The sequence below is a fragment of the Pseudomonas carassii genome (assembly GCF_036324045.1).
In the GTDB taxonomy this organism is placed as follows: Bacteria; Pseudomonadota; Gammaproteobacteria; order Pseudomonadales; family Pseudomonadaceae; genus Aquipseudomonas; species Aquipseudomonas peradeniyensis.
Genome location: NZ_JAZDCT010000001.1, coordinates 171152 through 285427 on the forward strand (window position 1 = coordinate 171152; position 114276 = coordinate 285427).

Sequence of the window (114276 nt, forward strand, 5' to 3'; positions counted from 1 at the left end):
AGTGTGGCTGATGGAGCGGTCGAGCTCGAAGTTCTTGGTGCTCTGCTGACGCTTGTCGCTCGGGTACGGCGCGAGCATCGGCTGGCCGGTGGCCGGGTCCATGATCTGCTGGCCGTTGGCGTCCACCAGCGGCTGGCCGGGCTGGATGGCTCCGGCTGGCGTGGCGGCGGCCTTGGCATTCTCGGGCGCGGAGGCGCCGGCCGGCGGCTGGTTGCTCAGGGCGCCCGGCACACCTTGCGGACCCTGGCTGCTGGCACGCTGTTCGTTGACCGACTGCTCGCTGCGCAGCGCCGGTTGGTCAGGGTTGAACTGCTCGGAGGTGGACTCGACGGCGCTGAAGTCGACGTCGGTGGACACTTCGGCCTTGTAGCGGTCGTTGCCCAGCACCGGCTGCAGGATATTGTGCACGCGCTGGGTGAGCATGCCCTCCATGCGGCGGCTGTAGTCGAACTGTTTGCCCGCCATGGTCAGGGCGGTGTCCTGCAACTGATCGGAAAGCAGGTTGCCCTTCTGGTCGACCACGGTCACCTGGGACTTGTCCAGCTCCGGAACGCTGGTCGCCACAAGGTTGACGATGGCCATGACCTGGCCGGCTTCCAGGCTGCGGCCCGGGTACAGCTCGACCAGCACCGAGGCGCTGGGCTTGCGCTCGTCACGCACGAACACCGAACTCTTCGGGATTGCCAGGTGCACACGGGCGGCCTTGACGTTGTTCAGGCTCGATACGGTGCGCGCCAGCTCGCCTTCCAGGCCGCGGCGGTAGCGGGTGGCTTCCATGAACTGGCTGGTGCCCAGACCCTGCTCCTTGTCGAGCAGCTCGAAACCGACATTACCGTCGCTTGGCGCCACACCGGCGGCGGCCAGTTTCAGGCGCGCACGGGAGAGGTCGTCGGCCTTGACCAGCAGGGCGCCGGAGTTCGGCTCAACCTTATAGGGAATATCGGCTGTGGCCAGCGCGTCCACCACCTGTTTGGTGTCCATGCCCGCCAGGCTGCCATACAGGGGCCGATAGTCCGGCTGCTGCGACCAGAGCACCACGGCAAAACCGATGGCCACGCTGGCGGCCAGGCCGACCAGAAGACCGACCTGACGCAGCATGGGCATCTGCGAGATGTTTTCCAGGAACGCCATGCCGAACAGCGGCGGCTTGGCGACTGGCGGGCCACTTTTGGCGGGGGCGTTATCGACGACTGCTTCGGCCATGACTCACTCTCGCCCTTATACCGGCATCTGCATGATGTCCTGGTACGCCTGTACCAGCTTGTTGCGCACCTGGGTCAGGGCCTGGAACGACACCGAGGCCTTCTGCGAGGCAATCATCACGTCGGTCAGGTCGACACCGCTCTTGCCGATCTCGAAGGCGTTGGCCAGCTGGGAGGAAGCCTGCTGCGTTTCATGCACCTTGCCAATGGCCTGGCCGAGCATGTCGGCGAAGCTGCTCTGGCCGGGTGCCAGCTCAGGCGCGGCGGCAACCTTGGGCTGGGACATGGCTTCGGCCTGCATGGCGCGCATGTCCAACATCAGACGATTGAATTCAACACCTTGGGTCATGGACTTCTCTCTCCGGCTGCCGCACTTTTTTTGACACTCGTGCAGCGAATGGGTTGGAACTAGCAAGAGGAGTGCCAGCCAACCCGAAAATCATTCAAAACGACGTATCAACCGAACAGGCTGGCCTCGACATCCAGGCCCGCGTCACGCATCTGTGCCAGTTTGTAACGCAAGGTGCGCGGACTGATACCCAGGCGCTCGGCAGCCTCCTTGCGACGCCCGCGCTCGGCACGCAGGGTGTCGATGATCATCTGGAACTCGTGACGACGCATGTCGTCGCCCAGCCCTCCAGCCTCGGCAGCCGGCTCAACCGATAATGGCTCAATAGTGGCCACTTTCGGCACCGACAATGGAATGGCGCCAGCCAGACAGAAATCCGCCGCCTCGATGACGCCCCCCTGATGCAGAATCAGCGCGCGCTGTATCGCGTTGTCCAGCTCGCGCACATTACCCGGCCAGGCGTAAGCCTGCAGGCACGCCCGCGCCTCGGCGGACAAGCGCACCTGGGCATGGCGCATCTTTTGCGCATGCCGTGCCAGCAGACGCTCGGCCAGCGGCACGATGTCGGCGGGACGCTCGCGCAGCGCCCGCCAGGCCATGGGGAATACCGAAAGGCGGTAGTACAGGTCCTCACGGAAACGCCCGGCCGCCACCTCCCCCGACAAGTCGCGGTTGGTCGTGGCGAGAATGCGGATATCCAGGGCGATGGGCTTGCGCCCGCCGACGCGCTCGACCTCGCGCTCCTGCAGCACGCGCAGCAGCTTGGCCTGCAAGCCCAGCGGCATCTCGGAAATCTCGTCGAGCAGCAGGGTGCCGCCATCGGCCTGTTCGAACTTGCCGGCCTGGGCGGCGATCGCGCCCGTGAAAGCCCCTTTCTCGTGACCGAACAGGGTCGCCTCGAGCATGTTGTCCGGGATCGCCGCGCAGTTGATCGCCACGAACGGCTGGTCCACGCGTCGCGATTGCTGGTGGATATAGCGTGCCAGCACCTCTTTGCCGGTCCCCGATTCGCCGGAGATCAACACCGTGGAATCGCTTTGCGCGACCCGGGCCGCCAGCTCCAGCAACTGCCGACTGGCTGGCTCGCAGGCTACCGGCCCCTCCTCACCCGCTGAGACGCTGGTACCGACGGCATGCCGCGTGACCAGGCTGAGCAGCGCCTTGGGCTCGAAGGGCTTGACCAGATAGTCGACAGCCCCTTGACGCATGGCCTCAACGGCCCGTTCAACCGCCGCATGGGCGGTCATCAACAACACCGGGAGCTGCGGGTGGTTGCGGCGCAGCTGCGCCAACAGCTGGTGCCCATCCATGCCCGGCATGTTCACGTCGCTGACCACCAGGCTGAACGACTCCTCGGCCACCGCCAGCAAAGCGTCCTCGGCACTGCCGACGGCACGGTGGCAGAACCCGCCGATTTCCAGGGTATCGACCAGCGCCTGGCGCAGGACCCGATCATCCTCCACCAGCAGCACCTTGACACTCATTGACCTGCCTCCAGCCGGCTGTCGATCAGCGGCAACACCACGGTGACACAGGTGCCACGCCCAGGCTTCGAGCGCAGCCCCAGCGTGCCGCGATGCGCCCGCACCACGGCCTGAACCACGGCAAGCCCCAGGCCGGTGCCGGTGGCCTTGGTGGTCAGGAACGGCTCGCCGAGACGCGCAAGCAGTTGCGCATCGATGCCGCTGCCGGCATCGCTCACGCAGATGCGCAGGCTGTCGTCACGACGGGACAGGTGGACCTTGATCCGTGCCGGCTCATGACTGGCCTGCAGGGCATTCTCGATCAGATTGAGCAGCGCGCCGACCAGGGTGTCGCGATTGCACAGCAACTCCCCCAGATGGCTGTCGCACTGCCAGCGAACCGCATGCCCCTGGACATGGGCATGGGCCGCCTGCTGCAATGCCTGGAACAGCGCTTTCGGGCTGACGCGGTCGTTCAGCGGCAGCTCGCCCCGGGCAAACACCAGCATGTCACGCACCTGATGCTCCAGTTCGTGCAGGCGCTCCTTTAGGTTGCCGGCGAAACGCTGACGGGTCTCGTCCGCCAGCGCCTGCTGCGGGTCGGCCAGGTGACTGGCATACAGCATCGCCGCCGAGAGCGGCGTACGGATCTGGTGGGCCAGGGACGCGACCATGCGCCCCAGGGACGACAGGCGCTCGTGGCGCGCCAGCTGATCCTGCAGGCGTCGGGTTTCGGTCAAGTCATTGAGCAGCACCAGCTGGCCGGGCTCGGCATCGAGGGAACGCGTGGCGATGGACAGGCGACGCCCGTCACGCAGCGAGACCTCATGACCGTCATCCTCACGTGGCGCAAAACTGCGGGCGATCACATGGCGCCAGAGCACACCGACCAGTGGCTCGCCGAGCAACTCGCAGGCCGCCGGGTTGGCTTCGCGCACGTAGCCCTCGCCATCGATCACGATCACCCCGCCCGGCAGCAGGTCCAGCAGGTTCTGCAGGCGGTTGGCCAGGCGCTCCTTTTCGTCCAGCTCGGCCATGCGCTGGGCGCTGACCACCGCCAGCTCGCCCTTGAGCTCGCTGACCCGCGCCTCGAGCATGTTGTAGGACTGGCTGAGCTGGCTGGAAACCTGATCGAACAGGGCGAACGCCTGCTCGAGACCCTGCCGGCTTTCCTGCTCGAGCGGGGTGTGTCCTCGCGGATCGGAGGAATGGGAACGGTGGGCGGCCTGGGGCATCGTGCTCTCTCGCATGGCTGACCGTCATAAAAACGGTATGTTGCCTGCGGTGTAGCAATAGCCGTGCCGGAGATGGGGACAATGGGTTACGGGCTTGTTGATCGAGGGCAATGGCCGGGACTGTCGAACGCCCCGGCCATTGCACCACGCCCCGGCAGGATCAGTCGTCCGCCTGCTCCTCGCCACCCTGGCGGCTCATGCCGTACTTGCGCATCTTTTCCACCAGCGTGGTGCGACGGATGCGCAGGCGCTCGGCGGCCCGTGCGACGATGCCATTGGCATCGTCCAGCGCCTGCTGGATCAGCCCCTGCTCCAGGCTGCCGAGGTAGTCCTTCAGGTCCAGCCCTTCGGGCGGCAGCATGGCGTGGCTGGCGAAGTTCGGCGCATGCCCGTTGATCGCCACGCGCTCCTCGAGATCGGAACGCAGGCTGTCGACCAGTTGCTCGTCTTCGTCATCCACATAGCGGAACTTCTTCGGCAGCTCCGCCACGCCGATCACCCCGTACGGATGCATGATCGCCATGCGCTCCACCAGGTTGGCCAGTTCACGGACGTTACCCGGCCAGCCATGACGGCACAGCGACATGATCGACGCCGAGTTGAAGCGGATCGAGCCGCGCTTCTCGTGCTCCATGCGCGAGATCAGCTCGTTCATCAGCAGCGGGATGTCTTCGACCCGCTCACGCAATGGCGCCATCTCGATGGGGAATACGTTCAGCCGGTAATACAAATCTTCGCGGAAGGTCCCATCCTCGATCATGGTCTCGAGGTTCTTGTGCGTCGCGGCAATGATGCGCACGTCGATGCTCTGGGTCTTGTTGCTGCCGACCCGCTCGAAAGTACGCTCCTGCAGCACGCGCAGCAGCTTGACCTGCATCGGCAGCGGCATGTCGCCGATCTCGTCGAGGAACAGCGTGCCGCCATTGGCCAGCTCGAAACGCCCGGCACGGCTGGTGATCGCCCCGGTGAAGGCGCCCTTCTCGTGGCCGAACAGTTCGCTCTCGAGCAGTTCCGCCGGGATCGCCCCGCAGTTGACCGGCACGAACGGTGCCTCGCGCCGCTTGGAGTGGTAGTGCAGGTTGCGCGCCACCACTTCCTTGCCGGTGCCGGACTCGCCGAGGATCAGCACGCTGGCATCGGTGTCGGCGACCTGCTGCATCATCTGCCGCACATGCTGGATGGCACGACTGGTGCCCACCAGGCTGCGGAACAGGTTGGGCTCGCGCTGACGACCTCGCTCACGGGCCTGGTCATACATCTCGCGGTAGACCTGGGCACGGTGCAGGGAGTCGAGCAACTGACTGTAGCTCGGCGGCATCTCGAGATTCGAGAGCACGCGACGACGCAGGTCCTCGGGGAACTCCGCGGAAGAAATTTCACCCAAAAGCAGAACCGGAAGGAACTCATCCCACCCGACCACTGTCTTAAGGAGCCCCAGCACGCTGGCCGGAGCATTTACGGTCCCGATCAGGACGCACAGCACTTCGCGACTGGAAGACAAACCCTCGACCACCTGCTGCCAGTCGCCGCTGGAACAGGAGAGGTTATCTTCGCCGAGAAAATTCAGGACCACCGCCAGATCGCGGCGGCGTTCGCTGTCGTCATCGATCAGGAGAATCTTGGTTTCACGCCACATGCAATAGCAACTTCCCTAGTCATATCGGCGCCCAGAGGGCGTGCACGACATCATTCCGACTGAATGGTCAGTGTTCGGACGTCTGAATTTCGAAAACAGCCACTAGTAAAGTCAAAAAGGCCTACACAGTCAAATTTATGGCGCCTTTTGCTCAGTTCGGTGCATCTTAACTGAACAAATGGTAAACCTTCGACGCATTCTTTGCTTGATTGATCTGGGTCATTTCATCGGCGATGGCCTGGCGCTCACCGATGGTCGCGTCGAGCAGCTCGCGGTAGACCTGCAGCAACCCTTCCAGGCGCTCCTTGACCAGGTCTTCATCCAGCGACGGCGCGCCGAGCATGTCGTCGATGCAAGTGCGGCAACTCTCGTCGAGCCTGCCGATGGCATCCCAGTCCTTGGCACTCAGGGCGCTCAGCAGAGCGTCGCGGGTCTCGTCGAATCGTTGCAGTTCGCTGCTCACCTTGCTCTCCCTGCGCGGCTCAGCCGGCTTGTTGCGCTTCGGCGATCGCGTCCCAGCCGCTCTTGACGGTGATCAGCAATTGCGCGACCTCGTCGATGATTGCCGGATCGTTGTCGATATTGGCCTGCATCAGGCGATTGGTCATGTAGGCGTAGAGGCTCGACAGCTGCTCGATATAGGCAGGGTCCGCGCTCTTCTGCGCATCCAGGCCGTCGTTCAGGCCGATGATGATGTCGATGGCCTTGCCCAGCATCAGGCCTTTTTCGGCGATGTCGCCGCGGGCCAGCGCACCTTTGGCCTGGGCCATGCGATCGAGCCCACCCTCCATCAGCATCTGCACCAGGCGATGGGGCGTTGCTTCGGAAATCTGGGCATGGGAATTGACCTTCTGGTACTGCCGAAGGGCTCTCATGGGATTCATCTTGCGACCTCGTAGCGGGCAAAAACGACTGGTTTCATAGTCCCTGTATCGGGCCGGCGGCAGAAAACTTTACCTGCCGCCGAGGTGAAGCCGGACATCATGCCCGGACTTCACGGGACGATCACGGATTATTTGTCGCTCTTGGCGTTGTTCAGCGCGTTGAGCGTGCCCAGCACGTTGTTCTGCTGCTGGCGCAACTGAGAGACCAGGGTATCCATGCTGTTGTACTTGTCCTGCAAGCTGACGCGCAGGGCTTCCATACGCGTATCCAGGGTGTCCTGCTCGGTCTTGAGCTTGGTCAGGCTCTCGCTCAGCGCCTTGGAGCGCTCGGCCAGGGTGCCGGTGGATGCCTTGGCATACGGTTCGGTCGCGGTCTGCAGGCGTGCCAGCAGGCCATTCTTGCCATTGAAGATGCTGGTCAGGTCGGCGGCGTTGGTGGCCGCGGCCTTGTCCCACTTCTTTTCGTCCAGGCTGAGCGTGCCGCCATCCTGGGACGTGGTGACGCCAAAGGCGGCGAGCGACTTCATCGTGCCGTTGCCGGAAAGCGCGTTCATTTCTTCGCGGATCGATGACATCAGCGCGCGCATGGACGCGTCGCCGGTGAGCGCTGCGGGCGTCACAGTGCCGTCAGCGTTCTTTGTCACCCTGGTCTCGGCGTTTACCGCCTTGAGCAGCGCATTGTAGGTGTCGATGAAGCCTTTGAGGCCCGACTTCAACGCGGTGGAGCTGGTGGTCAGCGAAAGCGTGGTCTTGACGAGCTCTTCGCTATCCTTTTCCTTGGCGGAAACCCCCACCAACTTGATATTCAGCCCGCTCACCGCATCGCTGATATCGTTGGTCTTGGACTCCATGGGGATGCCATCGAGTTTGTACTTGGCATTCTCGGGCTTATCCACAACGGTATACCCGGTATCGATGCCCGAGCTCCCCGACAGGGTGATATCGGAACCCACCCCCATCTTGTTGGACGTGATCACCAGACGCGAACCCGAGGCATCGGTCAGCACGTTGGCACTCAGGCCGGCCGTGCCGAACTGACTGTTGATCGCCTCGCGCACCTGCTGCAGCGTGGCGCCCGGCGGGATACTGACGTCGTGATCCTTGCCATTCTGGGTAATGGTCAGCTTGGTGCTGGTAGTACCGGGATTGACCACGCTATTCGCACCGCCGGCATATACCTTGGTGGACACTTTGGACGCAGACGCCAACCGCTCTACCTGCAGGTTGAACGAGCCAGTGGCCGCACCAGCACCAGCGGTGATGGTCGCCACCTTTTCATCCGAGGACTTCAACGCCAGACCACCGAAGCTGTTGTCGTTGGTCATGCTGGTCAGCGCACCACGGAAGGCATCCAGGGCCGCCTGGATCTTGCCGATCGAGGACAATGTGGTGGTTGCCTTCAGTGTCTGGGTATTGATCTGTGCCTGCTTCGGCGCCTTCTGCGCGTCCACCAGGGACTTCACAATCGCCTGGGTATCGATGCCCGATCCGATACCGCTGATTGTTGAACCTGCCATCATTGCTCTCCTTGTTCGGTAGCTGCCGGGTCCTTGACGACTACACGCCGCAAATGACCGACAGCAACAAAAATCATGCCAGCTTACGCCTTGCCGTCAAACAGCAGGCTGCCGGCTTCGCTGAGGCTTTGTGCCAGCTTCAGCGCCGTTTCCGACGGGAGCTGGCGGATCACATCACCAGATTCGGTGGCGATCACCTTGACCACGACCCGGCCGGTGGAATCATCGATTGAAAAATCCAGCTTGCGCTGGCTCGATTGGACGAAATCACGGATATCGCCAACCGCCTTCTCCAGGTCCTCGCGGGTGTGCGGCTTGTCATCGACGGCCGCGGCTTCCGGCACCTTGACAGGCACCAGTGGGTCCTTGGCAGTCGCCACTGCCTGAGGCAGCACCGGAGGATACACCTGGTTCAGCTTGACACTCATGTCCATGCTTCGAACTCCTCATGTCAAAAAAGCGAAAGGGCACGTAAACGCGCCCTTCCACCTCTTACTCAGGCGCCTGAATTACTGGAGCAGTTTCAGGACCGAGGATGGCAGCTGGTTAGCCTGCGACAGGATCGCGGTGGAAGCCTGCTGCAGGGTCTGCTGCTTGGTCAGCTCTGCAGTTTCCGAAGCGAAGTCCACGTCCTGCACGGTCGAACGGGCAGCGGTGGAGTTCTTCTGGATGTTCTGCAGGTTGTCAACGGTGGTGGTCAGACGGTTCTGGGTAGCACCCAGGCCCGAACGGACGCTGTCGATCGAACCGATGGCCTTGTCGATAACGGCCAGGGCGTTCTGAGCCTTGGTGGCGTCGGTGACGTCGGTTTGCGAGATGGCGGTCTTGGCGGAGGTAACGGTCGCAGCACCGAACAGATCAGTAGCGCCGCCCAGCGAGAAGCCCTTGGCCGAGTCCAGGGAGATCTGGCCGGTAACCACCATGGCAGCACCACCCAGAGCAGCACCAGCAGCGAAGTTGCCGGAGCCGTCTTTGGCGGCGATCGAGATGTTCGCCTGGGCGTTGGCGTCAGCAGCCGAGAAGTTGATGTTCTCGCCGGTGTCCGACTTGATGCTCAGGGTGCCTTTGGCTTCGTCGTAGTTGACGCTGATGCCCAGTTTGGCGGCGTTGGATTTCAGCTGGTCAGCCAGGCCTTTCTGGTCGGTCACGCCAACGAAGTCAACAGTGCCGCTGGAACCGACAGACAGCTTGAAGTTGGATGGAGTGTTAGCGGTAACGTCCAGCTTGACTTCAGTGCTGGCGGCTGCAGTCAGACCACCGATCGAACCGTTCAGGTTGCTGGCGATTTGCTTGGCGGAAGCGCCAGCAGCGTAGGCGACAGTGGCGGTCTGGCCGTTACCGGTAACGGACAGGCTGCCAGCGGCAACGCCGGTTGCGCTTGGCGGGATCGCGGTGCTCTTGACCTGCTGGGAACCGATGTTGCTGGCAGCAACGTTTTCCAGAGTCAGGTTGATGGTTTCGTTGGCGTTGGCGCCGACCTGGATGGCCTTGGTGCCGTAGGAGCCGTCCAGCAGCTTCTGGCCACCGAAGGTGGTGGTTTCCGAGATACGGTTCAGCTCGGCGGTCAGAGCCTGGTATTCGTCGTTGTTCGACTTACGGTCGTCTGGGCTCAGGGAGCCAGTGGCCGAGGACAGTGCCAGGGTACGCATTTTCTGCAGGATGTCGGTCGAAGCCTGCATTGCGCCTTCGGCGGTCTGGGCGATCGAGATACCGTCGTTGGCGTTCTTAACTGCCTGGCCCAGGCCGTTGATCTGGCTGGTCAGACGGTTGGCGATCTGCAGGCCGGCAGCGTCGTCTTTGGCGCTGTTGATGCGCAGGCCGGAAGACAGGCGCTGCATCGAAGTGGTCTGGGCGCTGCTGGCCTTGTTCAGGTTAACCTGAGTAGTAACCGAAGCAATGTTGGTGTTTACAGTTAAAGCCATGACGAAATCCTCGTTGGATGGGTACTGCGGCTTCCGGCCCTGGCATCCGCCGGGTATGGCCTAGAGAACCTTCGTAATGGTTATCGTCGTCTGCGTGGGTTGCTTGAGGGCATTTTCGAAAAAAAAATGCCATCACCCCGCCACCCCCATGAAATCAGGGGGTTATTGATTTGGCGGTCGCCGATCAGGGGCAGCTTTGCAGCCCATCACGGGGCAGGCACACCCCTGCCGGCCCCCTGTGGAACCCTTTTCCCAGGCATAAAAAAACGCCTGGCGGGACACGCCAGGCGTTTTAGTCTGAGGGCGTCGAGACTCAGGCGCGATAGAGAATCGCCGAACCCCACGACAGGCCCACACCGAAACCGCTGATGGCCACGCGCTTCCAGCTGCTGTCGAACATGTGCTTCTGCAGCAGCAGCGGCACGCTGGAGGATACGGTGTTGCCGGTCTCGAGCATATCCTTGACGAACTTCTCCGGGTGCTGCTCTTCGAAACGTCGCGCTACGGCATCAACGATCGCCGCGCTGCCCTGGTGAATGCAGAACGCATCGATATCCGAGGACTGCAGGCCGCTGGCCGCCAGCAGCTCATGCAGGTGCGCCGGCACCTTGACCAGGGCGAAGTTGAACACCTGGCGACCGTTCATGAAGAAGGTGCCATCGCTGACCTTGAGGTGCTCGGCACCCGAGCCATCGGTGCCGAAACGCGCCTCGCCCAGATGCCAGACAGCGTTCTCGCCCATCCAGGTGGCCGTGGCGGCGTCACCGAACAGCATGGTGGTGTTGCGGTCTTCCGGATCGACGATCTTCGAATACGGGTCGGCGGTGATCAGCAGGCCGTTTTTCAACCCCGCCGCCTGCATGAAGCCCTTGATGGCGTACAGACCGTACACATAGCCGGAGCAGCCCAGCGACACGTCGAAGGCCGCCACGCGAGTCGACAGGCCCAGTTTGTTCTGGACGATCGCCGCCGTGTGCGGCAGGCCCTCTTCGTCACCGTTCTGGGTGACCACGATCAGCACATCGATCGACTGCGGATCGAGCTCGGGGTTGTTGGCGAACAGCGCCCGGGCAGCCTCCACGCACAGGTCGGACGTCTCCTGCTCCTCGGCCTTGCGCGGCAGGAAAGAGGCGCCGATCTTGCCGAACATGAACTCTTCATCCTTGCCGAACTTCGCACCCTGGACGTAGTTGTCCAGGCCAGCGGTGGGCACGTAACTCGCGATGCTTTTGATGCCAATCATTCTGGCTTCCCAATGAAAACAGCCAAAGACCACCACTCGATGAATTGAGGGCGCCAACTACCGGGTCGAGAGCAATACGCCCCGAGCAGGCCGACACCAGGCTTGCCCTTTGCGCACCGGTAACAAAATGCTGCAGCAACTGCCGCATAGAATACAGGGAAGATGCACGATTTGACTCATTAGTCACAGTCAATTATCGCCAAACCCCTGCCACCACCGCGCGCCAGACACGAAAAAGCCCCGGCAGCATGACGCTGACCGGGGCTTTTCTGACGCGGATCGCGATCAGAGCTTGTTGAACAGGCTCAGTTGCGAAATACGCGAGAAGGCCAGTTGCGAAGCTTCGAGCATGGCCTGCTGCAGCGTCAGCATGATCGAGGCATCGGCCATGTCGGTATTGCCGATGGCATCCTGGGTGACCTTGTTGGCCGTGGTCAGGCTGGTGTTTTCCTGGCGCTGGATATCAAGCGAGTTGCCACGGGCACCGATCGAACCACGCGTGATATCGACCTGCTCACGGGCACTGGCCAGGTTGGCCACCGCCGAGGCGACGGCGTTCTTGATGGCGGTATTGTTGCCCGCGCCGCCTGGCGGCGCATCCAGCGCCGCGCGAAGCTGGCTGATGGTTTCCAGCACGCTCTGGTTCTGGTGATTGTTGGCATTGACCGCGAACTGGTCACCCGCCTGAGGCGCACCGGATACCTGGTAGGTGACGCCGGCCACCGTCAGCGACGGCGCGGTGAAGGTACCACTGGCAACGGGCTTGCTGTCCGCAGTCAAAGGCTGGGCATAGAACTCGTAGGTGTTGGCACCGGTGAACTTGATCACCGCCCCATCACTCGGGAAGGTGCTGCTGTAGGCGGCCGGGTCGGTCACGGCGCCGCTGGTGACCTGCGCACTGGACGGGTTGCCAGCACCACGCACGGTCGTCAGCGAATCGGGGCGGGCCTGCACGCTGAACTCACGGCCGGCGAAGACGGCATTGGCATCATCGCCTTCTTTCAGCGAGGCGGTGACCTCGAACTCGACGCCGCGCAGCGCGATGCGATTGCCACCCTCGGCCTTGCTGTCGAAGGTGCCGTTGGTGGGCGTCTCGGCGGTGACGTCATTGCCCAGGGCATCGGTCACCTTGTACTGGGTGGCGCTGGTGAAGGTGATCTTGTACGGCTGGCCAGCGGTGAAGCTGCTGTTGTAGGTGTTGTTCGAGGTCAGCAGGCCAGGCGAGAGCGCGACCTTGCCGTCATCGACCGGCGGCGTCACCAGGGTGGACTGGGTACGGCTCTTGTTCTTGGCCGAATCAAAGATGCTGAAGCCGGTGTCATTGGTCGCCAGGCTCAGGGTGTCGGACACCTGCAGGCTCAGCTGAGTCTGGTCGCCCTGGTAGCTGTAGGTGCCGTCGGCATTGCGCACATAGGGCGGCGACGAAGTCTTGGTGCCACCGAACATGTAGTCGCCGTTGGCATCGCGCGAATTGAGCAGGCCGAAGATGTTGGCTTCGATCTCCTTGAGCTCGCTGCTGATGGAGACGCGATCGGCATCGGTCACGCCAGCGCCACCGGCACGCAGGGCCAGCTCACTGGCGCGCTGCATGGCATCGTTGATGGTGGTCAGCACGCTCTCTTCCTGCAGCAGCGAGTTGTTCACCGTGGTCATGTTGCCGTCGTATTGCTTGAGCAGCGCTTGCTGCTGCTGCAGCAGGAGCAGGCGCGCGGCGCCGACCGGATCGTCGGCGGCGGTCTGGATACGCACGCCGCTGTCGATCTGCGTCTTGCTCTTCATCAGGTCGGCGAAGTTCTTGGTGTAGCTACTGGCGCTCGACTCATAGAACTGAGCGGTGGAAATACGCACGATGGCTACTCCTTACAATGCGTTGATCAGGATGCTGAAGGTTTCCTGCGCCGCCTTGATGATCTGCGACGACGCGGTGTAGTAGTGCTGGAACTTGATCAGGTTGGCCGCCTCATCGTCCAGGTTGACACCGGAAACCCCGTTGCGGCTTTCCTTGGCCGCATCGAGCACGGCCTTGGTCGCAACGGTATCGATTTTGGCCTGGTTGGCCTTGGCCCCGACCCGCTCGACCAGCGAGGCATAGGCCGAGGTGAAGCTGGAGCCGCCGCCGGAGTTCACGCCGACGGTGGATTTGGTCTGCAGCCCCAGCAGCGCCTGGGCGTTGCGGTTGTCGGACTTGCCGTCAGCATTGAAACGGAACTCGAAGCGATCACCCGCCGCCGGGCTGCCGCCGACCGTGGTCTCCATGCTGAACGTGCGCGGATTGCCACTGCCATCGACAATTGCGTTACCCGCAGCGTCACGCATGGGTACGTTGATCGTCAGCTTGTTCTCCTGCCCCGGGACAATGGTTCCGCTACCAATGAGCCCGCCCTTGGCATCGAACAATTTGTAGCCCTGAGTGCCACCGCTGGCCGCCCCGAACTCGACCCGCACCGGCATCGAATTCTTGATCGAGCTCTGAATCAGCGCGGTATCGGCCCCACCATAAATGTCCAGCTTGCCCAGGGTTGGCTGGGTAATGGTGCCGCTACCGGTGTTGTCGCCGACCACAATGCCATTGATCGGCCCGGCGAAGGCGAGCTTGTTGGCATCGGTAAGAACGGTATTGATGGACCCTGCCGCCGAACGGGTGGGGCTCACCTTGAAGCTGTCCCCGGCAGCCAGGCCACCACCGTTCAGTTTCAGGGTGAAGCCGTCGATCACCGGCGGCGGCGTGGTGGTCAGGTCGAAGTTGCCCATGTCGGTGCCGTCGGAACGGCGCACGCTGTACTGGTTAGGGCCGGTGAACTTGACTTCGTAGTCGTAGGTGGTGAGCGCACCGCTGTTGGCGATGGTCACATCCAGGTTGCCGGAGCCTGCGCTGTTGTTCGCGGAGGCCTGGCTGCGCTGACTGATTGCCAGGGCGCTGTTGATACTGGAGAACAGCGCGCTGCCGAACTGCGCGTTGGCGTCCAGGCCCTGCCCCAGCTGGCTGTTGATGCTGTCAGCGACCACCAGGGCGACACGCCCCAGCTCGTTCATCGACGGGGTGAGCACGTCGTTGCGGTAGCGCAGCAAGCCACCGATCTGCCCGCCGGTGACCACCGAGGTGACATCCGAGGAGAAGGTCGGGTAGTTGATCTGCAGATTGTACTGGCTCTGGTCCGTGGCACTAGGCACGGCGCTCAGGGTATTGGCGCGGTTGCCGGTGACCAGCGACTGGCCATTGCCCAGGTACACGTCGTAGTTGCCGTCACGCTCCTGCACGGTGACGCCGACCAGCTCGTTGAGCTGGCGTACCGCTTCGCTGCGAGCGTCGAGCAGGTTGTTCGGCGAGGCGCCGGAGGCCGACAGCTGGGTGATCTGCTTGTTGAGATCGGCGATGCTCGAGGTCAGCTTGTTGACTTGGCCCGACAGGGTGTCCAGCTGGCTGTTGATGCTGTCGTTCTGCTTGCTCATCTGGCTGGAGATGGCATTGAAGCGGTTGCTCAGGGTCTGCGCCTGGGTCAGCAGCAGCTGGCGCGAAGCAACATCGCTGGGCTTGGCCGAGGCGGTCTGCAGGGCCGAGAAGAAAGCAGTCAGCACCGAGCTGATACCGGTGTCGCTTTCGGCCAGCAGCTTGTCGATGCCGGTAATCTGATCCTGGAACGCCGCCGCATCGGTATTCAACGAGGTGGAGGTCTGCAGCTGGTTGTCCAGATAGGCGTTGTAGATGCGACGCACATCCGACAACGTGGTACCGGTACCGACGAAGCCGGCGCCAATATTGTGCGAAGCACCCGTGGTCTGGATGGTCTGCTGGCGCGAGTAACCCGAGACCGCCGCGTTGGCGATGTTGTTACCGGTGATGGACAGCGCGGTCTGGCTGGCATTCAGGCCGGAAAGCCCGATCGAGATCAGAGACATGCTTCAATCCTTATAGATTCGTGTTAGTGCCGGCCATGGCGTATTCCTGGGTTGGCCGCAGCTGCCGGGCAATGCTGATGATCTTGCGGGCGTAGTCCGGATCGGTAGCGTAGCCAGCCTTCTGCAGCTCTCTTGCAAACTGTTCCGGGTTATCGGCGGCGCCGACGGCATCTTTATAGCGGTTGTTGTTCTGCAACAGGCTGACCAGGTCGTGGAAGCTGTCCTGGTAGGAGTCGTAGGAACGGAACGCCGCCGTCTCCTTGACGAACTGGCCGCCACGGAACTCGCTGGTGATCGCCCGCGCCTCGCCCCCCTGCCAGTTGCCGGTGGCCTTGATGCCGAACAGGTTATGGCTGCTGCTGCCGTCGGGATTGCGCATGACCGACTTGCCCCAACCGGTTTCCAGCGCGGCCTGGGCCACCAGGTAGCGCGGGTCGATACCGATGCGCTTGGCCGCCTGTTCGGCCATCGGCAGCATGGTGGCGACGAAGCCATCGCTGTCACTGAACGCCTTGCTCGGTGCCAGCGGCGGCTGGGCCACGGCCCGACCGAGAATGCGCATGCCCTCGCGCGGCGCGGCGAAGGTCTGCGCCGGCTGCCAGTCGCCCCGGGCGACACCGGCGAGCGAGGGACCACTGCGACTGGGCAACGCCGTGTCGTTGCCCGTAGCGCCGACACCGGCAGCGGACGGCACGATACCGGCCAGCAAACGATCGGTCAGCTTGCCCGGCAAGGCCAGGCGCCGCGAATTGAGGGCCGCGACGTCATTGCGCCCCGCGGCGGGCTGCTCGCCGTGCACGGGCGCGGCCACGCGACTGCCCCAGAGCACCGGCGCGGCGCCATCGGTGCGCGGGAACGGACTGCTGTTCACGCTGTGCTTCTGTTTGCTCAGCTGACGCACCAGCACATCCTGCAGACCGATACCACCACCCTGGCGGGACATGCTCACCGCCAGTTGCTGGTCGTACATGTCACGGTACTGCTTGACCGTGTCGCTGTTCATCGGGCTGTCTTCGTCGGCCATCACATCGGTGGCCTTGCGCGACGCCTTGAGCATCTCGCTGACGAACAGCGACTCGAACTCCTGGGCCACCTTGCGGATGTTGCCCTCGCTGTCGCGATCGCCAGCTTTGAGCGAACTCAATCGATTGAGGTCGGTGAAGGCGCCGCTGTCGGAAGCGCCGGAGATCAGGCTTTTCGAATTCATCCCTGGCGTCCTCAGATCACGATCAGGTCGGCTTGCAACGCGCCGGCCTGCTTCAGGGCTTCGAGGATCGCCATCAGGTCGCTCGGCGCCGCGCCGACCTGGTTCACCGCGCGGACGATCTCATCCAGCGTGGTGCCCGGGCCGAACTTGAACATCGGCTTGGCTTCCTGCTCGGCATTGACCCGCGAGCGCGGCACCACGGCGGTCTGACCGTTGGAGAACGGCCCCGGCTGGCTGACGATCGGGTCTTCGGTGATGGTCACGGTCAGGCTGCCGTGGGTTACCGCCGCCGGCGAGACCTTGACGTTCTGGCCGATGACGATGGTACCGGTGCGCGAGTTGATGATGACCTTGGCCACCGCCTGACCCGGATCGATCTCCAGGTTCTCGAGGATGGACAGGTAGTCCACGCGCTGGCTCGGGTCCATCGGCGCGGTGACCCGCACTGAGCCGCCATCGACGGCCTGGGCTACACCCGGGCCGAGCAGTTCGTTGACCTTGTCGACGATGCGCTTGGCGGTGGTGAAGTCCGGGCGGTTGAGGTTCAGGGTCAGGCTGTTGCCCTGATTGAAGCCACTCGGCACCGCGCGCTCGACCGACGCGCCGCCGGGAATGCGACCGGCCGACGGGACGTTGACGGTGATCTTCGAGCCGTCGCGACCTTCGGCGTCAAAACCACCGACCACCAGGTTGCCCTGGGCGATGGCGTAGACGTTGCCGTCGATACCCTTGAGCGGCGTCATCAGCAGGCTGCCGCCGCGCAGGCTCTTGGAGTTACCAATCGACGACACGGTGATATCGACCACCTGACCCGGCTTGGCAAAGGCCGGCAGGTCGGCATGCACCGACACTGCGGCGACGTTCTTCAACTGCACGTTGCCCGACCCTGGCGGCACCTTGATACCGAACTGCGACAGCATGTTGTTGAAGGTCTGCAGGGTGAACGGGGTCTGGGTGGTCTGGTCACCGGTACCGTTCAGGCCCACCACCAGGCCGTAGCCGATCAGCTGGTTGGCACGCACGCCGGAAATGCTGGCGATATCCTTCAGCCGCTCGGCGTGGGCGCCGAAGGCACAGGACAGAAGTAGTGTCGCGGCAATCAACCGCCTAGCGTTGAACATGGTCATCCGTACTCAGAAAGGCCAGAGCGGGCTGATGAAGAAGCGGTCCAGCCAACCGGGCTGGCTGGCATCGGCGAATGAGCCGGTGCCCGAATAGGTGATGCGCGCATCGGCCACGCGGGTGGACGGCACGGTGTTGTCGGTGGCGATGTCATCGGCGCGCACCAGGCCGGCAATGCGCACCAGCTCTTCGCCGGTATTCAGGGTCATCCACTTCTCGCCACGCACGGCGATGATGCCGTTGGGCAGCACCTCAGCCACGGTGACGGTGATCGAGCCGGTCAGGGTGTTACCCTGGGTGGCCTTGCTGTCACCTTTGGTGGAGCGGTCACCGCTGTAGCCGGCCTCGAGGGTGAGGTCGCCACTGCCCAGCGGGTTGTTGGTGTTGGGCACGGTACCGAACAGCGAAGTCAGGCCGATGTCGGCCTTGCTGTTCTTCTGGATCTGGGAACCTGCGTTCTTGCTCGCCGAGGTGCGCTCGTTGAGGGTGATGGTGATGATGTCACCAACCCGGAACGCCTTGCGATCGGTATACAGGCCCTGCTCGAAGCCGGCCTGATAGATCGAGCCGTTGTTGGCCGCTGCCGGCAACGGGGTGCGCGGCAGGACCGGCGCGTAGTACGGATCGTTGGGCTTGGGCGTCGGCGCGACGCAACCGGCCAACGACACCGCCCCCCCCAGGGCGAAAACGGACAACAGACGTTTCATGACTCTTACCTCTAGGCGAAACAGGCGCCGCAACAGCGAGCGGATGGTCAGCGGCCCGCACTCGGCGGGCCGCCAGGGCTTACAGTTGCTGGGTGACGAACGACAGCATCTTGTCGGCGGCGGAGATGACCTTGGAGTTCATCTCGTAGGCGCGCTGGGTGGTGATCATGTTCACCAGCTCTTCGACGGTGCTGACGTTGGACGCCTCCAGCATCTGCTGCTCGGTGGTGCCAAAGCCGTTCAGGCCCGGCGTGCCGACCTGCGGCGCGCCGCTGGCGGCGGTCTCGAAGAACAGGTTGCCGCCGATGGCCTGCAGACCGGCCGGGTTGATGAAATCGGCGGTCTGGATGTTGCCGATAACCTGCGAGGCCGGGTTGCCCGCAGTGGTGATCGACACGGTGCCGTCCTTGCCGACGGTGAAGGTCTGCGCGTCCGGCGGCACGACGATGGCCGGTTCCAGGGCGAAGCCGTTGGCGGTGACGATCTGGCCGTCGGAGTTCAGGTGGAAGGTACCGTCACGGGTGTACGACACGGTGCCGTCGGGCTGCAGGATCTGGAAGAAACCGCGACCGTTGACCGCCATGTCCAGCGGGTTTTCGGTGGTCTGCAGGCTGCCGGCGGTGAAGCTCTTCTGGGTGCCGACGATGCGCACACCGGTACCGACCTGCAGGCCCGAAGGCAGCTCGCTGTCCTGGGTGGATTGCGCACCAGGCTGACGCTTGATCTGGTAGAGCAGATCCTGGAACTCGGCGCGATCACGCTTGAAGCCGGTGGTCGAGACGTTGGCCAGGTTGTTGGAGATGACCGCGAGGTTGGTGTCCTGGGCGGACAGGCCGGTTTTAGCGACCCAAAGAGCCGGAAGCATTTAGTGTTCTCCTCGTGCGCCTGTTTTACGGCACCCGTTCAAATGTAATTAGCCGATTTGCAAAACCCGAGCCATGGCTTCATCGCCTTCCTTGGCCGCGTTCATCATCTTGACGTGCAGTTCGAACTGGCGGGACAGCGCCAGCACCGAGGTCATTTCCTCGACGGCGTTGACGTTGCTCGACTCCAGGAAACCGGACACCACCCGCACGTTGACATCGGCGTCGGCTGGCTGGCCGCTGGTAGTGCGGATCATGCCGTCCAGACCCTTGGTGAGCCCCTTGATGTCCGGATTGACCAGCTTGATCCGGTCGACCTCGGCCATCACCCGCGGATCCTCGCCCATGGCGCGAATGCTGATGGTGCCGTCGTCACCGACCTCGACCTTCTGCTCCGGCGGAATGGCGATGGGGCCGCCATTGCCGATCACCGGCATGCCGTTGCCGGCGCGCAGCACGCCCAGGGCGTCGATGTTCAGGCTGCCGGTACGCACGTAGGCTTCGCTGCCGTCCGGCGCCTGCACGGCGATGAAACCCTTGCCGGCAACCGCCACATCCAGTTCGCGACCGGTCTCGACCAGGGCCCCTTCGCTGAAGTCGGTGGCCGGGCGCTCGGTCATGGCGAAGGCGCGCGCCGGAAAGCTGTCGCCAAACACCGGCATCGAACGCGCCTGCTCCAGGTCACGCTGGAAGCCGTTGGTGGAAACGTTCGCCAGGTTGTTGGCATGGGCCTTCTGCGCCAGCGCGTTCTGGCTGGCGCCGGTCATGGCCACATAAAGCATCTTGTCCACAGCATCTCCTCTACGCGAACCTTGCCGCGCTATCGTTGGCAAGGGTAAAGCAAATATCGAACCAAGCTGACGCAACCCTTTTAATACGGGGCATCCAGAGCCACGCAAAGGTCACAAGCGTCAGTTTGTCGGCGAATGTTTGCCGCAGGCGGCAACACCCCGTCAGTTGTTCCGGCACGCGCCATTGTTATAGGGCCCGGAATGGCGCTTCCAGCCCTCGCCCGGATCGGTGGCCGAGCACATGTAACGCCCGGTCGCCAGGCTTTGCCATTGATACCAGGGCGCCGGCGCGGCACGCAGCGAGAGCGCGGCCAACAGTGCGCTCGTCACCACCACAAGTAGCGACAGTCTCTTCATGGCATCACCCTCCGTTATGTGCCAGACGTGAAAAAGCCCCCGCAAGCAGGGGCTTTTTCACGCCACGATCATCAGGTCATCTGGATGATGGTCTGCATGATGGTGCTTTCGGTGGAAATGGTCTTGGCGTTGGCCTGGTAGTTGCTCTGCGCCTTGATCAGGTTGACCAGCTCACCGGTCAGGTCGACGTTGGAGTCTTCCAGGGAGCTGCCGGCGATGCGCCCCAGGGTACCGGTGTCCGGCTCGCCGATGATCGGCACGCCCGAAGCGTAGGACTCTTTCCAGGCGGTGCCACCGACCGGTGTCAGCCCCTGCAGGTTGGCGAAGTTGGCGATCACCACCTGACCGATGACCTTGTTCTGGCCGTTGGTGAAGTTGGCGAACATGTTGCCGCTCTGGTCCACGGTCAGGCCGGCAAGCTCACCGGTGGCGTAGCCGTCCTGGTCCTTGGCGGTGGTGGCCGAGGCCGCGTTGTACTGAGTGGTGGCCAGCATGTCCAGGGTGACGCCGCCAGTGCGCGCGGTGGCGCCGTTGCCTACCCAGGCACCTGCGGCATTCTTCTCGGCCGGCACCCAGTTGGTCAGCTGGAAGGTCTTGTCGGCAGCGATGGTCAAGCCACCCGTAACCGTGCCGGCCGTCATGGCGGCGGTATCCAGCTTGCCCCCGGAGGTGAACGGCAGCTTGTTGGCCAGCGGTGTGGTCAGAGCCGGGTTGGCCGGATTGCGGCCATCGATGGTGGTGTACATGGTCCAGGAGTTGGTACCGGCATCCTTGACGAAGTACTGGTTCATCTGGTGCTCGTTACCCTGGCTGTCGTAGACCGGGGTATTGAAGGTGTAGTTGTAGCTCTTGACGTTGGTCGGGTCGAACGGAGAAACCGTCGGCGCGGCATCGCTGGAGTTCAGGTTGACGGTTTCGGAAATGCGACCGGTCGGTTTCGGCGACAGGTTGGAAGTATCGATCTTCAGGTTGGTCAGCGAGCCCTGGATGACCTTGCCGTTCTCATCCACCGGATAACCCTGCAGGTTGGCACCGCCGGCATTGACCACATAGCCTTCCTTGTCGCTGTAGAAGGCGCCAGCACGGGTGTAGATACGCGAGCCGTTGTCGTTCAGGGCAAAGAAGCCGTTGCCGTCGATGGCCATGTCCAGCGCCTGGCCGGTGCCATTGATGTTGCCCGGATTGAACATCTGCGAGACCGCCATGGTCTTCACACCGCTGCCCACCTGGGTCTTGCCGCCGGCGGTGCCGCGGATGGACTGCGAATACTGGTCGCCGAACTCGGCGCGCGACGATTTGAAGCCAGAAGTGGCGACGTTGGCAATGTTGTTGCCGGTAACGTTCAGAGCCTTGTTCGCCGCGTAGAGACCGCTAAGGCCGATATTGAAAGACATTTACTCGCTCCTTGTGCCGATGCTGCGGCGTTAGATTCCGATGGTGGTTACTTTGGAGATGCCGACTTTGCCGATACCGGCCAGGTCGAGCATCATCTCGCTGCCGTTCTGGAAGCTGACACTGTTGACCTTGGCGGGCAGCAGCGTGGCCAGCGTCTTGGCCTTGCCGTCGACCTTGGTCTCGGCGCTGAAGGTGTAAGTGCCCGGCTCGACCACCTCGCCCTTTTCGTTCTTGCCGTCCCAGATGAAGTCGGCGGTACCAGCCTTGCGCGCACCCAGGTCGATGGTCTTGACCACGTTGCCATCCTTGTCCTTGATGCTGACCTTGCCTTCGGTGATGTTCGACGGCACCACGACCTGGCCATTGAAGCTCTTGGTGGTGTCGACCACCGCCTTGTCGCTCGACACGATCACCGAGCGACCGACCAGCGAGGTGGCCTGCAGTGCCTGGGACGAACCGATGCCGGTGAGGATGCCGTCGACCGACTCCTTCAGCGACTGGATGCCTTCGAGACTGCTGAACTGGGCCAACTGCGCGACGAACTCGCCGTTGTCCTGGGGATCCAGCGGGTTCTGGTTCTTCATCTGCGTCACCAGCAACTGCAGGAACGCATCCTTGCCCAGCGCGCTGCCGGCCTGGCCGGTGCTGGCGTTGTTCTTGTTGGCAGGCTTCTGCAGCGAATCCAGATAGCCACTGCCGACCTTGGTATCGGTATTGGTGGTAGTCATTACGGCTCCCTGCTTACTGACCCAGGGTCAGCACTTTCTGCATCATGTTCTTGGCGGTGTTCATCAGCTCGGCGTTGGTCTGGAACGCGCGGCTGGCAGAGATCATGTCAGCCATCTCCTCGACCACGTTGACGTTCGGGTAGTAGACGTAGCCGTCCTTGTTCGCCGCCGGGTGATTCGGCTCGTAGCGGGCCTCGAGATTGCTCTGATCCTCGATGATGCCCTTGACCTGGACGCCCTGCCCCGCCTCGCCCTGATCCTCGAACAGCAACTGGCCCGCGCCGCCCTGGGCCTGCTGGAAAGTGGTGGCGAACACCGGGTGGCGGGCGCGGTAGGTCTGGTCGATGCTCGAGGACACCGTCTCGGCGTTGGCGATGTTCGAAGCGACGGTGTTCAGGCGCGTGTTCTGCGCGCTCATGCCGCTACCGGCGATGTTGAAGACACTGGCAAGGGACATGGTCACTCTCCACGCAGGGCCGATACCAGCCCTTTGAATTTACTGTTGAGCAGGGTGAAGCTGGCCTGGAAGCCAACGGCGTTTTCGGTGTAGTTCGATTGCTCGATCTGCGCGTCCACGGTGTTCTGGTCGATCGACGGTTGCATCGGGGTGCGGTACTGCAGCGTGTCGTCCATCATCGCCAGACCTTCGGCCTCGATGTGGCGATTGTTGGTACGGTCCAGGGCGATGCGCCCGTTCTGCTGCTTGTCGGCCTCGGCGGCGAGCACCGACGAGAAATCCATGTCGCGCGCCTTGTAGTTCGGCGTATCGGCGTTGGCGATGTTGTTGGCCAGCACCTCGGCACGCTGGGCGCGGAAGCCCAATGCCTTTTCGTGGATGCCGAGCGCCTTGTCGAAGCTGATGCTCATATCGGGGAAACCTTCAGAGGTTGACCAGAGTTTCGTTGGCTTAGGCTTTAGCAAGGGCTGTGCCAACCACCACAACCCCGATAAACAGGGGCCCAACGGGCTCAGCACAGGATGGGCATGCCAGAAAAGCGGCAAAGTGCTTCCGCTTCGCACGCAACAAGCGGCAATTGCCAGGCGGCAAAAGCGGCAAAACAAAAAATTGACGTCAAACAATCATGTCCATTAGCCATCATTCGCGGTAGGATTCGCGCCCCGCGCAGCGCTGTGGCACGAAGCCACCCTTCTCGAAAGCCAATGGTTTCTACCCACGCATGGATGCGCGACGACTTTTTACTGTTTTCCAAGGATAGAAGCCGTGGCTTTGCCAACCTTCCGCAAGACCCTCCTCACCCTGGCCATCAGCGCCGCGCCCCTGCCCTCCCTGGCTCAGACCGTCACTCTGAACGACAGTGGGTTTCGCAGCGAACACCAGGTCATCAACGACGACCTGGCGTTTGCCGGCAGCTTCACCGGCCAGGACAAGAGCGCCATCCACCTGTTCGACACCCGGGTCATGGGTGACCTCACCTTCAACAGCGCCATCAACGACAACGACCAGACGGTCATCGCCACGACACAGGATAGTGATGGCATCCACCTCGCCAGCAGCAACCTGAGCGGCGAACTGTTCCAACTCGGCAACGTCAAGACCACCAGCAGTGGTGGTGCCGCCCTGCGCCTGCGGGCCAGCACCCTTGACGGCGACCTGCGCAACCTGGGCCAGCTGAAATCCACCGCTGGCGCCTTCGCAGTCAGCGGCGTGCAGAACCACGGCATTGACCTGGCCTCCCCCAACACCGGCACCACGCTGATCAGGGGCGACGTGATCAATGCCGAGGGGGCGCTCATCGAGGCTTCCTCGCCTGTAGCGCGCGCCATCAACGTGGCCGGCGCCAACCTGGAGGGCAAGGTCATCAACCGCGGCACCATCCGTGCGAGCGGCAGCAACGCCATCGGCATCCTGGCCACATCCAGCCCCGACAGCCGCGGGATCAGCGCCGTGCTTGCCGGCGTCGAGAACCACGGCGAGCTCTTTGCCGGCAGCGAGGGCATCGTGCTCGATGGCGCGACCCTGACCGACACGTTCGGGCAGCACGTCATAAACACCGGCCGGATCACGACCAGCGGCACCGCCATCAGAATCGGCAATGTCGCCCTCGATGGCCCTGGCATGCAGCCCTGGCAGAAGGCCAATGGCGACCTCAACATCTACAACAGCGGCGGTATCTGGGCCGACGTCGCCATCGACGCCAGCGCGAGCAACCATCCGGTCGAGCTGATCCTGCGCGAAGGCAGCGAGACCTATGGCACCCTGAGCGGAATAGCCAACATCGAAGTCGAGGGCGACAGCACCTACGGCACCACCGTCATCAACCGCGGCAGTGCCGACATCCGCCTGGTGAACGATGGCTGGATCGATGTCGGCAGCGCCGGCGATCCTGCCGTCACGCTCCACTTCGACTCCGACCACACCCGCATCGACGGCAACCTGCGCGTGGCCGACAACTCGGCGCTGGGCCTGCTGCTCTCCGAGATGACCGCCCCCAACGAGGCGATCGTCAAGGTCAGCGGCACCACCGAATTCGGCCAGAACACCAGGATCGCCCTGACCCCCGAAGGCGATGATTTCCAGGTCGGCGGCACGCGCTACCTGCTGCTCGAGGCCGGCCAGGTGAAGGTGCTCGACGCCAGCGGCACCCCCAAGGTCGTCAGCACCTCGGCGATGCTCAACGTCACGAGCAGCACCCTCGAGGACAACAAGGTCTATGCCGTCGTCAGCACCCAGCCCACTGAGCGCCTCGAACAGATCGTGGCCGGACAAGGGGGCGACAGCAACGCGCGTCAAGCCCTGGGCAACCTGGCCGAGGCCGGCCTGCTGGCACGCCTGGGCAAGCAGGATCCGCTGTTCCTCGCTGCCGCCGGCGCCGACGAGGCTCGACTGGCCAGGCTCGCCGAGCAACTGGCACCGGACGTCAGCGACGGCGCCCGCCAGGCCGCCATGGCCAGCCAGCGACTGATCGGCAACGCCATCGCCAGCCGCTCCAGCAGCCTGCGCGCCCCCCACGCCAGCGAAGCACGCCGCGCCTCCGGCGCGTGGATGCAGTCGCTGTACAGCGACGCCAGCCAGCAGCAGCGCGATGGCATTGCCGGCTATAACGCCTACAGCCGCGGCATGGCGGTCGGCGCCGATGCCCAGCTTGACGGCCAGTTCACGCTCGGCGCGGCCTACAGCTTCATCGACAGCGACATCAACGGCAAACGCGGCAACAAGACCCAGGTACAGAGCCATGCCTTCTCGCTGTATGGCAGCTACACCCTGGACAACTACTTCGTCGACGCCAGCCTGACCTACGGCTTCAACGACAACGAAGGCAAGCGCGAGGTCGCCGGCACCCGGGCCAAGTCGGACTATGACAGCAACCTGCTGGGCCTGAACCTGGTGGGCGGCTACAGCTGGCAGCTGAATCCGCGACTGCTGGTCGAACCACGCCTGGCGGCGCGCTACAGCCGCGTCGACATCGACAGCTTCAACGAGAAAGGCTCGTCGGCCGCGCTCAAGGTCGAGGCACAACACTACGAGGCCATCGAATTGGGCGCCGGCGTGCGCGTGGCCAGCCAACTGCCGCTCGGTGCCGGCACCCTGGAGCCGCAGCTGAAGGTGATGGCGTATCACGACTTTGCCGCCGACCCCGTGCAGAACACCACGACCTTCGTGCTTGGCAGCACACCCTTCGTGAGCCACGGCGCCAGCGTGGCGCGCAACAGCTACGAGGCCGGCCTGGGGGCGGACTACAAGCTGGGGGCAGTGAGCGTCGGTGCCAGCTATGACTACGTGGGCAAATCGGGCTTCGATGCCGACGTGTTCTCGGCAAGGTTGCGCTACGCGTTCTGACGCGCCATCGCAGGCAAGCCCGCAGTAAAAACAAAAAGGCCGGTATCGCAGGATACCGGCCTTTTTTTGCCCAGCTTTACTTGGCCTGGTAGATGATCCCCGGGCTGCACTGGACCATCTGGTAGTGGTCCGGCAGGCCGTTGAGCGCCTCGGACGCGCCGAGGAACAGGTAGCCACCGGGCTTGAGGGTGCCGTGAATGCGCATGAGGATGTCCTTCTTGACCTGGGCCGAGAAGTAGATCAGCACATTGCGGCAGAACACGATGTCGAACTTGCCCAGCGGCGCATAGCTGTCGAGCAGGTTGTACGAACGGAACTCGACGCGACTGCGGATCGGCGACTTGATCGCCCAGCGCCCCGGACCCTTGGGGTCGAAGTAGCGCTGCAGGCGCTCCTGCGACAAGCCACGGGCGATGGCCAGGCTGTCGTACTCGCCGGTCTTGCAGTTGTTGAGCATGGCGCCGGACAGGTCGGTGGCGACAATCTGCGCGCCCATCTTCAACTGGCCGAGGTTGGTGCGCTCGAACTCGTCGATCGACATCGAGATCGAATACGGCTCCTGCCCCGACGAACAGGCCGCCGACCAGATGCGCAGGCGTTGGCCAGGGTTGTTCTTGATGAACTCCGGGATCACCTTGCTCTTGAGTACCTCGAACGGGTACGTGTCGCGGAACCACAGCGTCTCGTTGGTGGTCATGGCATCGACCACCTGCTCGCGCAAGCCACTGCGTGGCTGAGTCTGGATGCGCTGCACCAGTTCGCCCAGCGACTTGATGCCCTGTTGCTCCATCAGCTTGTTGAGACGGCTGGAGACCAGGTACTGCTTATTCTCGCCCAGCAGGATGCCACAGGCTTTCTCCAGGAATACCCGGAACTGTTCGAAATCCAAATTACCCGTAGACAATGCTGCCGCCTCTTCTTAAATCGCTAGCGCCGGGGACGAGCCCCGGCCGTTTCAATGACTCGCCTTGATCCGATCGACCACGCGCTGGGCGAGGTCATCCGGCCTGAACTTGGCCAGGAAGTCATCGGCACCGACCTTCTTGACCATCGCCTGATTGAATACCCCGGACAGCGAAGTATGCAGGCAGATGTGCAGCTTTTGCATGCGTGGATCGCTGCGGATCTCCGCCGTGAGGGTATAGCCGTCCATTTCCGGCATTTCAATATCCGAGATCATCATGAGGAACTCTTCCTCAGGACGCTTGCCCTCGTCCACCAGCTTGCGCAGGTAGTCCAGGGCCTGACGGCCGTCGTTGAGCGCCACCACCTCGACACCCACGGTCTGCAGGCAACGGCTGACCTGCTTGCGCGCCACCGACGAATCATCGACCGTCAGCACCCGCAGCATCACCGCCTTGTCCTGCACCTCGGCATCGATCACGCCATCGGACACCGACTCGGACGACGGCGCTACCTCGGCCAGCACCTTCTCCACATCGATGATTTCGACCATGCGATTGTCGACCCGGGTCACGGCGGTCAGGTAGTGATCGCGTCCGGTACCCTTGGGTGGCGGATGGATCTCTTCCCAGTTCATGTTGACGATGCGCTCGACCGAGTGCACCAGGAAGCCCTGGGTCTTGGTGTTGTACTCGGTGATAATCACGAAACTATTGCGCGTTTCTTCCTTCAGCTGCGGAAGGCCGGTGGCCATCGACAGGTCCAGGATCGGGATGGTCGCTCCCCGAATGTTGGCCACGCCGCGCACCACCGGATGAGACCTGGGCAGCAGCGTCAGGTCCGGGCACTGCAGCACCTCCCGTACCTTGAACACATTGATGCCATAGAGCTGATCGCCATTGAGGCGAAACAACAGCAGCTCCAGGCGATTCTGCCCCACCAGTTGCGTGCGCTGGTTGACCGAATCCATCACTCCAGCCATGCCAGACTCCTTCAACGATTGCCTATGTACCAAATCGGCACGGGCTTTGCTTTTTTGAACGCCATGTACACGAAAACGACAAATTTCCGACGACTGACGCGCCTGTTGACCGGCTCACTGGCCGCCCTGTGCCTGCTGGCACCCGGCATTCGTACGCTGGCGGACTCTTTTACCTTGCCTGAACAGCTTATCGGTGTCACTCAAGGGTTTCTTGAATTCACCGTAGAGGATTATCTGGCGACCACCCAGACCCCGGGCCGCTACGAAATCCAGGTCAATACCCTGGACCCGCGCCTGCGCATGCCCCAGTGCAGCCAGCAGCTGGACGCCTCGCTGGAGAGTTCGACGCCGCTCGGGCGGGTCACGGTACGGGTACGCTGCGACGGCGCCGCGCCCTGGACGGTGTTCGTCCCGGCCCAGGTGCGCCTGCTGCGCGACGTGGTGGTCATGACTCGCCCGCTCAAGCGCGAAAGCGTGGTGGGCGAAGGCGATGTGGCCATGCGCGAACGCGATGTCGGCAGCCTCGGCCCGGGCTACCTGACCCAGCTCGACCAAGCCGTGGGCATGAAACTGCTGCGCCCCACCGTGCTCGACCAGGTACTGACCCAACAGCACCTGGAACAGGCCGAAGTGGTGCGCAAGGGTGACCATGTGGTGATCATCGCCCGCAGCGGCAGCCTGAGCGTGCGCATGCCGGGCGAGGCGCTGGACAAGGGCGGCCTGCAGACACAGATCCGCGTGCGCAACCTGAATTCCAAGCGCGTGGTCAAGGCGCGGGTCACAGGCCCGGGCCAGGTCGAAGTGGCCATGTAGAAACACCCCGTGTCGGGATAATGACAGAACGCTGGCGATGTGGAACCGCGCCCCCTAAACTGTGTCACAGATCGGGTTGCGCACCTGTGCTGAGAGGCCCTGATGCATTCACACCTAAAGTTTTGCTCAGGCTGGCCGAAAACCAGGCATGCGTCCTAATTCCCAGGGGTTCTGAACATGGTCATCGACTTCAGTCGTCTCAACAACTCTCCGTCCGTCACGGGCGGCGTTCGCGGCAATGCCGCGCCAGGCAACGCCGAAAAAACCGGCGAAGCCAGTGAAGCGCCAAAGCGCGCCAATGCCAGCGGAGAAGCGGTACACCTGAGCCCAGAGGCCCAGCAATTGCAGAAGATCAGCGACAAGCTGCGCGATCAGCCGACCGTCAACAGCGCCCGCGTGGCCGAGTTGAAACAGGCCATCGCAGATGGCAGCTACAAGGTCGATGCCGACCGGGTCGCCAGCAAACTGCTTGATTTCGAAGCCCAGCGCTGACCTTCAGGCGCGCTGACTTCAAGGACGCAACACGCCAAGAGTTAGCCATGCACGACACTACCCTGCTGCAACTGATTGAAAACGACATCGCGCCGACGCAGGAACTGCTCGAGCTTCTACAGAACGAAGCGATAGCCCTGCACGGCCGGGACATGATGGCCCTGGAGCAAATCCTGGCCCGTAAACAGTCGTTGATCATCTTGCTTGAACAGCAGGGCAAGCGGCGCAGCCAGCTGCTCCTCGAACTCGGCCTGAGCGCCGACCGCGAGGGGGCCCAGGCGCTGGCCGCACAGTCGAGCAATGGCGAGGCCATCATGAGCCGGCTCGATGCGCTGGGCGAGCTGATGGATGCCTGCCGGCAGGTCAACGAGACCAATGGTCGGATCATCCAGGTGCAGCAGCAGACCACGGCGAACCAGATCAGAATCCTTCAGGGCGGCGATTCTCCGTCGCTCTACGACAGCCGTGGCGGCACCTCGCCAATGGCCAAGCCCCGCGCAATCAGCCAAGTGTGATTAGTTCTATCTTATTTGTATCAAGACACGGAGCATACTGGCAAAATGCCGTAACTTGCGTGTGCCGTTTTGCCTGGAGATTGATAACCCGTGTTCAATGAATCCGATGCTCCCCAGCCACCAAAGGTGCTGACCACCCCTTTGGAGATCACGGCCAACTTGCGCCAGTTGCTGGATAGCCACGACCCGCTGATCATCAGCTTCCACGAGCGCAGCCAGCGGTTCCAGAGCTATGTGGTGCATGTCGACCGGGACAACGGCGTCCTGGCACTGGATGAAATGATCCCCCGCGACGGTGAAAAATACATCGAGAACGGCGAAGCGTTCCGTGTCGAAGGCTTCCATGACGGCGTGCGCATCGCCTGGGAGTCCAGTACACCGCTGACCATCACCGAGATCGACGGCCACCGCTGCTACCGCGGCCCGCTGCCCGAGGAAGTGACCTATCACCAGCGCCGCAACGCCTTTCGCGCCGCGCTGAAGCTGTCGCAACTGGTCGACATCACCCTCGACGGCGCCCACCTCAAGGGCAACGGCGCCCTGCGCGGCAAACTGCTGGACATCTCCGCCACCGGCTGCAAGCTGCGTTTCGACGGCAACGTCGAGGACCGCCTGCAACTGGGCCAGGTCTACGAGCGCTTCAAGGCCGGCAACCCACTGGGGCTGACCGACACCCTGGTCGAACTGCGCCACCTGCACTTCGAGGAACGCATCAACACCACCTTCGCCGGGGTGCGCTTCCATAACCTCAATGGCCAGGCACAGCGCAAGATCGAGAGTTTCGTCTACCAGCTGCAACGCGAGGCGCGGCGGTTCGACAAAGACGACTATTGAGCGTCGCCAGGACATGAAAAACGCCACCCCATGGGTGGCGTTTTTTATTCAAGGCACTAGGATTTGCTCACCTCGCCCTCCCGCTCCGCGCCAACATCCTCTTCGGTATCCTCCGCCGCCACCGGCGCCTGCATCACGTCCTGCACGGTCTGCTCGTCCACCCGAGGGTCAAGGGCCGCCGACAAGGGCGAGCCCGCCGCCGGCATGGCCACGTGCCCCAGCGGCGCATCCTGGACCTGGTGCAGCCCGGTGACCGCCTTGGGCCGGATACGCCAGACCAGCACCAGGGCGAAGAACACGAAGAAGGCATACAGCATCTGCGCGCCCAGCAACTTCATCAACACCCCGGCCGCCAACGGCCCGATGCAGGCGCCCACGCCATAGGTGACCAGCAGCATCGCCGTCAGCGAAACCCGCCGCTCGCTTTCCACATGGTCGTTGGAGAACGCCACCGCCAGCGGATACAGGCAGAACTGCAGCAGCGATATGACGAAGCCGATGCCGAACAACAGCGCCAACGGCACGCCCGGCAGGATCGCCAGCGGCGCCGAGGCCAGGGCCAGGCCGATCGCCACGCCACGGATCAGCACGGCGCGATCATAGCGGTCGGACAACCAGCCCAGCGGCCACTGCACCAAGAGACCGGCAAAAATGCAGCTGCCCATGAACAGGCCAATCTGTTCGGTGGACAGCCCCTGGCTGGATGCATACAGCGGCGCCAAGCCATAGAACGAACCGACGATAAGGCCCGAGCCGAGCACCGTGGACAACGACTGCGGCACGCGCTTGATGAAGAACTTCGGCTCCATCGGCGCCGGCCGCAACGGCGCGGGGTGGATGCGCCGGGTCATGGCCACCGGCACCAGGCACAGGGCAAAGCACATCGCCACCAGCATCAGCAATTCAGGCCCCAATTGCGGATGCACCACCAGGATCAACTGACCCAGCACCAGCCCAAGATACGAGGCGATCATGTAGCCGCTGAACACCGCGCCGCGATGCTTGGCATCGGCCTGCTCGTTGAGCCAGCTCTCGATGACCATGTACTGGCACATCATCCCCAGGCCGACGATCATGCGCAGCCCGACCCAGGCCGGCAGCCAGCTGGTCAGCCCGTGCCCGAGCACCGCCGCGCCGACGATGCCGGCACAGGTTGCATAGGCGCGAATATGCCCGACCCGGCCGATCAGCCGGTGCCCGACCTTGCCGCCCACCGCCAGGCCGAAGTAGTTGGCCGCCATCAGCGCGCCGATCCACAGGCTGTCGACATGGTCGGCGGCCAGGCGCAGGGCCAGGTAGGTACTGAGCAGGCCCGAACCGATCAGCATCATCAGGGCGGCGAAGTACAACGACTGAAACGGCTTCCAGATATTTCGCATACGTCCCGTCAAGCTCCTTGATCTGGTGGCGCGGGGTTGCCGCCAAGCATAAAAGCAAATCCACCGCGGCGCAGGCCCCCGACAGCGAAATCGGCCGCCGGAGGCGCATCCAGTAGCGGTCGTGTCGCGCTCAGGCTTGCGCGGCCAGCACGCGGCGCTCCCAGGGCGTGATCTCATCGAAGAAATCGCTCAGCTCCAGGGTCTTGGTGGCGATGTAGCCTTCGATGAACTCCCTGCCGAACAGTTCCCGCGCCAGGTTGCTGCGCTTGAGGCGCTCCAGCGCGGCGTGCAGGGTGCAAGGCAGGCTCAGGTGCTCGGGGACTTCAAACTCGCCCTGGATCGCCGGCGTCGGCGCGATCTGCCGCTCGATGCCATGCAGGCCGGCGGCGAGGCTCGCGGCGAGTGCCAGGTAGGGGTTGGCGTCGGCGCCCGGCAGGCGGTTCTCCACCCGCCGTGCCGCAGGCGAGCTGGCCGGGATGCGCAGGCCCGCGGCGCGATTGTCCTCGGACCAGCAGGCGTTGTTTGGCGACGCATAGGGGTGGCACAGCCGCTGGTAGGAATTGACGTTCGGCGCGAACAGCACGGTGAAGTCGGCCAGGCAGGCCTGCAGCCCACCGATGAAATGGTGGAAGGTGTCGGTCGCCCTGCCCTGTTCGTCGCTGAACACGTTGCGCCCGCTGGCGCTGTCGACCAGGCTCTGGTGGATATGCATCGAGCTACCGGGCGTGTGCGCCAGCGGCTTGGCCATGCACACAACGGTCAAGCCATGCTTGAGCGCGACCTCCTTGAGCAGGTGCTTGAACAGGAAGGTCTGGTCGGCCAGCAGCAACGGATCACCGTGCAGCAGGTTGATCTCGAACTGGCTAACGCCCATCTCGTGCATGAAGGTGTCGCGAGGCAGGCCCAGCGCCGCCATGCAGCGGTACACCTCGTTGAAGAACGGGCGCAGGCCGTTGTTGGAGCTGACACTGAAGGCCGAATGGCCCATTTCCCGACGCCCGTCCTTGCCCACTGGCGGTTGGAACGGCTGGGTCGGGTCGCTGTTGGCGGCAAACACGAAGAATTCCAGCTCCGTCGCCACCACCGGCGCCAGCCCGCGCTCGGCATAGCGGGCGATCACCGCCTTGAGTTGCCCACGGCTGGACAACCCCGAGGGCGTGCCGTCGAGCTCTACCGCGTCGCAGATCGCCAGTGCCCGAGGCTCGTCGCTCCAGGGCAGGCGGTGGATCTGTGAGGGCTCGGCCACCAGCGCCAGGTCGCCGTCGTCGCTGCCGTAGTACTTCGCCGCCGGGTAGCCGCCCATGATGCACTGCAGCAGGACCCCGCGGGCCATCTGCAGACGGCGACCCTCGAGGAAGCCCTCGGCGGTCATCACCTTGCCGCGGGGCACGCCGTTGAGGTCGGGGGTGACGCACTCGATTTCATCGATGCCCTTCAGAAACGCTGCCTGGTTGCGCGGACCTTCGGTCGTCATGACGCTGTCCTTCTTGTTGTGTTCGCATGCCGGGAATGGCAACGATCACAACATAGGCCGAGGGTGTTTAAAATATCAAGCACCCCAGGGACCGTGGAGCCTTCTTCGCGGGTAACCCGCTCCCACAGGAACCAGGCCAGCCTTCAGGGCAAAGGTGAACCTGTGGGAACAACTGTCTTGCTCAATTTTTAGAATCTGGCGTGATCTCTGTAGGAGCGGCCTTGTGTCGCGAAAGGGCTGCGAAGCAGCCCCGGGATTTCAGCGTTGTTGCAAAGATCGCCGGGGCCGCTTTGCGGCCCTTTCGCGACACAAGGCCGCTCCTACAGGTTGGCGTAGTACCTGTGGGGGTTTACCCGCGAAAGGGCCAGCCCAGGTTACTGCTCACGCAGTGTCATGCCATTGGCCGGCAACGGCAGCGCGGTCTTGTAGCGCACCTGCTTCAAGGCAAAGCTTGAGCGAATGTTCGCCACCCCGGGCAAGCGCGTGAGGTAATCGAGGAAGCGCTCCAGCGCCTGGATACTCGGCAGCAGCACCCGCAGCAGGTAATCCGGATCCCCGGTCATCAGGTAGCACTCCATGACCTCCGGACGCTCGGCGATCTCCTCCTCGAAGCGGTGCAACGACTGCTCCACCTGCTTCTCCAGGCTGACGTGGATGAACACATTCACATCCAGCCCCAGCGCCTCGGGCGACAGCAGCGTGACCTGCTGGCGGATCACCCCCAGCTCCTCCATGGCCTTGACCCGGTTGAAGCACGGCGTGGGCGACAGGTTGACCGAGCGCGCAAGCTCCGCGTTGGTGATCCGGGCGTTTTCCTGCAGGCTGTTGAGGATGCCGATATCCGTTCGATCCAGTTTACGCATGAGAGAAATTGACCTGGTTTTTGTGTTTGTACGGAATGTTTATCTGCGTCGCCGGACAAAGGCAATGAACTTGAGAGAAAAATTCTCCTGCCGTCCCCCTATGATGTAAAAAGACGCTGACCTGCCAGTCACAAGCAGGCAGTCAGCAGCGGCCGCTTCAAAGCTCACAAAAACAACATTCGAGCGAGCGTAAAAAGCATGAACGAGTACGCCCCCCTGCGTCTGCATGTGCCCGAGCCTACAGGCCGGCCAGGCTGCCAGACCGATTTCTCCTACCTGCGCCTGAACGACGCCGGTCAAGTCCGTAAACCCCCTATCGATGTGGAGCCTGCCGACACGGCGGACCTCTCCTACAGCCTCGTGCGCGTGCTCAACGAGCACGGCGACGCCGTCGGCCCCTGGGCCGAGGGCATCGAGCCGCAGGTGCTGCGCCAGGGCATGCACGCCATGCTCAAGACGCGCATCTTCGACAGCCGCATGGTGGTCGCCCAGCGCCAGAAGAAGATGTCCTTCTACATGCAGAGCCTGGGCGAGGAAGCCATCGGCAGCGGCCAGGCCCTGGCCCTGAACCGCACCGACATGTGCTTCCCCACCTACCGCCAGCAGAGCATCCTGATGGCCCGCGAGGTGTCGCTGGTGGACATGATCTGCCAGCTGCTGTCCAACACCCGTGACCCGCTCAAGGGCCGCCAGCTGCCGATCATGTACTCGGTGCGCGAAGCCGGCTTCTTCACCATCAGCGGCAACCTGGCCACCCAGTTCGTCCAGGCGGTCGGCTGGGCCATGGCCTCGGCGATCAAGGGCGATACCAAGATCGCCTCGGCATGGATCGGCGACGGCGCCACCGCCGAGTCCGACTTCCACACCGCCCTGACCTTCGCCCACGTCTACCGCGCCCCGGTGATCCTCAACGTGGTCAACAACCAGTGGGCGATCTCGACCTTCCAGGCCATCGCCGGTGGCGAGTCGACCACCTTCGCCGGTCGTGGCGTGGGTTGCGGCATCGCCTCGCTGCGGGTCGACGGCAACGATTTCATCGCTGTCTACGCCGCCTCGCGCTGGGCCGCCGAACGCGCCCGCCGCGGCCTGGGCCCGACGCTGATCGAGTGGGTCACCTACCGCGCCGGCCCGCACTCGACCTCGGACGACCCGTCCAAGTACCGCCCGGCCGACGACTGGAGCCACTTCCCGCTGGGCGATCCGATCGCCCGCCTCAAGCAGCACCTGATCAAGCTCGGCCACTGGTCCGAGGAAGAGCACCAGGCGGTCACCGCCGAGCTCGAGGCCGAGGTGATCAAGGCACAGAAGGACGCCGAGCAGTTCGGCACCCTGAGCAATGGCCATATCCCCAGCGCCGCCTCGATGTTCGAGGACGTGTACAAGGAAATGCCCGACCACCTGCGCCGTCAGCGCCAGGAACTGGGGGTCTGAGATGAACGATCACAACAACAGCATCCATCTGGAAAACGCCATGTCCACCACCACCATGACCATGATCCAGGCCCTGCGCTCGGCCATGGATGTCATGCTTGAGCGCGATGACAACGTGGTGGTCTATGGCCAGGACGTTGGCTACTTCGGCGGCGTGTTCCGCTGCACCGAAGGTCTGCAGACCAAGTACGGCAAGTCCCGCGTGTTCGACGCTCCGATCTCCGAGAGCGGCATCGTCGGCACCGCCGTGGGCATGGGCGCCTACGGCCTGCGTCCGGTGGTCGAGATCCAGTTCGCCGACTACTTCTACCCCGCCTCCGACCAGATCGTCTCGGAGATGGCCCGCCTGCGCTATCGCTCGGCCGGCGAATTCATCTCGCCGCTGACCCTGCGCATGCCCTGCGGTGGCGGCATCTACGGCGGCCAGACCCACAGCCAGAGCCCCGAGGCGATGTTCACCCAGGTTTGCGGCCTGCGCACCGTCATGCCGTCCAACCCGTACGACGCCAAGGGCCTGCTGATCGCCTCGATCGAATGCGACGACCCGGTGATCTTCCTCGAGCCCAAGCGCCTGTACAACGGCCCGTTCGACGGCCACCACGACCGTCCGGTAACCCCGTGGTCCAAGCACCCGCACAGTGCCGTGCCGGATGGCTACTACACGGTGCCGCTGGACAAGGCGGCGATCACCCGTCCGGGCAACGACGTCACCGTGCTGACCTACGGCACCACCGTGTATGTCTCGCAGGTGGCCGCCGAGGAAAGCGGCGTCGACGCCGAGGTCATCGACCTGCGCAGCCTGTGGCCGTTGGACCTGGAAACCATCGTCGCGTCGGTGAAGAAGACCGGCCGCTGCGTGGTCGTGCACGAGGCCACCCGCACCTGCGGCTTCGGCGCCGAACTGGTGTCGCTGGTCCAGGAGCACTGCTTCCATCACCTCGAGGCGCCCATCGAGCGCGTCACCGGCTGGGATACCCCCTACCCCCACGCACAGGAATGGGCCTACTTCCCCGGCCCTTCGCGGGTAGGCGCGGCACTGAAACGGGTCATGGAGGTCTGAATGGGCACGCACGTCATCAAGATGCCGGACATCGGTGAAGGCATCGCGCAAGTCGAGTTGGTGGAATGGTTCGTCAAGGTCGGCGACATGATCGCCGAGGACCAGGTGGTGGCCGATGTCATGACTGACAAGGCCACCGTGGAAATCCCCTCGCCGGTCAGCGGCAAGGTGCTGGCCCTGGGCGGCCAGCCGGGCGAAGTGATGGCGGTCGGCAGCGAGCTGATCCGCATCGAGGTCGAAGGCAGCGGCAACCATGTCGACACGCCACAGGCCAAGCCGGTTGAGCCGGAAGCCGCGCCGGTCAAGGCCGTGGTCGAGCCCGAGCCACGCATCGAGGCACAACCCCAGGCTGCCGCAGCCCATGCCGCCGCGCCTATCGTGCCGCGTGAAGCCCACGACAAGCCACTGGCTTCCCCGGCCGTGCGCAAGCGCGCCCTGGACGCCGGAATCGAGCTGCGCTACGTGCATGGCAGCGGCCCGGCCGGGCGCATCCTGCATGAAGACCTCGACGCCTTCATCAGCAAGCCGCAGACCAGCGCCGGCCAGGCACCGGGCGGCTACGGCAAGCGCACCGACAGCGAGCAGGTACCGGTGATCGGCCTGCGCCGCAAGATCGCCCAGCGCATGCAGGACGCCAAGCGTCGCGTCGCCCACTTCAGCTACGTCGAGGAAATCGACGTCACCAACCTGGAAGCCTTGCGCCAGCAGCTCAACGCCAAGTACGGCGACAGCCGTGGCAAGCTGACCCTGCTGCCGTTCCTGGTGCGCGCCATGGTCGTCGCCCTGCGCGACTTCCCGCAGATCAACGCCACCTACGACGACGAAGCCCAGGTCATCACCCGTCACGGCGCGGTGCACGTCGGCATCGCCACCCAGGGCGACAACGGCCTGATGGTGCCGGTACTGCGCCACGCCGAGGCCGGCAACCTGTGGAGCAACGCCGGCGAGATCGCCCGCGTGGCCCACGCCGCGCGCAACAACAAGGCCACTCGCGAAGAACTGTCCGGCTCGACCATCACCCTGACCAGCCTCGGCGCCCTGGGCGGCATCGTCAGCACCCCGGTGGTCAACACCCCGGAAGTGGCGATCGTCGGCGTCAACCGCATGGTCGAACGGCCGGTGGTGATCGACGGCCAGATCGTCGTGCGCAAGATGATGAACCTGTCCAGTTCGTTCGACCACCGCGTGGTCGACGGCATGGATGCCGCCCTGTTCATCCAGGCCGTGCGCGGCCTGCTGGAACAGCCCGCCTGCCTGTTCGTGGAGTGATCATGCAAGAGCTCATCAACACCACCCTGCTGATCATCGGCGGCGGCCCCGGCGGCTACGTGGCCGCCATCCGCGCCGGGCAACTGGGCATCCCCACCGTGCTGGTCGAAGGCCAGGCCCTGGGCGGCACCTGCCTGAACATCGGCTGCATTCCCTCGAAGGCGCTGATCCATGTGGCCGAACAGTTCCACCAGGCCAGCCGCTACACCGAGCCTTCGCCACTGGGCATCAGCGTGGCCTCGCCGCGCCTGGACATCACCCGCAGCGTCGAGTGGAAGGACGGCATCGTCGACCGCCTCACCAGCGGTGTCGCCGCCCTGCTGAAAAAGCACGGTGTGAAGGTGATCCATGGCTGGGCGAAGATCCTCGACGGCAAGAGCGTCGAGGTCGACGGCCAGCGCATCCAGTGCGAGCACCTGCTGCTGGCCACCGGGTCGAACAGCGTCGAACTGCCGATGCTGCCGATCGGCGGGCCGATCATCTCGTCCACCGAGGCCTTGGCGCCCAAGGCGCTGCCCCAGCACCTGGTGGTGGTTGGTGGCGGCTACATCGGCCTGGAACTGGGTATCGCCTACCGCAAGCTCGGCGCCAAGGTCAGCGTGGTGGAAGCCCGCGAACGCATCCTGCCGACCTACGACGCCGAACTCACCGCGCCGGTGGCCGACTCGATCAAGAAACTCGGCATCGCCCTGTATCTGGGTCACAGCGTCGAAGGCTATGCCGACGGCTGCCTGCTGGCCAGCGACGGCCAGGGTGGGCAACTGCGCCTGGAGGCTGACCAGGTGCTGGTGGCCGTGGGTCGCCGCCCACGCACCCAAGGCTTCGGCCTGGAAAGCCTGGACCTGAAGATGAACGGCGCGGCCATCGCCATCGACGAGCGCTGCCAGACCAGCATGCGCAACGTCTGGGCCATCGGCGACGTGGCCGGCGAGCCGATGCTGGCGCACCGGGCCATGGCCCAGGGCGAGATGGTCGCCGAGATCATCGCCGGCAAGAGCCGACGCTTCGAACCGAGCGCGATCGCCGCGGTGTGCTTCACCGACCCGGAAGTGGTGGTGGTCGGGCAGACCCCGGAGCAGGCCGGCCAGCAGGGCGTTGACTGCATCGTCGCGCAGTTCCCCTTCGCCGCCAACGGTCGGGCCATGAGCCTGGAATCGAAGACCGGCTTCGTGCGCGTGGTGGCCCGCCGCGACAACCACCTGATCCTCGGCTGGCAGGCCGTGGGCGTGGCGGTGTCGGAACTGTCCACCGCCTTCGCCCAGTCGCTGGAGATGGGCGCTCGCCTGGAAGACATCGCCGGCACCATCCACGCCCACCCGACCCTGGGTGAGGCGGTGCAGGAAGCGGCGCTGCGCGCCCTGGGCCACGCCCTGCACATCTGACCTGACACTGAAGCGGCAATCGCCGATTTGACCCGCTGCGCCCCTGGCGCCGCGGGTCTTTTTTCATTCGGCGACAGCGCCGTCACTTGCAGCGTGTTTGCCGCAAGCGGCAATTCTCTTCCCTTGCCGGGCAAGTCCCTTCCGGGCGACAGACAGTCGAAACAGTCCTGACAGCCTGTTTTACCCCTATGCATTGCTGGCACAGCTTTTGCCCCTTTCGTCGCGCTCTCAAGATCCATTCATGGAGGAAACATGCTTATCACAGCGAACGGCCTGGGTTGGCAGGCCGTGCAACAACAGCAGCGCAGCGGTAATGATCCGTCTGCGGCGCAGCCGTTCCCGTTCCAGCTGGTCTCGGCCAGCGGCAAAGCTTCGGCGCAGCAGAACAGCCAGGGCAGCACCTCGCAACAACACGCCGAGGACAACCGCAAGGAAGCTTTCTCCAAGCTCATGGTCATGCTGCAGAACCCCGACACGGCGAAGCATGGGCAGACCAGCGTGGGCAAGCAGGAAGCATCCGGCGCCTTGCAGGAGTTCCGCGACTACATGAGCAAGTCACCGGCGGAGAAGATCAGGGAAAAGCTGCTTGCCGAGCTTGGCCTGACCGAGGAGGAGTACGACGCACTGCCGCCCGAACGGAAAATGATGATCGACCAACAGATCGCCCAACGTCTGCAGGAGGAGGCCGAGATGAAGACCCAGGCCAGGCTCGTGCAACAGGCACAGAGCGAGCAGGCCGCCAGCCAGGCACTTGGCGACCTGAACCCGGCGGATGTCCGGGACATCGAAAAACGTTACACCGCCAAGCTCTGACACTCAGTAGAAGCGCTTCGGATCCCCTGACTCGAGCAGGCTGGCCAATTGGGTCAGGGCGAAGCGCAGCTCCTCCCGGCTGGTCGGCGACATCAGCACGACCCGCACGCCACGCGGATCGCCCGTGCGCTCCACCTGGAACTGACTGGCGCTCATCACCACCACGCCATTGGCCCGCGCCAGCAGGGCAAACTCGTCGCTGCGCCATGGCTCGGGCAGGTTGAGCCAGAGGTGATAGCTGTGCGGTTGGCTTTGCAGCGATGCCTCGGTGAAGACTTCGCGGGCGATGGCCTGGCGCGCTGCTGCCTCGGCCCGGTGCATTCGAATCAGTTGGCTGTCCAACCCTTCGCCGATCACATGGCTGGCCAGTTGCGCGGTCAACGGCGAAGGCATCCACACCGTGCTGCGCACCATGGCGGTCAGGCGCGACAGCAATTTCGGCGGGCTGTACAGGTAGCCGATGCGCAGCGCCGGCATGACCGACTTGGACAGGCTGGTGAGGTAGATCGAACGCTCCGGGGCAAAAGTCGCCAGCGGCCGGGTCTGTGGGTCGGTGGCGAGGAAGCCGTAGATGTCATCGTCCAGCAGCAGGAAGTCGAACTCCTCCGCCAGCGCCGCGATCTGGGCACGGCGCTCGTTGGACATGATTGCCGTGGTCGGGTTCTGGCAGGTCGCCACGCACACCAGCATCGTGGGCCGCTCGCGCTGGCAGATCTCGCGCAAGGCCTCGGGAATGATGCCCTGCTCGTCCATCGGCACGCCCCGCAGGCGGCGGCCCAGGCCATGGGCCACGGAAATGATGCCCGGATAGCACAGCGACTCGCACAGCACCAGGTCGCCCGCCCCGGTCAGGGCGCTGATCGCCACCATCAGCCCGTGCTGGGCGCCGCTGGTGATGACCACCTGTTGCCACTGCGCGCCCGGCAGCCACTGGCGCAACCATTGCGCGCCCGCCTCGCGATGCGCCGGATGGCCGCCGTCGGGGGCATAGTCCAGCACCTGCTCCAGCCGCGTGGTATTGGCCAGTTCGGTCAACGCGTTGCGCAACCAGTACTGCAGGGTTTCGCCGTAGGGCTTGATGATCGACAGGTCGAGCGCTTCGCCGCGGGCAGCGGGCGCCGAACGGGTAACGACAAGGGACTCGCCGGTGTCGGCGATCCGGTCGAGGACGTAGGTGCCACGCCCCACCTCGCCCTGGGTCAGACCGCGCCGCGACGCCTCGGTGTAGGCGCGGCTGATGGTGCCTGGCGTGACATCCAGCGCCTGCGCCAGTTCGCGCAGCGTCGGTAAGCGCTCGCCACGCCGCAGCGCGCCGCTGGCGATGTCATGCGCCAACGCATCGGCAATGGACAGGTAGACAGGCTGATTGCTTTCGCTGATCCGTGGAACCCACATGAGACGGCTACCGGGCTGAAAATGATTGAAATTTGAACACACAGGCCGACTTGAGTCGATCCTTCGAGCGATTCAAGTTGTCAGCAGCACCCGCGTGAGAGCTGCCCCACTTGAATTCAGGTCCCGTTACCGTATAGATTCAATTTGAATCGAATCAATCGAATCAATCAACTCAACTGGACTCGCCATGGACAACCTCAGAAAGGATTTTTCCCTCTCCGCCCTGGTCGCCGGCCTGATCGCAGTGATCATTTCCTACGCCGGCCCCTTGATCATCGTGTTCCAGGCCGCCGACCAGGCAGGCCTGGACAACGCCGCGACCGCCTCGTGGATCTGGGCCATTTCCATCGGCAGCGGCCTGACCGGCCTGCTGCTGAGCTGGAAACTGCGGGTGCCGGTGATCACTGCCTGGTCCACGCCAGGCGCGGCGTTATTGGTGTCGATGTTGCCAAGCGTTTCATTGGCCCAGGCGGTGGGCGCCTATATCGTCGCCTCGCTGGTGATTGGCGTGATCGCCCTGAGCGGCGCCTTCGACAAGCTGATGAATCGCCTGCCCAAGGCCATTGCCGCGGCGATGCTGGCCGGCATCCTGTTCCGCTTCGGCGCCGAGCTGTTCAGCTCGATCCGCCTGCAGCCCGTGCTGGTGCTGTCGATGCTGGCCAGCTACCTGTTGTTCAAGCGTTTGTCGCCGCGCTACGCGATTCTTTCGGTGCTGATCGTCGGTTGCGGCCTCGCCGCCGGCCTGGGCCAACTGGACACCCAGGCACTGGTGCTGGAAATGACCGTCCCGACCTGGACCAGCCCGCAGTGGAGCTGGCAGGCCATCGTCAACATCGGCCTGCCCCTGGCCCTGGTATCACTCACCGGCCAGTCGGTACCCGGCATCGCCGTGCTGCGCACCTCCGGCTACCAGGTACCGGCACGCCCGATCGTCTCGGTCACCGCCCTGGGTTCGCTGCTGCTGGCGCCATTCGGCTGCCACGGCGTCAACCTGGCGGCGATCACCGCCGCCATCTGCACCGGCCGCGAGGCCCACGAGAACCCGGACAAACGCTACATCGCCGGCATGGCCTGCGGCGCCTTCTACCTGCTGATGGGCAGCTTCGGCGCCACCCTGGCGTCGGTGTTCGCCGCCCTGCCGAGGGAACTGATCGCCGCCCTCGCCGGCCTGGCACTGTTCGGTGCCATTGCCAATGGCCTGGCGGGCGCCATGAGTGACGAGAAACAGCGGGAGCCGGCGCTGATCACCTTCCTGGTCACTGCATCGGGCATGAGCCTGCTCGGCCTTGGCGCCGCGTTCTGGGGGCTGATCTTCGGGCTGGCGGCACACTTCGCCCTGAGCTACAGCCGCACGGCACGACAGCCGCAGGAAAGCGTTCAAGCTCGTTGAACGAAGACAAGGGGAATGGGGGGAGATGGCGTCCCAGGGCAGGTTCGAACTGCCAACCTTCCCCTTAGGAGGGGGATGCAAGTTCATTTCTCAACGTTTCAAGCAATCACGCAAAATCATCTAAAACCCCTTACATCCCAGTATTTTAGCGGCCTCTGTTGTTTTTAATCGTTTCACTAGATAGCATTACTTTGCGTCTGAAACGGGGAACGAACGGGGAAAACGGGGACTGCCATGACCAAGCGCGCTCGCATGACGGAGATGGAAGCCTATGCGGTAAAAACTCGGAAATCCGAGCCAGTAGGATCAAGAGGAAGGGGAGCGCTGCTACTTGAGCGCAAAGCGTCCGGGGCAATCCTGGCTTTCTACCGCGAGCGAACAGCGGCCACTGACAAACGTCTCCAGCTCGGCATCCTCGTTGCCAAGAACAAGAAACCGAACCCAGGCACCAGCGAACGAACCCTGGACGAGCTGCGCGCAGAAGCATTGCGGGTGGCGACGGAATCCGGGGCAGTTGGCGGTCTTGAAAAATACCTTGGGCTGAAGGCAGAGCGGGAAGCCAACGCCGAGGTAGAGCGCAAGCTACTCAAAAGAAAGGCAGAAGAAGAAGCCCGACGCGGAACCTTCGGGGAAATGCTGGAAGCCTATGCCGACCACTTGGAACAGTCGGGCAAAGCGAGCGCTCGCAAGGTGCGCTCGTTGTTCCGCGTCAACGTCAGCGAATTCCGCCCTGCCCTTGCCGCAAAGTACGCGAACGAAGTCCGTCCAGAAGATATTAAGGACTTGCTTGACGCGGTGCTGGAGCGGGCGCCGAAGTCTCGCGGGATTGGCAACAAGGCCAAGGCTCCAAATACGAACATGCGCAGCACTACCGACGAGCTGCGCCGATACTTGCGCACAGCGTTCAATCACGCCTCCGCCTCGCACCTCGCTGTGGGGAAGAAAGGCAATAGCGCCAACAGATGGTTTGCCATAAGCAGCAATCCCGCCGCGTTGATTCCCACTATTGAGGATGCCAAAGGCGGCAACACTGAATCGCTGGAGCCAGCAGAACTCAGTGAACTCTTGCGCTTTCTGGATACGCTTCCAGAGCGAAAGCAGGCCATCGCTAAAACTCTTATTTACCTTGGTGGCCAACGTATAAAGCAACTGCTCGCCGTCCGCTGGGATGACATTGGCGATGGCACAATTTGCCTGTTGGACGCCAAAGGTCGGAAAGCCGAGGCATGGGAGCATCTGCTGCCAATCACTCCACGCATCAGTGAAATCATGGCGCCTTTACTGGCCGATCAGAGCGGCCCTGGACCGTTCACCGCACATAAGGACACCATTTCACGCATCTTCAGTGACGCAAGTAAAGCATTGGTCGCTGCCGGAAAAGCCACTCCCTTCAACTGGCAACGCGTCAGAGCGACGTGTGAAACGCTATTGGCTGCCAATGGGGTTTCGACCGATGTTCGGGCCTGGCTTTTGTCGCACGGTAGATCAGGGGTGCAGGCCAAACATTACGACCGCTTCTCGTATTTGCCTGAGAAGCTGACTGCATTGGAAAGGTGGGGCAGCTACCTGGATGGCCTGAATTCTGGCGAGCCAGAAGCGGACAAAAACATCATCGTCCTGGCAAAACGAAGAAAACTCATCCGCGCTTGAGCCGGGACCAGTACAGTTCAGAGCTATTTCACCAGTACAAATTATGTAGAGTGATACAGGATGATTCGGGGTGATTTTCCATAAAAACCAGTACGTTGCACTGTTTTTCTTGAGTGATAAGCTCTGAAACAAAAGAGGCCAGCATGTTGGCTGGCCTCTTGAATAGGTAGGTCTGACACGTTGGCGCGTGCCAGACCTAAGTCTGAAATGCCGAGGCAATAACAGAGCGCTTAGTACACGCCTGTTAATGCTGCGTCACTGATCGTCATTGGTCAAGCGTCGCGCAACGCCTCGGGCTCGCAAGGGACCGAAAATGCTGCACACAGACCGCATCCTTTCTGCACAAACCGTTTGCAAGACCCTGAGCATTAGCCGCGTTACGCTTTGGCGCTGGTGCCGCGACGGCCTGTTTCCGCAAGGCCGCCAGATCGGCCCGCGTCGTGTCGGCTGGCTCGCATCTGAGGTACAGGCTTGGATTGATAGCTGCTCGCTGACCAGCGAGACCTAATCATGAACGCATTTTCGACCCGGCAAAACGCCGGGAACACCCGAGGTGCGCCCGCGATTTCTCACGACCATAAACCATGCAAGGGTCTGCACAGTAACTGGCGCAGCCTGCTTCAGTTGTTCGCGAATGTAGTTATCGCCCCTAAAACTCAGAACTACCAAAGCAAGGGCCAGCTGGATGCGAAGCGCTGGTACGCTATGCAATGCGCCATCCGTGCGCGTCCGTCCATCGCGCTGGACCTGGCGCAGATGGCCAAGAGCGCTCCGCGTGAACTGCCGTTTCGGTTAACCGCACTGGACTCATGGCGCATCGCCGTGGATATTCTGCACGCGCGAAAGGCGGCGTCTAAGGCCGGCAAATGAGCCGCTTCGCTGATTACGTCGCCCAGCACTATGCAGACCCTGCCGAGGTCCTGGCAGCGCATTTCGCCGACGCAGTTGCAGCAGCGGCGAGTGTTGGTGCATTGCTGGAGGCCATGCCAGACTTGGACGGCAGCCGGCACTACCTGCCGGACCTGAAGGGCCACAACGACAAGCGACACTACTACCGGGCGAACCTGGAAACCGACAAAGACGGCACCGTCTGGCCGTGCATCACCTTCGGCACGTTTAAACACGGTAGCGCCACGGCCTACTGGAAACCGCGCGACCTGGTGTGGCAGGAATTCCAAGCAGCGAACGATAACCAGCCGGCGAATGATGATCGTCGCGCCGAGTATCGCCGCCGCACTGCAGAACTGCAGGCGAAGGCCGACGCTGCCCGAGAAGTCCGAGAAGCCCAGGCCGAACGTGGGCGCCAGGCCGCAGCGGACGCCGCTGCCATCGCTTGGAGCGCTGCCACCGCCTGCGCCGCCCATGCCTACCTGAGCGCAAAGGGTGTGCAGTCGTTCGGTCTGCGCATGGCGACGAACGACCACCGCGCAACCCTGTGGAATGATCAGGACGGCGAATGGCAGGACGTGTTCACCGCTCGTGCTGGCGAACTTCTGGTGCCGATGATCGACGCTACCGGTCAGCTGTGTAACCTGCAGCGCATCGACGCCACCGGCCGCAAGCGCTTCCTCATGGGTGGCCGCAAGCGCGGCACCTTCCATCGCATCGAAGGCACCGGCCGCGCCTGGATGGCCGAGGGTTACGCCACAGCCGCGACCGTTCACGCTGCAACTGGCACCGCCGTCGTGGTGGCGTTCGACGCCGGCAACCTGGCCGAGGTCGCACGCCAGCTGGCTGACCAGGTTGGCACAGTGGCCGCCGACAACGATGCCAACGACACTGGGCGCAAAGCTGCCGAGGCCACCGGCCTGCCGTATGCCATGCCGCCTGCTGTTGGTGACGACTGGAACGATCACGCCGCACGCCACAGCCTGCAGGAAGTGGCACAGCTGCTTACCCGTGACACCGTGCCAGCGTCAGCAGAGCCGGCGAACGACAACGACCCACGCCAGGCGCTGCCAGTGTTCACCAACCTGGCCAGCCTGCCCCGCGTCGAATTGGCAGGCCGTGAGCAGGTGTGGTTCAACAAGCTTGCCAAAGAGACTGACCCGCTGCAGGCCGCTGCCGTGGCCTGGTCCATCTGCCGCAAGCGCGCCGTCACCATTCCGACGCAGACGACGCTGGACGAATTGCTGGAACGCATCGAGCAAGCCGCCGCCGACCGCCTGCACCCTGAAACAGTGGCCACCATGGGCCGCGCCCTGACCCGCTGGAACAACGTGCGCCACAAGCGTGCCCTGGCACACGTCACCGTGTCGCACGCAGTCCTGCGTCGCCACCTGCACGAAGTCCACACCGAGCTGCCCGAGTTGAGCGCCCAGGACTACCAGGGCGTTGTCCTGTTGTGGGCACCGATGGCCAGCGGCAAGACGCAGCGCATCGGAAAACCATTTGCAACGTGGGCACGCGAGCAGGAGCGTTTCATCGCCACCTGCCACCGTCGCAGCCTGGTTGCCGAAATGGCCGAGCGCTTGGCGTGCGACCACTATGGCGACGTGACCCAAGAAACCGCATGGTCCGTGCGCGCACTGGCCACCTGTTTGCCCAGCATCACCAAGGGCGCCCATGCACAGATCATCAACGAATGCGCCTATCTGTTCGTGGACGAAATCGCCCAGGTGCTGCGCTTCCTGGAAAGTGACAAGACTTGCCGCACCGAGGAAGGCACGAACGCAGATGTTTACCAACGCCTGCGCGACCTGGTGAGCCGTGCCCGCTGCGTGATCGGTGCCGACGCTGGCATGGATGACCGCGTTGTGGAATTCCTGGAGGCCTGTCGCCCTGGTGAGCAATTCCGCATCATTGAGGTTCGCCCGCGCAATGAAGGCCTGACCGCCAGCACCGGCTACGGCGCTGACGCAGTGGCCGCAGTCTACGGCGAAATGTGCGCCCGCGTGGCTGATGGTCAGCGCATTTGGGTCAGCTGCGAATCCGAAAAGCGCGTGGCCGAGATAGCCAAGCTGTTGGAAGCGACCGGTGCCAAGGTCCTAGCCGTCACCGCGAGCAACCGAGGCAACAGCAAGCAGGCCGCGTTCTGGCAGGACCCCGAAGGCGTGTCGCGTACCTATGACGCCGTGGTGCATTCTCCGGTCATTTCTTCGGGCCTGAGCATCGAGCACAAGCAAGCCGGCGCCTGGTTCGATCATGGCTATTTCATCGGTGGCGGCCACGCCATCACACCGGCGGACGCGGCGCAGATGATGCGCCGCGTTCGCTACCTGCGCGCCTGGTCTGTCGCCCTGGTAGCCAACACCATGCGCGGCCTGGATGACCCGGAATCAATGTTGCTGGGCATGGAGGCTGCCGCCGCTATCGAGGGCGCCACCACCACCGCAAGCGACTTTGACGCATTCGTGGCCGGTATCCGTGCCGATAACAACAGCGCCCGCTGTGACTTCGCTGCCGGCCTGCTGTGGGTGCTGCAGCGTGCCGGCTTCGCTCTGCAGCGCATGCCGATGCACGCCGACGCGCCGGACGCTGACGAACTGAAGGCTTTGCGCGCCGAACTGGACACCGAGCGCCGCGCCGCCATCATGAGCGCAAGCGACCTGACCGACGACGAAGCCCGCCGCATGCGCAGTGCCGAGCACCGCACGCAAGAGCAGTCCGACGCCCTGACCAAGCATGCCATCCGCCATGCCCTGGGCGTGGACACCGTGACCGACGAAGCCCTGGACGTGTGGGACGATGGCCGAGGACCACGCCACCTGGATCGCTTCAGCGCAGCCGTGTTCGGCCTGGCTGACCGCTACGACGACGCCAAGCACATGACGCAGCGCCGCTTCACTCGCGCCCGTGTGGCCGCTTACGGCTACCTGTTCGACGGTCTGGAGATTCACCCAGGCCTTCGCGTGACAGATGAGTTGGCAGAACAGCTGATTGCTCGCCTGATCGAGCGCAGGCACCTGCTGGCATGGCTGGGCATCGTGCCTTCGCGTTTTGGCGCGTTCATCGGCAACGATAAGGACGGCGAGCAGAAGCCATTCCCGATGCCGAAGGCACCGCAGAAGGACGTGGGCGAGATTTTCCGCGCCATGGGTCTGGAGCTGAAGCGCCGACAGAACCGTCATGACGGCACGAAGTGTTACGAGCTGCAGGACGCTGCTTATCAGGTGGTGGTGGGCTGGGCCGAGCGCAGGAACAGTCACAGATCGGGTGTTATTACCTTAGATAAATACACGGCAACTGTGACTGTCAGCCGTGCCGAGGATGACGCCCACTGGCTCGCTATTCGTCGCCAGCTGGTCGCCCAGGCAGGGCAAATCACCAAGCAGCGCGCCGAGGCGCTGATACTCGCCCACCTGAACAGCAGAGGCAGCAGCTACGGCGCCAAGGTAACGGCCCACTGGTTCCGCAGTGTGTTTGCTGAGCGGTGCGCGGCATGAGGCGCTGTGCGCGGTCGTGGGTCCTCCCTGCCGCCCCAGGCCATGCGGGGACATGGGCTCCGCGACAATCCATATCTGCGTGCCCCTCTAAAATCGACTTAATGACTACTTCCGAGCAATTCTGAAAGTACTCCAATCGAAAAGTCTGATGGCTTTGGAAAAACCCCAAGAGGATTGAAAGCCGCAGACTTCGGACAATGGCGTCACTTCCTAGGAAGTTCTGGAAAAAACCCAAGAGGAACGGCTGAGAAAGCAAACGTATCTTGTCCAGCAACGACCGCCACACGACCCGAGGCACGCAGCAAAATGAACGAACTTCGCAAGCTACTTGAAGACGCAAAGCGCCAGGTTGGTGCAACTGCGACCTACGACCAAACCGGCGCCGTGCGCCACATCATGGAGCGCGTGCCAGCCAGCGTACTGGCCCGCAGCATCCGCGAACTGAGCCTGCCGCCATTCATGGCAAGCCAGGGCATTCACCAGGTACGTATGCCGAAAGGCACCGAGGCCGGCAAGCAAACCACCTTCAGCAGCGTGCTGCTGGAAGCCAGCCGTGTATCGCAGGCCGGCGCCCGCATCATCCTGGTGGCCGAGGCTGGCAATGCAGTGCAAGTGCCGGGTGGCGGTATCGCCCTGCAGAAGCGCAACGCCGGCTACACCCTGGTTGAGGCTGCCAACTTCGCCATGGTGGACGACGGCGACGAAGCGGCCGACAGCGCCCTGCCGATCTACCGCGACATGATCGACCTGGACACCATGCCGTCTTACGGTTTCCGCGTCGCCCTGTCCCGCAGCGAGCAGAAGGCCTTCGAGGACGGTGAGCTGGAGGACAACGCCCTGGTCAGCATCGCCCTTGGCATCGCGCGCGCCGCAGACCAGGTGCTGCTTGCTGCAATCGCTGCCAGCACCTCAGCAGCCTTCAGCCTTGGCGCAGCCGCTGCGCTGGGCGTCGAGTTTGCCGAGCTGCGCGCCCTGGTTGGCACTGCTGGTAACGGCGCTGCAGTTGGCCAGGACGGCATCCTGCGCGCTGCAGGTGTGCTGGCTGAACTTACCCCAGTCACCGCCGAAACCATCGTGGGCACCTTCTCCCGTGCCGCTGTCGCAGTGCATGAGGACATTCGCCTGGTGGCCGAGCGTACCAACAAACAAGGCGAGCTGATCCTTACCTGCTGGCTGAACGCCCAGGCCCTGCTGCCGCTGCCTGGTGCCTTCTGGAAGGTGGGCGCGTAATGCGCCGCGAGCGCAACACGGCTGAGGCGGTGGAAACCACCGCCCTGCCTACAGACGTATCAGCCGCACTGGAAGGCGCCACCTTCCATCAGCGTGCACCTGGTGACGACGGCATGCCGCGCATCGTGGTGCAGCCTGCCGGGATGCGTGGCTGGATGCACGGCGAGAACGACAACGAGCACTTGACCAAGGCTTTCCCCGAATTAACCGAAGCCCAGCTGCAGCGTGCCTGCCGCTTCCTGGACAGCCTGGTGAAAAATCATTTGCGCCTGGTCGAGCGGGAAAGTCAGCCGAAGCGTGGCAGCTGGGTTAACAGTTGGTGACAAACGATGAGCGCGAACGCGAAGAAACCCGACAACCGCCGCAAGCTGTGCGTGCTGGCGACCCCTGAAATCATGGCGGCCATTCGCGCCGAACAGCGCCGCGCCGAGAAGGCGACCGGCTATGGCGTGAGCATGACCCGCGTGGCGCAGCGCGCCCTTGAACAAGGCTTGGGCTTGGCACCTGCCGAGGCCTAGCGACTGTATCGCCTTCCTCAGAGGCGGTTTCCCTGGCGGCCCCTGCCAGGTGGATAAAGTGGGGCATATCCTCGGACTTAGGGGCGGTGGAGCTGCACGAACAGTGAAGCCGCCCCATTTTTTTGAGCCATCGAACATGAAAGCACCCGAAGACACCCTGGCCGTCCTGTTCACCCTGCAGGACCAGATCGAGGCCGAGGCAGCCAAGCTGCTGCGCGACGCCCAGGCCATGAAATCCATACTGAAGCGTCAGCCGTTGGATGCAGCCCTGCCTGAGCTGTTGACCGAGCTGCGCCGCACTTCCGACGCGATCAAGACTACCGCCACGCGCTGCCGCACCGCATTGGTTGAGCATGCCGACGCCGAGCACGAAAAGGAAATGGCCGAACGGCCGAAGTGGAGACCGAACCGCCATGCAAGCCCTGGTCAGCGCTTCCGCCGTGGCATGCTGAAGCGCGGCTGCCTAGCTGGTGACATTGACGCGCCTGGGTTTGGACTGTGAGCAATCACCTTCTGCCACCGAACGCCACGGCGCAGGAACGCGCGCTGTCCGAGGCCATCGCACGCATTTCTGACGTGCCAATACTGGTGCGTAAATCCTGGGACCCGGATACTTGCCCAACTGAGCTGCTGCCGTGGCTCGCCTGGGCATTCAGCGTTGACGAATGGCAGCCCAGCTGGACCGAGCAAGAGAAGCGCGACGTTATCAAGGCCAGTCTGGACGTGCACCGGCACAAGGGCACGCCCGGTTCACTCGCCAAGGCCCTGGCGCCACTCGGCTACGGCGTCGAGGTGCGCGAGTGGTGGCAGATGACCCCACCTGGTGAGCCGTACACGTTCGAAGTCACCCTGGTTGCGACTGACAAGCCGGTTACGCCAGAATCGTACGAGCGCGCCGAACATACCGCCCTGCAGTACAAGAACCTGCGCAGTCACCTGACCCGTGTGTCTGCCGTCAGCGAGCAGCGCACCACTATCCGCCTGGCAGCCACCACCGCATCAGGCGATGACTGCACCGTCTGGCCCTACTCGCCGCCACCTGTGAAGCTGGAAGCCGTACTGCTGGCCATGGCATCTGCCTGTCAGGACGCCGTGACCACCAGCATTTTCCCAGTTGGCTACGTGGCCGGTGAAAACTACCGCATCACCGAGGACGGGCAGCCGCGCATTACCACCGATGGCCAACTGAGGTTTGTTGCATGAGAGCGAAAAAACCACCGATGATCGAGCGAATGGGCGTCGCAAGCAGCGAAGACGCTGTCATGTGGGATGGCCTAGTGCAGCAGTTGCTGGGGCCGAAGATGCCCAGCGACACGCCCGACCTGCGCCGTAGCAATACGCTCCAGCTTGCCGCTGCTGCCCTGCGCGCCGCTGGTGAGCGCGAACTGGTTGCCCAGGTGGATCATTTGCTAGCCACCTGAGAAGCACAGATAGAGAAAAGCCGCCATCAGGCGGCTTCTTTTTGCCCATTCGCAAAACGGGGAACGAACGGGGAAAATCACTTCAGACGACTGCATTCAGAGAATACCAGAATCGCCTAACTTCTTGATTTATATGGCGTCCCAGGCAGGATTTGAACCTGCAACCTTCCCCTTAGGAGGGGGATGCTCTATCCAATTGAGCTACTGAGACACTGAAGCCGACAACAGACGCTGCGCGGCGGGGACGGCGAGCATGTTAACCAGCGTGTAGGCATTTGTCATGTATCAATCGGGCATTTTGCACGTCGGCTTTTTCCCCGGCGCCTCAGCGATCACGCCTTCGCTGCGCAGCAGCGCGAGCAACGCCTCGACCGCACTGGCCAGCGACCCGGAGTTGTCCACGACATGCACGCCAGGGTCATAGGCCTGCAACCGGAAGTTACGGGACAGGCGTTGCTCGATCTCTTCGCTGCTCTCCCGCCCCCTGGCCAGCAAGCGCTGACGCAGTGCCTGCTGGGAAACCGTCAGCCCCACGGCCACCAGGTCGGGATAACGCTGCCTGGCGCTGGCCAGGTAGGCACGCGAACCATTGACCAGTACCGACCGGCCCATTGCCAGCCATGCGTCCAGTTGCGCGGGTATGCCATAGCTCAAGCCGTTCGCCTGCCAATCCAGGGCAAACGCCCCCGCCTCGCGCATCGCCTCGAAGCGCTCGACGCTCACCCCGAGCGCGGCTTCACCCTTGGCCTCGGCAGAGCGCGTGATGACCCGCCGGGCGACCTCAACGCCCTGGGCGAACAATCGCTCACGCGCCGCATCGATCAGGGAATCTTTTCCTGAACCCGACGGTCCCATGAGGAATATCAGGCGCCCCCTTGAGGCCGCCCCACCGCTTGCGTCATATTGCATAGCCACTATGCTCAATGTGTGGGAAACCAGCGAATTCCAGGATTTTCCCCAGGCCTTTGCTGTCTTTTACCAGATTTTGACGGCATTTGTCTGACGCAGGTGCAATTCGGTGAATGTGAAACTTTTCAAACCAGTGCTCATTTCTGATAATTGGTACTGGCAAAAAGCCTTTATCGAGATCACTATTTGTCACAGAATTGACGCCAAGGAAACGGCGACCATGAGGCAAGATGAAGAACCAAAATCACATCACGGTTGAACATTTTGTCGTCGCCGCGGTCGTACTTCCACCGTGCGGCCAATTTGCGAACCGCTCCCCCTGAACCAGAACAACCGGTCAATTTATATGCGCCCAATGAAACAGGCTATCTATTCGAGCCGCACCGCTGACAAGTTTGTCGTCCGCCTGCCAGACGGGATGCGTGAGCGCATTGCCGAGGTAGCGCGCAACCATCACCGCAGCATGAACTCCGAAATCATCGCCCGCCTGGAGCAGAGCCTTATCCAGGAAGGTGCCCTGGGTGACGAACTGAGCATGCGCCTGGACAGCCCAGAGCTCAGCCTCCACGAACGCGAACTGCTGCAGCGCTTCCGCCAATTGTCCCACCGCCAGCAGAATGCGCTGGTCGCCCTCATCGCTCACGATGTGGAAATGGCCGCCGACGCGTCCTGATCCAGGCAAGCGACAATCGCACACAAAAAAGCCAGCGCAAGCTGGCTTTTTTGCATCTGGTTGCAGAGTCACGCACACCCCCACTGTAGGAGCGGCCTCGTGCCGCGAAAGGGTCGCAAAGCGGCCCCGGCGATCTTTGCATCAACGCTGAAATCCTGGGGCCGCTATGCGGCCCTATCGCGACACAAGGCCGCTCCTACAGGGGTTGCGCATCGCCTGAGCCCAACGCTTACAGCAGGAACAGCGTGGCCAGGCCGAGGAAGATAAAGAAACCGCCGCTGTCGGTGACCGCAGTAATCATCACGCTCGACCCCATCGCCGGATCACGGCCCAGGCGCGTCAACGTCATCGGGATCAGCACGCCCATCAAGGCGGCCAGCAACAGGTTCAGGGTCATCGCCGCCGTCATCACCAGGCCCAGCGACCAGCTACCGTAAAGCCAGAACGCCACGACACCGATCACGCCACCCCAGATCAGGCCATTGAGAAGCGATACCGCCAGTTCCTTGCGCATCAGGCGGCTGGTATTGCCCGGCGACACCTGGTCGAGGGCCATGGCGCGCACGATCATGGTGATAGTCTGGTTACCCGAGTTGCCGCCGATACCCGCCACGATCGGCATCAGCGCCGCCAGCGCTACCAGCTTCTCGATGGAGCCTTCGAACAGGCCGATCACCCGCGAGGCGACAAATGCGGTGATCAGGTTGATGGCCAGCCAAGCCCAACGGTTACGCAGCGAGCGCCAGACCGAGGCGAAGATGTCTTCCTCCTCGCGCAGACCGGCCATGTTGAGTACTTCGCTCTCGCTCTCTTCACGAATCAGGTCGACCATTTCATCGATGGTCAGACGGCCGATCAGGCGCTCGTTCTTGTCCACCACGGGGGCAGACACCAGGTCGTAGCGTTCGAAGGCCAGGGCGGCGTCGTAGGCATCTTCCTCGGGATGGAAGCTCACCGGGTCATTGGCCATGACCTCCGCGACTTTCTTCTCCGGGTCGTTGACCAGCAACCGCTTGATCGGCAGCACACCCTTGAGAATGCCATCGTAATCGACGACGAACAGCTTGTCGGTGTGCCCCGGCAGCTCCTTGAGCCGGCGCAGGTAGCGCAACACCACCTCGAGGCTGACGTCTTCGCGAATAGTGACCATCTCGAAGTCCATCAGCGCGCCGACCTGCTCCTCGTCGTAGCTCAGGGCCGAGCGCACACGCTCGCGCTGCTGGGCATCGAGGCTTTCCATGAGCTCGTGCACGACGTCACGGGGCAGCTCCGGCGCCAGATCGGCGAGTTCGTCGGCGTCCATTTCCTTGGCGGCGGCCAGCAGCTCGTGATCGTCCATGTCGGCGATCAGGGTCTGGCGCACAGCGTCGGAGACTTCGAGCAGAATGTCGCCGTCGCGATCCGAGCGCACCAGCTGCCAGACCGTCAGGCGGTCGTCCAGCGGCAAGGCTTCGAGGATGTAGGCGATGTCGGCGGGGTGCAGATCGTCGAGTTTGCGCTGCAGTTCGACAAGGTTCTGGCGGTGGACGAGGTTTTCCACCAGGTCATGGTGATGACCTTCCTGACGGTGCGTCAGGTCCTCGACCACCCGCTGGCGCTGCAGCAGTTCGATCACCTGGGCCAGGCGATCCTGCAGGCTGTCTTGGGCTTTCTTTACTTCGATTTCGGTCATAGGCGAACTCCACTCCCAGCAGCGGAGCACGCCGGGAGAATCAATCGGTCAGATCTGGCTGTATGAAGCGTGTTAGCGAGTAACTACTGGGTAAGTCCATGGTGGGATTCCACAAGCCCCGGCGGGGCTGACGGGCGCAATCATACACTGTGTAAGCTGTCGGATCGCTTAATTTTTTGGCCAGAACAATCGTTTGCGCGCTAAAGCTGTGACAACGCTCGAAGCCATCAGTGCGACGGTCGCTCTGCCGCGAAAAGCACATTCGTCGTGTGCCGGTTCGATTTGCAGCGCCGACTCCTTTCGGGAGTATCTACAGAACAGCGTAGATGGACATCCGTGACAATTCAGCGCGCCAGAAAAACAAAAAGCCCGCTCTAATTGAGCGGGCTTCTTGATGTATGGCGGACTCAGCAGGATTCGAACCTGCGACCGCTCGGTTCGTAGCCGAGTACTCTATCCAGCTGAGCTATGAGTCCGTGGTCGGTAGTTTTAGGCCAGATTACCACTGGCTTGTTGAAGCGTCTTTGCAAGCAGAGCCACTTCAAAAAGTGGCGGACTCAGCAGGATTCGAACCTGCGACCGCTCGGTTCGTAGCCGAGTACTCTATCCAGCTGAGCTATGAGTCCGTGGTGGTAGTTTTAGGCCAGATTACCACTGGCTTGTTGAAGTGCCTTTGCAAGCAAAACCACTTCAAAAGTGGCGGACTCAGCAGGATTCGAACCTGCGACCGCTCGGTTCGTAGCCGAGTACTCTATCCAGCTGAGCTATGAGTCCGTGGGGTAGTTTTAGACCAGATTACCACTGGTGAATTGAAGCAGCCTTGCAGGCAAAGCCACTTCAAAAGTGGCGGACTCAGGAGGATTCGAACCTCCGACCGCTCGGTTCGTAGCCGAGTACTCTATCCAGCTGAGCTATGAGTCCGTGTCTTGCTGTGCCATTCGGATCGCTTGAAGCGCTCCAGGCAAATAATGGCGGTGAAGGGGGGATTCGAACCCCCGATACCCTTATGAGGTATACTCCCTTAGCAGGGGAGCGCCTTCGGCCACTCGGCCACCTCACCGCAACACGAGGCGAATATTAAACACACCCTTCCTCGTTTGCAACCCTTTTTTTGAAAAAAACTTCAAAAAAATTAAAGGCTTGGCTCCTCGTCCTTCTCTTTCTTGATCCGCAGGTAGATTTCCTCGCGGTGAACAGCCACTTCCTTGGGCGCGCTAACGCCAATACGCACCTGGTTGCCTTTGACACCCAGGACCGTCACGGTGATCTCACCGTCACCAATGATCAGGCTCTCGGCGCACCGACGAGTCAGAATCAGCATAGTTTTCTCCTCACATGAATCTTCAGGGACAACAGTCTTTGAAAGCAGGGCCTCGCCGGGGACGACGGCACTGGCCCGGATCGACCGCCACGGCTGCCTGGACAGGGACAGCCGCTGCAGCCAGAAACGCGAAGGGCGCGGCAAGCCGCGCCCCTCCAGGCAGCGTGTCACTCACCCTGTCGGGCGGGTGCGTCAAGCTCGAACGCGGTGTGCAGCGCGCGTACGGCCAGCTCCAGGTACTTCTCTTCGATCACGACCGAGACCTTGATCTCGGAGGTGGAGATCATCTGGATGTTGATGCTCTCCTTGGCCAGGGCCTCGAACATGCGGCTGGCAACGCCCGCGTGGGAGCGCATGCCGACGCCGACGATCGACACCTTGGCGATCTTGATGTCGCCGATCACTTCACGCGCGCCGATTTCGCGGGCGGTGTTCTCCAGCACGCTCAACGCCTTCTCGTACTCGTTGCGGTGCACGGTGAAGGTGAAGTCGGTGGTGTTATCGTGCGAGACGTTCTGCACGATCATGTCGACTTCGATGTTGGCCGCACTGATCGGGCCGAGGATCTTGAAGGCGACGCCCGGGGTGTCCGGGACGCCACGAATGGTCAGCTTGGCCTCATCACGGTTGAAGGCGATACCGGAAATGATCGGCTGTTCCATGGATTCCTCTTCATCGATGGTAATGAGGGTACCCGGACCCTCCTTGAAGCTGTGCAGCACGCGCAGCGGGACGTTGTACTTGCCGGCGAACTCCACCGAGCGGATCTGCAGCACCTTGGAGCCGAGGCTGGCCATTTCCAGCATCTCTTCGAAGGTGATCTTCTCCAGGCGCTGTGCCTGGGGCACGACACGCGGGTCGGTGGTGTAGACGCCATCGACATCGGTGTAGATCTGGCACTCGTCGGCCTTCAGCGCCGCCGCCAGGGCCACGCCGGTGGTGTCGGAGCCGCCACGGCCGAGGGTGGTGATATTGCCGTGCTCGTCGACGCCCTGGAAACCGGCAACCACCACGACACGGCCGGCCTTGAGGTCGGCGCGGATCTTCTGGTCATCGATCTGCAGGATGCGCGCCTTGTTGTGCGCGCTGTCGGTGAGGATGCGCACCTGGTTGCCGGTGTAGGACACCGCCGGCACGCCGCGCTTCATCAGGGCCATGGACAGCAAGGCGATGGTGACCTGCTCGCCGGTCGAGACGATCACGTCCAGCTCGCGGGGTTCGGGCTTGTCGGTGATCTGCTTCGCCAGGTCGATCAGGCGATTGGTTTCACCGCTCATCGCCGACAGCACAACCACCAGGTCGGTGCCTTGCTCGCGGAATTTCTTGACCTTGTCGGCAACCTGCTCGATCCGCTCGATGGAACCGACAGAGGTACCGCCAAATTTCTGTACGATCAACGCCATTTCAAAGGTGCCTCAGCCCTCAAGGGCCCCAAAAAACAATCCAACATGGCGGGGACGCCGACTAGACCGGCGCCCCCACCATCTCAAAGTCCCTGCTCGGCGAACGGCACGGCCAGGGCCAGCGCCTGGTCCAGTGCGGCGACGTCGACGCCACCGCCCTGGGCCATGTCAGGACGACCGCCGCCCTTGCCACCGACCGCCGCAGCAGCTTGTTTCATCAGGTCGCCAGCCTTGAGTTGGCTGGAGAGGTCCTTGGTCACGCCAGCCACCAGCACGACCTTGCCCTCATGCTCGCTGCCCAGCAGGATCACTGCGTGGCCGAGCTTGTTCTTCAGTTGATCGACGAGCGCCAGCAGCGCCTTGCCGTCCTGCCCATCCAGGCGGGCGGCGAGAACCTTGGCACCCTTGACCTCAACAGCCGCATTGGAGAGATCATCCCCGGCGGCGCTGGCGGCCTTGGCCTGCAGCTGCTCGAGCTGCTTTTCCAGCTGGCGGTTGCGCTCGAGCACAGCCGACAGCTTGTCGATCAGGTTGTCGCGATTGCCCTTGACCAGCTGCGCGGCTTCCTTGACCTGCTCTTCGGCAGTGTTCAGGTAGGCCAGCGCGGCGGCGCCGGTGATCGCTTCGATACGGCGCACGCCAGAGGCCACGCCGCCTTCGCTGATGATCTTGAACAGACTGATGTCGCCGGTGCGCTTGGCGTGGATGCCACCGCACAGCTCGACGGAGAAGTCACCGCCCATGCTCAGCACGCGCACGGTGTCGCCATACTTCTCACCGAACAGCGCCATTGCACCCTTGGCCTTGGCGGTCTCGATGTCAGTCAGTTCGGTCTGTACCTCGGTGTTGCGGCGCACTTCGCGGTTGACGATGTCTTCCAGGGCCTTGATCTGCTCAGGCTTGACCGCCTCGAAGTGGCTGAAGTCGAAACGCAGGCGCTGGCTGTCGACCAGCGAGCCCTTCTGCTGCACGTGCTCGCCCAGCACCTGACGCAGGGCTTCGTGGAGCAGGTGGGTGGCGGAGTGGTTCAGCGAGGTGGCGTGCTGTACCTCGGCATCGACGCGAGCGTCAACCGTGGCGCCGACGGTCAGCGCGCCGCTGGCGACCACGCCGTGATGCAGGAAGGCACCGCCGGTCTTGGTGGTGTCACGCACGTCGAAGCGCACGGCGCCGGCCTGCAGGTAGCCGGAGTCACCGACCTGGCCACCGGACTCGGCGTAGAACGGGGTGCGATCGAGGACAACAACGCCCTCCTCGCCTTCTGCCAGTTGCTCAACCGACTGGCCGTCCTTGTACAGGGCGATGACCTTGCCCTGGCCTTCGGTGGCGTCATAGCCGAGGAAGTCGGTGGCGGTGTCGACCTTGACCAGGCTGTTGTAGTCCATGCCGAAGGCGCTGGCGGAACGGGCACGCTCGCGCTGGGCTTCCATCTCGCGCTCGAAGCCGGCTTCGTCGATGGTCAGCTCGCGCTCACGGGCGATGTCGGCGGTCAGGTCCATGGGGAAGCCGTAGGTGTCGTACAGCTTGAACACCACGTCGCCCGGCACGACCTGGCCCTGCAGTTGGGCGAGGTCCTGCTCGAGGATGCGCAGGCCCTGCTCGAGGGTCTTGGCGAACTGCTCTTCCTCGGTCTTGAGCACGCGCTCGATGTGCGCCTGCTGGCCCTTGAGCTCAGGGAAGGCTTCGCCCATCTCGGCCACCAGCGCGGCGACGATCTTGTGGAAGAAGCTGCCCTTGGCGCCCAGCTTGTTGCCGTGGCGGCAGGCGCGACGAATGATGCGGCGCAGCACGTAGCCACGGCCTTCGTTGGACGGCAGCACGCCGTCGGCGATCAGGAAGCCGCAGGAACGGATGTGGTCGGCAACCACTTTCAGCGACGGCTGGTCGTCATTGGCGCAACCGATGGCTTGGGCGGCAGCAGCCAGCAGGCTCTGGAACAGGTCGATCTCGTAGTTCGAGTGCACGTGCTGCATCACCGCACTGATGCGCTCCAGGCCCATGCCGGTGTCCACCGACGGCGCCGGCAGCGGGTGCAGGACGCCGTCAGCGGTGCGGTTGAACTGCATGAAGACGTTGTTCCAGATCTCGATGTAGCGGTCGCCGTCTTCTTCCGGCGAGCCGGGTGGGCCGCCCCAGATGTCGGCGCCGTGGTCGTAGAAGATCTCGGTGCACGGGCCGCACGGGCCGGTGTCACCCATGGTCCAGAAGTTGTCGGAGGCGTACGGGGCGCCCTTGTTGTCACCGATGCGCACCATGCGCTCGGCCGGCACGCCGACTTCCTTGGTCCAGATGTCGTAGGCTTCGTCGTCGCTGGCGTAGACGGTGACCCACAGCTTTTCCTTCGGCAGGTTCAGCCACTTGTCCGAAGTCAGGAAGGTCCAGGCGAAGGTGATGGCATCGCGCTTGAAATAGTCGCCGAAGCTGAAGTTGCCCAGCATCTCGAAGAAGGTGTGGTGACGGGCGGTGTAGCCGACGTTTTCCAGGTCGTTGTGCTTGCCGCCGGCGCGTACGCACTTCTGGCTGCTCACCGCGCGGGTGTAGGCGCGCTTTTCCTGGCCGAGGAAGCAGTCCTTGAACTGGTTCATGCCGGCGTTGGTGAACAGCAGGGTCGGGTCATTGCCCGGGATCAGGGAGCTGGAGGCAACGCGAGTATGTCCCTGCTCTTCGAAGAAGCGGAGGAAGGCTTCACGGATTTCTGCGCTTTTCATAGGTTCTTCCACGGAAACGGCGGCCACACGTCGAATCGACGAAACGACGGCAAAGGGCCGCATTATATCGGTCCTGCAGTCTCGGTGCAGTGTGTTTATGCGATAGAAACCGTCGAATGGACGGTTTGTCGGACTACAGCAATTGAAAACGGCATGACCGCGATGCTAAAGCCAGCGTTTCGCTACTGGCAAGCCAATTACGGTCCCGGGGCGGGGAAAATTAACGGGTTGGTGAATTAAAAGAATTTCATCACCGAAGGGATCCAAAACCGGCCAAGCGCGCAGCACTCCTGTAGGAGCGGCCTTGTGCCGCGAAAGGGTCGCAAAGCGGCCCCAGCAATATCTGTTTCGCAGCTGAGATCCCCGAGGCTGCTACGCAGCCCTTTCGCGGCACAAGGCCGCTCCTACAGGGATCGCGGGCTTAAGCCAGCCGCTGGCCCGAGTCAGGCACAATGAGGATGCCGGCGCGCAGCCCGTTCTTCACCTTGGGGTTGGGAAAGATGATCCGCGCGCCCTCCTCCTCCACCACCCAGCGCGTCTCGGCCAGGTCTTCGGCCAGCAGGTAGCCCTTGCTGAGCTCGGAGAAATTCTCGATGTCCGCCGGCAGGTGCAGGTGGAAGCTGTCGCTGTGCTTGATGATCTCGCGGGCGACGCTGAACAGCTTGAGGCCGTCGAGCGAGTCGCCGGTCTCAGGCTCGGTGCCTTCTATGATCTGGATGAGGCGTTCTTCGAGCTTGTCGAGATTGACGCCTTCGTTCTGCCCAAATGGCCGCGCCTTGCCCAGTTCGAGGGTAAATGCCTCGGCATCAAGCTGCTCGTAGGTGAAGGCACTGAAGGTGATCGACGACTTGCTCTGCAGCAGGACCGCCTCCATGCCGGCCGCGGCCAGACGGGCCAGCTCGCGACGGGAATGCTGGCGCCCTTCCTTGTAGGGATACAGCGCGAACTGCTCGATCTTGGAGCCGCGAATGGCGGTATGCAGGTCGTAATGCAGGCGGGTGCGCTCGGGCTTGCTGAAGAACACCCGGGCGAACTGTTCGAGCTCGGCGGCGCGCAGCGCCTCGAAGCCACTGGAGAGTTCGTGGCGGCCATTGAACAGGCGGTTGATGTCCTGCTCGATGAAGCGCTCGCCCTTGCGGATCGCCGCCGGGTTGCCGAACAGGAACAGCACCCGCGCACGCGGCTTGATCTTGCCGTTTGCAACACCGTGCAGCAGCCTTTCAAGCAGCTCGATCGGCGCCGTCTCGTTGCCATGGATACCGGCCGACAACAGCAGGTCGAGCCCGCAATCCTCACCTTCGGGCGGACGCACCTCCAGTGCGCCCTCCCCCAGCCAGCGCAAACGCACGCCCCGGGTGGTCACTTGGGTCTTCTCGGCCGGTTCGTGATCGGTCAGGGTCAGCTCAAGCAGTTTGCCGAGGGCGAGCATAGGCGCTTCCTTAGTGGTGGTGGCCGCAGTCCGGGCCGTGGACGTGGTCGTCGTCACCGGCGACATCGGCCGGTTCCATCTCCAGTTGCAGACTGACCAGGTTGGTGGCCATCGGGCGCAGCAGCAGGTTGGCGTACTCGGTGTCGTCTTCCTCGACATCGACGCCGATCAGCAGCTGGCCGCGGCCGTCCTGCTGGATCCACACTTCCTTGCCTTGCCAGACCACGGCAAAACGGGTGCAGGAGGTTTCCAGCTGGGTGCCGTCTTCATCTTCCAGGATCAGGCGCAGGGCGTCGGACATTGCAATTTCTCTCTATCAAGGTTGGCGTTGGAACGGATACACCGAACCCAGCTTGAGGATCTGGGTCAGCTCATCCAGGGCCGTGCGGCATTCCACCAGCAGCTGCGGGTCGGCCAGGTCCGCTTCGCCGAGGCGATCGCGGTAGTGCTTGTCGACCCACTGCACCAGGGTGTCGTACAGCGAGGCGGTCATGATAACGCCTGGATTGACCGCCGCCAGTTCGTTTTCCTTCAAGGCCACGCGCAGACGCAGGCAAGCCGGGCCGCCACCGTTCTGCATGCTCTGCTTGAGGTCGAACACCTTGACCTCCTTGACCGGGCCGCCCTGGCCGGTCAGCTGGTTCAGGTAGGCCCAGACGCGCTCGTTGTGGCGGCACTCCTCCGGTACCACCAGCAGCATCGAACCGTCCTCGCGGCTGAGCAGTTGGCTGTTGAACAGGTAGGAACGCACCGCGTCCTCCACCGTCACCGCCGCACGCGGCACGCAGATACCCTGGAAGTTGCCACCCTTGCTGGCCAGTTTAGCCTGCAGCTGGCCGAGCACCGTGTCGGTCTCGAGGAACGCGTCCTCGTGGTAGAACAGCACCTCGCCGTTACCCACCGAGATCACGTCGTTGTGGAACACGCCCTGGTCGATCACCGCCGGATTCTGTTGAGCGTAGACCACGCCATCATCGCTCAGCCCGTGCAGGCGAGCGACGGCCTGGGAGGCTTCCAGGGTCTGGCGCGCCGGATACTTCTGCGGCGCGGGATAGCGGCTGTCGAAGGCGCTGCGGCCATAGACGAAGAACTCGACGCCGGCCTCGCCATAGGCGCGGCAGAAGCGGGTGTGGTTGGCCGCGCCCTCGTCACCGAACTGGGCAACCGCCGGCAGCGCCTCATGGTGGGCGAAGACCTTGTCATCGCTGAACATGGCGCCCAGCACGCGGCTGGTGGTCGGGTGCTCGATGCTGCGGTGGTACTTGCAGTTGAGGTTGGCGGCGGTGAAGTGCACGCGGCCATCGGCAGTGTCAGCGCTGGGGCTGACGGTGGCGGCGTTGGCCACCCACATGCTGGAAGCCGAGCAGCTGGCGACCAGCAGCGGCATGGCTTCCTTCGCGGCGCGCTGGATCACTTCGCCGTCGCTGCCGGTGAAGCCCAGGCGGCGCAAGGCCGCCACGTCCGGGCGCTCCTGCGGGGCCAGCACGCCCTGTTTGAAGCCCATCTCCGTCAACGCCTTCATCTTCGCCAGGCCCTGACGCGCCGCCTCGCGCGGGTTGGAACCCTGCTGGCTGTTGCTCTGCGAGGCCACGTTGCCGTAGGACAAGCCGCCGTAGTTGTGGGTCGGCCCCACCAGGCCATCAAAATTCACTTCAAAGGATTTCATCGGCAAGGCTCCGAGACCTGTTGTTATAGGGTGACGCCCGGCGTCAGGGTCGCCGGCAGTGCAAGGCTCGCGGTCTCCAGCGAAGCCACGGGGTAGGCGCAGTAGTCCGCCGCATAGTAGGCGCTGGCGCGGTGGTTGCCGCTGGCGCCGACGCCACCGAACGGCGCGCTGCTGGCGGCACCGGTCAGCTGCTTGTTCCAGTTGACGATGCCGGCGCGGCTGCGCAGCCAGAAATGCTGGTAGCGGGCGTTGGAGTCCGACAGCAGGCCGGCGGCCAGGCCGTACTGGGTGTTGTTGGCCTCCTCGATCGCCGCGTCGAAGTCGGCGTAGCGGATCACCTGCAGCAGCGGGCCGAAGAACTCTTCGTCCGGGCGCTCGGCCACGGCGCTGACATCGATGATGCCCGGCGTGAGCAAGGCAGCGTCGGCCTGCGGCTGGGTCATCTCCAGCAGCGCCACGGCGCCCTTGCCGAGCAGTTCGTCCTGGGCAGCCAGCAGCGCGCGGGCCGCCTGCAGCGAAATCACCGAGCCCATGAACGGCGCGGGTTGCTGATCGAAAGCACCGACACTGATGCCGCGGCTCACCTCGACCAGGCGCTGGATCAGCGCGTCACCCCAGGCCCCCTGCGGCACCAGCAAGCGGCGGGCGCAGGTGCAGCGCTGGCCGGCGGAAATGAAAGCCGACTGGATGATGGTGTACACCGCGGCGTCCAGGTCCTTGACCTCGTCAACCACGAGCGGGTTGTTGCCGCCCATCTCCAGGGCGAGGATCTTGTCCGGGCGGCCGGCGAACTGCTGGTGCAGCAGGTTGCCGGTGCGGCTGGAACCGGTGAAGAACAAACCGTCGATACCCGGGTTGGCAGCCAGTGCCACGCCGGTTTCGCGAGCGCCCTGGACCAGGTTGAGCACGCCGGCCGGCAAGCCGGCCTCGATCCAGCACTGCACCGTCAGCTCGGCGACCTTGGGGGTCAGCTCGCTGGGCTTGAACACCACGCAGTTGCCGGCCAGCAGCGCCGGAACGATGTGGCCGTTAGGCAGGTGGCCAGGGAAGTTGTACGGGCCGAATACCGCCACCACGCCATGGGGCTTGTGGCGCAGCACGGCGGTGGCGTCGGCCAGCGGGCCGCTCTTTTCGCCGGTACGCTCGCGGTAGCTCTGCACCGAGATGGCGACCTTGTTGACCATGCTGGTCACTTCGGTGGCCGACTCCCACAGGGGCTTGCCGGTTTCTTCGCCGATGCAGCGCGACAGCGCCTCGGCATTGGCCTTGAGCTTGTCGGCGAAGGCCTCCAGCACGCTGATACGCGCTTCCAGGCTCAGCGATGCCCAGGCCGGGAACGCCTGGCGGGCGGCCTGCACGGCGGCTTCGACCTGGGCGGCGTCAGCGCCCTGCCCCTGCCAGATCACCGCCTGGGTGACGGGATTGAGCGACTGCAGGGCTTCACCCTGGCCGGCCAGCCAGTGGCCGGCGATGTAATGCGTGTTCATTTACTGGGCCTCCCGACCGGCGGACAGCGGCACGGCGCGGACATTGTCGCCAGCGCCCAGGCGCAGGCGCTTGGCGGTCTGCGGATCGACCACCAGGGTGCCTGCCGCCAGGCGCGCCGGTGCGGCGGTGATGCGGCAGTCTTCGCGCTTGCGGTTGTGAATGATGTAAGGGGTGGCGTCGTCACCCGGAGTGCCGACGGCCAGTACCAGGGTCTCGCTGTCACGCACCGCGCGGATCTTCGAGGTCTCGCACTCGATGGCGGGACCGGCGTCGAAGATGTCGACGTAGCCCTGGTAGTTGAAGCCTTCGCGTTTGAGCATGGCCAGCGCCGGCTCCGTGTCGGTGTGCACGCGGCCGATGACATTGCGCGCCGCTTCCGAGAGGAAGCAGGTGTACAGCGGGAACTTGGGCATCAGCTCGGCGATGAACGACTTGTTGCCCACGCCGGTGAGGTAGTCGGCCTGGCTGAACTCCATCTTGAAGAAGTGCCGGCCCAGGCTCTCCCAGAAGGGCGAACGGCCTGCCTCGTCGGACATGCCGCGCATCTCGGCGATGATCTTGTTGCCGAACAGCTGCGGGAACTCGGCAATGAACAGCATCCGCGCCTTGGACAGCAGTCGGCCATTGAGGCCGCTGCGGTAGTCGCTGCGCAGGAACAGCGAGCACAGCTCAGAGTTGCCGGTCAGGTCGTTGGCCAGGAACAGCGTGGGGATCTCGCGGTAGATGTTCAGCTCCTGCGAGGCGCTGACGGTCAGGCCGACCCGGTAGTTGTACCAGGGCTCGCGCAGGCCGACGGCACCGGCAATGGCGCTGATGCCGACCACCAGGCCTTCGTCGTTCTCCAGCACGAACAGGTAGTCGGTGTCGCCGCGCTCGGCTTCGCCGCGAAAGCTCTTCTCGGCCCAGCCGACGCGCTGGCCGAGGCGCTCCTCGTTGGCGGGCAGCGTGGTCAGCCCGGTGGTGCCGGTGCTGCGGGCCAATTCGATCAGCGCGGGTAAATCGCTGCTGCGTACAGGACGAACGATCATGCTATCTCCTTGTGCGGCGGTCTGTGCCTGCCGCGAAACTCTCTGTTCCGGCGGTTCAGACCGCGACCAGGCGCACGCTGGCGCCTTCGCCGACACCCAGGGCCTCGGCGGCTTCGCCGCTCAGGCTGACCGGCTTGCCCGGCACCCAGTCCAGCTCCAGCAGCACGGCGCGGTAATCCTGCAACTGGCCGTTGCACACCAGGTACGGACGGCCGCCCTTGACCGGCGTCTCGTCAAGCTTGACCGGCACCACCCGGCTCTGGGCGATGGAGCGGATGCCCGAGGCACGGGCATGCAAAGTTGGGCCGCCGTCGAAGATGTCGATGTAGTGCTCGGTCTCGAAGCCTTCGCGCATGAGGATGTCGAAGGTGATCTGCGCCCGCGGGTGCACCTGGCCCATGGCCTCCTGCGCCTCGTCGGCCAACAGCGGCACGTAGATCGGGTAGTGCGGCATCAGTTCGGCGAGGAAGGTGCGGCTCTTCAGGCCGCACAGGCGTTCGGCGTCGGCGTAGTTGAGGTCGAAGAAGTTGCGGCCGATGGCGTCCCAGAACGGCGACTCGCCCTGCTCGTCGCTGTAGCCGACGATCTCGGTCACCACCGAGTCGGCGAAGCGCTCGGGGTGCGCGGCCATGAACAGCAGGCGCCCGCGCGAGTTGAGCTCGGCGAAGGCGCTGCTCACCAGTTCCGGCACCACGTAGAAGCTGGTCAGCAGGCTGTTGCCGGTAAGGTCGTGGCACAGCGACAGGACGTGGATCTTGTTGTGGATCTTCAGCTCGCGGGAGGCGTGCACGAAGGTCTCGTTGCGAAAGCTGTAGAACGGCTCGGAGTAGCCGGCCGAGGCGACGATGGCCGAGCAGCCGACCAGCTTGCCGGTGGTGCTGTCCTCGAGCACAAAGAAGTAGCTCTCCTCGCCATTGAAGCTGACCTCGGCGGCGAAGGAGGTTTCCGAGGCGGCGATCTTGTCGCCCAGGCGGCCGGCGTCATCCGGCAGCGAGGTGACACCAATGGGGCTGTCGGCAGCCATGCGCTGCACTTCGTTCAGATCAGCCATTTGCGCGGGGCGCATCACCAGCATGGTGTCACTCCTTTCGGGAAAGCGGGCCGATCACATCGGCACGTAAAAACGGCGGGCACGCGCCACCACCTGCAAGCAGGTGCCCGCACTGGAATTCGGGTACCGCCGGCCCCTTTTCGGGGCCGGCGAAGGGCGATCAGCCCTTGGTCAGGTTTGCCACGGCGCGTTCGAAACGATCCAGGCCTTCGTCGATGTCGGCATCCTCGACCACCAGGCTCGGGGCGAAGCGCACCACGTCGGGACCTGCCTGCAGGACCATCACGCCTTCTTTCTCGGCGGCATTGAGGATGTCCTTGGCCTTGCCTTTCCAGGCCTCGCTCAGCACGCAGCCGATCAGCAGGCCGACGCCGCGCACCTGGGTGAACAGGCCGGTTTCCTGGCCGATCTTCTCCAGGCGGCTCTTGAAACGCTCATGCTTGGCCTTGATGCCAGCCAGGGTTTCAGGTGTGTTGATCACGTCCAGCACGGCGCAGGCCACGGCGCAGCCCAACGGGTTGCCACCGTAGGTGGTGCCGTGGGTACCGACAGCCAGGTGCTTGGCAATGTCGCTGGTGGTCAGCATGGCGCCGATCGGGAAGCCGCCGCCCAGGCTCTTGGCGCTGGTCAGGATGTCCGGGGTCACGCCGTAGTGCTGGTAGGCGTACAACGAGCCGGTACGGCCGACGCCGGTCTGCACTTCGTCGAAGATCAGCAGGGCGTTGTGCTCGTCGCACAGTTTGCGCGCGCCTTCCAGATAGGCCTTGTCGGCCGGGACCACGCCGCTCTCGCCCTGGATCGGCTCGATGACCACGGCGCAGGTCTTGTCGGAAATCTGCGCCTTCAGTGCTTCCAGGTCGTTGTACGGCACATGGCTGATGCCGGTGATCTTCGGCCCGAAGCCGTCGGAGTACTTGGGCTGGCCACCGACACTGACGGTGAACAGGGTGCGACCGTGGAAGCTGTTCACGGTGGCGATGATCTCGTGCTTCTCCGGACCGAAGCGGTCGTGGGCGACGCGACGGGCCAGCTTGAAGGCGGCCTCGTTGGACTCGGCGCCGGAGTTGCAGAAGAACGCGCGCTCGGCGAAGGTCGCGTCCACCAGCTTGTGCGCCAGGCGCAGGGCCGGCTCGTTGGTGAACACGTTGGAGACGTGCCAGAGGGTGTTGGCCTGCTCGGTGAGCGCCTTGACCAGCGCCGGGTGGCAGTGGCCCAGGGCGTTCACGGCGATGCCGCCGGCGAAGTCGATCAGCTCGCGACCGGTCTGGTCCCAGACTCGGGAACCCTCGCCTCGTACAGGAATGAAGGCCGCCGGGGAGTAGTTGGGAACCATGACCTGGTCGAAATCGGCACGTTGCACCGGGGCTTGCTCAACGGACATCTGAGTCTCCTGAAGAGGAACGCTGGCCTGGAAGTGGCGAGCGATGAGGGGATTGTAAGGACTGATCGGCGCCTGTCCTTGCTGCCAGGCGACAACTTGTTACAGCGCCAAACCGTGTTTTCACGCGGTTTTCGGCAATGCGACAAACAGTGTCGCAATCGCGCAGTGTAACGGCAGAGCAAGACTGGGTGAACGGTTGTTCATTGTAGGAGCGGCCTTGTGCCGCGAAAGGGCTGCAGAGCAGCCCCGGCAGTTTCAGCAGCACCGCCGAAATCGCGGGGCCGCTTTGCGACCCTTTCGCGGCACAAGGCCGCTCCTACAAAGGATCAGTGTACGCCGTCAGCCCCGCTCGGCCGGCGCCGAACTCAGCTCGAACGGGCTGCTGCTGCGCCGCTGGTTACGATCTTCACGCGGCGTGGCGCCAAAGAAGTTGCGGTACGCACTGGAGAAATGCGGCCCCGAGGAGAATCCGCAGGACAGTCCAATCTGGATGATCGACTTGCTGGTCTGCATCAGCATCTGCCGTGCCTTGTTCAGGCGCAGCTCCAGGTAATACTGGCTGGGCACCCGATTGAGGTACTGCTTGAAGATTCGCTCCAGCTGGCGACGGGACACGCACACATGCTGAGCGATCTCGTCGGTGGTCAGCGGCTCCTCGATATTGGCCTCCATCAGCAGCACCGCCTGGGTGAGCTTGGGGTGGCTGGAGCCCAGGCGATTCTGCAGCGGAATGCGCTGGCGCTCGCCCCCTTCACGGATACGCTCGACCACCAGTTCTTCCGACACCGCGCCCGCCAGCTCCGCGCCATGATCGCGCGCCAGCACCGCCAGCAGCAGGTCGGTCACCGCCATGCCGCCGCAGGCGGTCAGGCGATCACGGTCCCAGTCGAACAGGTGGCTGGTGGCGATCACCTTGGGGTGGCGCTCGGCGAAATCGTCCTGCCAACGCCAGTGCACCGCGGCGCGGTAGCCATCGAGCAGGCCCAGCGCCGCCAACGGGTACACACCGGCGGACAGGCCACCGATCATGCAGCCGCTGCGCGCCAGCTGCTTGAGCGCGGCGGACAGCGACGATCCGATCGCCGCCGGCGGCTCGTCGGCCAGCAGGAACAGCTTGTGGCAACCCTCCAGACGACCGTTCCAGGCCTCGCCCGGCAGGCGCCAGGCGCCCTCCTGAACGGCTTCGGCCTGCAGGTAGGCCAGCTCGTAGACCACGTCCGGATGCACCCGCTGGGCCACCTGCAGCACCTCTTCAGCCAACGCCAGGGTCAGCGGCTTGGTGCTTGGCCAGATGAGAAATCCGATTCGCTGGGTGGTCATAGGGCGTGGTCCGAAACCTGGGAGGAAGGGTTCGCGCTTGTGGCGCCAGGGCATGCCGCGCGGATGGCGCAGCATGCCCCATTATGGTGCAAATGTGCAGCGATTACTTCAGGCTGCCGGAAAGGAACTGCTTGAGGCGCTCGGACTGCGGATTGACCAGCACCTCGCGCGGGCAGCCGCGCTCCTCCACCAACCCCTTGTGCAGGAACACCAGCTGGTTGGACACTTCGCGGGCAAAGCCCATCTCGTGGGTGACCACGACCATGGTGCGACCTTCCTGGGCCAGCGACTGCATGACCTTGAGCACATCACCCACCAGCTCCGGATCCAGCGCCGAGGTCGGCTCGTCGAACAGCATCACCTCCGGCTCCATGGCCAGGGCGCGGGCAATGGCCACGCGCTGCTGCTCGCCGCCGGACATGTGGCCGGGGAAGGCATCCTTGCGGTGGGAGACACCGACCTTGGCCAGGTAGTGCTCGGCCTTCTCCAGCGCTTCCTTCTTGTTCACGCCCAGCACGTGCACCGGCGCCTCGATGACGTTCTCAAGCGCGGTCATGTGCGACCACAGGTTGAAATGCTGGAACACCATCGACAGCCGCGAGCGCATACGCTGCAGCTGTTTCGGGTCGGCAGCCTTGAGCGCGCCGTCCTTGCCGGCCACCAGCTTGAGCTCTTCGTTGTTGAGCAGGATCTTGCCCGCGTGCGGCTGCTCCAGCAGGTTGATGCAGCGCAGGAAGGTCGATTTGCCCGAGCCGCTGGAGCCGATGATGCTGATCACGTCGCCTGCCTTGGCTTCGAGGGAGACGCCCTTGAGCACCTCATGGCTGCCGTAGCGCTTGTGCAGGTCTTGGATTTGGAGTTTGTACATGCTGTCGGATCTCACAGAGCGGTCAGTGCTTGCGCGGCGCCAGGTAGCCGAGCCAGCGGCGTTCGGCCATCTTGAACAGGCGCACGAGGATGAAGGTCAGGCACAGGTAGAACACGCCCGCCGTGATGTAGGCCTCGAAAGGCAGGTAGTACTGGGCGTTGACCGTGCGCGCGGCACCGGTGATGTCGATCAGGGTGACGATCGACGCCAGGCTGGTGGTCTGCAGCATCATGATCACTTCATTGCTGTACTGCGGCAGCGCCCGGCGCAGGGCCGACGGCAAGAGGATGCGGCGGTACATCTTCATGCGCGACATGCCGATGGCCTTGGCCGCCTCGATCTCGCCGTGAGGCGTGGCCTTGAGGCTGCCGGCGATGATCTCGGCGGTGTAGGCGCTGGTGTTGATGGCAAAAGCCAGGCAGGCGCAGAAGGTCGCGCTGGACAGCCACGGCCACAGGAAGCTCTCGCGCACCGCCTCGAACTGGGCCAGGCCGTAGTAGATCAGGAACAGCTGCACCAGCATCGGCGTGCCGCGGATCACGTAGGTGTACAGCCAGGCGCTCATGTTCACCAGCGGCTGCTTGGAGACCCGCATCAGGCCCAGCGGAACAGCCGCCAGCAGGCCGAACAGCAGCGACAGCGCCAGCAGCTTGAGGGTGGTCAGCAGGCCGCCCAGATAAAGCGGCATAGCCTCCCAGATGACGTTGTAGTCGAAGATCATAGTTCAGCCGCCTTGACGCCCACCGAGTAGCGCTTCTCGAGATACTTCAGCGCCAGCAGCGAGACACTGGTCAGCACCAGGTACAACGCCGCCACCGCGAGGAAGAAGGTGAAGGGTTCGCGGGTGGCGTCGGCCGCCTGCTTGGCCTTGAACATCATGTCCTGCAGGCCGACCACCGAAATCAGCGCGGTCGCCTTGGTCAGCACCAGCCAGTTGTTGGTGAAGCCCGGGATCGCCAGGCGGATCATCTGCGGCACCATGATCCGGAAGAATACCTGGACACCACTCATGCCATAGGCCGCGCCCGCCTCGGCCTGCCCCTTGGGAATGCCCAGGAAAGCGCCGCGGAAGGTTTCCGAGAGGTAGGCACCGAAGATGAAGCCCAGGGTGCCGATGCCGGCGACCAGCGGGTTCAGGTCGATGTAGTCGTCATAGCCGAGCAGCGGCGCCACCCGGTTGATGATGTCCTGGCCGCCGTAGAAGATCAGCAGGATCAGGACCAGGTCAGGGATGCCACGGATCACCGTGGAATACAGGTCCCCCAGCCAGGCCAGCCAGCGCACCGGCGACAAGCGCAGCGCCACGCCGATCAGGCCGAGGACGATGGCCAGGGCCATCGACGACAGGGCGAGCTGCAGCGTCAGCCACGCTCCGTCGAGGATGACTGCCCCATAGCCTTTCAACATGATTCGAATTCCTCAGGGCTTGGGAATGAAAAATGGTGCAAACCTCAGAGATTCTGCTGTTTGCACCATTGCACAGGTGAAACTCGATGGCTTACTTCGAGTCTGGACCGTAGATATCGAAGTTGAAGTACTTCTTCTCGATCTCTTTGTATTTGCCGTTGGCACGGATCGCGTCGATGGCCGCGTTGATGCGGTCGGCGTTGGCCTTGTCACCCTTGCGCAGGGCGATACCGATACCGTCACCGAAGTACTTGGAATCGGTGAACGCCGGGCCTACGAAGGCAAAGCCCTTGCCGGCGTCGGTTTTCAGGAAACCGTCTTCGAGCAGGGTGGCGTCGGCCACGGTACCGTCCAGGCGACCGGCGGCGACGTCCAGGTAGATTTCGTTCTGGGTGCCGTAAGGCACGACGGTGGCGCCTTGCGAGGCCAGGACTTCCTTGGCGAAGCGATCATGGATCGAGCCGCGCTGCACGCCGATCTTCTTGCCCTTGAGCTCAACCAGGCTGTCACTGACGGTGGTGCCTTCCTTCATGACCAGGCGCGCCGGGGTCAGGTAGTAGCGCTTGGTGAAGTCGACCGACTTCTTGCGATCGTCGGTGATCGACATGGACGACAGGATGGCGTCGATCTTGCGCACTTTCAGCGCCGGGATCAGGCCGTCGAACTCCTGCTCGATCCAGGTGCACTTGGCTTTCATCTCTTCGCACAGGGCGTTGCCGATGTCGTAGTCGAAGCCGGCGAGGCTGCCATCAGGCTGCTTGAAGGCGAAGGGTGGGTAGGCGGCCTCGATACCGATCTTCAACGGCTTCTCATCGGCCTGCGATACCAGGGAAAACACGGAAAGCGCCAGGGCGCCAAGCAGTGCGAGCTTCTTCATCAGGTAACTCCATCGGTACGGGGCAATACAAGGCAGTTGTAACGGCTGCCCGATATGCGAATGGGTACAGCGCGAGCCGCGCAGGTTTCGACCAAGGTCGCAGACCACGAGCGAGTGAGTGGCATTCTAGCGACAGCCCGGTGGTCGATATTTCTTCAAAGCGACAACTAATTACAGAAGCGCCAGGAACCGCGGCGGGCGATATTGACAGCTCCTGCGAGATATGCAAGAGCAAAAGAGAAATAACCTATACCCAAAGCAATAAGCGGGCCCATTATTGGCAAAGCCTTGTATTCCGGCAAGCGCAGCGTGCGACCCCGCACAAAATGCCCACAGGAATGCACTCAAATGGCACATGAATGTTTCCACAAGCCCCGCATTTGGGCGAAATCGGTGACAGCCAGGGTTACCGATGAATGTCGGAGTAACAGTCTGTATCAGTAAAGCAAAAACCCCGCCGGGTGTGGGCGGGGCTTTTACTGATGGCCTCATCGCGGGGCAAGCCCGCTCCCACGACCTTCAGGAGTTGGCTTGCCGCGACACGTCGACTCAGGCGGTGGCCAGGCTCATCGCCTTGTGGGTGTCGATCAGGTGCTGCACCACCCCCGGATCGGCCAGGGTGGAGATATCACCCAGCGCGTCGTACTCGCCGGTGGCGATCTTGCGCAGGATGCGGCGCATGATCTTGCCCGAGCGGGTCTTCGGCAGCCCCGGCGCCCACTGGATGACATCCGGCGAAGCGATCGGGCCGATTTCCTTGCGCACCCAGTTCTTCAGTTCCAGACGCAGCTGCTCGTTCGACTCCTCACCGGCATTGAGGGTGACATAGACGTAGATACCCTGCCCCTTGATGTCGTGCGGCACGCCCACCACCGCCGCCTCGGCGACCTTCGGATGCGCCACCATCGCACTCTCGATCTCGGCAGTGCCCATGCGGTGCCCGGAAACGTTGAGCACATCATCGACGCGACCGGTGATCCAGTAGTAGCCGTCTTCGTCGCGGCGGGCACCGTCACCGGTGAAGTACATGCCGCGGAAGGTCTTGAAGTAGGTGTCGACGAAACGGTCGTGGTCGCCGTACAGCGAACGCGACTGGCCCGGCCAGGAGTCGAGGATCACCAGGTTGCCCTCGGCGGCGCCTTCGATCAGGTTGCCCAGGTTGTCCACCAGCGCAGGTACCACGCCGAAGAACGGACGGGTCGCCGAGCCCGGCTTCAGCGCGGTGGCGCCTGGAAGCGGGCTGATCAGCACACCACCGGTCTCGGTCTGCCACCAGGTATCGACGATCGGGCAACGCTCCTTGCCGACGGTCTTGTAGTACCAGTTCCAGGCTTCGGGGTTGATCGGCTCGCCCACCGAGCCCAGCAGGCGCAGGCTGGAGCCATCGGCACCGGCCACCGCCGCCTCGCCTTCGGCCATCATGGCGCGAATGGCGGTTGGCGCGGTGTAGAGGATATTGACCTTGTGCTTGTCGACGATCTTCGACACCCGGGTGATGTCCGGGTAGTTCGGCACGCCTTCGAACAGCAGCGTGGTGGCGCCGTTGGCCAGCGGGCCGTAGACGATGTAGCTGTGGCCGGTGACCCAGCCCACGTCGGCGGTGCACCAGTAGACCTCGCCCGGACGGTAGTCGAACACGCGCTCGTGGGTCAGCGCGGCATACACCAGGTAACCGCCAGTGGTGTGCAGCACGCCCTTGGGCTTACCGGTGGAGCCGGAGGTATAGAGGATGAACAGCGCCTCCTCGGCGCCCATCTCTTTCGGCGCGCAGTGGCTGGAGGCGACCTTCATCAGGTCTTCGTACCAGATGTCGCGATGCTGGTGCCAGGCGATGTCGCCACCGGTGCGCCTGCACACGATGATCTTCTGCACGCTGTTGGTTTCAGGGTTGGTCAGCGCCAGGTCGACGTTGGCCTTGAGCGGGGTGCGACGACCACCGCGCAGGCCTTCGTCAGCGGTGATCACCACTTTCGACTTGCAGTCGATGATGCGTCCGGCCAGCGCTTCCGGCGAGAAGCCGCCGAACACCACCGAGTGGATCGCGCCGATGCGGGCGCAGGCCAGCATGGCGACCACGGCCTCGGGGATCATCGGCATGTAGATGGTCACCACGTCGCCACGGTGCACGTCCTGGCCACGCAGGGCGTTGGCGAACTTGCAGACCTGCTCGTGGAGCTCGCGGTAGGTGATGTTGCGGTGTTCGGAAGGGTCGTCGCCTTCCCAGATGATCGCCAGTTGGTCGCCGCGCTCGGCAAGATGGCGGTCCAGGCAGTTGTAGGAAACGTTCAGAGTGCCGTCGGCGAACCACTTGATGTCGACGTGGTGGTCGTCGAACGAGGTCTGCTTGACCTTGGTGAAAGGCTTGATCCAGTCCAGACGCTGGGCCTGCTCGCGCCAGAAGCCGTCCGGGTTGATCACCGATTGCTGGTACATGGCCTTGTAGGTGGCCTCGTCGGTCAGGGTACTGGCCGCAACCTCGGGACGAACGGGATACAGTGGAGCCGCACTCATCTGTGTTACCTCGGTGTAATAGTTGTTTTTGTATGGAACCGTTTGTAACTGTACCAGAGCGGCCAAGACCATTCGACGTTGGTAGTAACGCGACGGGCCGTCGACTCACCGATCAGGCGCGACCGCTCTAGAACATGGCATGCAGCCATCGCCGAGAGAAAAAGACAGGGTTTCGACGGGGATTGTTACAGATTCTGTCAAAAGACTTTATCAAAACCCCCTCTGTTTCAGCCGTGGGCGCCTCCCTAAAATTCATCTCGCCAGCAACGGCAACGCGATTAACTTGGTAACAGCCCCCACGAAGGCAGCGTTAATCCGTACCTCATCCCGATAGTTGAAACTTGCTGTACTCGCGGCGCCATAAGCGCCGCGTGCCCCCTCACGACCTTAGACAGGTAACTTGAAAATGAAAGCTTTACTGGTATTGGTACTTGGCGGTTTTTGCGGCGCGGCATTGGCCGGCGAAGCAAAAGATGTCGAGCAGATTCCGGTTGAACAGTACAGTTATTCGCAGCACTTGGACATCGCCCGCGTCATTTCCATGAGCGAAGTGCCGAACGTCTGCGAAGTGGTGCCAGCCCGCATGACCTACGAGGACTCCCAGGGCCAGAAGCACATTCTCGAATACCGCGTGATGGGGAACGGTTGTTCCAACGGCTGAGACGACCGCGCAAACCTCAAGCCTTGCGCGATCCCTGTAGGAGCGGCCTTGTGTCGCGAAAGGGCTGCGCAGCAACCCCGGGTTTTCAGCAGCACGCAAAGATCGCCGGGGCCGCTTTGCGGCCCTTTCGCGACACAAGGCCGCTCCTACAGGGGCCGATGTAATTCTCGAATATGCTGAAAGATCAATATCGAGCCCTACAAATTTTAAAAGCTCATTCCCCCGACTTGTTCAACGAATAATCCCGCAACTTGTTGGCAATGGTCGTATGGGAAACTCCCAATCTTTTCCCCAGCGCCCGGCTACTTGGAAACTCGCTCATCAGACTTTCCAATACCGCCTTTTCAAACCGCCCGACAATTTGCGAAAGATCGCCATCCAGGGAAAACTCACCCAATGGTTGGCGTGCGCCATAATCCGGCAAACGGATATGTTCGCTCTTCACCACCCCGCCCTCGCACAACGACACCGCCTGGAACAGCACGTTCTCCAGCTGGCGCACGTTGCCCGGCCAATGATATTGGGCAAGCTTGTCCATCGCCGCCGGCGCCAGGCGCGGCATCGGGCAGCCGATCTGCCGGCTGGCCTGGTCAAGGAAGTGCTGCACCAGCCCCTCCAGGCCATCCATGCATTCGCGCAGCGGCGGAATGTGCAGCGACAGCACGTTGAGGCGATGGTAGAGGTCCTGACGGAACTCGCCCCGGGCGCACAGCTCGGACAGATCGACCTGGGTCGCGCAGATCACCCGCACGTCCAGGTACACCTCTTCGTCACTGCCGACACGACGGAAACAGCCATCCTGCAGGAAGCGCAGCAGCTTGACCTGCAAGCGCGGGCTCATCTCCCCGACGCCATCGAGGAACAGCGTGCCACCGGCGGTAAGCTCCAGCAGCCCCAGCTTACCTTCGGCTCGCGCGCCCTCGAACGCCCCCGGCCCGTAGCCGAACAGCTCGGTCTCGGCCATCGACTCCGGCAGGCCGGCGCAGTTGAGCGCCATCAGCGGCGCCTGGCCACGGGGGCTGGCCAGGTGGCAGGCGCGCGCCAGCAATTCCTTGCCGGTACCGGTCTCGCCCTCGATCAGCAGCGGCGCATCCAGCGGCGCCATGCGCCGCGCCTCGCGCACCACCGCGGCCATCACCCGCGAGCTCTGGAAGATACTGTCGAAGCCCCGTAGTTCCTGCTTGCGCACGTTGTAGATACGCTCGCCGATGCGATCAGCGCGATGCAAGGTGATCACCGCGCCCGCCAGGGCCTCGCTGTCATCATGCTCCGACTGCAACGGCGCGATATCGGCGAGGAACACATCGCCCTTGACCTTGATGCGCAGGCCGTTGATCCGCGACTTGTTGGCGCGGATCAGCTCCGGCAGGTCGAAGTCCTCGACATAGCGCGACAACGGAATGCCCGGCACCTCGTCCACCCGCACCCCGAGCAACTGCGCCGCGCCACGGTTGGCGGCAACGATGCTGCCGCCCATGTCGATCGACAGCACCGGGAAATCCAGCGCGCCGAGCAGCGCATTGAGCTCCATGTGCCGGCGCTCGCTGGGCATCAGGCCGACGCGCTTGACCCCGAACACCCCGGCGATCGACTCGAACTTCGGCCGCAAGGCCTGGAACTGCAGGTTGATCAGGTTCGGGCAATGCAGGTAGATAGCGTTGCCATGATCGCCGCCCACCTCGCCGCGCAGCACGTTGATGCCGTACTCCACCAGCAGGTTGAGGATGTCCCGCAGGATGCCGATGCGGTTCTGGCAGTGCACTTTGATACGCATGGAAGCTCTCGAAGCGGCCAAGGTTTTTACTCGGCACGCGGAAAAGTCGTAAAGATAAGCTGACAGAATCACCCTTCCGCCCAGCTCGATGCCCGTGATTTTCCGGCACAAGGGCATTTTTGTAAAATTATCGTTACGAATTCAGGACCAGCGGATAGCCACAAGTGGCCCCAACCCCGGTGCAAAGCCGCGTTTGTAGGGATATTCCTAAGGTATGTCCTGTACATAACAAGAACGCCCTCACCAGGAGAGCCACATGAAACAGACGCAATACGTGGCACGCGAGCCCGATGCGCATGGTTTTATCGACTACCCGCAGGAAGAACATGCGGTGTGGAACACCCTGATCACTCGCCAACTGAAAGTGATCGAAGGCCGGGCATGCCAGGAATACCTGGACGGTATCGAGCAGCTCAAGCTGCCCCACGACCGCATCCCCCAGCTCGGCGAAATCAACAAGGTGCTGGGCGCCACCACCGGCTGGCAGGTCGCCCGCGTGCCGGCGCTGATCCCCTTCCAGACCTTCTTCGAGCTGCTGGCCAGCAAGCGCTTCCCGGTCGCCACCTTCATCCGCACCCCGGAAGAGCTGGACTACCTGCAGGAGCCCGACATCTTCCACGAGATCTTCGGCCACTGCCCGCTGCTGACCAACCCCTTCTTCGCCGAATTCACCCACACCTACGGCAAGTTGGGCCTGGCGGCGACCAAGGAACAGCGTGTGTACCTGGCGCGCCTGTACTGGATGACCATCGAGTTCGGCCTGATGGAGACCGCGCAGGGTCGCAAGATCTACGGCGGCGGCATCCTCTCCTCGCCGAAGGAGACCGTCTACAGTCTGTCCGGCGAGCCGGAGCACCAGGCCTTCGACCCGATCGAGGCCATGCGCACGCCGTACCGCATCGATATCCTGCAGCCCCTGTACTTCGTCCTGCCGAACATGAAGCGCCTGTTCGACCTGGCCCACGAAGACATCATGGCCATGGTCCACCAGGCCATGCAGCTGGGCCTGCACGCACCGAAGTTTCCACCCAAGGTCGCCGCCTGAGCGCCCCTGTCGATAACAACTCAAACCGGAAAACACCCATGAATGCCTTGAACCAAGCCCACTGCGAAGCCTGCCGCGCCGATGCGCCGAAAGTCACCGACGAGGAACTGGCGGTACTGATCCGCGAGATCCCGGACTGGAACATCGAAGTCCGCGACGGCCACATGGAGCTCGAGCGCGTGTTCCTGTTCAAGAACTTCAAGCATGCCCTGGCCTTCACCAATGCCATCGGCGAAATCGCTGAAGCCGAAGGCCATCACCCAGGCCTGCTGACCGAGTGGGGCAAGGTCACCGTGACCTGGTGGAGCCACTCGATCAAGGGCCTGCACCGCAACGACTTCATCATGTGCGCGCGTACCGACGAGGTCGCCAAGACCGCCGAAGGGCGCAAGTGATGCACTTCGCGGCCATCGGTCGGGTCCCTGGCGACCCGATCCTGGGGCTGATGGAGGCCTACGCCCGCGACGCCAACCCGGCCAAGTTCGACCTGGGTGTCGGCGTGTTCAAGGACGCCCAGGGCCTGACGCCGATTCCCGCGGCGGTCAAGCAGGCCGAGCAGCGCCTGGTCGAACGCCAGGCCACCAAAAGCTACATCGGTGGCCATGGTGACGCGGTGTTCGGACGGCTGGTCAGCGAGCTGGTGCTGGGCAGCGACTCGCCACTGCTGGCCGGTCAGCGCGCTGGCGCCACCCAGACCCCGGGCGGCACCGGTGCCCTGCGCCTGGCGGCGGAGTTCATCGCCCACTGCCTGCCGGGGCGTGGCATCTGGCTGAGCGACCCGACCTGGCCGATCCACGAGACGATCTTCGCCGGCGCCGGGCTTAAAGTGTCCCACTACCCCTACGTGGGCAAGGACAACCGCCTGAACATCGACGGCATGCTCGCCGCGCTGGAACAAGCACCGGAAGGCGACGTGGTGCTGCTGCACGCCTGCTGCCACAACCCGACCGGTTTCGACCTGGGCCAGGACGACTGGCGCGCGGTGCTCGACATCGTCAAGCGCCGCAACCTGCTGCCACTGATCGACTTCGCCTACCAGGGCTTCGGTGACGGCCTGGAGGAAGACGCCTGGGCGGTGCGCCTGTTTGCCGCCGAACTGCCGGAACTGCTGGTCACCAGCTCCTGCTCGAAGAACTTCGGCCTGTACCGCGATCGCACCGGCGCCCTGCTGGTGTGCAGCCACGATGCCGAGAAACTGCTGGATGTGCGCAGCCAGCTGGCGTTCATTGCGCGCAACCTGTGGTCGACGCCACCGGACCATGGCGCCGCGGTGGTCGCCGAGATCCTCGGTGATCCGGCACTCAAGGCGCTGTGGGTCGAGGAAGTGAACGCCATGCGCCAGCGCATCGCCGAGCTTCGCCAGGGCCTGGTGCAGGCGCTGGCGCCCCATGGCCTGGCCGAGCGTTTCGCGCACATCGCCGTGCAACGCGGGATGTTCTCCTACACCGGCCTGAACCCCGAGCAAGTGCGCCTGCTGCGTGAGCGGCACAGTGTGTACATGGTCGGTACCGGCCGGGCGAACATCGCCGGGGCGGATGCACGACGCCTGGAGCAATTGGCGGCGGCCATCGCCGACGTCTGTCGCTGAAACCTGGCCGATGTGGCGTGGGGGCAAATCCGCCCCCACGTGCCCTCCTGACACACTCCTTGGCCGATAGCCGCCCGCTAAAACCGACCAGCGCCCGGTAAAATTCTCAAACTGTCATCCAGACTGCTGTATCCTGCCCCAGCTTTTCGAAGCCACACATGCGCCCTGGCGCCGCCTTTTCACTCACACTTGCGAGGAACGACGAGATGCATGAAATCCCGAATCTTCCCTTCCCAAGCCTGAACCCCGAAGAGCAATCCGTTGCCGCCCACGCCGAGCCGACGCCCGCCGTCGACCAGGACGGTGACGATCAATCCAGCGCCGACCAGGAATAATCGCGCACCCCACCCGACTGTGTGAAAACGGCTGACCTGCGGGATATCCCCGTCATCGCGTTTTCACACCGTCCAGAACCTCTACCGAAGACCCTCATGCCCGACTCACCGCGCCCCCTTGCGGTCACCCTGCAAGTCGTTTCCATCGTCCTGTTTACCTTCATCGGCTACCTGAACATCGGCATCCCCCTGGCCGTGCTGCCCGGCTACGTGCACAACGACCTGGGCTTCAGCGCCGTGGTCGCGGGCCTGGTGATCAGCGTGCAGTACCTGGCCACCCTGCTCAGCCGCCCCACCGCCAGCCGCATCATCGACAACCTCGGCAGCAAGAAGGCGGTCATGTACGGCCTGTTCGGCTGCGGCCTGAGCGGCGTGTTCATGCTGGCCTGCAGCTTTCTTACCCACCTGCCCTGGCTGAGCCTGGCCTGCCTGTTCATCGGCCGCCTGGTGCTGGGCAGCGCCGAGAGCCTGGTGGGCTCGGGCTCGATCGGCTGGGGCATCGGCCGGGTCGGCTCGGAAAATACCGCCAAGGTGATCTCCTGGAACGGCATTGCCAGCTATGGCGCATTGGCCATCGGCGCGCCGCTCGGCGTACTGATGGTCAAGCAGCTCGGGCTGTGGAGCATGGGCGCAAGCATCATCCTGCTGGGCGTCATCGGCCTGCTGCTGGCCTGGCCCAAGCGCGCCGCGCCGGTGGTCGCCGGCGTACGCCTGCCGTTCCTGCGGGTACTGGGCAAGGTCTTCCCCCATGGCTCGGGGCTGGCCCTGGGCTCGATCGGCTTCGGCACCATCGCCACCTTCATCACCCTGTACTACGCCAGCCGCGACTGGCCCAACGCCGCGCTGACCCTGAGCCTGTTCGGCGCCAGCTTCATCTGCGCGCGCCTGCTGTTCGGCAACCTGATAAACCGCATCGGCGGTTTTCGCGTGGCGATTGCCTGCCTGTCGGTGGAGACACTGGGGTTGCTGATGCTGTGGCTGGCGCCCAGCGCCGAGATGGCCCTGGCCGGCGCGGCGTTGAGCGGGTTCGGATTCTCGCTGGTGTTTCCGGCACTCGGGGTGGAAGCCGTGAACCAGGTGTCGGCAGCCAACCGCGGCGCGGCGGTGGGCGCCTATTCGCTGTTCATCGACCTGTCGCTGGGGATCACCGGGCCGCTGGTGGGCGCGGTGGCGGCGGGGTTCGGATTTGCCTCGATGTTTCTGTTCGCGGCGGCGGCGGCGGGGTGTGGGTTAGTGTTGAGCTGCTATCTGTACCGACAAGCTCGACTGCAACGGGAACGCTAAAAGCCGGGGGGTGCTTTGCACCCCTTTCCGGCCGGTCCGACGCCTCGGCAAGGCCGCTCCTACAGAGGAACACAACCTCCTGTAGGAGCGGCCTTGTGCCGCGAAAGGGCCGCAAAGCGGCCCCATCAATTGACTAGCGCTGCGCGTACTGCAGCACCACCTCCAACGGATGGCGCAACTGCTTCTCGGTCATGCGCTTGACCTGGCTGCGGCACGAATAGCCGGTCGCCAATGCCTCACCCTGCTTGTCCAGCTTGGTCGCCCAGGACTGCTCGAAGATGGTCTTCGAGGTTTCCTGGTTCCGTGCTTCATGCCCATAGGTACCGGACATGCCGCAGCAGCCGGTGGCCTCGGTGACCAGTTTCAGCCCCAGACGGGCGAACACCTGCTCCCACTGTTTGGTACTGGCCGGCACATTGGTCTTCTCGGTGCAGTGGGCCATCAGACGGAAGCTGTCGGCCTTGACCGGCGCCTGCTCGGGCAGCACGTTCATCAGCCATTCCTGGGGCAGCAGTACCGACGGGCACTCCACGCCATCGACCTTCTGGTACTCCTGGCGGTAGACCAGGGTCATCGCCGGATCCAGCCCCACCAGCGGCACACCGCAATCGGCCAGGGCCTTGAGCTGGGTGGCGTTGCGGATCGCCGCCCTGGCGAAGGCACCGAGGAAACCCTGCACATGCAACGGCTTGCCGTTGGCGCTGTAGGGCGCGAGGAACACCTTGTGCCCCAGGCGATGGGCCAGCTCGATGAACGAGGCCAGCAGTGGCGTCTCGAAATAGCGGGTGAAGGCATCCTGCACCAGCACGATGCTGCGCTCGCGCTGGGCCGGGGTTAGCTCGCGCAAGGCCGGCACGCTCGCCACCTGAACCCGGCAACGGGTCAGGGTGGCCTGGAAGTTGAAACGGCTGATCAGCGGGCTGTCGACCATGCCGACCTTGTCCGCCAGCAGCCTGCTCACCCACTTCGAGCCCATCACCGCGTTGTACAGGCCCGGCGCATGGGCCAGGTACGGGATGGTGAACTCCAGCGAGCCGATCAGGTAATCGCGCAGCGGACGCTGGTAGCGGCCGTGGTACAGCTCGAGGAAGCGCGAGCGGAAGTCCGGCACATTGACCTTGATCGGACACTGCCCCGCGCAGGACTTGCACGCCAGACAGCCAGCCATGGCGCCGTATACCTCGTGGGAGAAGTCTTCCTGCCCCTGCTGGCGCGCACGGCTGTTGCGCAGGCGCGCCGGCAGCCCCTTGAACCAGGACGCCTTGCGCTGGGCGGCGGCGAGTACATCGATGTTTGCCTCGCCCTGCAGGCGCAGCCATTCGCGGATCAGCGAGGCACGCCCCTTGGGCGAGTGCTGGCGTTCGCGGGTAGCCTTCCACGACGGGCACATGGCGTCGTTGGGGTCGTAGTTGTAACAGGCGCCGTTGCCGTTGCAGTGCACGGCGCTGCCGAAACTTTGCCAGACGCGCTCGTCGATACTGCGGTCAAGGTCACCGCGCAGGGTCACGCCATCCACCGGGGTCAGGCCTTCGGCGCTGTCCGACGGGGTGCAGATCTTGCCCGGGTTGAGCTGATTGTATGGATCGAAGGCGCCCTTGAGACGCTGCAGTGCCGGGTACAGCTCTCCGAAGTATTCCGGCACGTACTCGGAGCGCAGGCCTTTGCCATGTTCGCCCCAGAGCAGGCCGCCATAGCGCTGGGTCAGCGCCGCAACGGCATCGGAAATCGGCTTGACCAGCGCGGCCTGGGCCGGGTCCTTCATGTCCAGCGCCGGGCGCACGTGCAGCACGCCGGCATCGACATGGCCGAACATGCCGTAGGCCAGGCCGTAACCGTCGAGCAGCGCACGGAAGTCGGCAATGTAGTCAGCCAACTGCTCCGGCGGCACGGCGGTGTCCTCGACGAACGGCTGTGGCCGCACCTCTCCCTCGACGTTGCCAAGCAGCCCCACCGAACGCTTGCGCATGGTGTAGACCCTGGTGACCGCCTCGGCACCTTCCGCCAGGGTGTGCCCAAGGCGTTCGACGCTGGTGTCGCGCTGCAGGTGCGCGACGAACGCCTCGACCCGGGCATTGACCTCGGCCGGCTCGTCGCCGCAGAACTCCACCAGGTTGATGCCCAGCGTCGGGCGCTCGGCGTCGGCCGGGAAGTACTCGGCGACGCTGTGCCAGACGATGTCCTTCATCGCCAGCATCAGCACCTTGGAGTCGACGGTCTCGATCGACAGCGGCTTGTGCGCCATCAGCGCGTTGGCGTCGCGCAGGGCGTCCATGAAGCTGGTGTAGCGCACGTTGACCAGCACCGCGTACTTCGGTATCGGCAGCACATTGAGCTTGGCCTCGACCACATAGCCCAGCGAACCTTCTGCACCGCACAGCACGCTGTTGAGGTTGAAGCGGCCCTGCTCGTCGCGCAGGTGCGCCAGGTCGTAGCCGGTCAGGCAGCGGTTGAGCTTGGGGAAGGTGCTTTCGATCAGCCCGGCCTGGGTTTCCTGGATCTCGCGGGCCATGCGATACACCTCACCGACCCGGCCGGGCGCAGCGCAGGCCTGCTCCAGCGCCGCGTCGTCGATCGGCAGGCTGTGCAGGCGCGCACCACCGAGCAGCACGCTGTGCAACTCGAGCACGTGGTCGCGGGTCTTGCCATAGGTGCAACTGCCCTGGCCGCTGGCGTCGGTGTTGATCATGCCGCCGACGGTGGCGCGATTGGAGGTCGACAGTTCCGGCGCAAAGAACAGCCCATGGGGCTTGAGCGCGGCGTTGAGCTGGTCCTTGACCACGCCCGCCTGGACCCGCACCCAGCGCTGCTCGACATTGATCTCGAGAATGTTGTTCATGTGCCGCGACAGGTCGACGACGATGCCATCGGTCAGCGACTGGCCGTTGGTGCCAGTACCGCCGCCACGCGGGGTCAGCTTGATGTCGCGAAAGCGTGGCTCGGCCATGAGCGTGGCAACCTGCGCCACATCGTCGGCATCCAATGGAAACACCGCCGCCTGGGGCAGGCGCTGGTAGATAGAGTTGTCGGTGGCCAGCACGGTGCGGGTGCCGTAGTCGGCACTGATCTGGCCACGGAAGCCACTGTTTTTCAGGGCCTCGAGGAATTCAGGGTAATGGGAGGCGGGCGCACGGGGCGGCAGCTGGGCGATCATCGAAGGATGCCTCTTTGATATCGGGCTAATTCACGGAAATCTTGTCACTCCTGCATGAATGACTCATGGGAGGATTTCGAATAGGCCAATGTTCCTGTAGTTTCGCGCCAGGGGCAAACGGATATTCCTGCCGCTATCGATGAGCTTTATGAATGAATTACCGCCACCTCACCCCGTCCATGTCGCTGCTGCTGGCCTTCGAGGCCGCCGCCCGGCATGAAAGCTACACCCGCGCCGCCGCCGAGCTGTCGCTGACCCAGAGCGCGGTGAGCCGCCAGGTGCAGGCGCTGGAGCAGCAGCTGGGACTCACCCTGTTCCGCCGCGAGGGGCGCCAGGTGCAACTGACTGACGTGGGTCGCCTTTACCAGCGCGAATTGAGCGAAGCCTTGGGGCGCATCCGCAGCGCCACCCTGCAGGCCCTGGCCTACCAGTCCGGGGTCGGTACCCTGCGCCTGGCAACCCTACCGACCTTCGGCTCGAAATGGCTGTTGCCGCGCCTGCATGCGTTCTACAGCGCCCACCCCGGCATGCTGGTGCACATTCATTCCCGTATTGAAGCGATCAACTTCGACACCAGCGAGATCGACGCCGCCATCGGCGTGGCCACCCACGACCTGCCTGGGCTGGTCTGCCATCGCCTGCACGCCGAGGAACTGGTGGTGATCCTGCCGCCGGACAGCGCGCGCGACGGCCAGGAATGGAGCCCGGCGCAGATCAGCGAAGAGGTGCTGCTCAACGTCGCCAACAACCCCCATGCCTGGGGGGAGTGGTTCTCCCACCACGCCCTGCCCCACCGGACGATGCGCCTGGGGCCGAGTTTCGAGCTGACCTCGCATTTGATCCAGGCGGTGCGGGCGGGGATTGGGATCGGCCTGGTGCCCAGGATTCTGGTGGAGGAGGAACTGGCCAGCGGCGAGCTGTTCAGCCCGGGGGCGCCGTTTGCCAGCCAGCGTAGCTACTACCTGATCTATCCACCAAGGAATGAGGCACTACCTTCGTTGCGGGCGTTTCGTGGCTGGCTGCTGGAACAGATCTGAGGCTGGCACAGACAACAAAAAACCCGATGCCAGTCACCTGGCATCGGGTTTTCTCGAAGCGCCTCGGCGCTTACTTGGCCACGCTACCGGCAGCGCCGTTGGCCTGAGAACCGCGCTTGCTCTTCAGTTGGTAGGCCACATACATCACCACCAGCCACACCGGCATGGCGTACACCGACACCTGGATGCCCGGGATCTGCAGCATGATGCCGAGGATCAGCACCACGAAGGCCAGCACCAGGTAGTTGCCGTACGGGTACCACAGCGCCTTGAACAGCGGCTTCTGGCCGGTGCGGTCGAGGTGCTGGCGGAACTTCAGGTGCGAGTAGCTGATCATCGCCCAATTAATCACCAGGGTCGCCACCACCAGCGACATCAGCAACTCCAGGGCATTTTGCGGCATCAGGTAGTTGAGCAGCACCGCGATCAGGGTCACGGCCGCCGACACCAGGATCGAGCGTACCGGCACGCCGCGACGGTCGACCTTGGCCAGCGCCGCCGGGGCATCGCCCTGCTCGGCCATGCCCAGAAGCATGCGGGCGTTGCAGTAGGTACCACTGTTGTACACCGACAGCGCCGCGGTCAGGACCACGAAGTTCAGCAGGTGTGCGGCCACGTCGCTACCCAGCAGCGAGAAGACCTGGACGAACGGGCTGCTGCCATAGCTGCCACCGGAAGCGTCGATGCTGGCCACCAGGCTGTCCCACGGGGTCAGCGACAGCAGCACCACCAGGGCGCCCACATAGAAGATCAGGATGCGGTAGATGACCTGGTTGATCGCCTTGGGGATCACGGTCTTCGGCTTGTCGGCCTCGGCCGCGGTGAAGCCGAGCATTTCCAGGCCACCGAAGGAGAACATGATGAAGGCCAGCGCCATCACCAGGCCGCTGACGCCATGCGGGAAGAAGCCGCCATGAGCCCACAGGTTGGTCACCGACGCTTCCGGACCGCCACTGCCGCTGGTCAGCAGGTAGGCGCCCAGGCCGATCATGCCGACGATGGCGGCGACCTTGATGATCGCGAACCAGAACTCGGCCTCGCCGAAGAACTTCACGTTCATCAGGTTGATGGCGTTGATCAGCAGGAAGAACGCCGCCGCGGTGACCCAGGTCGGGATCTCCGGCCACCAGTAATGGACGTACTTGCCCACCGCCGACAGCTCCGACATGCCCACCAGGATGTACAGCACCCAGCAGTTCCAGCCCGACAGGAAGCCGGCGAAACCGCCCCAGTACTTGTGCGCGAAATGGCTGAAGGAGCCGGCCACCGGCTCTTCGACGATCATCTCGCCGAGCTGGCGCATGATCATGAAGGCGATGAAGCCGCAGATCGCATAGCCGAGGATCATCGACGGACCGGCGGACTTCATCACGCCGGCCGAGCCCAGGAACAATCCGGTGCCAATCGCGCCACCCAGGGCGATCAGTTGGATATGGCGGTTCTTCAAGCCACGCTTGAGTTCGCCAGACTGTGAATTATGTCCACTCATGAACGAAGTCACCTGCTTGTTTTTATCTGTGACGGAATCGGACCCACCGCACTCGTGGCGCAGCGGAATGGGCAAGGTGGTTACCTTGGGTTCTTGGACGGGCGGTCCTGACGGGCGAGGTGCCCGGGCGGATCAACCGGGTGTCAGCAAGAGTGCGCGGTACGCAAGGGGGTCACAGGTAAAACGCGGCGCATTGTATACCCCTGCAAACGCGCAGGCGTCAACGCGTTGCATCGTTTCCTGTGGAAAAAACGCACCGGTCCTGGGGTGAAGGCCTGAAAAGGCGGAGTGATCGGCGTACATGGCGCCTCCATTTTGTTGTTTTCGATGCCTGGCTATCCTGCCTGGCTCTGCACACGGCAATGGCGCTATATCAGCGTTTGGGCGGGGGTTTGGGAAGGGGGTGAAGGGTGGCGGGGAGGCTCTGGCGCGCAAGTCTTGGAAAGATTTTGTGACGAAGAGCGGGAAAGCACAGGTAAGCCGGGGAAAAGGCCAGAAATCGTATAGTTTTCTTTACAAGATGGTTTGAAAATTTGCCAATAGTCGGGAAAATTTGTTTCTGTTCAGGCACTTGGAGCCGCTTTGCGGCCCATCGCGGGGCAAGCCCGCTCCTACACAGGGCTGCGTATCGAGGGTCTTCCTTTTCACAGGCACAAAAAAGCCAGCCCGAAGGCTGGCTCTTTCGCTAACGGGCCGGATCAGCCACGCGGCTTGCCGCGGCCACGACCTGCTGGCTTGTCGCCTTCAGGACGGGCCGGACGCTTGCGCATCTCGCTCGGGCGCTCGGCCACCGTGCTGCCACGACCACTCTTGCGCGGTGCAGACTCTTCACGCGGCGCGCGTGCCGGGCGCTCGGCCTGCCCTTCGGCAGCCGGACGCAGGGTGCGCACACGCTCGCCGCGCCCCAGCGGACGGGTCGACTTGCGCTGCAGACGCTCGAGCTTGTCCTTGGCCTTGAGCTTCATTTCCGGCAGCGCCACCGGCTGCAGGCCGACTTCGGCGGCCAGGATGTCGATCTCACCCTGGCTCATTTCGCGCCAGCGGCCCATCGGCAGGTCGGAGTTGAGGAACACCGGGCCGAAACGCACGCGCTTCAGGCGGCTGACCACCACGCCCTGGGATTCCCACAGACGGCGCACTTCACGGTTGCGGCCTTCCATCACCACGCAGTGGTACCAGTGGTTGAAACCTTCGCCACCTGGTGCCTTCTGGATGTCGGTGAACTTGGCCGGGCCGTCCTCGAGCACCACGCCGGCCTTGAGGCGGTCGACCATGTCGTCGTCGACCTCGCCGCGCACGCGCACGGCGTACTCGCGGTCCATTTCATAGGACGGGTGCATCAGGCGGTTGGCCAGCTCACCATCGGTAGTGAACAGCAGCAGGCCAGTGGTGTTGATGTCCAGGCGACCGATGTTGATCCAGCGGCCCTCTTTCGGGCGCGGCAGGCGGTCGAACACGGTCGGGCGGCCTTCCGGGTCGTCACGGGTGCAGATCTCGCCGTCGGGCTTGTTGTACATGATCACGCGGCGGGTCGCCTCGGCGGCCTCGACACGCTTGATCAGCTTGCCGTCGACGGTGATGGCGTCGTGCAGGTCGACGCGCAGGCCCAGGGTGGCCTCGACGCCGTTGACCTTGATACGGCCCTGGCCGATCCAGGCCTCGACGTCACGACGCGAGCCGACGCCGATGCGCGCCAGTACTTTCTGCAGCTTTTCGCCGGACGGCGGGGTGGGTTGTTGGTCTTGCAGGTCTTTGTCACTCATCTGGGCACCTCCCGGTGTAGTAGTGAAAGCGGGCGCGCATCATACGCGGTTCGGCGGGGGAACGCACTGGAGGGTAGAAGGTTTTTGGCGATCGCCCTGCGGATTCTGCCCAAAGGTAGGTTTTGACGGTGCCGGCCTCATCGCGGGGCAAGCCCGCCTCCACAAAGTCGGCAGTCAGGCCTTTGGTTCGTCCTCGGGCTCGATGGACGCCTCATCGCGCAAATCATCGAAATCGGTCTTGAGCCCCTCTTCCATCGCATCCAGCTCAACCAGCAGCGAACGGAAGCTGGTCTCCTCCTTGGGCTCCACCTCTTCACCCTCCTCGCCCAGGCTGGCATCGGCCAGGGCTTGCAGGTGAGCGGGCACCGGCGCCTCGTCCGGATCGAGCAGCGGCTCAGGCTCCATCTCGCGCAACTCGGCCAATGCCGGCAGCTCGTCGAGGCTCTTGAGGTTGAAGTGATCGAGGAACGCCTTGGTGGTGGCGAACATCGCCGGCCGGCCAGGCACCTCGCGGTAGCCGACGATGCGAATCCACTCGCGCTCCATCAGGGTCTTGATGATGTTGCTGTTGACTGCCACGCCGCGCACGTCTTCGATCTCGCCACGGGTGATGGGCTGGCGGTAGGCGATCAGCGCCATGGTTTCCAGCAGCGCGCGGGAGTAACGCTGCGGGCGCTCCTCCCACAGGCGGCCGACCCAGGGCGCATAGTCTTCTCGGATCTGCAGGCGATAGCCGCTGGCCACTTCCTTGAGCTCGAAGGCACGGCCGCTGCAGGACTTGCCCAGCACGTCCAGGGCCTTCTTGAAAACGGCTGGGGCCGGGCGCTCGGCCTCCTCGAACAACTCGTAGAGGCGTTCGAGGGATTGCGGCTTGCCCGAGGCGAGCAGGAAGGCCTCGATCAGCGACGCCAGTTCGCGGGGTTCGTTCAGGTTCATCGGTAGTCGTCAGGTCACTCTGCCCGGGCACGGACGTGGATCGGGGCGAAAGGCTCATTTTGCACGAGTTCGATCAGCGATTCCTTCACCAGTTCGAGAATCGCCATGAAGGTCACCACCACCCCGAGCTTGCCTTCCTCACGGGTGAACAGCTCGACGAACGGCACGAAGCCCCCGCCCTTGAGGCGTTCGAGCACGTCGCTCATGCGCTCGCGGGTCGACAGCACCTCACGGGTGATCTGGTGGCTCTCGAACAGGTCATTGCGGCGCATGACCTCGGCCATGGACAGCAGGATCTCCTCCAGGGCGACCTCCGGCAGCAGCTTGCGCACCTTGGTCTGAGGGGCCTCGAGGCGAGGCACGACGACGTCGCGACCAACCCGCGGCAACTCATCGATGCCTTCGGCGGCGGCCTTGAAGCGCTCGTACTCCTGCAGGCGGCGGATCAGTTCGGCGCGCGGGTCACCCTCCTCGTCCTCGATCTCGCTGGAGCGCGGCAGCAGCATGCGCGACTTGATCTCGGCGAGCATGGCGGCCATCACCAGGTATTCGGCGGCCAGCTCCAGGCGCACGCTCTTCATCAGCTCGACATAGCCCATGTACTGGCGGGTGATCTCGGCCACCGGGATGTCGAGGATGTCGATGTTCTGCTTGCGGATCAGGTACAGCAGCAGGTCCAGCGGGCCTTCGAAGGCCTCGAGGATCACTTCCAGCGCGTCCGGCGGTATGTACAGGTCTACCGGCAGTTCGGTCAGCACCTCCCCGTAGACCAGGGCCAACTGCAACTGCTGGGGGGCATCGGCCTCCTCGGCCGGCGCCTCGGGCGTTTCCATCTGGCTCATGCGTTGACCAGGAACGGCGTCGGATCCCCGCACCCTTCGCGAATCAGCTCCGGCTCGTCACCGGACAGGTCGATGACGGTCGAAGCCTTCAGGTCGCCGAAGCCGCCATCGATGATCAGGTCGACGTGATGCTCTAGGCGCTGACGGATCTCGTAGGGATCGGTCATCGGCTCATCGTCGCCCGGCAGGATGAGGCTGACGCTCATCAGCGGCTCGCCAAGCTCTTCGAGCAGGGCCAGGACAATGGGGTTGGACGGCACGCGCAGGCCGATGGTGCGGCGCTTGTCGTGCAACAGCAGGCGCGGCACTTCACGGGTGGCGTTGAGAATGAAGGTGTAGGGGCCTGGAATGTGCGCCTTGAGCAGGCGGAACGTCGCCGTGTCGATCTTGGCGAAGGTACCCATCTCGGACAAGTCGCAGCACAGCAGGGTGAAGTTGTGGTTCTTGTCCAGCTGGCGCAGCCGACGCACACGTTCGATGGCGCCCTTGTCGCCGATCTGGCAGCCCATCGCATAGGCCGAGTCGGTCGGGTAGACCACCACCCCGCCCTTGCGGATGATCTCGACCGCCTGCTTGATCAGGCGCGCCTGCGGGTTTTCCGCATGGATCTGGAAAAATTGGCTCACGTAGTCGTCCTGTTCATACCGCCATAGACTGTTCATGTCGGAATCGACGCCACAGAGGTGGCAGGTCCTCAGGCAATGGCCGGTAAGCACCGATCTCGCCCCAGGTGCCAGGGCCGTGGAAGTCACTGCCGGCGCTTGCCAGCAAGCCGAACTCACGGGTGAGGATCGACATTGTCCCCACCTGCTCGGGCGGCATCATCCCATTGACCACTTCCAGTGCCTGCCCCCCTGCCTGAATATAGTCGGCAATCAGCCGTCTGCGCTTGCTGCGGGTCAGTTCGTAGTGCATGGGATGAGCCAGGCTCACCCAGGCATTGGACTCGCGCAACGTGGCGACGGTTTCCTCCAGCGTCGGCCAGTGCAGCTTGACGTCTCCCAACTTGCCGGCGCCCAGCCACTTGCGAAAGGCCTCGCCACGGTCCTTGACGAAGCCTGCGCGCACCAGGAATTCGGCGAAGTGAGGGCGCGCCGGGGCGTTGCCGCTGTCACCCAGTTCCTGCTGGACGGCCCGCGCGCCGTCTAGCGCGCCGGGCATGCCCTTGGCCGCCAGCTTGCGGCCGATTTCCTCGGCGCGCAGCCAGCGGCCGCGGTGCAGGTTGTCGATGGCCTCGAGCAGGGGCGGGGCATCGAGCGGAAAATCGTAACCCAGCACATGGATGGTGGCGCCGCCCCAGGTGCACGACAACTCTACCCCGCTGACCCACTGCATGCCGTTGTCCAGGCAGGCCTGGCGGGCCTCGGGCAGGCCTTCGAGGGTGTCGTGGTCGGTGAGCGACAGCGTCCGCACCCCGTGCTCATGGGCCCGGGCGACCAGTGCCGTGGGCGACAGGGCGCCGTCGGAGGCCGTGCTGTGACAGTGCAGATCAACATTCATGGAGGAGCGCTTTCGCAGGAATCGATGTTTGTTATTATGCCGTCACATCCCGCTTCTGGCTGCCACTGTGAAACAATTCATCGATTTCATCCCGCTGCTGCTGTTCTTCATCGTCTACAAACTGGACCCGCGCCCGGTCGAATTCGCCGGCCAAAGCTTCGAGTTCGGCGGGATCTACAGCGCCACCGCCATGCTGATCGCCAGCTCCGTGGTGGTCTACGGTGCGCTGTTCCTGCGTCACGGCAAGCTGGAGAAGGGCCAGTTGCTGACCCTGGTCGCCTGCCTGGTGTTCGGCGGCCTGACCCTGGCCTTCCACAGCGAGACCTTCCTCAAATGGAAGGCGCCGGTGGTCAACTGGCTGTTCGCCCTGGCCTTCGCCGGCAGCCACTTCATTGGTGACCGGGTGCTGATCAAGCGCATCATGGGCCACGCCCTGACCCTTCCGGAAACCGTCTGGACCCGCCTGAACCTGGCGTGGATCGGCTTCTTCCTGGTGTGCGGCGCCGCCAACCTGTTCGTCGCCTTCACCTTCCAGGACATCTGGGTCGACTTCAAGGTCTTCGGCAGCCTGGGCATGACCGTGCTGTTCCTGGTGGCCCAGGGTGTCTACCTGTCGCGCCACTTGCACGATGCCGACCCTTCCACCTCCAAACCCAAGGACTGACATGCTCTACGCCATCATCGCCAGCGACGTCGAAAACTCCCTGGAAAAACGCCTGGCCGCCCGTCCCGCCCATATCGAGCGCCTGCAGCAGCTCAAGGCCGAAGGCCGCGTGATCCTCGCCGGCCCGCATCCGGCCATCGACAGCAACGACCCGGGCGCCGCCGGCTTCAGTGGCAGCCTGATCGTCGCCGAGTTCGATTCGCTGGCCGCCGCCCAGGCCTGGGCCGACGCCGACCCGTATATCGCCGCGGGCGTCTACGACAAGGTCGTGGTCAAGCCCTTCAAGCAAGTTCTGCCCTAACAGGCTCTAAGGGACGGGCTTGGTGGGAGCGAGCTAGCCCGCTCCCACCAAGCCGCCCCCAACTACACCCCACGCGGCACTATTCATAAATTCCGACAACCGGCCGACAACCTCCTGAATCGATACGAATCAGGAGTTCCAATGCGTCAAGGTCCGATGTCCCTGCTGCTTTGCCTGTTACTGCTGTCCCCTTTCGCCGTGGCCGAGCAGCCGCTGTCGCTGGAAGCCGGGGCGCGGATCACCGAGCTGCAGCAGCGCCTGGAAGAGAGTGAGAAACAGCGCGACGCGCTGACCCTGCAACTGCAGAACCAGGACAGTGAGCGCGAAAGCGCCCAGCTCTCGCGCCTGCGCCAGGACAACCAGCGCCTGAAGCTGGCGGTCAAGGAGCTGCAGGCCGCCAGCAGCGCACCCCAGCGCCTGCTCACCGACCAGCAGCAGTGGTTCCTGATCGGCTCGGTCGTTGCACTGTTGTCGGCAGTCTGCGGTATCTTAGCCAGCGGCGGACACAGAAGACGCCGGCAATGGTTGAATTGAGTGAGACATGAGCGAGCTGTTACTGATTGATGATGACCAGGAACTGTGCGAGCTGCTCGGCAGCTGGCTGACCCAGGAAGGGTTTGCGGTGCGCGCCTGCCACGATGGCCAGAGTGCGCGCCAGGCCTTGGCCACCCACGCACCGGCGGCGGTGGTGCTGGATGTCATGCTGCCCGACGGCAGCGGCCTGGAACTGCTCAAACAGTTGCGCAGCGAGCACACCGACCTGCCGGTGCTGATGCTCTCGGCCCGTGGCGAGCCGCTGGACCGCATCCTTGGCCTGGAGCTGGGCGCCGACGACTACCTGGCCAAGCCCTGTGACCCCCGCGAGCTCACCGCCCGCCTGCGCGCCGTCTTGCGTCGCAGCCACCCCAGCGCGCCCAGCAGCCAGGTCGAGATCGGCGACCTGACCTTCAGCCCGGTGCGCGGCGTGGTCAGCATCGAGGAGCGCGAGATGACCCTCACGCTGTCCGAGAGCCGCATCCTCGAGGCGCTGCTGCGCCAGCCCGGCGAGCCGCTGGACAAGCAGGAACTGGCGCAGATCGGCCTGGGTCGCAAGCTCACGCTCTATGACCGCAGCCTGGACATGCACGTCAGCAACCTGCGCAAGAAGATCGGCCCGCACCCGGACGGCCGTCCGCGCATCGTCGCCCTGCGCAGCCGCGGCTACTACTACAGCCTCTGACAGCGACTAGCCCCCTGTAGGAGCGGCCTTGTGCCGCGAAAGGGCCGCAAAGCGGCCCCGGTGATCTTTGCAAAAACGCTGAAATCCCGGGGCTGCTGCGCAGCCCTTTCGCGGCACAAGGCCGCTCCTACAGAGATCACGCCAGTTGAAAAATCTCAGCAAGACAGCCGCTCCCACAGGATCCGCACGGTGGCTACCGGCATCTTTACCCAGCCTTTACCCTCGCCTGACCGCCCTTGACCTTGATCTCCCTAGACTGGGCTCATCCGGTAACCACCGGCCCCTGAAAGGAGAGACACCATGCGCAAGACCCTGATCGCCCTGATGTTCGCCGCCACCCTGCCGACCGTGGCCATGGCCATGCCTGACGGCGGCCCGCGCCACGACGGCCCGCATCATCGCGGTGACGCGCCTTTCGCCCAGCTGGACCTGAGCCGCGACCAGCGCCAGCAGATCGGCAAGCTGATGGGCGAGCAGATGCAGCAGCGCCGCGACATCACCGAGCGCTACATGGCCAAGCTGCCGGCCGCCGAGCAGAAAGCCATGAAGGACGAACTCAAGGCCAGCCACGACAAGACCGACGGCCAGATCCGCGCCCTGCTCAAGCCCGAGCAGCAAAAGAAGTTCGACGAACTGCAGAAGGAACGCGCCGCGCGCAAGGCCGAATGGAAGGAGTTCCAGGCCTGGAAGGCTGAAAAAGCCGGCAAGGCCCAGTAAGCTGTCAGCCCGATGCCCGGCCCGCGCCCTCGCGGGCCGGGCTTTCGCCCTTTCTCGGAGGTGCTCTTCTTGCGTTCACTGTTCTGGCGCATCCTGGCCAGCTTCTGGCTGGCCATCGCCCTGGTCGCCGGGCTGTCGATCCTGCTCGGGCACATGCTCAACCAGGACACCTGGATCCTCAGCCGCCATCCGGGCCTGAACAACCTGGCCAGTCACTGGGCCCAGCACTATGAACAGGACGGCCTGGAGTCGTCGCAGCGCTTCCTGGAGCGACGCAAGCAGCGCTACAAGATCGATGTGCAGGTGCTCGACGACAGCGGCGATGCCGTGGTGCCCGGCACCTTCCCGCGCCGCGCCGCAGCCTTCGAGGCGCGCCAGCACAACGACGAGCGCCGCCTGCCCTGGCGCCGCCTGACCGAGGAATACACCAGCCCCACCAGCGGCGAGACTTACCTGCTGATCTACCGCATTCCCCACCCCGAACTGGCCGCCTGGCATCGCGAGAGCCTGATCTGGCCGCTCAGCGCCCTGGGGATCGCCCTGGTGGTACTGACCCTGTTCAGCCTGCTGGTGACCCTGTCGATCACCCGCCCGCTCAGCCGCCTGCGCGGCGCGGTGCACGACCTGGGGCAGACCAGCTACCAGCAGAACAGCCTGGCGCGGCTGGCGGTGCGCCGCGACGAGTTCGGCGTGCTGGCCAACGACTTCAACAAGATGGGCGCGCGCCTGCAGAGCCTGATCGGCAGCCAGCGCCAGCTGCTGCGTGATGTGTCCCACGAACTGCGCTCGCCGCTGGCGCGCCTGCGCATCGCCCTGGCCCTGGCCGAGCGCGCCGAGCCGCAGCAGCGCCAGGCCCTGTGGCCGCGCCTGACCCGTGAGTGCGATCGCCTGGAAGACCTGATCAGCGAGATCCTGGTGCTGGCCCGGGTCGATGCCGACCAGGCCCATGCCGAACCCGTGGACCTCAATGCCTTGCTGGGTGGCGTGCGCAAGGACGCCCAGCTGTCAGCGCCGGAACAGGACGTGCGACTGGAGGCGCAGGCAGGCCTGACCTTGCACGGCTGGCCAACCTTGATCGAACGGGCAGTGGACAATTTGTTGCGCAATGCCCTGCGCTTCAATCCGGCCGGGCAGCCGATCGAGGTGCATGCCCGCCGCGAACAGGATCGCATCGTGCTGAGCGTGCGCGATCATGGGCCAGGGGTGGCGGCAGAGCACCTGGCGCAGCTGGGCGAGCCGTTCTTCCGGGCGCCGGGGCAGGAGGCGCCGGGGCATGGCCTGGGGCTGGCGATTGCGCGCAAGGCGGCAGAGCGCCATGGTGGCAGCCTGGTGCTGGGGAATCATCCGCAGGGTGGGTTCATTGCGACGCTGGAGATTCCCTGCAATATCAGTGCAGGCTGACAGATCGCAGGGCTGCTGCGCAGCCCTTTCGCGGCACAAGGCCGCTCCTACAAGAATCCACGATCGCCTGTAGGAGCGGCCTTGCCGGGGCGCCGGACCGGCCGGAAAGTGCCGCAGAGCGGCCCCGCCTCTTACATCACTCGCCCCAGGCGCTGACGTACTGGGCCGTCTCCAGGACCGGCGCCGTGCGTGGCTCGCCCATCGGCGTGCCGACATACAGGTAACCGATCACCTCTTCGTTCGCTTCCAGGCCCAAGCCCTTGTGAACATGGGCATCGAAGGCCATGTCGCCGGTGCGCCACACCGCGCCGATGCCCTGGGCATGGGCGGCGATGAGGATGCCGTGGGCGGCGCAGCCAGCGGCCAGGCGCTGCTCGATCTTCGGCACCTTGAAATGATCCTGCAGCCGAGCGATCACCACGATCAGCAGCGGCGCCCGCAGCGGCATCGCCCGGGCCTTGTCCAGCGCGGCCGGGGTGGCATCGCCCTTGGCCTGTACCGCCTCGGCGAACAGCTCGCCGAGCTTCTCGCGGCCCTGCCCCTCGATGGTCAGGAAGCGCCAGGGGCGCAGCTGGCCATGGTCCGGCGCGCGCAACGCGGCCTGGAACAGTGCCTCGCGCTGGGCGGCATTGGGCGCCGGTTCAGTCAGGCGTGGCACGGAAACACGGTTGAGCAATGCGTCGAGAGCCTCCATGGGCTACCCTCCTGGCAGATTGAAAGTGCGGCCATTCTGCACCATAGCGCCGCCCTCGTGGGATCGGGATTGCCCTGTCGCAGGACCAGCAGCGCTTCCACGACACGCTCAATCGTACGTTTACATCACCTCCCCCACAGGTAGAATGGCGCCCTTTCCGTAGCGAGTCAGAGCAGATCACATGGCGTTGCCGACCTTAAGGATCATTGGTTTCATCATCGGCATCTTCCTGATCACCCTGGCAGTGAGCATGGTGGTGCCCATGGCGACCCTGGTGGTCTTCGAGCGCACCGGCGACATGCCGTCGTTCCTCTGGTCGAGCCTGATCACCTTCCTCGCCGGACTCGGCCTGGTCATCCCCGGCCGCCCCGAGCACGTGCACCTGCGCCCGCGCGACATGTATCTGCTGACCGTCAGCAGCTGGCTGGTGGTCTGCGTGTTCGCCGCCCTACCGTTCCTGCTGACGCAGCACATCAGCTACACCGACGCCTTCTTCGAAAGCATGTCCGGTATCACCGCCACCGGCGCCACCGTGCTCAGCGGCCTGGACAACATGTCGCCGGGCATCCTGATGTGGCGCTCGATGCTGCACTGGCTGGGCGGCATCGGCTTCATCGGCATGGCGGTGGCGATCCTGCCGCTGCTGCGCATCGGCGGCATGCGCCTGTTCCAGACCGAGTCCTCGGACCGCTCGGAGAAGGTCATGCCGCGCTCGCACATGGTCGCCAAGTCGATCGTCGCGGTGTATGTCGGCATCACCGTGCTTGGCAGCCTGGCGTTCTGGTGGGCGGGCATGAGCCCGTTCGACGCGATCAACCACGCCATGTCGGCGATCTCCACCGGCGGGTTCTCCACTTCCGACCAGTCCCTGGCCAAGTGGGACATCCCCGCGGTGCACTGGGTCGCGGTGGTGGTGATGATTCTCGGCAGCCTGCCGTTCACCCTTTACGTGGCCACCTTGCGCGGCCACCGCAAGGCGTTGATCAAGGACCAGCAGGTGCAGGGCCTGCTGGCCATGCTGCTGGCAACCTGGCTGGTGCTCGGCACCTGGTACTGGGCCACCACCGACCTGCACTGGCTCGACGCCTTGCGTCACGTCGCGCTGAACGTCACCTCGGTGGTCACCACCACCGGCTTCGCCCTGGGCGACTACAGCATGTGGGGCAACTTCTCGCTGATGCTGTTCTTCTACCTGGGCTTCGTCGGCGGCTGCTCGGGCTCCACCGCCGGCGGCATCAAGATCTTCCGCTTCCAGGTCGCCTACATCCTGCTCAAGGCCAACCTCAACCAGCTGATCCACCCCCGGGCGGTGATCAAGCAGAAGTACAACGGCCATCGCCTCGACGAAGAGATCGTGCGCTCGATCCTGACCTTCTCGTTCTTCTTCGCCATCACCATCTGCATCATCGCCCTGCTGCTGTCGCTGCTGGGCGTCGACTGGATGACCGCGCTGACCGGTGCCGCCGGCACGGTGTCAGGCGTAGGCCCCGGTCTCGGCGAGGTGATCGGCCCGGCCGGCAACTACGCCAGCCTGCCGGACGCGGCCAAGTGGATCCTCTCCGGCGGCATGCTGCTCGGCCGCCTGGAGATCATCACGGTGCTGGTGTTGTGCATGCCGGCGTTCTGGCGTCACTGACCGACAACCGCGTGCGGTACTCGCTCGGGGTGGTGTCGAACCAGCGGCGGAACGCCCGGTAGAAGTTGCTCGGATCGGCGAAACCCAGCAGGTAGGCGGTTTCCAGCAAGGTGGTGCCGGGCTGGGCCAGGTACTGCTCGGCCAGTTCGCGGCGGGTGTCGTCGAGCAGGGTCTGGAAGCTGGTGCCCTCGTCCTGCAGGCGCCGTTGCAAGGTGCGCTGCGACAGGTGCAGGGCCTGGGCCACGGTCTCGCGCTTGGGCTCGCCCTGGGGCAGGATGCGGCACAGTACCTGGCGTACCCGGTGGGTCACGCGGCTTTCCGAGAAGCGCGCCAGGTATTCCCCGGCAAAGCGATCATGCAGCACCGCCATCGCTTCGTTGGCGGTCGGCAGCGGCGCCTCCATGTCGGCACGCTCGAGTACCAGCGCGTCATGGGGCGCGCCAAATACCAGCGGCGCATGGAAGGCCACCTTGTACGGCTCGACATTCTTCGGCTGGCCGCCCTGGATCAGCACCCGCCGAGGCTGGATCGGCCGCCCGCTGAGCCAGGTGCACAGGGCCAGGGCGCAGGCCAGGGACGCCTCGGCGCTGTGCCGGGTCGGCGGCAGGTGGTCGCCATGCACGGTCAGCACCAGGGCGTAGCCGTCGGGCTCGCGGCGAAAGCTCAGGTCCGAACTCTCGGCGATGATCCGCTGGTAGCGCACCAGGCGTTCGAAACCCTCGGCCAGGGTGCGGCTGGACATCAGCGCATAGCCCACCACATGGAACGAGGCCGGACGCACCACCCGGGCCATGTTCAGGCCGATGGCCTCGTTGCCCGACAACTCGACCGCCAGCTGCCACAGCCGGGTCATCGAATCCTGGGTGAATCGCGCATCGGGGTCGTCGAGGGCGGAAAAGTCGAGCCCGAGCTGCTTGAACATGGCCGGACAATCGAGCCCTTCCAGCTCGAGTGCCTTGACGATCCCTGATGCCCAGCTGGCTGACGTGGTTCTCTCACTCATGACAGGCTCTTGTGCTGACCGCTCCTGCGGTGAACCGAAAGGATACTCAATTGGCGCCTATTGTCACTGGCCACTGCCCCCAGTGACTCTAGACTCGATTCAGGCTCCACGCCGTGTATCCTGTTAGCACGACCCGCAGATCCGGAAGCCCGCCATGACCCGCACAGCGCAGTTCCGCAGTTTTGCCGAGTTCTATCCCTACTACCTGGGCGAGCACAGCAACGCCACCTGCCGCCGCCTGCACTTCGTCGGCACCAGCCTGGTGATCGCCCTGCTCGCCTACAGCATCGGCAGCGGCCAGTGGCTGTTGCTGCTGGCCGTGCCGCTGGCCGGCTATGGCTTCGCCTGGGCCGGGCATTTCTTCTTCGAGAAGAACCGACCGGCCACCTTCACCCATCCCTGGTACAGCCTGGTCGGCGACTTCGCCATGTTCCGCGACATCCTGCTGGGCCGCCTCAGCCTCTGAATCGGCCCGCAAGGCCAAGTTCGCGTCCCGGCCGGCCACTGCCAAAGACCGCGTCCTGGCCAACACTGCCAGGCATGTCCCCGACACGAGTGGCCCGCGGCGATGAACAAGCAAGCGAACTTCAGCCACATGCGCGACGGCACCGCCCAGGACTGGGCGATCATCGCCGACGACTTTCGCGCCTATGCCCGGCAGTTGCCCCAGCGCATCGTCGCCCACCTGCGCCTGCTCGATGGCGACTTCGGCGGCTTTCCCATCGATCGCCTGAGCCACTCGCTGCAGACCGCCACCCGCGCCTACCGTGACGGTCGCGACGAGGAATACGTGGTCTGCGCCCTGCTGCATGACATCGGCGACACCCTCGGCAGCTACAACCACCCGGATATCGCCGCGGCGATCCTCAAGCCCTTCGTCGGCGCCGAGAACCTGTGGATGATCGAGAAGCACGGGATCTTCCAGGGCTACTACTTCTTCCACCACCTGGGCATGGATCGCCACTTGCGCGAGCAGTTCAGCGATCACCCGCAATACCAACGGACCATCGAGTTCTGTGCGCGCTACGACGCGGCGGCGTTCGACCCCGAGTACCCGAGCCTGCCGCTGTCGTTCTTCGAACCGATGATGGAGCGGCTGTTCGCCCAGCCCAGGCAGTCGATCTACAAGGCGGCCTTGAAGGCGTCGGCCTGATTCCCGATCCCCCCCACCTGTAGGAGCGGCCTTGTGCCGCGAACTGGCTGCGCAGCAGCCCCGACGATCTTGAGACATCCCCGAGATCCTGGGGCCGCTACGCGCCCCTTTCGCGGCACAAGGCCGCTCCTACAGGGCTGAAACCGACCTAGGCCGGCTCGCCCAGCTCCGCCAGGCGCGACGCGGCTTCGCGCGCCTGCGCCTCGGCGAACCGGTACAGTTCGATCCGCCCGTCCCAGTGCTCGATCAGCGCCGTGCACGACTCCACCCAGTCGCCGCAGTTGAGGTACTCCACCTCGCCCACCCGGCGAATCTCGGCATGGTGGATATGCCCGCACACCACGCCCTGGAAGCCACGCCGGGTGCACTCGTGGGCAATGGCGTCCTCGAAGTCGCTGATGAAGTTCACCGCGCCCTTGACCTTGTGCTTGAGGTACGCCGACAACGACCAGTAGCCATAGCCATAACGGGCGCGCCAGTGGTTGAGCCAACGGTTGAGCACCAGGGTGAACTCGTAGGCCCGGTCGCCGAGAAACGCCAGCCAGCGGTGGTAGCGGGTGATCACGTCGAACTGGTCGCCGTGGATCACCAGCAGCCGCCGACCGTCGACGGTAAGGTGCTCGGCCTCATCCACCAGCTGGATGTTGCCCAGGATCAGTTTCGAGTAGCGGCGCAGGAACTCGTCATGGTTGCCGGTGACATAGATCACCTCGGTACCGCGTTTGCTCAGGGTCAGCAGGCGGCGGATGACGTTGGTGTGAGCCTGGGGCCAGTAGATGCCGCCGCGCAGTTTCCAGCCGTCGATGATATCGCCGACCAGGTAGATGCGCTCGGCCTGGTAGCCCTTGAGGAAGTGCGCGAGGTGTTCGGCCTGGCAATCCCGGGTGCCCAGGTGCACATCGGAAATCCACAGGGTACGGACACGCTGCTTGCGTGACGGGCGGAGAGGTTCGGCGTGGGTCATGGGCAGGCTCCGGCGCTGTTTGCTGGAGACTGGCAGGCACAGGTGACAGATTGGTGGCAGGCGCATGACCATCCTGCGCGCGCCTGGAGGTGTACACTCTTCACCTGCTTCGTGAGGACTCACCATGACCGCCGCCCCCCTGCTTTCGCTGCGCCATTATCGCCACGACCTGATCGCCCACAGCCACGACCACCCGCAGCTGGTGTTCGGCCTGGGCGGGCGCCTGGACTTCGAGGTGGATGGCCGCGGCGGCCGGGTCGGTCGCCAGGACCTGATGGTGGTGCCTGCCGGGGCCCACCACACCTGCGGCAGCCCCGAGGGCAGCCACTGCCTGGTGCTGGACGTGCCGGGCGGGCACTGGCTCGGCGACCACCTGGGCGAGCACGCCGACAACAGCCGCCGCCTGCTCGACCGCCCCGGTCCCCTGGGCCTGAACAGCCGCCAGCAGCAGTTGGTCGACTGGCTGGCGGCAAGCCCGGTGGACGACCCATTGATTGCCCGCCAGGGCGCGGTGCTGTTGCTGGCCAGCCTCAACCTGCAGGCCGGTGCCCCGGTACTCGCCAGCAGGCGCTTGCCCTATGCCGCCTTCGACCGGCATATCGAGCAGCACGCCGCCTATCCATTGCAAGTCGCCGACCTGGCGCGCCTGGCCGGGCTCTCCAGCGCACGACTGCACGCGCGTTTTGCCAGCGAGTGCGGCATGACGCCGATGGACTATATCCGTCAGCGGCGGTTGTCGATGGCGCGGAGACTGTTGCGAGAGACGCTGTTGCCGGTGGGTGAGGTCGCGGCGCGGGTGGGGTATGGCTCGCAGAGCGCCTTCAGCGCGGCGGTGATGCGGGCGTTCGGCTGCACGCCACTGGCGTTGCGGCGCGAGTCCTGCGACAACGGGCGCGAGGTGGGCGACAGACACAGGTAGACCGGGCTCTTACACTGAGCGCCAAGATCTTCTCTCCCTGCGAATGCAAAGGACCACCATGAACCACCGCACCGCCCTCGGCGCCCTGCATATCGGCGCGCTGTTCTTCGGCCTGACCGGCGTCTTCGGCAAGCTGGCCGCCAGCGCCAGCCCCTCGATCATCGTCTTCGGCCGCGCCCTGTTCGCGGTGCTGGCGCTGGCACTGTTCGCCAGCCTGGCGCGCCAGGCCTGGCAACCGCTGCGCGGCCAGGACCTGCGCCGCCTGCTGCTGGGCGGCGCGCTGCTGGCCGGGCACTGGGTGAGCTTCTTCATCGCGGTCAAGGTCGGCGGCGTGGCCATCGCCACCCTCGGTTTCGCCAGCTTCCCGGCCTTCACCGTGATCCTCGAGGGCCTGCTGTTCCGCGAACGCATCCGCCGCAATGAAGCGCTGCTGGTGCTGCTGGTGAGCATCGGCCTGGTGCTGGTCACACCGGCCTTCGACCTGGCCAGCGAGGCCACCGGCGGGCTGCTCTGGGCGCTGCTCTCGGGCCTGCTGTTCTCGCTGCTGTCGCTGATCAACCGCGCCGGCTCCGGCCGCCTGCCTGCCGTACAGGCGGCGCTGTGGCAGAACCTGGTGGTTAGCCTGTGCCTGCTGCCGTTCGCCGCGCCCGGCCTGGGCGCGGTGGCGCCGCTGGACTGGCTGTGGATCGCCCTGCTCGGGGTCTTCTGCACCGGCGTCGCCCACAGCCTGTTCGTCGCCAGCCTGGCGGTGATCAAGGCGCGCACCGCCGCGGTGGTGTTCGGCATGGAGCCGGTCTACGGCATCGCAGTGGCCTGGGTGGTGTTCGCCGAACAGCCGACCCTGCGCATGCTCGCCGGCGGCGCCTTGATCATTTTTGCCATCGTGCTGTCCAGCCGCCTGGCCGCCGAGCAACCCGCCCGCCAGCCACAGCCCGAAAGCGCCTGATCAGCGATCGCTGTGGCCCAGGTCGCGCTGCGGATCGATCTGGTCACGCACCCGCTGCTTGAGCACCTTGGCCTCGGGGAAGCCGCCGTCGGCCTTGCGTTCCCAGATCTGCACGCCGTCGCAAGTGATGCGGAACACCCCACCGGTGCCGGGCTCCAGCGCCACCTGGCCGAGGTCGTCGGCAAAGGTGCTGAGCAGCTCCTGGGCCAGCCAAGCGGCGCGCAGCAGCCACTGGCACTGGGTGCAATAGGTAATGACGATTTGCGGCTTGCTGTCTGCCATGTAGGGAAACTCCGTAGGAAGGGCCGCTTATACTAGCGGTCTTTATCCTCTGGTTTGAGACTCACGATGCGCCGCCTGCTGTACTGCCTCCTGCTGATGCTCACCTCCTTCACTGTGCTTGCCGCCGAAGCGGCACGGCCGAAGATCGGCCTGGTGCTGTCGGGCGGCGCCGCCCGCGGCCTGGCCCATATTGGCGTGCTCAAGGCCCTGGAGGAACAGGGCGTGCGCATCGACGCCATCGCCGGCACCAGCATGGGCGCAGTGGTCGGCGGGTTGTACGCCTCGGGCTACAGCATCGCCGAACTGGAAAAGCTGGCCACCACGCTGGACTGGCAGCAGGCGCTGTCCGATGCGCCGCCGCGCAAGGATGTGCCGTTCCGGCGCAAGCAGGACGACCGCGACTTCCTGGTCAAGCAGAAGCTGAGCTTTCGCGACGACGGCAGCCTGGGCCTGCCGCTGGGGGTGATCCAGGGCCAGAACCTGGCCCTGCTGCTGGAAAGCAAGCTGGCCCACACCGCCGACATCCGCGACTTCGACAAGCTGCCGATCCCCTTCCGCGCCGTGGCCACCGACATCACCAGCGGCGAGAAGGTGATCTTCCGCCGCGGCCACCTGCCCCAGGTGATCCGCGCCAGCATGTCGATCCCGGCGGTGTTCGCCCCGGTGGAGCTGGACGGCCGGCTGCTGGTGGACGGCGGCATGACCGACAACATCCCGGTGGACGTGGTGCGCGAAATGGGCGTGGACCTGGCCATCGTCGTCGACATCGGCACCCCGCTGCGCAACCGCAAGCAACTGGCCACGGTGGTGGACGTGCTCAACCAGTCGATCACCCTGATGACCCGGCGCAACTCCGAGGAACAATTGGCCACCCTGCGCCGCGAGGACATCCTGGTACAGCCGCCGCTGTCGGCCTTCGGCGTCACCGATTTCGGCCGCGCCCAGGACATGATCGACGCCGGCTACCGCGCCACCCGCGCCCTCGACCCGCGCCTGGCGGCGCTGCGCCAGCCCGAGGGCGACAGCAACCTGGCGGTGGCGCGCTCACCGAAACAACGCACGCCGATCATCACCGCAATCCGGGTGGAGAACGATTCCAAGGTCAGCGACGACGTGATCCGCTACTACATTCGCCAGCCCATCGGCGAGCCGCTGGATCTCGGCCGCCTGCAGACCGACATGGGCACCCTCTATGGCCTGGACTACTTCGACCAGGTGCAGTACCGCGTGGCGCACAAGGGCGACGAACATACCCTGGTGATCAACGCCCGTGGTCGGCGTGGAGGCACCGATTACCTGCGCCTGGGGCTGAACCTGTCGGACGACCTGCGCGGCGACAGCGCCTTCAACCTCGGCGCCAGCTACCGGGTCAACGGCATCAACCAGCTCGGCGGCGAATGGCTGACCCGCGCGCAGATCGGCGACGAGCAGGAGCTGTACAGCGAGTTCTACCAGCCATTGGACGTGGGCTCGCGCTACTTCATCGCCCCCTACCTGGCCCTGGGCTCGCAGAACGTCGAGGCGACCCTGGACAACGACCCGGTGGCCGAGTATCGCCTGGAGCGCTACGGCTTCGGGCTCAATGTCGGTCGGCAGATCGGCACCTATGGCGAGGTGCGCCTGGGCGTGGGCAAGGCCTGGGGCAATGCCGAGGTGCGCATCGGCGACCAGGACCTGCCCAAGGTCAGCTTCAACGAGGGCTTCTACGAGCTCAAGTACTCGTTCGATACCTTCGACAACGTCTACTTCCCCCACAGCGGCGAGGACATCGGCCTGACCGTGCGCAAGTACGACAAGTCACTGGACTCGGACCAGGATTACCGGCAGTGGCTGTTCAACCTGGACAAGGCCATCAGCAGCGGGCCGAACACCCTGGTGCTGGGCGGGCGCTACGGGCGCACCCTGGACGATGCCGAAGTGGTCACTTCCAGCTTCGTGTTCGGCGGCGCCCGGCAGCTGTCTGGGTTCCGTCAGGATTCGATCTCCGGGCAGAACATGAGCCTGCTGCGCATGGTCTACTACCGCCGCCTGACGCCACGGGCCTACCTGCCGCTGGATTTCCCGCTGTACCTGGGCGGCTCGCTGGAGCGTGGACGGGCGTGGAACAACGACAATGAGTTCGACAGTGGCTATATCAATGCGGCGAGCATCTTCCTGGGGCTGGAAACGCCGCTGGGGCCGTTGAACCTGAGCTATGGGGCCAATGATGCCCATGAGAAGGCGGTGTACCTGAACCTGGGGCATACCTTCTAGGCTTGCCCCGCGATTGATGAAGGGTTCAGGACTTCTCGAGATTATCGAGAATCTTCGCATGCACGCGCATGCACACTTCCATGTCGGCCTCGTCTATGCCGGTGAACAGCTCGAGGCGCAAGGCATTGGCGATGGTCTCGATCTGGTCGATCAGCGGCTTGGCCGGCGGGCATAGCAGGATCTTCTTGGCCCGGCGGTCTTCCATCACCGCCTGGCGGCGCACCAGTCCCTGGCTCTCCAGGCTGTCGAGTAGGCGCGCCAGGGTCGGGCCCTCGACGCCCACGCTCTGAGCCAGCTCACGCTGGGTCGGCGCCTCGTCGAACCTGGCCAGGTGCAACAGCACCAGCCAACGGGCTTGCGACAGGTTGAGCCCGGCCAGGCGGCGGTCCAGTTCGGCACGCCAGCCCCGGGACATCTGGGCCAGCTGCATGCCGAAGCGGTGTTGGTTGTCGGTCAGGGGCATAAGCAACTCAATGAATAGAACTAATTATTAGCCAGCTAATCATGGCCCGGCCAATCAGGCAAGGTTCGACGCCACGGAAATGGCTGATAATCATGTAAGGGTATGACAAAGGTCAGCAATTGGCGCAAATGCCGGCAATCACAGGCCGAACTCCACCGCCAGCGCCGCCCGTACGCAGTGCAGGACGCCTTCCGGCACCCGCTGGCCGAACAACGGCGCCACGCCGGACACCGGCGGCAACTCGCCCTCGCCGTCGAGGAAGGCGTCCTGCACTTCCATCATCAGTTCTTCCGGCAGGTCCAGCGCCTGCTCCAGGCTCAGTTCCTGGCGGCCGATGGCCTCGGCCAGCAGGCTGTAGACGTTCTTCTCGGTGCAGTTCAGTTGCCCGGCGATCTGCGCCGGGGTCATGCCGGCGCGGGCCAGGCTGACCAGTTCGTGGCGCAGGTCGAGCACCACCTTCGGCGCCTCCTCGGTGCCACCGGCGCCGTTGAGCACTTCGAGGAAGGCCTGGCCGTAGCGCTCCAGCTTGCGCGCGCCGACACCGCTGACCTGGGCCATGTCGCTGAGGCTGGTGGGCATGCTGCGCAGCATCTCCAGCAGGGTGGAGTCTGGGAAGATGACGTAAGGCGGCACGCTGTGCTCCTCGGCCAGCTTGCGCCGCAGGGTGCGCAGCGCTTCCCACAGCTCGCGCTCCTCGGCCCGCACCAACTGGCTGGCCGGGCTGCCGCCGCTGGAGGAAGACTTGGCCACGGTCTGCGGCTTGAGGTCGCGGCGCAGTTGCAGGTTCACCTCGCCGCGCAGCAGCGGCCGGCAGCTGTCGGACAGACGCAGGCCACCGTAGCCTTCCAGGTCGATGTCCACCAGGCCGCGCGCCACCAACTGGCGGAACAGCGAGCGCCACTCGGCTTCGGCCAGCGCCTTGCCGACGCCGAATACCGACAGCTTCTCGTGGCCAAAATTGCGCACCTTCTCGGTGTCCTTGCCCAGCAGCACGTCGACCAGATGGCCGACGCCATAGCGCTGACCGGTGCGGAACACCGTCGACAGGGCTTGACGCGCAGGCTCGGTGGCATCCCAGGTCTGCACATTGTCGACACAGTTGTCACAATGCCCGCACGGCTGCTCGAGCACTTCGTCGAAGTAGGCCAGCAACGACTGGCGACGGCAGCGCGTCTCTTCGCACAGCGCCAGCATGGCGTCGAGCTTGTGCTGCTCGATGCGTTTGTGGCGCTCGTCGCCCTCGGAGTTCTGCAGCATCTGCTTGAGCATCACCATGTCCTGCAGGCCGTAGGCCATCCAGGCGTCCGAGGGCAGGCCGTCACGGCCGGCACGGCCGGTTTCCTGGTAATAGGCCTCGAGCGACTTGGGCAGGTCGAGGTGGGCGACGAAGCGCACGTTGGGCTTGTCGATGCCCATGCCGAAGGCGATGGTCGCGACCATGATCAGCCCTTCCTCGTTGAGGAAGCGGTGCTGGTTGGCGGCGCGGGTCTCGGCGGCCAGGCCCGCGTGGTACGGCAGCGCCGGGAAGCCCTGGTCGCACAGGAAGGCAGCGGTCTCATCGACCTTCTTGCGCGACAGGCAGTAGACGATACCGGCGTTGCCGCGGCGCTCGCCGAGGAACGCCATCAGCTGCTTGCGCGGCGACTCCTTGGGCACGATGCGGTAGAAGATGTTCGGCCGGTCGAAGCTCGACAGGAAACGCTCGGCGCCCTGCAGGTGCAGGCGCTGGACGATCTCCTCGCGGGTGCGCATGTCGGCGGTGGCGGTCAGGGCGATGCGCGGCACATGCGGGAACAGCTCGGCGAGCTGCCCCAGTTGCAGGTACTCTGGGCGGAAGTCGTGGCCCCATTGCGACACGCAGTGGGCCTCGTCGATGGCGAACAGGGCGATGTCCAGGCCACGCAGGAAGTCCAGCATGCGCGGCTGGACCAGGCGCTCAGGGGCCAGGTAGAGCATCTTCACCTCGCCACGGCGCAGGCGCCCGGCCAGGTCGCGCTGCTGCTCGGCGCTGAGGGTGGAGTTCAGCGCCGCGGCGGCCACGCCCAGTTCGTCGAGGGTGGCAACCTGGTCGTCCATCAGCGCGATCAGCGGCGACACCACCACGGTCAGGCCCGGACGCAGCAGGCCAGGCACCTGGAAGCACAATGACTTGCCACCACCGGTGGGCATCAGCACCAGGGCGTCGCCGCCACCTGCCACGCATTCGATGATCGCTGCCTGGCGCCCGCGGAAACTGTCGTAACCGAAGACATCCTTGAGGACGCGCTGAGCCTGTTCGAGCATTTGCCACTCCAAAATCGCCGTACCATCCTGGACTCAGGCTGGACGATAAATCCGCCGCGCACACATCGAATGCGTAAGCGGTTTTTGCCAGATGGCAGGAAAACGCCACCAGAGCACGAAAAACTGCGGAGTATACCCGACTGCCCCACCCCCGGCATGCCCCGCGGACAGACGTTCCCTTTGCCCCGCAGCCGCCGCAAGGTGCTAGAATTCACTATCGTTTATTCCCCAAGGTAGCCCTGTAATGTCCTTCGCCGAGCAACTGACCCGCCTGCAAGCCTTCCTCGACGCCGATGAGCTGCACGAAGAAGCGCTGGACTACGTCGCCGCCCACGGCTACCTGACCGCGCTGTCGATCTGCTCCGAGGAAGTTCCTGAACGCGAATGGATCGACGCGCTGTTCGCCGAAGAACCGCACTATGCCAGCGATGCCCAGCGCACCGAGATAGAGGCCACCCTGGTCGCGCTCAAGGCGCACATCGCCCGCCAACTGGCCAGCGACGAGGAATTCGACCTGCCCTGCGAGCTGGACCTGACCGACGAGCCGGATGATTCCGACCTGCGCGGCTGGTGCATCGGCTTCATGGAGGGCGTGTTCCTGCGTGAAGAGGCCTGGTTCGAGAACGCCGAGGAAGAAGTTAGCGAAATGCTGCTGCCGATCATGGTCGGCTCGGGCCTGTTCGACGAGCAGCCGGAGTTCGCCGACATCGCCGGCAACGCCAACCTGCAGGACGACATGATCGTGCAGATCCCCGAGGCACTGAGCGCCCTGTTCCTGCTGCTGCACGCCCCTGAAGAGAAACCTGCCCTGCTCAAGCCGCGCCACCACTGATCAACGTGGTGCGCTACCTGCTGCTGGCCGCCGGCTGGCTCAGTGTCGCGCTCGGGGTGGCGGGGATCTTCCTGCCGGTGCTGCCCACCACCCCGTTCCTGCTGCTGGCGGCGGCCTGCTTCGCCCGCAGCTCGCCGCGCTTTCACCACTGGTTGGTGAATCATCCGCAACTCGGGCCGTGGATCCGTGACTACCTCAGCGGCGAGGGGATTCCGCTGCGGGGCAAGGTCTATGCGATCGGCCTGATGTGGGCCAGTATCGGGCTGTCCTGCTACCTGGTGCCGCTGTTCTGGGCACGGGTGTTCATGCTGACCAGCGCGGTGCTGGTCAGCCTCTACATCCTCAAGCAGAAGACCCTGCAGCGACCGAATTGAGCCGGATGGCCAAGCACAATCCCCCTGTAGGAGCGGCCTTGTGTCGCGAAAGGGGCGCGAAGCGGCCCCAGGATTTCAGCATTGATGCAAAGATCGCCGGGGCCGCTTTGCGGCCCTTTCGCGACACAAGGCCGCTCCTACAGGGGAATGCGTAACAGCACGCCTCGGTTCATCTCCCCGCCGCCTACACCGTATCCACCTTCAACGAATGGTCATTGAGCATGCCGGTGATGATGGTCGCGGTGTCATGCCCCGCCGCGATCACCCCGCCCGCCCCGGCCGCGACCCCGTAGTGCTGTGCCAGGTCCACCCCGGCCAGGTCGATGGTCTGGGTCGGCGCCGCGCCGGCGACGCTGCTCACTTCGATGGTTGACACCACGTTGACGCCGCTGCCGCTGACCTTGAAGTGCAGGTAGTCGTCCAGCGACGCGCTGGTGGCGTTCTCGCCCTGCAGCAGTTGCGACAGGTCCAGCCGATCGCTGCCCGGGGTGAAGTCGGTCACGGTGTCGTGCCCGGTATCGCCCTTCAGCCAGACGAAGGTGTCGTTGCCGCTGCCACCGGTGAGGGTGTCATCGCCGCGCCCGCCGATCAGGATGTCGTTGCCGGCACCGCCCCTGAGCACATCGTTGCCCGCGCCGCCATTGAGCAGGTTGTCGCCGTCGTTGCCGGTCAGGGTGTCGTTGTAGTCCGAGCCGATCAGGTTCTCGATGCCGTTGAGGGTATCCAGCCCCGCGCCGACGGTGTTCTGCTGGCCGACATGGCTCAGGTCGACAGTCACGCCACTGCTTGCCCTGGCATAGCTGGCGGTGTCGTTGCCGGGGCCGCCGTCGAGCAAGTCATTGCCCGGTCCGCTGATCAGCAGGTCGTCGCCATCGCCGCCATACAGGCTGTCGTTGCCTGTGCCGGCCACCAGCACATCGTTGCCGGCACCGCCGTGCAGGGTGGTGTCGCCCATCCCGGCCAGCAGCACATCGTCCCCTGAAGTACCGGTGAGGGCATTGCCGGCCTGATAGGTGATGTCCACCGCGCCAGTGGCCGTACCGCCATGGTTGTCGCTGACGCTGTAGCTGCCGTGGTAGTCGTCATTGCTGGCGTTGCTGTAGTCCACCACCAGGCTCAGCTTGTAGTTCTCGGCGGCCTTGCTGTTGCCCGAGGCGTTCTCGGTGTTGATTACATGGATGCTGTACACGCCGTCATGGCTGGCCGTGAAGCTGCCGCCATCGGCGATGGTCTGGTAGCTGCCGCTGGCATCCTTCCATTCCATCAGCAGGTTGCCGGCGGGCCGGTCATGGTCGAGGGTCAGGGTCTCGCCCTTGCGCAGAGTGACCGTCAGGGTGTCCTCGTCGTTGGCATTGGCGCTGCTGATCGAGCCCAGGTAACCGGCCACCACCAGGGCGGCGGTCATGCTGCCGTTGAGGCTGGTGAACTCGCTGCGGGCCAGGTCGCGCAGCTGGTTCTCGGCCTTGTTGGCGGTGGCGTTGAAGGTGATGGTCTGCGCCTGCGTGCCCGCCGTGAAGCCCGCGCCCTTGTCGGCGAAGTTGGTGTTGAAGGTGGTCGGCGTGGCGCTCAGGGTATCGTGGTCCGGATCGCTGTCATTGGCCAGCAAGGCCTCTGCCGGCACGCTCAGGGTCGCACCCTTGATGTTGGTGATGATGTGGTCGGCGCCGGCGACCGGCGCGCCGTTGCTGTTGATGTTCACCGTCAGGCTGGCGCTGCGGGTATCGCCGTCGTTGTCGCTGGCGGTGAAGCCGAACTTCTCCACCTGGCCGCTGCCGTTGTCCTTCGGCGGCGTGTAGGTGAACTCGCCGTTGTCCATGTTCACCACCAGGGTGCCGCCCAGGCCGGTCTTGATGTTCAGGCTGTTGCTGACGGTGTCGAACGAGGCCTTGTCCACTCCGCCACTGACCGCATAACCGCCCTGCCCGCCATTGGCCTTCGGATCGTAGGTGTAGGTGGTGCCGTCCACCAGCAGCGCCTTGATGAAGCCGCCGTCGGCGCCGAAGTCGCCGCCGCTCATCAGGCTGCCGGTGATCGGCGCGCCCTGCACCGTGCCGGAGAGCACCGTACTCAGCTGGCTGAGGTCGGTGACCACCACCGAGTTGGTGTCGGTGTGGCTGCTGCCGTCGTAGGCCAGCGGGTCTAGGTTGCCCTCGTTGACGCCGCTGCCCATGCCGATGGCGTAGGACTTGATGCCGTTGTTGTCGAGGAAGGTTTCCCAGGCGGCCTCGCGCGGCGCTGTCATGGCGTGGCCGTTGGTGGGCTCGCCGTCGGAGAAGAAGTAGCTGATGTTCTGCGCCCCCACCAGCTTGCCGGTGGTGGCGAAGGCTTCCTGGGCCTTGGTGGCCGCCGAGTCGTAGTAGGTCGAGCCGCCGGGATTGAGCCCGGCGATCAGGCTCTTGGCCTCGCTGATCGAGACCCACACCGGCGTCTTCATCTCGGCGCCGGTGCCGAAGGTGACGATCTGCACCTTGATGTCGCCCATCTCGTCGTACTTGTCGAGCAAGGCGCTGATGGCCTGCTTGGCCAGCTCCAGGCGGGT

Annotated in this window: 105 protein-coding genes and 6 tRNA genes (2 of these 111 only partly in view); 43 read left to right on the forward strand and 68 right to left on the reverse strand. The window is 64.0% G+C overall.

The features are described from left to right. The 23 genes from fliF to flgB form a co-directional block, all read right to left on the reverse strand. Window positions 1-1203: the 5' portion of a flagellar basal-body MS-ring/collar protein FliF gene (gene fliF / locus V0R62_RS00745; protein ID WP_330102325.1), read on the reverse strand. Its footprint begins 576 nt before the window's first position; 1203 of the gene's 1779 nt are visible here — the first part of the coding sequence; it begins with the start codon at window positions 1201-1203; its stop codon lies off the left edge, out of view. 15 nt (window positions 1204-1218) lie between these two features. After that, window positions 1219-1551, reverse strand: a complete 333-nt coding sequence (gene fliE, locus V0R62_RS00750) for a flagellar hook-basal body complex protein FliE (protein ID WP_028692789.1) — start codon at window positions 1549-1551, stop codon at window positions 1219-1221. A gap of 107 nt (window positions 1552-1658) precedes the next feature. Then, window positions 1659-3035 (reverse strand): sigma-54-dependent transcriptional regulator, encoded by a 1377-nt coding sequence (locus tag V0R62_RS00755; RefSeq protein WP_330102326.1) that lies wholly within the window; start codon window positions 3033-3035, stop codon window positions 1659-1661. Beyond that, complete coding sequence (locus V0R62_RS00760; RefSeq protein ID WP_330102414.1) at window positions 3032-4249, reverse strand: sensor histidine kinase; 1218 nt, start codon at window positions 4247-4249, stop codon at window positions 3032-3034. The genes V0R62_RS00755 and V0R62_RS00760 overlap by 4 nt, the downstream gene beginning before the upstream one ends. Before the next feature lie 160 nt (window positions 4250-4409). Continuing rightward, the gene (gene fleQ, locus V0R62_RS00765; RefSeq protein ID WP_028692786.1) at window positions 4410-5885 is read right to left on the reverse strand and encodes a transcriptional regulator FleQ; all 1476 of its coding nucleotides are present in this window, start codon (window positions 5883-5885) and stop codon (window positions 4410-4412) included. Window positions 5886-6051: 166 nt separating this feature from the next. Further along, window positions 6052-6348, reverse strand: a complete 297-nt coding sequence (fliT, locus tag V0R62_RS00770; protein ID WP_330102327.1) for a flagellar protein FliT — start codon at window positions 6346-6348, stop codon at window positions 6052-6054. A gap of 19 nt (window positions 6349-6367) precedes the next feature. Continuing rightward, on the reverse strand, window positions 6368-6769 hold the full coding sequence (fliS, locus tag V0R62_RS00775) for a flagellar export chaperone FliS (RefSeq protein ID WP_028692784.1): 402 nt from the start codon (window positions 6767-6769) through the stop codon (window positions 6368-6370). 128 nt (window positions 6770-6897) lie between these two features. Further along, window positions 6898-8286, reverse strand: coding sequence for a flagellar filament capping protein FliD (gene fliD / locus V0R62_RS00780; protein WP_330102328.1), 1389 nt, complete (start codon window positions 8284-8286; stop codon window positions 6898-6900). An 83-nt stretch (window positions 8287-8369) separates the two neighbouring features. Further along, window positions 8370-8720 carry a flagellar protein FlaG gene (locus tag V0R62_RS00785; protein WP_330102329.1) on the reverse strand — a complete coding sequence of 117 codons (351 nt, stop codon included), beginning with the start codon at window positions 8718-8720 and terminating at the stop codon, window positions 8370-8372. 75 nt (window positions 8721-8795) lie between these two features. Continuing rightward, window positions 8796-10208 carry a flagellin N-terminal helical domain-containing protein gene (locus tag V0R62_RS00790; protein ID WP_330102330.1) on the reverse strand — a complete coding sequence of 471 codons (1413 nt, stop codon included), beginning with the start codon at window positions 10206-10208 and terminating at the stop codon, window positions 8796-8798. A gap of 313 nt (window positions 10209-10521) precedes the next feature. Then, complete coding sequence (locus tag V0R62_RS00795) at window positions 10522-11451, reverse strand: ketoacyl-ACP synthase III (protein ID WP_330102331.1); 930 nt, start codon at window positions 11449-11451, stop codon at window positions 10522-10524. 285 nt (window positions 11452-11736) lie between these two features. After that, the gene (locus V0R62_RS00800) at window positions 11737-13299 is read right to left on the reverse strand and encodes a flagellar hook-associated protein 3 (protein WP_330102332.1); all 1563 of its coding nucleotides are present in this window, start codon (window positions 13297-13299) and stop codon (window positions 11737-11739) included. A 12-nt stretch (window positions 13300-13311) separates the two neighbouring features. Then, window positions 13312-15348 (reverse strand): flagellar hook-associated protein FlgK, encoded by a 2037-nt coding sequence (gene flgK / locus V0R62_RS00805; RefSeq protein WP_330102333.1) that lies wholly within the window; start codon window positions 15346-15348, stop codon window positions 13312-13314. A gap of 10 nt (window positions 15349-15358) precedes the next feature. After that, entirely contained in the window at window positions 15359-16555 is a 1197-nt protein-coding gene (flgJ, locus tag V0R62_RS00810) for a flagellar assembly peptidoglycan hydrolase FlgJ (RefSeq protein WP_330102334.1), read from the reverse strand. An 11-nt stretch (window positions 16556-16566) separates the two neighbouring features. Then, window positions 16567-17676, reverse strand: a complete 1110-nt coding sequence (locus V0R62_RS00815; RefSeq protein WP_408005613.1) for a flagellar basal body P-ring protein FlgI — start codon at window positions 17674-17676, stop codon at window positions 16567-16569. A 12-nt stretch (window positions 17677-17688) separates the two neighbouring features. Continuing rightward, window positions 17689-18384, reverse strand: a complete 696-nt coding sequence (flgH, locus tag V0R62_RS00820; protein WP_279882097.1) for a flagellar basal body L-ring protein FlgH — start codon at window positions 18382-18384, stop codon at window positions 17689-17691. Window positions 18385-18463: 79 nt separating this feature from the next. Beyond that, window positions 18464-19249: a flagellar basal-body rod protein FlgG gene (gene flgG / locus V0R62_RS00825; protein ID WP_330102335.1), complete on the reverse strand. Its 786-nt coding sequence runs from the start codon at window positions 19247-19249 to the stop codon at window positions 18464-18466. Between the two features lie 48 nt (window positions 19250-19297). Beyond that, window positions 19298-20038 (reverse strand): flagellar basal-body rod protein FlgF, encoded by a 741-nt coding sequence (flgF, locus tag V0R62_RS00830; protein ID WP_110738589.1) that lies wholly within the window; start codon window positions 20036-20038, stop codon window positions 19298-19300. Between the two features lie 162 nt (window positions 20039-20200). Continuing rightward, window positions 20201-20395 carry a hypothetical protein gene (locus tag V0R62_RS00835; protein ID WP_330102336.1) on the reverse strand — a complete coding sequence of 65 codons (195 nt, stop codon included), beginning with the start codon at window positions 20393-20395 and terminating at the stop codon, window positions 20201-20203. Between the two features lie 71 nt (window positions 20396-20466). Further along, complete coding sequence (flgE, locus tag V0R62_RS00840; RefSeq protein WP_330102337.1) at window positions 20467-21789, reverse strand: flagellar hook protein FlgE; 1323 nt, start codon at window positions 21787-21789, stop codon at window positions 20467-20469. A 30-nt stretch (window positions 21790-21819) separates the two neighbouring features. After that, window positions 21820-22518 carry a flagellar hook assembly protein FlgD gene (gene flgD / locus V0R62_RS00845; protein WP_330102338.1) on the reverse strand — a complete coding sequence of 233 codons (699 nt, stop codon included), beginning with the start codon at window positions 22516-22518 and terminating at the stop codon, window positions 21820-21822. Between the two features lie 13 nt (window positions 22519-22531). Next, window positions 22532-22975 (reverse strand): flagellar basal body rod protein FlgC, encoded by a 444-nt coding sequence (flgC, locus tag V0R62_RS00850; protein ID WP_330102339.1) that lies wholly within the window; start codon window positions 22973-22975, stop codon window positions 22532-22534. Window positions 22976-22977: 2 nt separating this feature from the next. Continuing rightward, window positions 22978-23385 (reverse strand): flagellar basal body rod protein FlgB, encoded by a 408-nt coding sequence (flgB, locus tag V0R62_RS00855; RefSeq protein ID WP_330102340.1) that lies wholly within the window; start codon window positions 23383-23385, stop codon window positions 22978-22980. Between the two features lie 355 nt (window positions 23386-23740). Here flgB and V0R62_RS00860 point away from each other — a divergent pair, with 355 nt between their 5' ends. Next, entirely contained in the window at window positions 23741-26317 is a 2577-nt protein-coding gene (locus V0R62_RS00860) for an autotransporter family protein (RefSeq protein WP_330102341.1), read from the forward strand. Between the two features lie 76 nt (window positions 26318-26393). Here the strand turns inward: V0R62_RS00860 and cheR are convergent, their stop codons facing one another. Both cheR and V0R62_RS00870 read right to left on the reverse strand, forming a co-directional pair. After that, window positions 26394-27221: a protein-glutamate O-methyltransferase CheR gene (gene cheR / locus V0R62_RS00865; protein WP_050706713.1), complete on the reverse strand. Its 828-nt coding sequence runs from the start codon at window positions 27219-27221 to the stop codon at window positions 26394-26396. Between the two features lie 51 nt (window positions 27222-27272). Continuing rightward, window positions 27273-28202, reverse strand: coding sequence for a chemotaxis protein CheV (locus tag V0R62_RS00870; RefSeq protein ID WP_050706714.1), 930 nt, complete (start codon window positions 28200-28202; stop codon window positions 27273-27275). 63 nt (window positions 28203-28265) lie between these two features. Here V0R62_RS00870 and flgA point away from each other — a divergent pair, with 63 nt between their 5' ends. The 4 genes from flgA to V0R62_RS00890 all read left to right on the forward strand — a co-directional run bounded on the left by flgA (window position 28266) and on the right by V0R62_RS00890 (window position 30856). After that, complete coding sequence (flgA, locus tag V0R62_RS00875; protein ID WP_330102342.1) at window positions 28266-29015, forward strand: flagellar basal body P-ring formation chaperone FlgA; 750 nt, start codon at window positions 28266-28268, stop codon at window positions 29013-29015. A 177-nt stretch (window positions 29016-29192) separates the two neighbouring features. After that, window positions 29193-29507, forward strand: a complete 315-nt coding sequence (flgM, locus tag V0R62_RS00880; RefSeq protein WP_330102343.1) for a flagellar biosynthesis anti-sigma factor FlgM — start codon at window positions 29193-29195, stop codon at window positions 29505-29507. Window positions 29508-29554: 47 nt separating this feature from the next. Then, window positions 29555-30022 carry a flagella synthesis protein FlgN gene (locus tag V0R62_RS00885; RefSeq protein WP_110738595.1) on the forward strand — a complete coding sequence of 156 codons (468 nt, stop codon included), beginning with the start codon at window positions 29555-29557 and terminating at the stop codon, window positions 30020-30022. A gap of 90 nt (window positions 30023-30112) precedes the next feature. Beyond that, on the forward strand, window positions 30113-30856 hold the full coding sequence (locus tag V0R62_RS00890) for a flagellar brake protein (protein ID WP_330102344.1): 744 nt from the start codon (window positions 30113-30115) through the stop codon (window positions 30854-30856). Window positions 30857-30912: 56 nt separating this feature from the next. Here V0R62_RS00890 and V0R62_RS00895 read toward each other — a convergent pair whose 3' ends face one another. The 3 genes from V0R62_RS00895 to bkdR all read right to left on the reverse strand — a co-directional run bounded on the left by V0R62_RS00895 (window position 30913) and on the right by bkdR (window position 34572). Next, window positions 30913-32235, reverse strand: a complete 1323-nt coding sequence (locus V0R62_RS00895) for an MFS transporter (RefSeq protein ID WP_330102345.1) — start codon at window positions 32233-32235, stop codon at window positions 30913-30915. A 130-nt stretch (window positions 32236-32365) separates the two neighbouring features. Beyond that, on the reverse strand, window positions 32366-33607 hold the full coding sequence (locus tag V0R62_RS00900; RefSeq protein ID WP_330102415.1) for a glutamine synthetase family protein: 1242 nt from the start codon (window positions 33605-33607) through the stop codon (window positions 32366-32368). 476 nt (window positions 33608-34083) lie between these two features. Then, window positions 34084-34572: a Bkd operon transcriptional regulator BkdR gene (gene bkdR, locus V0R62_RS00905; protein ID WP_028691050.1), complete on the reverse strand. Its 489-nt coding sequence runs from the start codon at window positions 34570-34572 to the stop codon at window positions 34084-34086. A 198-nt stretch (window positions 34573-34770) separates the two neighbouring features. On the opposite strand from bkdR, the gene V0R62_RS00910 reads away from it, so the two are divergent. The 5 genes from V0R62_RS00910 to V0R62_RS00930 all read left to right on the forward strand — a co-directional run bounded on the left by V0R62_RS00910 (window position 34771) and on the right by V0R62_RS00930 (window position 40527). Beyond that, the gene (locus V0R62_RS00910; RefSeq protein WP_186714871.1) at window positions 34771-36003 is read left to right on the forward strand and encodes a 3-methyl-2-oxobutanoate dehydrogenase (2-methylpropanoyl-transferring) subunit alpha; all 1233 of its coding nucleotides are present in this window, start codon (window positions 34771-34773) and stop codon (window positions 36001-36003) included. Window position 36004: 1 nt separating this feature from the next. Beyond that, complete coding sequence (locus V0R62_RS00915; RefSeq protein WP_062574761.1) at window positions 36005-37063, forward strand: alpha-ketoacid dehydrogenase subunit beta; 1059 nt, start codon at window positions 36005-36007, stop codon at window positions 37061-37063. Beyond that, window positions 37064-38332, forward strand: coding sequence for a dihydrolipoamide acetyltransferase family protein (locus tag V0R62_RS00920; protein ID WP_330102346.1), 1269 nt, complete (start codon window positions 37064-37066; stop codon window positions 38330-38332). Between the two features lie 2 nt (window positions 38333-38334). Then, window positions 38335-39714 (forward strand): dihydrolipoyl dehydrogenase, encoded by a 1380-nt coding sequence (gene lpdA / locus V0R62_RS00925; protein ID WP_330102347.1) that lies wholly within the window; start codon window positions 38335-38337, stop codon window positions 39712-39714. A 252-nt stretch (window positions 39715-39966) separates the two neighbouring features. After that, the gene (locus V0R62_RS00930) at window positions 39967-40527 is read left to right on the forward strand and encodes a hypothetical protein (RefSeq protein WP_330102348.1); all 561 of its coding nucleotides are present in this window, start codon (window positions 39967-39969) and stop codon (window positions 40525-40527) included. Window positions 40528-40530: 3 nt separating this feature from the next. Here the strand turns inward: V0R62_RS00930 and V0R62_RS00935 are convergent, their stop codons facing one another. After that, window positions 40531-41922: an aminotransferase-like domain-containing protein gene (locus V0R62_RS00935; protein ID WP_330102349.1), complete on the reverse strand. Its 1392-nt coding sequence runs from the start codon at window positions 41920-41922 to the stop codon at window positions 40531-40533. 187 nt (window positions 41923-42109) lie between these two features. Between V0R62_RS00935 and V0R62_RS00940 the strand changes: the two genes are divergently transcribed. From V0R62_RS00940 to V0R62_RS00990, 11 genes are all read left to right on the forward strand, one after another. Beyond that, on the forward strand, window positions 42110-43312 hold the full coding sequence (locus tag V0R62_RS00940) for a benzoate/H(+) symporter BenE family transporter (RefSeq protein WP_330102350.1): 1203 nt from the start codon (window positions 42110-42112) through the stop codon (window positions 43310-43312). 234 nt (window positions 43313-43546) lie between these two features. Beyond that, on the forward strand, window positions 43547-44962 hold the full coding sequence (locus tag V0R62_RS00945) for a tyrosine-type recombinase/integrase (protein WP_330102351.1): 1416 nt from the start codon (window positions 43547-43549) through the stop codon (window positions 44960-44962). A 313-nt stretch (window positions 44963-45275) separates the two neighbouring features. Continuing rightward, window positions 45276-45470 (forward strand): helix-turn-helix transcriptional regulator, encoded by a 195-nt coding sequence (locus V0R62_RS00950; protein WP_330102352.1) that lies wholly within the window; start codon window positions 45276-45278, stop codon window positions 45468-45470. A 2-nt stretch (window positions 45471-45472) separates the two neighbouring features. Further along, window positions 45473-45832: a hypothetical protein gene (locus V0R62_RS00955; RefSeq protein ID WP_330102353.1), complete on the forward strand. Its 360-nt coding sequence runs from the start codon at window positions 45473-45475 to the stop codon at window positions 45830-45832. Then, window positions 45829-49347 (forward strand): plasmid replication protein, CyRepA1 family, encoded by a 3519-nt coding sequence (locus V0R62_RS00960; RefSeq protein WP_330102354.1) that lies wholly within the window; start codon window positions 45829-45831, stop codon window positions 49345-49347. The genes V0R62_RS00955 and V0R62_RS00960 overlap by 4 nt, the downstream gene beginning before the upstream one ends. A 306-nt stretch (window positions 49348-49653) precedes the next feature. Next, on the forward strand, window positions 49654-50577 hold the full coding sequence (locus V0R62_RS00965) for a hypothetical protein (protein ID WP_330102355.1): 924 nt from the start codon (window positions 49654-49656) through the stop codon (window positions 50575-50577). Then, window positions 50577-50900: a hypothetical protein gene (locus V0R62_RS00970; RefSeq protein ID WP_330102356.1), complete on the forward strand. Its 324-nt coding sequence runs from the start codon at window positions 50577-50579 to the stop codon at window positions 50898-50900. Before V0R62_RS00965 ends, V0R62_RS00970 begins: the two co-directional genes overlap by 1 nt. Window positions 50901-50906: 6 nt before the next feature. Then, window positions 50907-51095, forward strand: coding sequence for a hypothetical protein (locus V0R62_RS00975; RefSeq protein WP_330102357.1), 189 nt, complete (start codon window positions 50907-50909; stop codon window positions 51093-51095). A gap of 136 nt (window positions 51096-51231) precedes the next feature. After that, on the forward strand, window positions 51232-51597 hold the full coding sequence (locus V0R62_RS00980; protein WP_330102358.1) for a hypothetical protein: 366 nt from the start codon (window positions 51232-51234) through the stop codon (window positions 51595-51597). After that, window positions 51594-52298, forward strand: coding sequence for a phage tail protein I (locus tag V0R62_RS00985; protein WP_330102359.1), 705 nt, complete (start codon window positions 51594-51596; stop codon window positions 52296-52298). Before V0R62_RS00980 ends, V0R62_RS00985 begins: the two co-directional genes overlap by 4 nt. Beyond that, complete coding sequence (locus V0R62_RS00990; protein WP_330102360.1) at window positions 52295-52516, forward strand: hypothetical protein; 222 nt, start codon at window positions 52295-52297, stop codon at window positions 52514-52516. The genes V0R62_RS00985 and V0R62_RS00990 overlap by 4 nt, the downstream gene beginning before the upstream one ends. Window positions 52517-52650: 134 nt before the next feature. Here the strand turns inward: V0R62_RS00990 and V0R62_RS00995 are convergent. Together V0R62_RS00995 and phnN are read right to left on the reverse strand one after the other, a co-directional pair. Next, window positions 52651-52727 (reverse strand) — tRNA-Arg (locus V0R62_RS00995). 74 nt (window positions 52728-52801) lie between these two features. Next, the gene (gene phnN / locus V0R62_RS01000; protein ID WP_330102361.1) at window positions 52802-53425 is read right to left on the reverse strand and encodes a phosphonate metabolism protein/1,5-bisphosphokinase (PRPP-forming) PhnN; all 624 of its coding nucleotides are present in this window, start codon (window positions 53423-53425) and stop codon (window positions 52802-52804) included. 346 nt (window positions 53426-53771) lie between these two features. Between phnN and V0R62_RS01005 the strand changes: the two genes are divergently transcribed. Next, the gene (locus V0R62_RS01005; RefSeq protein WP_003254499.1) at window positions 53772-54098 is read left to right on the forward strand and encodes an Arc family DNA-binding protein; all 327 of its coding nucleotides are present in this window, start codon (window positions 53772-53774) and stop codon (window positions 54096-54098) included. A 229-nt stretch (window positions 54099-54327) separates the two neighbouring features. Here the strand turns inward: V0R62_RS01005 and mgtE are convergent, their stop codons facing one another. The 22 genes from mgtE to acs all read right to left on the reverse strand — a co-directional run bounded on the left by mgtE (window position 54328) and on the right by acs (window position 76228). Next, complete coding sequence (gene mgtE, locus V0R62_RS01010; RefSeq protein WP_330102362.1) at window positions 54328-55770, reverse strand: magnesium transporter; 1443 nt, start codon at window positions 55768-55770, stop codon at window positions 54328-54330. A gap of 399 nt (window positions 55771-56169) precedes the next feature. Beyond that, window positions 56170-56246: transfer RNA gene (locus V0R62_RS01015), tRNA-Arg, on the reverse strand. Between the two features lie 73 nt (window positions 56247-56319). After that, window positions 56320-56396 (reverse strand) — tRNA-Arg (locus V0R62_RS01020). A 71-nt stretch (window positions 56397-56467) separates the two neighbouring features. After that, window positions 56468-56544 (reverse strand) — tRNA-Arg (locus tag V0R62_RS01025). Between the two features lie 70 nt (window positions 56545-56614). Further along, window positions 56615-56691, reverse strand: a tRNA-Arg gene (locus V0R62_RS01030). A gap of 48 nt (window positions 56692-56739) precedes the next feature. Beyond that, window positions 56740-56830 (reverse strand) — tRNA-Ser (locus V0R62_RS01035). Between the two features lie 72 nt (window positions 56831-56902). After that, entirely contained in the window at window positions 56903-57091 is a 189-nt protein-coding gene (csrA, locus tag V0R62_RS01040; RefSeq protein ID WP_003254503.1) for a carbon storage regulator CsrA, read from the reverse strand. 167 nt (window positions 57092-57258) lie between these two features. Further along, window positions 57259-58494 (reverse strand): aspartate kinase, encoded by a 1236-nt coding sequence (locus V0R62_RS01045; protein ID WP_330102363.1) that lies wholly within the window; start codon window positions 58492-58494, stop codon window positions 57259-57261. Between the two features lie 83 nt (window positions 58495-58577). Then, window positions 58578-61202 carry an alanine--tRNA ligase gene (alaS, locus tag V0R62_RS01050; protein ID WP_050706729.1) on the reverse strand — a complete coding sequence of 875 codons (2625 nt, stop codon included), beginning with the start codon at window positions 61200-61202 and terminating at the stop codon, window positions 58578-58580. A 421-nt stretch (window positions 61203-61623) separates the two neighbouring features. After that, window positions 61624-62631: a succinylglutamate desuccinylase gene (gene astE, locus V0R62_RS01055; protein WP_330102364.1), complete on the reverse strand. Its 1008-nt coding sequence runs from the start codon at window positions 62629-62631 to the stop codon at window positions 61624-61626. A gap of 10 nt (window positions 62632-62641) precedes the next feature. After that, the gene (locus tag V0R62_RS01060; protein WP_011534960.1) at window positions 62642-62932 is read right to left on the reverse strand and encodes a hypothetical protein; all 291 of its coding nucleotides are present in this window, start codon (window positions 62930-62932) and stop codon (window positions 62642-62644) included. Window positions 62933-62947: 15 nt separating this feature from the next. After that, window positions 62948-64297 carry an N-succinylarginine dihydrolase gene (astB, locus tag V0R62_RS01065; RefSeq protein ID WP_186714500.1) on the reverse strand — a complete coding sequence of 450 codons (1350 nt, stop codon included), beginning with the start codon at window positions 64295-64297 and terminating at the stop codon, window positions 62948-62950. A 23-nt stretch (window positions 64298-64320) separates the two neighbouring features. Then, entirely contained in the window at window positions 64321-65784 is a 1464-nt protein-coding gene (gene astD, locus V0R62_RS01070) for a succinylglutamate-semialdehyde dehydrogenase (protein WP_330102365.1), read from the reverse strand. Beyond that, complete coding sequence (astA, locus tag V0R62_RS01075) at window positions 65785-66813, reverse strand: arginine N-succinyltransferase (protein ID WP_050706733.1); 1029 nt, start codon at window positions 66811-66813, stop codon at window positions 65785-65787. Window positions 66814-66868: 55 nt separating this feature from the next. Continuing rightward, window positions 66869-67888, reverse strand: a complete 1020-nt coding sequence (gene aruF / locus V0R62_RS01080; RefSeq protein ID WP_330102366.1) for an arginine/ornithine succinyltransferase subunit alpha — start codon at window positions 67886-67888, stop codon at window positions 66869-66871. A 136-nt stretch (window positions 67889-68024) separates the two neighbouring features. Then, complete coding sequence (locus tag V0R62_RS01085) at window positions 68025-69245, reverse strand: aspartate aminotransferase family protein (RefSeq protein WP_330102367.1); 1221 nt, start codon at window positions 69243-69245, stop codon at window positions 68025-68027. A gap of 339 nt (window positions 69246-69584) precedes the next feature. Continuing rightward, entirely contained in the window at window positions 69585-70565 is a 981-nt protein-coding gene (gene argR, locus V0R62_RS01090; protein WP_186714503.1) for a transcriptional regulator ArgR, read from the reverse strand. Between the two features lie 103 nt (window positions 70566-70668). Beyond that, window positions 70669-71433, reverse strand: a complete 765-nt coding sequence (locus tag V0R62_RS01095) for an ABC transporter ATP-binding protein (RefSeq protein WP_023630946.1) — start codon at window positions 71431-71433, stop codon at window positions 70669-70671. A gap of 22 nt (window positions 71434-71455) precedes the next feature. Next, window positions 71456-72154 carry an ABC transporter permease gene (locus tag V0R62_RS01100; RefSeq protein WP_050706737.1) on the reverse strand — a complete coding sequence of 233 codons (699 nt, stop codon included), beginning with the start codon at window positions 72152-72154 and terminating at the stop codon, window positions 71456-71458. Continuing rightward, complete coding sequence (locus tag V0R62_RS01105) at window positions 72151-72840, reverse strand: ABC transporter permease (protein WP_028691070.1); 690 nt, start codon at window positions 72838-72840, stop codon at window positions 72151-72153. Before V0R62_RS01105 ends, V0R62_RS01100 begins: the two co-directional genes overlap by 4 nt. A 91-nt stretch (window positions 72841-72931) precedes the next feature. Continuing rightward, window positions 72932-73717 (reverse strand): ABC transporter substrate-binding protein, encoded by a 786-nt coding sequence (locus V0R62_RS01110; protein ID WP_330102368.1) that lies wholly within the window; start codon window positions 73715-73717, stop codon window positions 72932-72934. A 549-nt stretch (window positions 73718-74266) separates the two neighbouring features. After that, entirely contained in the window at window positions 74267-76228 is a 1962-nt protein-coding gene (acs, locus tag V0R62_RS01115) for an acetate--CoA ligase (protein ID WP_330102369.1), read from the reverse strand. 406 nt (window positions 76229-76634) lie between these two features. On the opposite strand from acs, the gene V0R62_RS01120 reads away from it, so the two are divergent. Next, window positions 76635-76889 carry a DUF2790 domain-containing protein gene (locus tag V0R62_RS01120; protein WP_023630669.1) on the forward strand — a complete coding sequence of 85 codons (255 nt, stop codon included), beginning with the start codon at window positions 76635-76637 and terminating at the stop codon, window positions 76887-76889. A gap of 214 nt (window positions 76890-77103) precedes the next feature. On the opposite strand, the gene V0R62_RS01125 is transcribed toward V0R62_RS01120, so the two are convergent. Then, window positions 77104-78663 (reverse strand): sigma-54-dependent transcriptional regulator, encoded by a 1560-nt coding sequence (locus V0R62_RS01125; RefSeq protein WP_186732953.1) that lies wholly within the window; start codon window positions 78661-78663, stop codon window positions 77104-77106. Window positions 78664-78919: 256 nt separating this feature from the next. Between V0R62_RS01125 and phhA the strand changes: the two genes are divergently transcribed. The 5 genes from phhA to V0R62_RS01150 all read left to right on the forward strand — a co-directional run bounded on the left by phhA (window position 78920) and on the right by V0R62_RS01150 (window position 82915). Continuing rightward, window positions 78920-79708: a phenylalanine 4-monooxygenase gene (gene phhA / locus V0R62_RS01130; protein WP_330102370.1), complete on the forward strand. Its 789-nt coding sequence runs from the start codon at window positions 78920-78922 to the stop codon at window positions 79706-79708. 38 nt (window positions 79709-79746) lie between these two features. Further along, the gene (locus tag V0R62_RS01135) at window positions 79747-80103 is read left to right on the forward strand and encodes a 4a-hydroxytetrahydrobiopterin dehydratase (protein ID WP_062574779.1); all 357 of its coding nucleotides are present in this window, start codon (window positions 79747-79749) and stop codon (window positions 80101-80103) included. Further along, complete coding sequence (locus tag V0R62_RS01140) at window positions 80100-81296, forward strand: amino acid aminotransferase (protein WP_330102371.1); 1197 nt, start codon at window positions 80100-80102, stop codon at window positions 81294-81296. Before V0R62_RS01135 ends, V0R62_RS01140 begins: the two co-directional genes overlap by 4 nt. 206 nt (window positions 81297-81502) lie before the next feature. Next, window positions 81503-81631, forward strand: a complete 129-nt coding sequence (locus tag V0R62_RS01145) for a hypothetical protein (RefSeq protein WP_256582346.1) — start codon at window positions 81503-81505, stop codon at window positions 81629-81631. 96 nt (window positions 81632-81727) lie between these two features. Then, a complete protein-coding gene (locus V0R62_RS01150; protein WP_330102372.1) occupies window positions 81728-82915 on the forward strand; it encodes an MFS transporter in 1188 nt (395 codons plus the stop codon). Window positions 82916-83048: 133 nt separating this feature from the next. Here V0R62_RS01150 and ydiJ read toward each other — a convergent pair whose 3' ends face one another. Beyond that, window positions 83049-86066 (reverse strand): D-2-hydroxyglutarate dehydrogenase YdiJ, encoded by a 3018-nt coding sequence (gene ydiJ / locus V0R62_RS01155; protein ID WP_330102373.1) that lies wholly within the window; start codon window positions 86064-86066, stop codon window positions 83049-83051. A 152-nt stretch (window positions 86067-86218) separates the two neighbouring features. Between ydiJ and V0R62_RS01160 the strand changes: the two genes are divergently transcribed. Further along, a complete protein-coding gene (locus tag V0R62_RS01160; RefSeq protein ID WP_330102374.1) occupies window positions 86219-87103 on the forward strand; it encodes a LysR substrate-binding domain-containing protein in 885 nt (294 codons plus the stop codon). 70 nt (window positions 87104-87173) lie between these two features. Here the strand turns inward: V0R62_RS01160 and V0R62_RS01165 are convergent, their stop codons facing one another. The 6 genes from V0R62_RS01165 to V0R62_RS01190 form a co-directional block, all read right to left on the reverse strand. Next, on the reverse strand, window positions 87174-88592 hold the full coding sequence (locus tag V0R62_RS01165; protein ID WP_330102375.1) for an amino acid permease: 1419 nt from the start codon (window positions 88590-88592) through the stop codon (window positions 87174-87176). Between the two features lie 698 nt (window positions 88593-89290). After that, the gene (gene rluB / locus V0R62_RS01170; protein WP_186714513.1) at window positions 89291-90355 is read right to left on the reverse strand and encodes a 23S rRNA pseudouridine(2605) synthase RluB; all 1065 of its coding nucleotides are present in this window, start codon (window positions 90353-90355) and stop codon (window positions 89291-89293) included. Window positions 90356-90529: 174 nt separating this feature from the next. Beyond that, entirely contained in the window at window positions 90530-91291 is a 762-nt protein-coding gene (gene scpB / locus V0R62_RS01175) for an SMC-Scp complex subunit ScpB (RefSeq protein WP_330102376.1), read from the reverse strand. A gap of 14 nt (window positions 91292-91305) precedes the next feature. Further along, window positions 91306-92004: a segregation and condensation protein A gene (locus V0R62_RS01180; RefSeq protein ID WP_330102416.1), complete on the reverse strand. Its 699-nt coding sequence runs from the start codon at window positions 92002-92004 to the stop codon at window positions 91306-91308. A gap of 125 nt (window positions 92005-92129) precedes the next feature. Next, window positions 92130-92759, reverse strand: coding sequence for an L-threonylcarbamoyladenylate synthase (locus V0R62_RS01185; RefSeq protein WP_082337815.1), 630 nt, complete (start codon window positions 92757-92759; stop codon window positions 92130-92132). A 13-nt stretch (window positions 92760-92772) separates the two neighbouring features. Continuing rightward, on the reverse strand, window positions 92773-93633 hold the full coding sequence (locus V0R62_RS01190) for a PHP domain-containing protein (RefSeq protein WP_330102377.1): 861 nt from the start codon (window positions 93631-93633) through the stop codon (window positions 92773-92775). A gap of 67 nt (window positions 93634-93700) precedes the next feature. On the opposite strand from V0R62_RS01190, the gene V0R62_RS01195 reads away from it, so the two are divergent. From V0R62_RS01195 to V0R62_RS01220, 6 genes are all read left to right on the forward strand, one after another. After that, window positions 93701-94297 (forward strand): septation protein A, encoded by a 597-nt coding sequence (locus V0R62_RS01195; protein WP_050706754.1) that lies wholly within the window; start codon window positions 93701-93703, stop codon window positions 94295-94297. A 1-nt stretch (window position 94298) separates the two neighbouring features. Continuing rightward, entirely contained in the window at window positions 94299-94598 is a 300-nt protein-coding gene (locus tag V0R62_RS01200) for a YciI family protein (RefSeq protein ID WP_330102378.1), read from the forward strand. Between the two features lie 141 nt (window positions 94599-94739). Then, a complete protein-coding gene (locus tag V0R62_RS01205; RefSeq protein WP_330102379.1) occupies window positions 94740-95132 on the forward strand; it encodes a translation initiation factor 2 in 393 nt (130 codons plus the stop codon). A gap of 7 nt (window positions 95133-95139) precedes the next feature. Next, window positions 95140-95817, forward strand: coding sequence for a response regulator transcription factor (locus tag V0R62_RS01210; protein ID WP_186714517.1), 678 nt, complete (start codon window positions 95140-95142; stop codon window positions 95815-95817). A gap of 300 nt (window positions 95818-96117) precedes the next feature. Then, window positions 96118-96534: a Spy/CpxP family protein refolding chaperone gene (locus V0R62_RS01215; RefSeq protein WP_330102380.1), complete on the forward strand. Its 417-nt coding sequence runs from the start codon at window positions 96118-96120 to the stop codon at window positions 96532-96534. 12 nt (window positions 96535-96546) lie between these two features. Then, entirely contained in the window at window positions 96547-97935 is a 1389-nt protein-coding gene (locus tag V0R62_RS01220; RefSeq protein WP_330102381.1) for a sensor histidine kinase, read from the forward strand. 136 nt (window positions 97936-98071) lie between these two features. On the opposite strand, the gene V0R62_RS01225 is transcribed toward V0R62_RS01220, so the two are convergent. Beyond that, window positions 98072-98629 carry a nitroreductase family protein gene (locus V0R62_RS01225; protein ID WP_330102382.1) on the reverse strand — a complete coding sequence of 186 codons (558 nt, stop codon included), beginning with the start codon at window positions 98627-98629 and terminating at the stop codon, window positions 98072-98074. 181 nt (window positions 98630-98810) lie between these two features. Here V0R62_RS01225 and V0R62_RS01230 point away from each other — a divergent pair, with 181 nt between their 5' ends. Then, a complete protein-coding gene (locus tag V0R62_RS01230; protein ID WP_050706760.1) occupies window positions 98811-100265 on the forward strand; it encodes a TrkH family potassium uptake protein in 1455 nt (484 codons plus the stop codon). Here V0R62_RS01230 and V0R62_RS01235 read toward each other — a convergent pair. Further along, window positions 100222-101268 (reverse strand): AraC family transcriptional regulator, encoded by a 1047-nt coding sequence (locus V0R62_RS01235; protein WP_050706761.1) that lies wholly within the window; start codon window positions 101266-101268, stop codon window positions 100222-100224. The two genes, V0R62_RS01230 and V0R62_RS01235, sit on opposite strands and share 44 nt — an antisense overlap. Before the next feature lie 154 nt (window positions 101269-101422). On the opposite strand from V0R62_RS01235, the gene V0R62_RS01240 reads away from it, so the two are divergent. Together V0R62_RS01240 and V0R62_RS01245 are read left to right on the forward strand one after the other, a co-directional pair. Then, complete coding sequence (locus V0R62_RS01240; protein WP_186714521.1) at window positions 101423-101734, forward strand: DUF962 domain-containing protein; 312 nt, start codon at window positions 101423-101425, stop codon at window positions 101732-101734. 102 nt (window positions 101735-101836) lie between these two features. Beyond that, window positions 101837-102421 (forward strand): HD domain-containing protein, encoded by a 585-nt coding sequence (locus V0R62_RS01245; RefSeq protein ID WP_330102383.1) that lies wholly within the window; start codon window positions 101837-101839, stop codon window positions 102419-102421. Window positions 102422-102569: 148 nt separating this feature from the next. Here the strand turns inward: V0R62_RS01245 and V0R62_RS01250 are convergent, their stop codons facing one another. After that, window positions 102570-103385, reverse strand: a complete 816-nt coding sequence (locus V0R62_RS01250; RefSeq protein ID WP_050706764.1) for a UDP-2,3-diacylglucosamine diphosphatase — start codon at window positions 103383-103385, stop codon at window positions 102570-102572. A 124-nt stretch (window positions 103386-103509) separates the two neighbouring features. On the opposite strand from V0R62_RS01250, the gene V0R62_RS01255 reads away from it, so the two are divergent. Further along, window positions 103510-104304, forward strand: coding sequence for a helix-turn-helix transcriptional regulator (locus tag V0R62_RS01255; protein ID WP_330102384.1), 795 nt, complete (start codon window positions 103510-103512; stop codon window positions 104302-104304). 58 nt (window positions 104305-104362) lie between these two features. Continuing rightward, complete coding sequence (locus tag V0R62_RS01260; RefSeq protein ID WP_330102385.1) at window positions 104363-105250, forward strand: DMT family transporter; 888 nt, start codon at window positions 104363-104365, stop codon at window positions 105248-105250. Here V0R62_RS01260 and V0R62_RS01265 read toward each other — a convergent pair whose 3' ends face one another. After that, window positions 105251-105532, reverse strand: coding sequence for a SelT/SelW/SelH family protein (locus V0R62_RS01265; protein ID WP_330102386.1), 282 nt, complete (start codon window positions 105530-105532; stop codon window positions 105251-105253). Between the two features lie 66 nt (window positions 105533-105598). Between V0R62_RS01265 and V0R62_RS01270 the strand changes: the two genes are divergently transcribed. After that, window positions 105599-107785 (forward strand): patatin-like phospholipase family protein, encoded by a 2187-nt coding sequence (locus V0R62_RS01270; RefSeq protein ID WP_330102387.1) that lies wholly within the window; start codon window positions 105599-105601, stop codon window positions 107783-107785. A 25-nt stretch (window positions 107786-107810) separates the two neighbouring features. Here V0R62_RS01270 and V0R62_RS01275 read toward each other — a convergent pair whose 3' ends face one another. Beyond that, entirely contained in the window at window positions 107811-108248 is a 438-nt protein-coding gene (locus V0R62_RS01275; protein WP_028691103.1) for a MarR family transcriptional regulator, read from the reverse strand. A gap of 138 nt (window positions 108249-108386) precedes the next feature. Then, window positions 108387-110531, reverse strand: coding sequence for a DNA helicase RecQ (gene recQ / locus V0R62_RS01280; RefSeq protein WP_330102388.1), 2145 nt, complete (start codon window positions 110529-110531; stop codon window positions 108387-108389). Window positions 110532-110775: 244 nt separating this feature from the next. Here recQ and V0R62_RS01285 point away from each other — a divergent pair, with 244 nt between their 5' ends. Then, window positions 110776-111363 (forward strand): YecA/YgfB family protein, encoded by a 588-nt coding sequence (locus V0R62_RS01285; protein ID WP_028691105.1) that lies wholly within the window; start codon window positions 110776-110778, stop codon window positions 111361-111363. Between the two features lie 8 nt (window positions 111364-111371). After that, window positions 111372-111737 (forward strand): YbaN family protein, encoded by a 366-nt coding sequence (locus tag V0R62_RS01290; protein WP_330102389.1) that lies wholly within the window; start codon window positions 111372-111374, stop codon window positions 111735-111737. A gap of 184 nt (window positions 111738-111921) precedes the next feature. Here V0R62_RS01290 and V0R62_RS01295 read toward each other — a convergent pair whose 3' ends face one another. Further along, window positions 111922-114276, reverse strand: partial view of a retention module-containing protein gene (locus V0R62_RS01295; protein ID WP_330102390.1) — the end only. The gene runs 5487 nt beyond the window's last position; the window shows 2355 of its 7842 coding nt (coding positions 5488-7842); the start codon falls outside the window, past its right edge; the stop codon is at window positions 111922-111924.

Coding starts and splice junctions, on each gene's coding strand:
- V0R62_RS00790 (WP_330102330.1), bottom strand. CDS start 10,208: ATGGCTTTAACTGTAAACACCAACATTGCTTCGGTTACTACTCAGGTT.
- V0R62_RS01255 (WP_330102384.1), top strand. CDS start 103,510: ATGACCGCCGCCCCCCTGCTTTCGCTGCGCCATTATCGCCACGACCTG.
- V0R62_RS01110 (WP_330102368.1), bottom strand. CDS start 73,717: ATGAAGAAGCTCGCACTGCTTGGCGCCCTGGCGCTTTCCGTGTTTTCC.
- V0R62_RS00815 (WP_408005613.1), bottom strand. CDS start 17,676: ATGTTCAACGCTAGGCGGTTGATTGCCGCGACACTACTTCTGTCCTGT.
- fliS (WP_028692784.1), bottom strand. CDS start 6,769: ATGAATCCCATGAGAGCCCTTCGGCAGTACCAGAAGGTCAATTCCCAT.
- recQ (WP_330102388.1), bottom strand. CDS start 110,531: ATGCTCGAACAGGCTCAGCGCGTCCTCAAGGATGTCTTCGGTTACGAC.
- V0R62_RS01230 (WP_050706760.1), top strand. CDS start 98,811: ATGGCGTTGCCGACCTTAAGGATCATTGGTTTCATCATCGGCATCTTC.
- phhA (WP_330102370.1), top strand. CDS start 78,920: ATGAAACAGACGCAATACGTGGCACGCGAGCCCGATGCGCATGGTTTT.
- lpdA (WP_330102347.1), top strand. CDS start 38,335: ATGCAAGAGCTCATCAACACCACCCTGCTGATCATCGGCGGCGGCCCC.
- V0R62_RS00955 (WP_330102353.1), top strand. CDS start 45,473: ATGAACGCATTTTCGACCCGGCAAAACGCCGGGAACACCCGAGGTGCG.
- astD (WP_330102365.1), bottom strand. CDS start 65,784: ATGAACACGCATTACATCGCCGGCCACTGGCTGGCCGGCCAGGGTGAA.
- V0R62_RS01060 (WP_011534960.1), bottom strand. CDS start 62,932: ATGTCCGACGCCCTGCGCCTGATCCTGGAAGATGAAGACGGCACCCAG.
- flgE (WP_330102337.1), bottom strand. CDS start 21,789: ATGTCTTTCAATATCGGCCTTAGCGGTCTCTACGCGGCGAACAAGGCT.
- rluB (WP_186714513.1), bottom strand. CDS start 90,355: ATGAGTGACAAAGACCTGCAAGACCAACAACCCACCCCGCCGTCCGGC.
- flgA (WP_330102342.1), top strand. CDS start 28,266: ATGTACACGAAAACGACAAATTTCCGACGACTGACGCGCCTGTTGACC.
- flgD (WP_330102338.1), bottom strand. CDS start 22,518: ATGACTACCACCAATACCGATACCAAGGTCGGCAGTGGCTATCTGGAT.
- V0R62_RS00885 (WP_110738595.1), top strand. CDS start 29,555: ATGCACGACACTACCCTGCTGCAACTGATTGAAAACGACATCGCGCCG.
- V0R62_RS01095 (WP_023630946.1), bottom strand. CDS start 71,433: ATGTACAAACTCCAAATCCAAGACCTGCACAAGCGCTACGGCAGCCAT.
- astA (WP_050706733.1), bottom strand. CDS start 66,813: ATGATCGTTCGTCCTGTACGCAGCAGCGATTTACCCGCGCTGATCGAA.
- V0R62_RS00990 (WP_330102360.1), top strand. CDS start 52,295: ATGAGAGCGAAAAAACCACCGATGATCGAGCGAATGGGCGTCGCAAGC.
- aruF (WP_330102366.1), bottom strand. CDS start 67,888: ATGCTGGTGATGCGCCCCGCGCAAATGGCTGATCTGAACGAAGTGCAG.
- V0R62_RS01205 (WP_330102379.1), top strand. CDS start 94,740: ATGCGTCAAGGTCCGATGTCCCTGCTGCTTTGCCTGTTACTGCTGTCC.
- V0R62_RS01235 (WP_050706761.1), bottom strand. CDS start 101,268: ATGAGTGAGAGAACCACGTCAGCCAGCTGGGCATCAGGGATCGTCAAG.
- V0R62_RS00755 (WP_330102326.1), bottom strand. CDS start 3,035: ATGAGTGTCAAGGTGCTGCTGGTGGAGGATGATCGGGTCCTGCGCCAG.
- alaS (WP_050706729.1), bottom strand. CDS start 61,202: ATGAAAAGCGCAGAAATCCGTGAAGCCTTCCTCCGCTTCTTCGAAGAG.
- V0R62_RS00980 (WP_330102358.1), top strand. CDS start 51,232: ATGAAAGCACCCGAAGACACCCTGGCCGTCCTGTTCACCCTGCAGGAC.
- fliD (WP_330102328.1), bottom strand. CDS start 8,286: ATGGCAGGTTCAACAATCAGCGGTATCGGATCGGGCATCGATACCCAG.
- V0R62_RS00965 (WP_330102355.1), top strand. CDS start 49,654: ATGAACGAACTTCGCAAGCTACTTGAAGACGCAAAGCGCCAGGTTGGT.
- V0R62_RS01085 (WP_330102367.1), bottom strand. CDS start 69,245: ATGTCCGTTGAGCAAGCCCCGGTGCAACGTGCCGATTTCGACCAGGTC.
- V0R62_RS01270 (WP_330102387.1), top strand. CDS start 105,599: ATGCGCCGCCTGCTGTACTGCCTCCTGCTGATGCTCACCTCCTTCACT.
- V0R62_RS01250 (WP_050706764.1), bottom strand. CDS start 103,385: ATGACCCACGCCGAACCTCTCCGCCCGTCACGCAAGCAGCGTGTCCGT.
- V0R62_RS00895 (WP_330102345.1), bottom strand. CDS start 32,235: ATGCGAAATATCTGGAAGCCGTTTCAGTCGTTGTACTTCGCCGCCCTG.
- V0R62_RS00950 (WP_330102352.1), top strand. CDS start 45,276: ATGCTGCACACAGACCGCATCCTTTCTGCACAAACCGTTTGCAAGACC.
- scpB (WP_330102376.1), bottom strand. CDS start 91,291: ATGAACCTGAACGAACCCCGCGAACTGGCGTCGCTGATCGAGGCCTTC.
- acs (WP_330102369.1), bottom strand. CDS start 76,228: ATGAGTGCGGCTCCACTGTATCCCGTTCGTCCCGAGGTTGCGGCCAGT.
- V0R62_RS01005 (WP_003254499.1), top strand. CDS start 53,772: ATGCGCCCAATGAAACAGGCTATCTATTCGAGCCGCACCGCTGACAAG.
- argR (WP_186714503.1), bottom strand. CDS start 70,565: ATGACCACCCAGCGAATCGGATTTCTCATCTGGCCAAGCACCAAGCCG.
- V0R62_RS01240 (WP_186714521.1), top strand. CDS start 101,423: ATGACCCGCACAGCGCAGTTCCGCAGTTTTGCCGAGTTCTATCCCTAC.
- V0R62_RS01285 (WP_028691105.1), top strand. CDS start 110,776: ATGTCCTTCGCCGAGCAACTGACCCGCCTGCAAGCCTTCCTCGACGCC.
- V0R62_RS00940 (WP_330102350.1), top strand. CDS start 42,110: ATGGACAACCTCAGAAAGGATTTTTCCCTCTCCGCCCTGGTCGCCGGC.
- V0R62_RS01145 (WP_256582346.1), top strand. CDS start 81,503: ATGCATGAAATCCCGAATCTTCCCTTCCCAAGCCTGAACCCCGAAGAG.
- V0R62_RS00945 (WP_330102351.1), top strand. CDS start 43,547: ATGACCAAGCGCGCTCGCATGACGGAGATGGAAGCCTATGCGGTAAAA.
- flgM (WP_330102343.1), top strand. CDS start 29,193: ATGGTCATCGACTTCAGTCGTCTCAACAACTCTCCGTCCGTCACGGGC.
- V0R62_RS01105 (WP_028691070.1), bottom strand. CDS start 72,840: ATGTTGAAAGGCTATGGGGCAGTCATCCTCGACGGAGCGTGGCTGACG.
- bkdR (WP_028691050.1), bottom strand. CDS start 34,572: ATGCGTAAACTGGATCGAACGGATATCGGCATCCTCAACAGCCTGCAG.
- V0R62_RS00900 (WP_330102415.1), bottom strand. CDS start 33,607: ATGACCGCCGAGGGCTTCCTCGAGGGTCGCCGTCTGCAGATGGCCCGC.
- V0R62_RS01120 (WP_023630669.1), top strand. CDS start 76,635: ATGAAAGCTTTACTGGTATTGGTACTTGGCGGTTTTTGCGGCGCGGCA.
- phnN (WP_330102361.1), bottom strand. CDS start 53,425: ATGCAATATGACGCAAGCGGTGGGGCGGCCTCAAGGGGGCGCCTGATA.
- astE (WP_330102364.1), bottom strand. CDS start 62,631: ATGCTCGCCCTCGGCAAACTGCTTGAGCTGACCCTGACCGATCACGAA.
- V0R62_RS01245 (WP_330102383.1), top strand. CDS start 101,837: ATGAACAAGCAAGCGAACTTCAGCCACATGCGCGACGGCACCGCCCAG.
- flgJ (WP_330102334.1), bottom strand. CDS start 16,555: ATGAATTCGAAAAGCCTGATCTCCGGCGCTTCCGACAGCGGCGCCTTC.
- V0R62_RS01100 (WP_050706737.1), bottom strand. CDS start 72,154: ATGATCTTCGACTACAACGTCATCTGGGAGGCTATGCCGCTTTATCTG.
- V0R62_RS00910 (WP_186714871.1), top strand. CDS start 34,771: ATGAACGAGTACGCCCCCCTGCGTCTGCATGTGCCCGAGCCTACAGGC.
- V0R62_RS00795 (WP_330102331.1), bottom strand. CDS start 11,451: ATGATTGGCATCAAAAGCATCGCGAGTTACGTGCCCACCGCTGGCCTG.
- V0R62_RS00975 (WP_330102357.1), top strand. CDS start 50,907: ATGAGCGCGAACGCGAAGAAACCCGACAACCGCCGCAAGCTGTGCGTG.
- fleQ (WP_028692786.1), bottom strand. CDS start 5,885: ATGTGGCGTGAAACCAAGATTCTCCTGATCGATGACGACAGCGAACGC.
- mgtE (WP_330102362.1), bottom strand. CDS start 55,770: ATGACCGAAATCGAAGTAAAGAAAGCCCAAGACAGCCTGCAGGATCGC.
- V0R62_RS01210 (WP_186714517.1), top strand. CDS start 95,140: ATGAGCGAGCTGTTACTGATTGATGATGACCAGGAACTGTGCGAGCTG.
- V0R62_RS01135 (WP_062574779.1), top strand. CDS start 79,747: ATGAATGCCTTGAACCAAGCCCACTGCGAAGCCTGCCGCGCCGATGCG.
- V0R62_RS01045 (WP_330102363.1), bottom strand. CDS start 58,494: ATGGCGTTGATCGTACAGAAATTTGGCGGTACCTCTGTCGGTTCCATC.
- V0R62_RS00760 (WP_330102414.1), bottom strand. CDS start 4,249: ATGCCCCAGGCCGCCCACCGTTCCCATTCCTCCGATCCGCGAGGACAC.
- V0R62_RS01160 (WP_330102374.1), top strand. CDS start 86,219: ATGAATTACCGCCACCTCACCCCGTCCATGTCGCTGCTGCTGGCCTTC.
- V0R62_RS01150 (WP_330102372.1), top strand. CDS start 81,728: ATGCCCGACTCACCGCGCCCCCTTGCGGTCACCCTGCAAGTCGTTTCC.
- V0R62_RS00960 (WP_330102354.1), top strand. CDS start 45,829: ATGAGCCGCTTCGCTGATTACGTCGCCCAGCACTATGCAGACCCTGCC.
- V0R62_RS01275 (WP_028691103.1), bottom strand. CDS start 108,248: ATGCCCCTGACCGACAACCAACACCGCTTCGGCATGCAGCTGGCCCAG.
- V0R62_RS01200 (WP_330102378.1), top strand. CDS start 94,299: ATGCTCTACGCCATCATCGCCAGCGACGTCGAAAACTCCCTGGAAAAA.
- V0R62_RS01165 (WP_330102375.1), bottom strand. CDS start 88,592: ATGAGTGGACATAATTCACAGTCTGGCGAACTCAAGCGTGGCTTGAAG.
- flgB (WP_330102340.1), bottom strand. CDS start 23,385: ATGAGCATCAGCTTCGACAAGGCGCTCGGCATCCACGAAAAGGCATTG.
- V0R62_RS01215 (WP_330102380.1), top strand. CDS start 96,118: ATGCGCAAGACCCTGATCGCCCTGATGTTCGCCGCCACCCTGCCGACC.
- astB (WP_186714500.1), bottom strand. CDS start 64,297: ATGAAATCCTTTGAAGTGAATTTTGATGGCCTGGTGGGGCCGACCCAC.
- V0R62_RS00835 (WP_330102336.1), bottom strand. CDS start 20,395: ATGAAGAGACTGTCGCTACTTGTGGTGGTGACGAGCGCACTGTTGGCC.
- fliE (WP_028692789.1), bottom strand. CDS start 1,551: ATGACCCAAGGTGTTGAATTCAATCGTCTGATGTTGGACATGCGCGCC.
- V0R62_RS01260 (WP_330102385.1), top strand. CDS start 104,363: ATGAACCACCGCACCGCCCTCGGCGCCCTGCATATCGGCGCGCTGTTC.
- V0R62_RS00915 (WP_062574761.1), top strand. CDS start 36,005: ATGAACGATCACAACAACAGCATCCATCTGGAAAACGCCATGTCCACC.
- flgK (WP_330102333.1), bottom strand. CDS start 15,348: ATGTCTCTGATCTCGATCGGGCTTTCCGGCCTGAATGCCAGCCAGACC.
- V0R62_RS01125 (WP_186732953.1), bottom strand. CDS start 78,663: ATGCGTATCAAAGTGCACTGCCAGAACCGCATCGGCATCCTGCGGGAC.
- ydiJ (WP_330102373.1), bottom strand. CDS start 86,066: ATGATCGCCCAGCTGCCGCCCCGTGCGCCCGCCTCCCATTACCCTGAA.
- V0R62_RS00785 (WP_330102329.1), bottom strand. CDS start 8,720: ATGGACATGAGTGTCAAGCTGAACCAGGTGTATCCTCCGGTGCTGCCT.
- V0R62_RS00970 (WP_330102356.1), top strand. CDS start 50,577: ATGCGCCGCGAGCGCAACACGGCTGAGGCGGTGGAAACCACCGCCCTG.
- V0R62_RS00930 (WP_330102348.1), top strand. CDS start 39,967: ATGCTTATCACAGCGAACGGCCTGGGTTGGCAGGCCGTGCAACAACAG.
- flgC (WP_330102339.1), bottom strand. CDS start 22,975: ATGTCCCTTGCCAGTGTCTTCAACATCGCCGGTAGCGGCATGAGCGCG.
- flgG (WP_330102335.1), bottom strand. CDS start 19,249: ATGCTTCCGGCTCTTTGGGTCGCTAAAACCGGCCTGTCCGCCCAGGAC.
- V0R62_RS00870 (WP_050706714.1), bottom strand. CDS start 28,202: ATGGCTGGAGTGATGGATTCGGTCAACCAGCGCACGCAACTGGTGGGG.
- V0R62_RS01225 (WP_330102382.1), bottom strand. CDS start 98,629: ATGGAGGCTCTCGACGCATTGCTCAACCGTGTTTCCGTGCCACGCCTG.
- V0R62_RS01265 (WP_330102386.1), bottom strand. CDS start 105,532: ATGGCAGACAGCAAGCCGCAAATCGTCATTACCTATTGCACCCAGTGC.
- V0R62_RS00935 (WP_330102349.1), bottom strand. CDS start 41,922: ATGTGGGTTCCACGGATCAGCGAAAGCAATCAGCCTGTCTACCTGTCC.
- flgH (WP_279882097.1), bottom strand. CDS start 18,384: ATGAAACGTCTGTTGTCCGTTTTCGCCCTGGGGGGGGCGGTGTCGTTG.
- V0R62_RS00920 (WP_330102346.1), top strand. CDS start 37,064: ATGGGCACGCACGTCATCAAGATGCCGGACATCGGTGAAGGCATCGCG.
- csrA (WP_003254503.1), bottom strand. CDS start 57,091: ATGCTGATTCTGACTCGTCGGTGCGCCGAGAGCCTGATCATTGGTGAC.
- V0R62_RS01190 (WP_330102377.1), bottom strand. CDS start 93,633: ATGAATGTTGATCTGCACTGTCACAGCACGGCCTCCGACGGCGCCCTG.
- V0R62_RS01220 (WP_330102381.1), top strand. CDS start 96,547: ATGCCCGGCCCGCGCCCTCGCGGGCCGGGCTTTCGCCCTTTCTCGGAG.